The organism is Nitrincola tapanii (assembly GCF_008368715.1).
In the GTDB taxonomy this organism is placed as follows: domain Bacteria; phylum Pseudomonadota; class Gammaproteobacteria; order Pseudomonadales; family Balneatricaceae; genus Nitrincola; species Nitrincola tapanii.
This window is the reverse complement of sequence record NZ_SMRS01000004.1, coordinates 57,672-173,014: the sequence shown is the minus strand read 5'-3', so window position 1 is coordinate 173,014 and position 115,343 is coordinate 57,672. Positions and strand designations below refer to the sequence as shown.

The following is a 115,343-nucleotide window of genomic DNA, read 5'->3' as shown; positions in this document are numbered from 1 at the left end:
GGGTGGATAAGCGCGGAGGTTAAAAAAGCATCGACACCACAGGAGATAGAGAGAACTCGAATCACTAATTGATTCAATCTCTTAGAAAGCAAAAAGGCTCCCACAGGAGCCTTTTTTGATCCGCTAATCTTATTAAATAAGATTAGAAGTTCAGGCGGTAGCCAACGTAGAAGGTATCGTTGGAAGCAGCGGAAGTACCACCTGCAAGAGCTGCTGCATTGTTATAGTCAATATAACCAGCAGAAACTACGCCATTACCCATTTTGTTGTAAACTTCAACTTGGGTAGCTTTCTTACGATCAGCATTATCCAACTTAGTAGTTGAATAGCCCAGAGAAGCACCTAAGCCATTTACTTCATAACCAGCATAGAGACCATAACCTTTATCTTTAACGCTAGTCACTTTATTTTTTGCTTGCTCGTACTTAGCAGCAAGACTCAAGCCTTCCAACTTATAACGAGCTGACAGACCCCACAGGTTCTGATCAATCGCATAATCACCTAGTACCGCATTGCTTTTACCAGACTTAATTGCACCGTAAGCAGCACCTAACACCAGGTCTTCCCAAGTGTATTTACCGCCTAACTGGTAACCATCAATAGTTTTGTCTTTCTCAGGCGTGCCAGCTGCTGATAAAGCATCACCCGCAAATACACCACCAACGAAGGCTTCAAAACCAGCAACGGTTGGAGAAACATAAGCTAAGGAGTTACCTACACGGCGATCAGCACGGTTACCAGTGAAGCCAGCACCTGGTACATAACCTACATCTAAGCCACCGAACTTACCGGAAGCCTGAAACTCAGTGATTGCGCCAACATAATTCCAAGTAGCGTGATCCAGTTTACCGCCAACTGCAGTACCCCAAGAACCTTTAGCACCTACATAAGCATAACGACCGTTACCCAGAGCGCCATTATTCAGGTTAAGAGCCTGCTCCCAAAGGAAAATACCTTTAGTGTCTTCCAGACCCAGATCTACGGTACCCTTGATACCCACACGTGAACCGTAATCTTTCAGGTTTGCGGATTCCTCTTTAGTCTTGTCCATGCTCATACGGAATGAACCGTACAGAGTAGCATCAGCTGCAGCGATAGCAGGAACCGTCATGGCGCCAGCAACAGCCAGAGCGATCAGTGACTTTTTCATCAGTTTTTCCCCTTCAACGTTCAACATACTAGTATTGTTGTTTGAATATCCCGGGCACCCAAATGGTGCAGACAGGAACATACTACAATTTCGAATTATTGCAAACCGGTGATGGGAAAAAAATACGACCTTCCGACCGACCGGGTTCGCCGCTCGAGGAAACAGTTTGTAGAATGTCAGAATTCAACCCGGAATCTGGTTTCTTACAAATCAACAAGTTATGTAAACAAGCTGATTCTGCACCTCAAGTTATGCTTATTACAGCACAAGAAATAAGGTCTTGCAAGAATTGGAAATGTCCGACGAAAGAATGAGGCACCAAAGTCGTGCTTTTCGGAGAGACAAACTGGCCGCCCGAAGGCGGCCAGTGGAATCTAAACCTGATATCAGGCTAGATTAGAAGTTCAGCTGGTAGCCGACCAGGAAAGTCTTATCGCCACCAAGACCAAGGTCATTCAACAAAGAATCACCTTTGTAATCTTTACGGAAATCCATGAACTCAGCATAAACAGCACCATTACCCATAGTCTGAGCTACGCCCAGTGTGTAAGAAGCGCCTTTCTCTGAACCACCATTTGCACTGAATTTAGTTTCACCATAAACAGCGTAAACTGCAGTGTCAGCAATATCATACTGCGCTGAGAGATTCCAAGTAGTTGCTTTCAGATCAGAGCCCAAGAAGATTGGAGCCAGAGCTTTCTCTTTTCCACGCTCATAAGAGGCGCGCAGATCCAGGTTCTCGATACCAGAGAAACCAGCAGCCAGACCCCAAACATTGAAGTCACCGAAATAATCGCCACCAAATTTAGCAGTCTTAGCTTTACCGTAAGCAGCCGCAGCATAGATACCGTTAGCATCGTACTGAACGCCTAAGTTATAAGCATCAAAAGTTTTGTCTTTTTCACCAGAGCTCGCATCAACTTCGCCAGCGAAGAAAGACGTATTCTCACCACCGAATACACCGGCTGCAGCAAAAGTCACACCCGCGAATTCAGGAGAAACATAGCTCAGAGAGTTAGACTGCAGCGCAAAAGCCTGACCCAGTGCAGATTCGTAAGTACCCTGATAAGTGATATCAGTGTAATCAGAAACCATGTACACAGATGGCAGATCGGTCTTACCGCCCATTACTGTACCCCAAGAACCGGTCGCACCGATGTAGGTCTCGTCGCCATCTGCCAGAGCACCAGCGTTCAGATCCAAGCCCTGTTCCCATTTGAAGATACCTTTGGTGTCTTCCAGACCCAGATCTACAGTACCCATGATACCGATGTAAGAATCAGACACCAGCTCAGCAGAAGCACCACGCTCTTTCTGCATGAACATTTCGAAAGTACCAAACAGTGTAGCGTCAGCCTGTGCAATTGCAGGAGCCGCGATAGCGCCAGCAACAGCCATAGCAATCAGTGATTTTTTCATTCGAGTTTCCCCTTCAACATTCAACTTACTAGTAATGTGTCACGTTTTTACTGAACAGAGCCTCGTGCTCTGTCCGGGTACCTATTTATTACAACACAGCAAAAAAGCCTAGGCAATGCTGTTGAGAGTGGAAAGCTTAGGTTTCGACTCTTTTTTTGCTGCAACGCACAGGGGAAAACCTTGATGCACTTTAGTAGTGCAAGATTCTCCCTTTTTTACCTAAGGGTGCGCCATTTCGGCACTTGAGATTTGGCCATCGAACGCGCTTACGCCTTCCTGGTTCAAATCTCAAAAAACCCTTGAACAGGTTTAGCAGGTTTCGTGCCGAATCAACTTAAGGCCGCAAACGCTTGCTTTAAGCGCTTCTCCGACACCGGTTTTTTAGTGCCCAGCTGTTGGGCAAAGAGAGAAACCCGGTACTCCTCTAATAACCAACGGTACTCAAGTAACGCCGGTTGCACCTGGCCTTGTTGCTGCTGTTGCTGGAGCTTTTTCTCATAGGCCTGCCACAGACCTTGCAACTGCTCTGACCAGACGCATTGCTGGCGTAATTCTCGTGGGTATTTCTCTAGGCGCAAGGCAATGGCTTGCAGAAAGCGCGGATAGTATTCCAGATAAAGACTTGGAGTTTGTGTCAGATAATCCTTTACAAACAACTGATTGAGCTGATGTTTGATATCGTTTAAGACCGGGACTGCTTGCAGATCGATTTTGCCATTGAGCTGCTTGAGCAAGGCATGACGGGTTTGATGCAGCGCCAGTACACTCTGCGCCAAGGCCAGCGCGGCATCATGCAGCTGGGCTTTCACTTTTTGCAAAAGCGCCTCAAAAGCGGGTTGAGTGCGAGGTAAGTATGTGCCTTGGTAGTCCGGGTAAAGCCCAGCCACCCGCATCACTGCGGCCAACAGCAACTCATCCTCTAAGCGTTTGGGATCAAACAGTTTTTGGCTGAGCAACACCGACTGAGCCAGTTGCGGAAGCTGTTTGCGTATATAACGTACGGGTTCCGGCAGCATCAACAACATCAAGCGCGCTAAGCCACGCGGGTTTTGCGCTTGTGCTTCACACTGGCGACTGACCACTTGCAGATCTACGCTGTCACCTCGATCCTGTAGCACAGGATAGGCTTCGACCTCTATTCCACCGAGTTGGCGCAATTTGATCGATTCTGGCAGTTCGTTAAAATCCCAAGCCGTTAAGCCTTTACGCCCCCACTCCTGTGAAGGGGTGGCGGCCTGCAGCACCTTCTCAGCCTGGGCTGAAAAACGGGCATGTAAACGCTGCCAGTCACGCTCACACGCCAGAACTTGGCCTTTCTCCCCCAGCAGACGTAAATTCATCCGATGGTGATCTTCCAGAGGGACGGCTCGTAAATCTTCAACCGGAATCCGCACGCCGGTCATGCGCAAGAGTTGGTGTGCCAGCACTTCATAAAGATCCCCCTCGGCAAAGGGGACGGCCTGGCAAAATGCCTGCACATAGTTGGGAACCGGCACAAAGTGCTTACGCTGTTGTTTGGGCAAGCCGCGCAATAAGGCCGTGACCTTATCGGCCAGCATCCCCGGTACTAACCACTGCAAACGTGTCTGCGGCAGCTCTTTCAACAGCGGCAAAGGCACATCCAGGGTGACGCCATCCTCTTCGTGTCCGGGATCAAAATGATAGTGCAGCTTAAGCTTGGCACCCTGCCACAATAGAACATCAGGGTAGTCTGCTTGGGTGATATGCTGGGCTGAGCGCTGCAGAATATCCTCTTCCTGCATAAACAGCGCTTGCGGTTGCTGCGCTTCGATCTCTTTGCGCCAGCGCTCAAATGCCTGACCCGTGACCAGATGACCGCCGCCCAACTCGGCAAAACGCTGCAGATAAAATGCGGCGAGGGTTTCTTCATCGACCAACAGATCACGCCGTCGCGACTTGGCTTCTAAGGCCTCAACACTGGCAAGCAGCTCACGATTATGACGGAAGAAAGGCGCGCGCGTGTCATACTCGCCTTCAACCAGGGCACTGCGCACAAACAACTCATGGCTGAGCTGGGGATCTATCGGGCCGTAATGCACTTTGCGCTTGGGGACTATAATCAAACCAAAGAGCGTCACCTGTTCGGTGGCGACCACCTGAGCACGCTTTTTCTCCCAGTGCGGTTCCATCCAGGTTTTTTTGACCAGATGGTGTGCCGGGGCTTCGATCCACTCCGGCTCGATACGCGCCACTTGATGCGCAAAGAGCTTGCTGGTTTCCAACATCTCCGCCGCCATGATCCATTTCGGGCTTTTCTTAAACAACCCGGAACCTGGGAAGATAAAGAAACGACGGTTGCGCGCGCCCAGGTATTCCCCCTTCTCTTGTTTCAATCCTAACTGGCTCAACAAGCCGGCCAAGAGCGCTTTATGAATCGAGGCATAGTCCGAGGCTTCGCGGTTCTCGTGAAAACCCAACTCTTTGCAACTTAGATGCAGTTGTCGATGTAGATCACGCCACTCTCGCATCCGCACCCAAGAGATAAAGTGTTGTTGGCACCACTTGCGTAACTGATTTTGGCTCATCTCTAAGCGCTGGCTTTCATACAGTTTCCAGAGATTGAGCAGCGTTAAGAAATCAGAATCTTCATCGGCATAGGCACGATGTTTTTCATCTGCTGCCTGGCGCTTGTCATGCGGACGCTCACGCGGATCTTGCACGCTTAAAGCACTGGCAATCACCAAAACTTCACTGAGACTGCCCAAACGATTGGCTTCGACCAGCATACGTGCGATCCGCGGATCAACCGGTAGACGTGCAAGTTGGCGTCCGATCCCTGTGAGTTGGCGCTGTGCATCCACCGCACCCAACTCTTCGAGAAGCTTAAAACCGTCATTGATAAAGCGACTGTCCGGCGCATCCACAAAGGGGAAGCGGGCAATATCTCCAAGCTTCAGCTGCAACATACTGAGGATGACGGAGGCGAGATTGGTACGGCGAATTTCGGCATCGGTAAACGCCGGTCGGGCCAGGAAATCCTCTTGTGAATAGAGCCGGATACAAACACCGGGAGCGATACGGCCACAACGCCCGGCTCGCTGATTGGCGCTGGCTTGTGAAATGGCTTCAATCGGCAGGCGCTGCACTTTAGAGCGGTAACTGTAACGTGAGATACGCGCCAAACCCGGATCGATCACATAGCCGATACCGGGTACGGTGAGAGAGGTTTCGGCGACGTTGGTTGAGAGCACGATGCGCCGCCCGGCCTGGCGACTTTCATGAAACACTTTATTCTGCTCAGCCAAGGATAAGCGCGCATACAAAGGCACCACTTCGGTATCTCGTAACTGGGCTTTACGCAGGGTGTCGGCGGTTTCACGGATCTCACGCTCTCCCGGTAAAAATATCAAGATATCGCGTGGTCCTAAGCCGTTTTTGCTGCGTTCCAAGGCCTGAATTTCATCTACCGCTTGCAAAATACCCGCTTGCAGATCGGCGGCTTTTTCATCCTCAACTTCCAGTTCATGCAGAGGGCGATAGAGTATCTCTACCGGATAGGTGCGCCCTGAGACTTCAATAATCGGAGCCTCATCAAAGTGTTTGGAAAAGCGCTGCAGATCGATGGTCGCAGAGGTGATGATCAGCTTCAGATCTGGGCGCTTGGGCAGAATCCGCTTCAAATAGCCGAGCAGAAAATCGATGTTCAAACTGCGCTCATGCGCTTCATCGATGATGATGACCGAATACTTTTTCAGTAGACGATCGCGCTGGGTTTCAGCCAGCAAAATCCCATCGGTCATCAGTTTAATCGCTGTCTGCTCAGAGACCTGATCGTGAAAACGGACCTGATAACCGACTAAACCTTCACCCAAGGGCGTTTTTAACTCTTCAGCAATTCGCGCCGCAACGGTGCGAGCCGCCAGACGGCGCGGCTGAGTATGACCGATCAAGCCTTGGGTCGCTAAACCCAGTTCATAACAAATTTTCGGCAACTGCGTGGTTTTACCCGATCCGGTCTCCCCCGCAATCACGACCACTTGATGTGCTCGAATTAAGGCCGCTATCTCTTCCCGGCGCTCACTGACCGGCAGATCGGGATAATCCACACGAATCTGGGCCGCTGTGGGCGCGTGCGCCTCTAAAGTCATCTGTGCCGTATCAGGAGTTTTCAAAACCACTCACCTTCTTAACTCACGCTTACTCACGAACAAACATGGACTTTTAAAACTTGGCGGGCTGAACCCAGCCGGCTAAAAGCCTGACAGGGCGCAAAGTGTAACACGCCCACCTCAAGCTGCCGCTAGCGGCGGCAACACCTGTCATGGAAATGGGCTAACCTATAATCAACTAAAGGATCAGCAAGGAGATCACGTCCATGAGTCAGTGGAGCATTCAAGACAGCCTGGATCTATATAATGTGCCGCGCTGGGGTGCCGGATACTTTGGCATCAATGCTGCGGGCGATGTGACGATACGTGATCCACATTCGCAAGCGATCACCAGCTTTGCTGAGCTGCTCCCGCTTATCCAAAACCAAGGTTTAGAACTGCCACTTTTACTGCGCTTTCCACACATATTAAAACATCGTGTGGCGGCTTTGGTGCACAGCTTTCAGCGCGCGATTGCTCAGGAAAACTATTCTGCACCCTTCACCTCCATCTATCCGATCAAGGTCAATCAGCAACGCGAAGTCGTTCACGCGATTATGCAAGGCCAGCGTCAGGTGTTGAATGGCTTAACCGGATTGGAAGCTGGGAGCAAACCCGAACTTCTCGCCGTCCTGGCGCTTTCCACCCCCGGACAATCGGTGATTGTGTGCAACGGTTACAAGGATGCGGAATATATTCAGCTGGCCTTGATGGGGGAGCGCTTAGGCCATCGCGTCTATATCGTGTTGGAAAAATCCAGTGAGCTGGGCGAAGTGCTGCGTCAAGCCAAAGCCTTAAAGGTGCAACCTCGCATTGGGGTGCGTGCGCGTCTTGCCAGCGTGGGGAAAGGGCATTGGCAGGACAGCGGCGGTGCCAAGTCCAAATTCGGCCTCTCAGCCAGTGAGATACTAAAAACCGTTGAAATTTTGCAAGAGGCCGGACAGAGCCAAGCCTTTCAACTTTTACACTTCCATCTCGGTAGCCAGATCGCCAACATCCAAGATATTCAAGTGGGTTTGCGTGAAGCTGCCTGCTTTTATGCTCAACTGCGCTTACTCGGTATGCCGATTGAGGTGGCGGATGTCGGCGGCGGCTTGGGGGTTGATTATGAGGGTACCGCCTCACGTAACCCCTGCTCCGTCAATTACACCCTGGATGAATACGCCAAACGTGTGGTACAAGCCTTTCACCAGGTCGCGCTAGAGCATGATTTACCCTCCCCCCAACTCTTCAGTGAATCGGGGCGTGCGGTAACGGCGCACCATGCGGTATTGATGACCAATGTGATCGGCGTGGAACGCCAGCAGGTGCATAGCCTGGTGCCACCCGACGCTCAGAGCCACCCGCTGTTGAATCGTATTTGGCAAAATTACCAGGATGCCGTGGGTCGAGAGCGTAGCTTGAGCGAGGTTTACCACGATTGGGTGACGTTTAATCAAGATTTGAATCAAGTCTTTACTCACGGCCATCTGTCCTTAGCCGAAAGAGCCCAGGGCGAACAGCTGTTACGTGCCACCAGTTTGCATCTCATGAAGACACTGAATCCAGCACGCACACCCCAAAGGCAGATTCTCGATGAACTGAATGAACAGATGGCCGACAAGGTGTTTGTGAACTTCTCACTCTTTCAATCTCTGCCTGATGCCTGGGGGATCGATCAGGTCTTCCCTATCTTACCTTTACGGCACCTGCAGCAAGCACCGAGTCGCCGTGTGGTTCTGCGTGATCTGACCTGTGATTCTGATGGACGTATCGATCATTATGTGGACGGAGAAGGAATTGAAAGCACCTTGCCTTGCCCTCCCCTAGATTCGGCAAATGCCTTATTGGGCTTTTTCATGGTCGGTGCCTATCAAGAGATTTTAGGGGATCTGCACAATCTCTTTGGTGATACAGATGCCGTGAATGTTGAGTTTAACGCCCAGGGTGAAGCCTATTTAGCGCAGATGCAACGCGGCGATACAGTGGCAGGTGTACTCAGTGCGGTGAACTATAATGCCGATGCGTTGCTCCAAGCCCTGCATCATCAGATCAAGCAAAGCCGCTTAAACGCTACCGAGCAAGATCTGTGTGAGCGGGCTTTCCAGCATCTTTTGCAAGATACTACCTACCTCGACCAACCAAAAGTCTGAGCAAAGCCCTACACCAGGAAAGCCGCTATGAGTAGAATGGTGGCTTTCTTATTTTCGCCTGCCCTACAGGAAGCTGCGCTTTGAATTCCGAGATTGCTACCACCGGTCCTCGTCTTGAACTGCAAAAGTACGACACTCTTTATACGCTTTTGGGCACCGCTCATGTTTCCAAAGCCAGTGCCGATGAAGTGCGCGAGCTGATTCGTTCTGGAGAGTTTGATGCCGTCGCCATCGAGCTCTGCCCGGGCCGTTTGCAAAGTCTGCAAGATCCCGATGCTTTAGCGCGCTTAGATCTGTTCCAGGTGATACGCCAAGGTAAAGCGGGCATGGTCGCGGCGAACCTAGCCTTGGGTGCGTTTCAGCAGCGTGTGGCCGAAGAGTCTGGTATTGCACCGGGCGCAGAGATGCAAGCGGCGATCGAAGAAGCTCAAGCTGCTCAGCTTCCGCTCTTGGTGATTGACCGTGATATCGGCACCACGCTTAAACGTGTTTATCGCAGTGTGCCTTGGTGGCAACGCATGAATCTGATCAGCGGCTTGATCGGCAGTTTGGTCACACAAGAGAAGGTTTCGGCACAGGAAATCGAGCGCCTCAAGCAAGGCGATGTGCTGGAGTCGACCTTTGCCGAATTTGCCGAAAGCTCAGAGCATCTATATCAAGCCTTAATCACCGAGCGTGATCATTATATGGCGCTGCGCTTAGCCCAGGAAAATGGCGACAGTCGCTACAAGCGTGTGCTGGTGGTGATCGGTGCGGGCCACTTAAAAGGGATCAGCGACAACCTGCATGGCCACATTCCAGAAAATCCGCAACCGCAACTGGATATTCTCAATCAAGTCCCGCAAGGAAGCCGCTGGCTGAAAGCTCTGCCCTGGATCATCATGCTGCTGGTGTTGACCGGATTTGCCATAGGCTTTAGCCGTAATACCGATCTGGGTTGGCAGCTGGTGTTGGATTGGATTCTCATTAATGGCGGTTTGGCCGCGCTGGGAACGCTGATTGCGACCGCGCATCCGGTGACCATCGCCGGCACCTTTATTGCGGCGCCTTTTACCTCGTTGAATCCCACGATCGGAGCCGGCATGGTCGCGGCCGCCATTGAGATTGCAATGCGTAAACCCACCGTTGGGGATTTTGCACATCTGCGCAAGGATGTTACGGCACTCAAAGGCTGGTGGCGGAATCGGGTGTCTCGCACTCTATTGGTGTTTATTTTGGCGACCCTCGGTTCCGCGATTGGCACCTATGTCGGGGGTTTTCATATTTTTGGTCAACTCACAGGTAGCTGATCCATGACACGGCCGTGGTACTTTTTAAGACACTTGAGTCAACAAGCTCCCGTTCGAACCCTGGTTCTACTCTGGCTGAGCCTGATTGTGGCCGATCTTTTCTGGGTCCGTGATCTGAGCTGGTTTCTTGAGCAGGCACAGGGCAAGCGCTTTTGGGTCAACTTCCTGATCAGCGCTCTAGTGACTTGGGTGTTGCTCTACAACCTGCGCGGTTATTGGCAGCGCTGGCGGGGGTTGGCGGCTTTCCTTCTTGTCTTAATCGCAACGGCCTATTTTGCACAAAGTGCTTACTTTGGCATTTATCGCAAATTCATTACGCTGTTTGACTTCCGCTTTTTTGCCGCCGACCCTTGGATGAGTGTTGAGCTGTGGTGGCAGCATGGCGAAAAGCTGCGCCCTGTTCTGCTCGCACTCTTTGCGACCTTGGTGTTTTGGCTAGCCATGCAGATCGAGCGCCCAGGTCGACGTTGGTTACGCTGGAGCAAAGGCACACTCGGGGGTTTGCTGTTTCTACTGGTCACCCTGAACTGGTATGGCAGCGCGCATTTCCAGATGGCGCCCATTGCCTACTCCGGTACGCTGATTGCCGCCGTTGAATTTCAGCACAACCGCGGGGACTATCCCACCAAACCCACACTCCCTCGCCAAGCGCCAGATCCGCATAAGCCTAACCTCGTCTTTGTGATCGGTGAATCTTTAAATATTGGTCATATGGGCATCTATGGGTATGCGCGCGATACGACGCCCCAGCTCTCGGCGATGGCGGCAGCGGGTGAAGTCTTTGCGCTACGCAATGCCTTGAGTGTGAGTCCACGTACGCTGACCTCTGTACCCTATATGTTAACCGGGCTTCAGGGTATCGATCCGCATGGCGTTATCTATTCCGTGCCTACTCTGTTTAATTATGCCAAGAGCGCGGGTTATCAAACGGCGTTGATCACCGCTCAGGATTTTCAATGGCGCGATATCGATAAGCTCTTTGTCGATCAAGATCTGGATCATTTTGAACAGGGTGTGGATTTTAGTGCCGATGTCAGTGTGTCGATTGGGGCGGATGATCATCGGGTTCTACACAATGGCATTCTGCCTTTTATCGATCGCACCGAGCCCTTAGAGGCTCCCTATCTTTTAGTCACGCAAATGAGTGGTAGCCATACGCCCTTTAGCCGACAGGTTCCTCAGGAGTTGAAACAATTTTTGCCGGAAGAGAACCCCAACAGCATCAACGCCTATGACAATACCGTTTGGTATAGTGACCTTTATCTCAGCCAGTTAGTGCGCCATATTCGTCGCCAAGACCCCGATGCTTGGATCTTTTACTCCTCTGATCACGGTGAACATGTCACGGGCAAGGGCGGTATGTTTCATGGCGATTTTAATGATGAGGTGATTCATAACGCTTTACTGGTCTTCCCACCTGAGGGTGCCCAGGCACTGATTGCTCAGCAACTCGATGCGCCGGTTTCACAAGTGGATATTTTTGCCACGCTTTTGGAGTTAATGGCGGTGGAGCCGGTGTTGGAAATCGATGGCCTGAGTTTGCTGCAGCCCATCCCTGCAGAGCGCTTGCGTATTGCCACGGCCATGATGAAAACCCTACATAACGATCCACGTGCTGCCCTCGTCTTTCCGGACAAGTCCATGCTCGAGATCGATTTTGAGCGGATGAGCGCGAAACTCAATAACGGTGATGTGGTGCGTTATGAAGCGCTACCGGCCGAATGGCGTGCTTTGTTTGATCGCCGCTTGGAGCCGCAATCATGAACACAACGCCCTCTTCACGGAAAGCGGCACACACACCCGCCTCCGAACCGCTAGCCAAATCCGCAGCGCAAATTCCACCGCTGAAAACTCGCGGTCTGGCTCGCTTTTACCATGCCACACGTTATTCACTGCAGGGTTTGAAAACAGCCTATCAAACAGAACCGGCGTTTCGTTATGAAACCTGGTGCGCTCTGGCGCTACTGCCTGCCGCCTTCTGGCTGGCCAGCAGCCCTTTGCACTGGGCGCTCCTCATCTCCAGCCTTTTGTTTGTGTTAATCATGGAGCTGATCAATACTGCCATAGAAGCGATCGTAGATCGTGCCGGACGTGAATACCATGAACTGGCAGGGCTGGCTAAGGATCTTGGTTCTGCAGCGGTGCTCTTCGCCTTATTCATCGCCCTCCTCTGCTGGGGAAGTAGTCTCTGGTCACGATTATTGGTGTAACCCCTAGACCTTTTGAGCCCAAGCTTGCATGCCCAAAAATGATCGTTGGATTGAACGTCTAAAGCCTTTGTTTCTGTCTTACTGGCTGATTCCGATCATTATCGGATTTTGGATGCTGGTGATCGGCAGCAGTTATGTGACACGCTCAGCCATGCTCGACAGAGTGACCATGGCGATGGCACAGCAGCGTGGTGAAACCATCTTTCATTTAATCCAAACGACACGCTTCTGGAACGCCGAACATGGCTCAGTTTATGTTCCAGTCAGCGAAACCTCACCGGAAAATCCTTACCTGGTGACGTCGGAAAAGAATATCGAAACCCCTTCTGGCCTGGCACTGACCAAAATTAATCCCGCTTACATGACACGCCAGATCTCCGAGCTTCTGCAAGAAGGAGATGTTCAGCTGCGCCTGACCAGTGATCGGGTGATGAATCCGAACAATCGACCGGATGTCTGGGAAGAAAGAGTCCTGCGGCGCTTTATCGATCAGGGTTTGGCCTATCACCTTGAAGTGGTTGGGGATCGTTACCGCTATATGGCACCGCTACTGGTCGAGCCGGGCTGTTTGGCTTGCCATAGCGGTTATGAAGTGGGCGATGTGCGTGGCGGTCTGAGTATCAGTTTCCCTGTTGAGCAGATGTATGCTCTGGTAAAGGATCTGCGCCAGGAAAAATTCTGGATACATCTTGCCGCTTTTCTTTTGCTCTCAGGGATCGGCGTTCTCAGCTTTTTCAGCATTCGTAAGCTATTGATCAACTTGGATGACTCCTCATTACTGCGCCAGCTCAATCAACAATTAGCAGATCAATCCAGCGCACAAAACACCCTGATCCAAGAGTTAAACCAGCTGAAACAGCAGGCAGAAGGGGCCAATCAAGCCAAGTCGGCATTTCTTGCCACCATGAGCCATGAAATTCGCACCCCTATGAATGGTGTACTGGGATTGATCGAGATCCTGGCCCAGGATGAGTTGAGCCATCGACAAAAATCACTCATCAGCACCATCCGCCAATCGGCACGCAATCTGTTGCGCTTACTGGATGACATCCTCGATGTGTCAAAAATTGAGGCCGGACGACTGGAGCTGGAGATTCAGGCCGTCTCCCTGCCACTCATGCTCGAGCATCTGAAATCAACCTTCGCACCGATCTGTGCTCAGCGGCGTGTCCAGCTGCATTTTCATCAAGACAGTGAGCTGCCCGACTATATTCAAGCCGACCCAACCCGCTTAAGCCAGATCCTCTATAACCTGATCAGCAACGCCGTGAAATTTTCCGGTGGCCCGATTGAGGGAGATGGCCAGGTGAGTGTCACCCTCAAGCGTGAAGCCAATGGCCGTGAATCCTTGTTGATTCTGGTGAAAGACAATGGCATTGGCATGACCTCGGAGCAACTGGAGCAGGTGTTTGAGCCCTTTGTACAAGCCGAAAGCTCGACCACACGTCGCTTTGGCGGCACAGGCTTAGGCTTATCGATTGTGCGCCGTTTGGTGGATCAGATGCAGGGCGAGATTTCCGCTGACAGCATTCCGCGTATCGGCTCTTTGTTTCGGGTACGCCTCCCGCTCATCCGGGCGACGGATGATCAGATTCAGGCGCTTTTGCAGGAAAATCCGTCCGCACCCACGCTCTGCCCCGAAGATCTGCAGACAATGCGCTTATTGGTGGCGGAAGATGAGCCGGTGAATCAACGTGTCATTGAACATCAGCTGAAACGCTTAGGTTATCACTTTGATCTGGTGGAGGATGGTGCTCAGGCTCTCGCAGCACTGGCGCAGGGAAATTATGATTTGTTACTCACTGATCTGCATATGCCGGTGATGGATGGTTATGAGCTGGTGGCAAAACTGCGTGCCGATGAAGCGGCACAGGCACCAGGCCAGCCCACTCAACATCTGCCGATTATCGCCCTGACGGCGAATGTGCTGCATACACATGAGGATGCGGAAAAGCTAGAAGGATTTGATGGCTACTTGACCAAGCCTGTCTCTTTACAAAGCCTAAACCAAGCCCTGAGCGCCGCCTTAAGCCGACATCTCGCGAACCCAGGCGAAGGGGCTCATAGGCTAGATCCTAAGGCAGATCATCCGACCCAACCTGAATGAACTGGAGTCTGAATAAACAGAAGCTCAGCCTCCGGTCATATTCATAAAGCGCAGGATCTGTACCTCACCATCGGTCGTGAAATGATGGCGCTCAGGCTTGAGATCCATCGCTTCAATCAACGCCTGGCGCAGTGGCTCGTTGTCGGTGGGATAATCGCGCAAATACGGACGCAAATCCACCGCATGCTCATTGCCCAAGCACAGTAATAAACGCCCTTCAACGGTGACACGCACACGATTGCAATCGCCGCAAAAATTATGACTATGGGGTGAGATAAAGCCTATCTGGCTCGAATGGTCGGGCATCTGATAGTAACGTGACGGCCCTCCTGTTTGGGTCGGCACATGCTGTAAAGGATAACGTGTTTCGATGATCCGACGCACCTCATCACTGGAGCAAAAGGTTTCATCACGGCCATGATCCGACACTTCACCTAAGGGCATCTCCTCTATGAAGGAGATGTCTAAACCGCGATCGCGCACAAACTCGACCAGATCCAAGACTTCGTCTTCATTGCGCCCACGCATGATCACAGCATTCAGTTTAATGCGTTCAAAACCTGCGACCTGAGCCGCCTCGATACCGGCCAAGACCTGAGCAAGCTCCCCTTTGCGCGTAATACGCTGGAATTTGTCGGCTTGGAGGGAATCGAGGCTGATGTTTAAGCGTTTCAAACCGGCCGCTTTTAAAGTCTTGGCAAAACGTGGTAGCTGACTGCCATTGGTGGTCATGGCAAAATCTTTTAGCCCCAATTGACCAATAAACTCCACTAGCTCGGGAAGGTCACGCCGCACTAGGGGTTCGCCACCGGTCAAACGTATCTTCTCCACTCCGAGGCTGACAAAGACACTGGCGATACGCCCCAGCTCTTCCAGAGACAAGACCTCCTCGCGTGGCAGGAAGGTCATTTTTTCACTCATGCAGTAAACACAGCGAAAATCACAACGATCCGTGACAGACAGGCGCACATAACGCACTTGACGACCAAAACGATCCACCAGGGGCTGCGGAGGGTGTTTTAAGCTATTCATGATTGGATTCTCTATAAGACCCCCAACGTGCTTGAGCCTGTTGATCCGTATCACGCTCACTCACCCAGTAATCCCCCGTGGCCGTATGTTCTTTTTTCCAAAAGGGCGCTTGGGTTTTTAAATAATCCATAATGAATTCACAGGCTGAAAAAGCGGCTTGACGGTGTGCAGAACTAACCAGCACTAAGACGATGGCATCTCCAGGCTCTAAACGCCCGACACGATGAATCAGACGCGCACCCAAAAGTGGCCAGCGCGCGGCGGCCTGCTGCAGAATCATCTGCAGCTGCTGTTCGGTCATGCCCGGATAATGCTCCAGAGTCAGCGCTTGCACCTCTGGGCGTTCATTAAAATCGCGCACATAACCAACGAAGCTGACCTCTGCACCGACGTCACGACGCCCGGCACGCAGCGCCTGAGACTCTTGGTTCAGATCAAAGGCTTCTCTCTGTACGGCCACATGCCACATATTAACCTCCCGTCACCGGAGGGAAAAATGCCACTTCATCCCCTGCTTGCAGAGGATGCTCAAGATCGACCATCACCTGATTAACCGCCACCAGCAAACGTCTGGCGGTAAAGACTTCTTGCCAGCCGGGCTGCTGACTTAACCAATCGAGCAGTGCAGCAACGCTGGGACTCGTCAAGCGTGTAAGAGATACACTTAACTGATCACGCTCTAGACTCTCCCTCAGGCCGGCAAAGAAGCGCACCTCGAGTTCAGCAGCAGAGTTGGGAGTGGATTCAATTTCCGTACTCGCGGTTAAGGGTTGTATGCCTAGGGCAAGATCAGGATTGGCACTCAGACTCGCCGCTTGAGTGCCATAAGGATCAAAGCTCCAATCACCCGATTTACCGCCCGATTTTGCCAGGACACACAGATCGGTGATCTGCATCTGTTTATCGATCGCTTTACACATATCATAGATGGTTAAAGCCGCCACCGAGGCGGCAGTCAGTGCTTCCATTTCCACGCCCGTCTGACCGGATAAACGGCAAGCGGTGTAGATGCGCACACCCGGTAAAGTAAAATCCAACTCCAGCTCAACACTGACCTTGGTCAATAACAAGGGATGGCACAAAGGAATCAAATCCGGTGTGCGTTTCGCCGCTTGGATACCGGCAATACGCGCTGTCGCCAGCACATCACCCTTGGCCAACTTATCCTCGGCAATCGCCTGCAGCGTGGCACTTTGCATACGCACGCAGGCTTGTGCCTTCGCTTCACGAAAGGTGTTGTGTTTGGTCGACACATCGACCATATGCGCCTGACCGCGTTCATCTAAATGCGTAAATTGTGTCATGCCACCTCTTTTTGCCTTCTGACCTTTTTTGCCTTCTGACTCACTTTACAGAGCCGGATAACCAGGTAACCAACCACTGAAAGGATAAATACTGGCTTTATCTCCGGGCGCTAAGCTCGCGGTTTCCTCGGGAATTCGAATTAAACAATTACCTTGATGCATCGAAGTCAAAATACCGGAGCCTTGCGCACCCGTGCTACGAACCTCAAGCACACCTTCGGCATTCAGGCTGTAAATCCCCCGATGAAAATCACTGCGCCCTAAGCGACTCTTCATGCGCTCGGTGACCTTAGCACTCCAAGTTAAGCCCACCCAATCCGTCTCACCCTGCAAACGCCGAATTAAAGGCTGCAGAATCAACATAAAGGTGACTAACGCGGCGACAGGATTACCCGGTAGTGCGGCGAATAAACACGGCTCTTGCCCGGGTTCTGACCCCAGATCGCCAAAAGCAAAGGGCCGCCCTGGACGCACAGCCAACTGCCAAAAACCTGTTTGCCCGAGACGATTCAAAACACTGCGGATATGATCGGCCTCTCCCACCGATACACCGCCACTGGTGATCACTAAGCGGGCTTTGCTGCGCGCCACAGTAAGGGCCGCATGTATCGCTTGCGGATGATCGGGCAGGATACCTAAATCCATCACCTCACACCCCAACGCCTGCAGTACCGCCGCCAGGCTGTAACGATTGGAATCGTAAATCGCACCGGCTGTCAGTGGTTCACCCGGAGCAGACACCTCATCCCCCGTCGAAAAAAGCGCCACTTTTAAGGCTTGATGCACCTTAACCTTTTCAATACCAATCGAAGCCAGCAAACCCGCTTCAACCGGACCGATACGCTGACCGGCGTAGAGCACGGCCGAGCCCAAGGCGATATCCTCACCGGCCTCACGGATATGTTGCCCCGGTTGTACAGACTCTTGAAAGCGGATGATCAACTGATCCTCGACCCGCTCACACATCTCTTGCATGACCACCGTATCCGCGCCGGACGGCAAGCAAGCCCCCGTAGTGATCATCACGGCTTGGCCCGATCTTAACGGCCCTGTCCAAGGATGGCCGGCCAAGGACTCACCCACTAACTGCCAAGCTTCCAGATGATTTAAATCGGTGGACAGAATGGCATAACCATCCATCGCGGAATTACGTGCTGGGGGGACTGCAATTGGAGAGATCTGAGTTTCCGCCAGAATACGACCCTGGGCTTGCATCAAATCAACAAGTTCCGTCGGTGTTGGCGCGCTCGCTGCTGCCAGCACCAAACGTACACCCTCCTCCAAGCGCAGGGGGCGATTTCCCGAAGGGGTGACAAAATCAAAGCAGGATACATCAGCTGACGACATGATCGACTCCGCTGGGAAATTGACGGACAAACTCAAGCACCCAATCCTCAATGGCCTGCAGCTGGTTAATGTCCAAGACCTCAAGTGGGCAGTTGGACTGCTGGATTTGAGGTTGGTCACAAGCCAGTAGACGAATGTTGGGGTCTTGTGGCCAAAGTAGGGGTTTGCCTAACGCATGACGATGCAGTTCGATTTTGGCAAAGGCTTCAGCTTTAAACCCTTCCACCAACACCAGATCCAGCACATCAGGATCTAAATGCTGCAAAAGTGTCTGCAAGCGCGGTTCCTCGGCCCCAGGAGTTTCTGTCATTAACGCCCAACGCTGCGACGAGGCAATCAACATCTGGCTCGCACCGGCATGGCGCAGTTCATAGCTATCTTTTCCCGGCTGATCCACATCAAAGGCATGATGCGCATGCTTGATACAGGCAATCCTTAACCCCCGGGCTTGCAAGCGCGGTAAGAGTGCCTTGAGTAGGGTTGTTTTACCGGTACCACTCCAGGCGGCAAAACCCAGCAAGGGCCGGGGATACTGAATCATGACTGCCCGTCTCTTTATTTTGTTAGGCTGATTAAGCAAGCAGCATTCCTGGCCGGATGGAAAAAAACTCCTTTTTAGGGACAAAAACTCTGCAGGATTCAGTCCAATAGCTGTTCAGGGTAGTTAAAGTTATACAACTCATCAACGCTGAAGCTCACTTGCGCCATACCCTGGCTGGCATACCAACGATCCGGTTTACGTTCACCCTGCTCCAGCGCTTGCAGTAAGTTGGGCAGCACGCTGCGCTTGAGCAACACCACCATCGGTTGCAAACGATCACCGTCATCCGCCACCACGATAGCGCGACCGGAATTTAACGCCGCTTGCAGCAGACGACTGACCAGATCTTGCGGGATAAACAAACCATCACAAGGAACACAGAGCACCCACTCATGCTCAGCGGCACTGAGTGCCGTCGCGATCCCCATCAAAGGCCCTTGAAACCCCGTTTGCAAATCCTCGACCACCGGCACACCCAGAGCCTGATAAGCCGCTTGTGAGCGATTTGCATTGATAATCAGTTGATCGACCTGAGGGCGTAAACGTTCCAAGACATGCTGAATAAAGGGTTTATTTTGAAATTCGACCCAGCCTTTATCATGCCCGCCCATGCGCCGACCCTGACCACCGGCCAGGATCACACCGGTGACGCATTGTTTTTGATTCAAAGACATAGCGGTGCTCTCTTTAGTCCAATCTAAGTCAAATTTAAGTCCAATCGATGCAGGGTTAGCACCCAAGGCGAGCTCAACCCCCTCCACAAACCACTGTTTGAAGCTTCGACTAAAGCGCCTGAGGATGCAAGTCTCCATCCTGTAAAAGCCAAGTCTCCTGACACAGCGCACTCAGTTGTCCGCTTTGATGAGAGGTGAGCAAAATCGCGGCTCCAGCCGCTTGTAAGTGCTGGATCAACTCCAGCACCTGTATCGCCGAGCGGTCGTCTAAACTCGCGAGGGGTTCATCCAATAGCCAAACACAAGGCTGACTTAAACGCGCCCGCGCCATAGCTAAACGTTGACGCTCGCCCCCAGAAAGGGTGCGGGCAGGTTGATGGCGCTGCTCCGTTAACCCCGCCCAAGTCAAAGCCTCTTCGCGTTTGGCCTGCAAGGCCGCACGACTTAATCCCGACACCGGCACCCGCTGTAGATTCCTCCAAACACTGGTATCAAACATATAGGGTTGCTGGTGCAGATAACATACCCCCTTTCCTGGAGCCACGCTTTGCCCCAGCAACTCGACCCGCCCCTGCTCCAAAGGCAGCAAACCGGCCAACGTTTTTAACAAGGTGGTTTTACCACTACCATTATCACCACGCAGATAGATCAACTGCCCAGGCTGCACACTTAAACTGGGTATTCTCCACAGGAGACGTTGGCCAAAATGTTTGCTCAGATCTTCCGCCTTGAGGAGACTCATGTCTGGACACCCTGCACAGCACGGCCACGACTTAGCCCAACCAACAGATTTAATCCGAGTGCAAGTATCAACAAAACAATCCCCAAAGCGATGCCCTGCACATATTCCCCCTTAGTGGTTTCCAGAGCGATAGAGGTGGTGATCGTGCGGGTGTAACCTGCAATATTGCCCCCCACCATCATGGCACAGCCCACTTCCGCTACAATACGACCAAAAGCCGTGACCAAGGCCGCGAGAATGGCAAAACGCCCTTCTAGCGTCACCAGCCATAGGCTCTGCCAGCGTGAACAACCCAGACTACGTGCCGTTTCCCAGGCATGACGCGAGACGCCCTGATAAGCCGCGTGCAGCATGACTAGAAGCAAGGGAAACGCGATGAGCATCTGACCGATGATCATCGCGGGTTGAGTAAACAGCAGACGTAGATCGCCAAAGGGGCCGCTACGGGATAAGAGTAAAACGAGCAGGAGACCGATCACGACCGTAGGCACGGCTAAAAGGGCATTATTCAGCGTCACAATCAACCCATGCCCAGGAAAGCGCCAAAAGCTGAGGCAAAAAGCCAGGAAGAGCGCCGGGGGCAACGCCAAGATGAGCGCGGTCAAAGAGACACGAAAAGAGACCGCTATAATCTGCCAAAGCTCCGCATCACCCGACAACAACAGCAGAACCGCTGCCCAGGTGGCTTGTGATAAGGACTCCATGATCGCGCTTAGTTCTCCTGTGCCGAAGCAAAGAACAAAGGCTCACCGTCTACCTGGAAAGCATTAATCAAAGCTTGCCCAGTTTCTGAGACCAACCAATCTGAGAAGCGTCGTGCCTCATCAACCTGAACATGGGGGTGGCGCTCTGGATTGACCAGAATGACCTGATAAGAGTTAAACAGAGAAGGATCTCCTTGTAGCAACAGTTGATTATCCAGTTTGGCACGCATCGCCAACCAGGTGCCTCGATCCGTTAGGGTATAACCTTGCATCTCATCCGCAATCGACAGCACGCGCCCCATACCCTGACCCACGGCACGGTAGCCTGGGAAGGGTAGCGTCTGTTCAAGCGCCTGCCAATAACTTAACTCTTTGATGTGAGTGCCGGAGTCATCTCCACGTGAGACGAAAATTGCGCCTTGCAATACAATCCTGGCAAAGGCGTCTACCGCCGTCTGCTTCTGTGCGATACCGGCCGGGTCTTGAGCCGGGCCGACAATCACAAAATCATTGTACATCAAAGCCCTAGGTTCAATCCCATAACCTGCCGCAACAAATTCGGTTTCGGCTTCAGGCGCATGTGTCATCACCAAATCCACATCTCCATCCTGTCCTAAACGTAAGGCGGCTCCGGTTCCCACCGAGATCACCTGCACTTGGATGCCCGAGGCCTGCTCAAAATGTGGAAGCAGATAATCCAATAGACCGGAGTTGTAAGTACTGGTTGTAGTCGCTAAACGCAGTTGAGTTTGCGCCTGAAGATTGGAGCTTATGCAAAGAGCCAAGAGCAGACATAAGAGACCGAAGCGAAGCTTCATGGGCATTTCCTTTTATCGATTGTCATGGAAAATCTAGGCAGAGGTTCACTGCACTCAGTCTGATCAGCAAATACGAGTCCAGCTTTACCCGTGCAGCCGTCCAAGCTCACGAAACATCAGGGGTAACTGGCCCTATTTTGGGACAAAAAACTGGATACCTCGAGATTAAGACACTATGCTTGGGTCAAAAAGATACAAATATAAAAGCGAAGCGCGTCAAATCGACCCTGAGAGATGCGACTTCCTGTCCACTGTCTTGAGAATCCTATGAATACCAATGCTGATCTGAGTCTATGCCGTTCTGCGGCTGTTTTAGTCGTGGATGACGAGTCTGGCATGCGTAGCTTTTTGCAAAAAGCCCTGGAAAAACACTTTGGTCTGGTGGAAGTGGCCAGCAGTATTGAGCGGGCCGAAGAGATCCGCCGCCGCTGCCATTTTGACCTACTGATTGTCGATGTCAAACTGCCAGGGCGCTCGGGAATTGAATGGCATGAGGCGCTACAGGATCCGAATCGTCACAGTGATGTGATCTTTATGACCGCCTATGCCGAGCTGGATACCGCGATTCAAGCGCTACGTGCCGGAGCCGCCGACTTTATCCTCAAACCCTTTCGTCTGGAACAGATGATGAATGCGGTGCTGCGCGTGTTAAAGCGCCGCCAATTGGCACGTGAGAACTTTCTCTTGCGTCGTGAAGTCACACGCTATCTAGATGCCGACACCCCGATGCTGGGCGACAGCTCAGTGATTCAACGCCTAGAGGCGGTGATCACACGTGTGGCGCCTACGCCCTCTGCAGTGTTGATTGAAGGCGAATCGGGTACAGGTAAAGAGCTGGTCGCGCGCGCCCTGCACCAGCAATCCGGTCGAGAAGGCCCTTATGTGCCGGTCAATTGCGGGGCGATTTCACCGGAGCTCTTGGAAGCAGAACTCTTTGGGCACACCAAAGGCGCGTTTACCGGTGCCGATCGTGCGCGTGATGGACTCTTCACCTACGCCAGTGGCGGCACCCTCTTTCTGGATGAGATTGGCGAGTTACCTTTGGCCATGCAGGCTAAACTGCTGCGCGCCCTAGAGCAGAAAAAGATTCGCCCAGTCGGCAGTGAGCGTGAGATTCCTACTGATGTTCGTATTCTGGCCGCGACGAATCGCAAACTCAGCGATGAAGTCAAACAACACAACTTCCGTGAAGACCTGTTTTTCCGTTTGAATGTACTCACCCTCACCCTCCCGCCCCTAAGGGAACGGGCAGAGGACATCCCGCAGTTGGCGCATTATTTCTCACGCAAGCTTTCCAGTGACCTCGGCTTGCCCGCCGTACCCTTTAGCCATGAAGATTTGCGCGCCATGCAAAGCCATTCCTGGCCAGGCAATATTCGTGAACTGAAGAACTTTATTGAACGCTGTATCTTGCTCGGACACCTGCCGCTGGATGAACTGCGTACCCCTGAACTCGGTGCCCAGGCTCACGCCGCTTATCCAAGCTGCTGGCCGTTAGAGGAGGTCGAGAAGCGACATATCCTGCGTGTACTGGAGGTGTGTGAGGGCAATAAATCCGCTGCCGCTCGGCAACTGGGCATCGCTCGTAAAACGCTCGATCGTAAACTGGCCGGTTGGCAAGAAAGCGCAGAGACTTCTGAGCTGGACAAGTCGCTTGATCACGATGAGCTTGAGCGCCTGGCATGAGTTTAAGCTGGCGACAATCGGTGCGTGGGCGCCTGGTATTCTTGATCCTGACGCCCATTCTGCTAACCCTCCTGGCGCTCATTGCCCTCACCACCTACTGGACACGCACCTATACCGACCGACAGCTGTATATGAAGGTCGCCTCGGATCTTGCAGTGGCACGCAGCACCCTGCAACTGATGCAGGAGCGCCAGCTCGAACATCTGCATTTTCTTGCTCAAGCCTTTGAGCTCACTGAGCTGGATAGTGCCACTCTGGCTCGCTGGCAGGAGGTCTATGGGTTGGATTATTTACGCCTTTTGCCCAGCAGCGCACAGCACTCTTTAACCAGTAGCCTACCCAGTAGCGCAGAGCGCTTGCACACACAGCTGCAGGCTGGGGAAGCCTTACGCGGTTTGTCGGTGCTCTCGGCACAAGAGCTGGCGAGTGAATTTCCACACCTGGTTGCGGCGGCACGGGTCGAGATTCTGGATACCCCACGTGCGCGCCCAAGTGATGCACGAGAGGAAACACGAGCTATGTTTGTGCGTAGCCTCTACCCGCTGCGCGATGCTCAGGGTGAGGTTCAAGCTTGGTTAGATGCCGGCGTACTGATGAACCACAACCTAGAATTTGTCGATCAAATTCGAGATCTGGTTTATGGCCGCGATGCCCTACCTTCGCGTGGCATCGGCACCGTCACGCTATTTCTCGACGAAGTGCGCATCAGTACCAATGTACCGCGCCACTTAGAGGATGAGGATTTTATTCGGGCCATCGGCACGCGCATTTCAGCGGATGTAGCCGTGCGCGTGTTAGATCAACAAGCCGTTTGGTTGGATCGTGCCTTTGTCGTCAGCGATTGGTTTATCAGCGCTTATGAACCCCTCTATGATCTGCAAGGTGAGCTGATCGGCATGCTCTATGCGGGCTTCTCGGAAGGCCCCTTCGTTGAGATGTATCGAAAAACGCTCGGCGAACTGGGCATCACCCTTCTGCTGATTCTGCTGGTGTCGGCGGTGCTGGTCTGGCGTAGTGCCTATGCGCTGTTTGCCCCGATCCGTCACATTCACCGCTCGGTGCTCGCCGTGCAAAGCGGTGATAGCTCGGTGCGCATCGGGCCGCTGAAGCATCAGGATGAGTTGGCCCTCTTAGCTCAAGAGTTTGACTCCATGCTGGATGAGCTGGATGCACGCCAAGAACATATTCGCCAAGCCGCTGAGCGTTTAGAACAAAAAGTCACAGAACGTACCGCCAGCTTGCAAGAAAAAACCGCTGAGTTAGAAGCCTCGATCGAGCTGTTAAAAGCCACACGCGCCGAACTCTTTACGAAAGAGAAACTCGCCGTATTAGGGGAACTCACGGCCGGAATTGCGCACGAGATTAACAACCCGGCTGCGGTCATCCTCGGACACATGGATCTTTTACTGGCCGAATTAGGGGAAGACGCCCAGCCTGTTCAGGAAGAGATCGATACCGTGATCGAGCAGGTCTATCGTATTCAAGCCATTATCAACAATCTGCTGCAATACTCACGCCCTGGACAGATGATCGATCAACTGCACCAAATGGAGGTCAATCGGGTGGTGAAGGATACCCTAAGCCTGGTACGCCATGCGCTCGAGAAAAAGGGTATCCAGGTGTTGGAGTCTTACCAAGCCCAGGGTGAGATTGAAGGGAATCGCCAGCAATTACAGCAGGTACTGGTGAATCTGCTGCTGAACGCAGCCCATGCGCTCCCCGAACAGGGCGGTGAGATTCGTCTCTCCACTCAGCCCTGGTTGAGTAAAACAGGCACAGAAGGTGTGGAGATCTGTGTACAAGATAATGGCTGTGGAATGCCTGCAGAGGTCGCCGCACGTATTTTTGAGCCCTTTTACACAACGCGTGAAAATGGCAATGGCCTCGGTCTCTCAATCAGCCAGTCGCTGGTTAGGCGCTATGGTGGAGACCTGTGTGTCGAATCTAAGTTAGGGGTCGGCAGTCGCTTTTGTATCCACTTGCATCGACAAGCCCAGATCAACCCGGAAGATGAGGCCACCATGCAACAACTGCTTTCCGGGTTAGGGGTCGTTTAAACCTGCGGCTTAAAGCAGAAAAAACGTCACCCGATCACCGGGCTGCACGCACTGGCCTGGCGGAATCACGGCCAAGGCATTGGCCCAGACCACGGAAGTCAGGACGCCTGAGTTTTGGTTGGCAAAAGCTTCGAGCTGCCAAGCCTGATCGCGCCAAACGGCTTGCACCCTGAGGTATTCCTGGCGTATCTCGGTCCGTGTGCGGAACTGTGCTATCCCCTGCAACAGCCTTGGCGACTCAGGTGTCGCACCACTCAGCTGTTGCACCGCTGGGCGCACAAACACCTGCGCCCCGACATAGGTGGACACAGGATTGCCCGGTAACCCAATAAAAGGGGTTTGGCCTATATACCCAATCGCTAGAGGCTTGCCAGGTTTCATCGCCAACCGCCAAACCTCGAGCCCTCCCAACGCCTCAACAGCGGGCTTGATATGATCTTCTTCACCCACCGAGACTCCACCGGTTGAGATAATCAGATCCGCTTGCTGAGCCGCTGCGGTCAAGGCTTGGCAAGTCGCCGCGAAGCTATCCTCCACCGGCTGCACACTCACCACTTCCGCCCCCCACTCGCTTAATAATCCCTGTAACAGAGGCGCATTGGAGTTGTAGATCTGCCCCGGTGCCAGCGCTTGCCCAGGGCTGACCAGCTCATCGCCTGTGGACAAAATCGCCACTCGCACAGGTCGGTAGACCTCCACCTCAGCCCAACCAATACTGGCCAACAAACCCAGATGACGCGCATCCAAACGTACCCCTGGAGTCAGCAGAGTGGTGCCCGCTACCACATCCTGCCCGGCACGACGGATATTATTTCCAGGTACCAGGTCGGCTGGAAACAGAATATCTTCAAAGGCCGTTAGGCTGATTTTTTCCTGCATCACCACCGTGTCTGCTCCTGCGGGAATGGGAGCTCCAGTAAAGATCCGTGCACAGGTGCCCGGTAATAATGGTTGCGGCGCTTGACCGGCGGCCACACGCTGACTCACCGGTAAGGGGCCAGGCGCATCACTGACACGTAGGGCATAACCATCCATCGCGCTATTGTCACAGGGCGGGACATCCAGTTCCGCCTGAACGGCCACGGCCAAAACCCGCCCCAGGGCTTGTGACAAAACGCAAGTTTCACGGACGCGAGAGGTGCTGCTATTGCTGTTCTGCAGGCTCTCAAATTGCGCCAGCATCGCTTGCAGCGCCTCATCAACTGGACGCAGTGGCTTAGGCATAGTCACCCTATTAGGCCTCTCAAGATTGGCGAATGTAGGAAATCAAACAGCCCCATAAATGCGATCAAGCCCTCACAACATGGCGCTTATACACTGTGTAGCTGCTTGCCATGCAGGAGGATACCAACAAAGTTGCAAGGTTTATGTCGGCTATCAAGCTGTTCAGCCAAAATCCCCTTCCAGGCCGTCTTACAGGCACCGGTCGAACCCGGCAAACAAAAGATCGCAGTACGATTGGCTAAACCGGCCAGCGCGCGTGATTGTACGGTGGAAGAGCCCACTTCGGCATAAGAAAGTTGACGGAAGAGTTCACCAAAACCTTCAATCTCGGTATCAAACAGCGGACGCATCGCTTCCGGGGTGGAATCCCGACCGGAAAAGCCAGTACCGCCCGTGGTTAAAATCACCTGCACTTCAGGATCGGCAATCCATTGGCTGACCTGAGCACGCATCTGATAGATGTCATCGGGAATCAACTCACGTGCCACCAACTGATGCCCTGCTGCGGTTAACAGCTGCTCGAGCGTATCGCCGGAACGATCCTCTGCCAGCGTCCGGGTATCGGACAGTGTCAGCACCGCAATACGTAAAGAGATCGCTTCCTGAGTCATGTTCAAGCCCCCTGCTGGGCTTTTTTTGCGGCTTCACGTGCGGCAAAGGCAGCCAACTGTGCTTCGGTTGCTGGAGCTTGGTAAAGATCTTTCCACTCACTATAAGGCATGCCATAAACATGCTCACGTGCCGCTTCGTAATCCCAGTCTAAGCCCCGCTCTTGCGCCGCAGCGACTAACCACTTGGCCAGGCAGTTGCGGCAAAAATCCGCCAGAATCATCAGATCAATATTCTGCACCTCTTTATTAGCATCCAAGTGGGCTAACAGATGGCGAAAGGCAGCGGCTTCAAGTTCCGTCTGGGTTGCAACATCAAAAGGCATCTTAGACATGGCAGATCTCTCATCGCAGAAGGTGAACAGGCCAGAAGGCCTTAAGAAGTTTAAAACTGAATCCCATTATAACCAGAGGCTCAGCAAAAAAACCTGGCATAGGGTTGGAAAAAAGCAGCGGATCAAGGGTGAGGATCACCGCTGCGTTAAAGTGAAGGGTTTGCTAGGGTAAGTCTTTACCCTTGACCTCGGCATACCAAAGATCATGGTGTTGTTTGGCCCAGGTTTCATCAACATAACCCGTTTTCATACCTTCCAAGGCGCCTTCCGTACCGAGGGTGCCTATGTAGATATGTCCAAACGAAGCGGCCAGCAGAATCAAGGAGGCCACCGCATGGATCACCAGGAACAACTGCATGGTTTCACGCGATTGACCAAAGTTTGGAAAATCCAAGACAAGACCGGAAGCCACCACCGTCAAACCGACCAGTACAATCATCCAGAACCAGACCTTCTCGCCACCGTTCAGATAACCGGCTGAAGGATGCGCTTTACCGATGATACCACCGCCTCTGAGGAACCACTTAAGATCGGTCAGGTTAAAGAAGTTATGCTTTAACCATTTGACGATCATCGCCACAACCCCAAGTGCAAACAGAGGACCGAGATAGTTGTGGATGTTTTTCGCCGCATTCATCCAAGCCGCCCAAACACTGGTCGGCAGGATCGGTTGCAAAAACCACTTGGCGTATAAAATCGACAAGCCGGTGAGCCCCAAAATGATGAACAAAGACGCCACATACCAATGAATGGTTCTGTCCCAGCGTGTCCAACGCTCAATCTTACGACCACTGCGTGGATGCGCCAGCTTGATCTGCCCGACCAGCAGATAAAAGCCCAACAACGCAACCAGCGTGCCGCCGAGCGCTATGGCGCCTCCCGGCGAAATCCATTGGTTACGCAGTTGTCGCCAGCGCTCGCCCTCCGTCATGATCAGAGTGTCGGCACCCGGACTGCGCGAAGTCGTGCGCCCCGTCACCCCTTCCACCGCATCACGCCAGAAATCTGGCGTGGTACCGGGCATGGATTGCAGTGCTTCACGACGCGGATCGGCCGCACTCTGCCCCCAGGCACTCAAAGGCAGACTGAACAGACAGAGCAGCAGCAGATAGAGCCAGGGTTTGGACTGCCCTGGATGGGATATCCATAAGGCGTTCATACTCAGGCTCTCTGGGTTGCGTCATAGGCCAGATCAGCGGCTTGCTGAGCCAGCTGTTCATTTTCCGCCGCTTCATGTTCCACCGCACTCCAAGCGGAGTTGCGATGCCCACGATACACCACACGCTCACGGAAGATATCCGCCACCTCTTGTGCATCTCCCGCCAGCAGCGCTTTGGTCGAGCACATTTCGGCACACAAAGGCAGCTTGCCTTCACGCAGACGGTTGGCGCCATATTTCTGCTCTTCCAGAACTGGATCACTCTCAGGTCCACCGGCACAGAAGGTGCACTTGTCCATCTTGCCACGCGCACCAAAGGCGCCCTGTTTCGGGAACTGAGGGGCGCCAAACGGGCAGGCGTAGAGGCAGTAACCACAACCGATACACGCATCTTTGTTATGGAGGATGAGGCCGTCTTCAGTGGGGTAGAAGCAGTCGGTCGGACACACCGCCATACACGGAGCATCGGAACAGTGCATACAGGCAACGGAGATAGACACTTCTTTGCCAATCTCACCATCGTCCAGGGTCACCACGCGGCGACGTTGTATGCCCCATTCCGTTTCATTGGCATTTTTACACGCGGTGACACAGCCGTTACATTCGATACAGCGCTCTGAGTCACATAAAAATTTCATACGAGCCATGGAGTTTCTCCTCACGAGCAGAGAGTGTCGACTCTCTGCCCTGCTGGGTTATTTTTTGTGGGTTCAGGCCGCTTTCTCGATACGGCAAACGGTACACTTAGTTTCCTGCATGATCGTCACTGGATCATAGCCATAGGTGGTCACGGTGTTCACCGCTTCCCCTAAGACATAAGGATCACTGCCCTCTGGGTAACGACTGCGCAGATCTTCACCTTGGAATTCCCCCCCGAAGTGGAAAGGCATAAAGGCAACATTACGATCCACACGATTGGTCACCAGAGCTTTGACACGCACACGCCCCCCTTCAGGACCATAGACCCAGACATCATCACCATCAGCAATGCGCAGGGTGTTGGCATTAAATGGATTGATCTCAACAAACATGTCTTGTTGCAGCTCCGCCAACCAAGGGTTAGAACGTGTTTCATCGCCGCCCCCTTCATACTCCACCAAACGACCTGAAGTCAGAATGATCGGGAACTCAGCGGAGGTATCGCGTGCCTGGATCGACTTATACAGCGTTGGCAAACGATAGAGAGACTCAAAGTCATCCCAAGTCGGATAGCTTTCCACCAGATCACGGCGTGTGGTGTAGAGGGGTTCACGGTGTTTTGGAATCGCATCCGGGAAGGTCCAGACGATGGTGCGGGCTTTGCCATTACCAAAGGGCGCACACCCGTGTTTGATCGCCACACGCTGAATGCCGCCCGACAGATCGGTTTTCCAGTCCTTACCTTCGGCGGACTGTTTCTCTTCTGCCGTGAGATCATCCCACCAGCCCAGTTGCTGCAGCAGTGCGGCCGTGAACTCAGGATGACCATCTCCAATTTCGTTACCAACAGGTGCAGAGCCTTCAGCCAAGAGGGTTTGACCGTTACGCTCAACCCCAAAGTTGGCACGGAAACCCAGGCCACCGTCTTTCACCGGCAAACTGGTGTCGTAAAGCACATGCGTCCCTGGGTGTTTCATCTCTGGGGTACCCCAGCAAGGCCAAGGCAGCCCGTAGAAATCGCCATGCGCCTCAGTGCCGACGGCACGCAGGCTGACAAAATCAAAGGCATGCCAGTTTTCTTGATGATACTTAAGACGCTCAGGGCTCTGACCGGTATAACCGATCGTCCACATACCCCGGTTGTATTCACGGACAATATCCTCAATCAAAGGCTCATTGCCATTGACCTGAATATTTTTGAAGACCTGATCGGCAATCCCCACTTTTTTCGCCAGCAGGTACATGATTTCGTGATCCGGTTTCGATTCAAAATGGGGCTCGATGACTTTCGAACGCCATTGAATTGAACGGTTCGAGGCCGTGACCGAACCATAGGTTTCAAACTGTGTACAAGCCGGCAACAGATACACACCGTCGGTACGATCATTCATCACCGCCGCCACTGTCGGATAAGGATCAACGATGACCATCATCTCCAGCTTTTTCATCGCTTCACGCATTTCAGGACCACGCGTCTGCGAATTGACGGCATGCCCCCAGTAGAACATGGCACGGATATTATCCTTTTGCGCCATCTTCTCTTTATCTTCGAGCACCCCATCGATCCAGCGGGAAACGGTGATGCCGTTGGTGTGCATAGGTTTGCCACCACGGTACTCGTTCGGATCAAAGCGGTTTTGAATCCAATCAAAATCGACGCCCCACACCCCAGCCCAATGACGCCAAGCGCCTTCAGCCAAACCGTAGTAGCCCGGTAGAGAATCGGACAGGACACCAAAGTCGGTTGCACCTTGCACGTTGTCATGGCCACGGAAGATGTTGGCCCCGCCACCGGACTTACCGATGTTGCCCAACGCCAACTCTAGGATGCAGTAAGCACGGGTGTTGTTGTTGCCCGTGGTGTGTTGAGTTCCGCCCATACACCAGATGACACAACCTGGACGATGATCAGACAGGAGTTTAGCCGTCTGATACATGGTTTGTTCATCCACGCCGGTGATGTTCTCCACCACTGAAGGCGGGAATTGTTTAACCTCTTCGCGGATCTCATCCATGCCGTAAACACGCTGTTCGAGATAGCGTTTGTCTTCCCAGCCGTTGGCAAAGATATGCCACAACAGACCCCAAATATAGGCGACATCGGAGCCTGGACGAATCCGCACATACTGCGTCGCTTTCGCCGCTGTACGGGTATAACGCGGATCCGCGACAACGATTTTGCAGTTATTACGCTCTTTGGCGATCAACACATGCTGCATGGATACAGGATGCGCCTCGGCGGCATTGGAACCGATAAACAGCATCGACTTGGAGTTCTGCATGTCGTTGTAGCTGTTGGTCATGGCACCATAACCCCAGGTATTGGCGACACCTGCCACCGTTGTCGAGTGACAGATACGCGCCTGGTGCTCTACGTTGTTGGTACCCCAGAGGGAAACCATTTTGCGGAACAGATAAGCCTGCTCGTTGTTAAACTTAGCCGAGCCTAACCAAAAGACAGAATCCGGGCTGGAAGTCGCACGAATCGATTCGATCTTATCGCCGATTTCATCGATGGCTTGTTCCCAAGACAGTTTCTTCCATTTGCCACCTTCCAGCTTCATCGGATATTTCAAACGACGTGTGGAGTGGCCGTGGTAACGCAAGGCCGCACCCTTGGCACAATGGGCTCCCTTGTTGATCGGATGATCAAAGGCAGCTTCCTGATAGGTCCACACCCCCTGTTGGACATGGGCATAAACACCACAGCCCACCGAACAGTGGCTACAAATTGTCCGTTTAATTTCCACCGGCGCATTGGATTTAGGTGTCGCCGCTTCGACCGGACGAATCATCGATTGGCCCAATAAACCACTGGCCGCAATGCCCCCAGCGGCCAGTGTGGAGCCTTTTAAGAAGGAACGGCGGCTCACGCCAAAACGCTGCCCAGCGCTCTGCCCGACCGCCTGTTCACTTATTTTCTTCTTCAGACGCATGGTGATCCCCTTGATTCTGATGCTGTCTTAGCGACAACTGGCGTAATAAGCACGAATATGATCGGTTTCGTGGTAACCCTCGGCCGTTTCCGGCTGCGCTAAGGTCACCGGCTCACTGCCAGCAACCGCGACACCGGCACTCGCTGCGGCGCCCGCCGCTGTCGCCAGGGCCACACCTTTCAGAAACTGACGGCGACCTGACAGGTCCGTATCCGTTAAGGGGGTGGATTCTTTTTGTGATTCAGTCATCTTATTTATCCTCATCTACAGGCTGCACCCTGACTCGGGTTGCTCGGCAACGCTTTCCTAAGACTTCAGAGCAAGCGCTAGGCCAGATTTCGGCTCAGCATCCGCCGCGAAAAACACCTCAAAATCCGTGGTTTTAAGCCTGTTGACTGGGGAGTGGGTCATTCTGACCTAGGGTGTTTACAAGAGCGGGACAAAAAAACAGCGCCAAGGGCGCTGCGAGTGGAAAGTTTTCTAAAGATCTTAAGCAGTTAGTGTTCTCTTAGGCGCACACTCTGAGTGGTCGCATTACGGGCACAAAGTGCCAGAGTTTCATCTTGAATAAACGCCTGACCCAACAAGGCGACAGCATGGTAAAAAAGTGCTGAAGGGGCTTTGGCCATATCCTGGAATAAAGCACCCGCCCAGGCGTGTAAATGGCGTTGAAAAAAGACAGCCTGACGCTCAAGACTGGCCCCCTGCAAAATCAGCAGGCTCATCACCTCCAGCAGCGCAGCAATATGATCTTCTGGTTCTTTCACCCCTTCTTCACGGGCAAATCCCAACAGCTCTAGATCTTCACGCAGTTCTATTAAAGGCGCCTCCATTAAAGAACCGGTAAGATACCAGGAGGCAAAGGGCGTTAATTCACCCTGCCCCAGACCGATAAATAAGGTGACATACTCATCTTCCAGCAGCTGCGGTTGGCAACGTTGTGCCGACAGTTTGAGCATCTGCCAAGCAGTCGCCATCTCCGAATTATCTTCCGGCTCCAGCTCTAAACCCGCCAAAAACTCCAGCAATTCAGTGGCCGGCGCTTGCCGGCATAAAGCGGCTAAGAGCGCATAAATATCGGCACGCAAGGCATCGTCATCTGACAGGGTGGCCGCCATGGGCATCAACAGATTCATTAGGGTTCCTTCTCAGCAAAGGGGTTACAAACGTAGCTGCGCTTCTGGATCGAGCGCCAATTCACGATAGGTGTCACGTACACGGCAATCACCACACATCTGCAAGCGCTTCGCAGCCTCACCCTGGAAGTAGGCATGGTCCTGCAGTTTGCCAAGGATTTTGTCGATGGTGCTGCGCGTCGCAAAGGGCACCCCACACTGAATACAATGGAAAGGCTCCTCCTCTTTCAAGGTGCGTGGCTCCGCGCGCACACCGGCAGCCGGTGCAAAACGCGCCTCTAGACGGATGGCTTTTTCAGGGCATGCACTCTGGCACAAGCCACACTGCACACAATCACCTTCGATAAAACTGAGCAATGGCTGCGCCGGATCGGGGTTACGTAACGCTTGCGTCGGGCAGATGGCGACACAACTCATACATAGGGTACAGGCATCACTGTCCAGCAGAACCTGACCATAAGGACTCTTTGCGGGCAAAGACACCGGTTCCGCCACCGGATTGCCCTGCTCATACAGGTGATCCAGCGCTTGATTCAGCAGACTGCGTTTACCGTCGTAAATTAGACTCTCGGCCACGTCTAGGCTCGGATGCTGCAAAGAGGTCAGAACAGAGGGTAGAGATTCTGTTAAAACTTCCTGCTCAAGCAGCTGGATGCGCTGAGTCGCATGACCCAAAGCTTGAAGCAGCGCTTGTGCGCTCTCGACCTCACGCGTTAATAATTGACGTAGCGATTCCGGGGTGGAGGCATCGATTAAAATACCTACGGCAGAACTGCCCAGCGCCAAGGCTGACATCCAGATCTCGATCCCTAGGGTGGCCGCTTCCTCTTGCGCCCAGGGCAAAAGCTGGCCGGGGAGTTGCTCAAGATTTAGGGGAGTCGATTCTGCATGGATCAGCAACACGGGCGCTTCGCCCCCCAAACGCCGGTACTGCAACAGGTAATCACTCAGACGCTGAAGTTGATGCTTGGGCTGGGGGAGCTGAAAACTCAAGGCACCGGTCGGACAGGCAGTGGTGCAGCTGCCCGCACCATGACAAAGGTGGGTATCCACTTCAATGATAAAGTCATGGCTATCGGTGCGGTTGTGACTGCTCAAGGCATCCGCCGGACACACGTCCAGACAGCGCGTACAGCCCATTTTACCGCGATCGGCATGCGCGCAGAGATCATGATTGACCTGCACATAAATCGGCTTATCAAATTCGCCGGTCAGCTCCGCGATTTCATTCAAAGCCTGATGCAGAGACTGTTGATCTGCGGCGACATGAAAATAACCGGGGGGTGACAGCTCCGCCTTCAGGCAAGGGATTGCACTCAGATCCAGCACTAAATCAAAAAATGGCTGACCGATTAGAGCCTCGGCTAGATCGAGAATTTCTCCCTGCGGTGTGCGTACCTGCAACTGAAAAGCACCCAGCCAACCACTTAACTGCTGCAAGGGCAGATAGATCGGCTGCAGATTAGGCGCAGCCGCCAGCGCTTTCTCTAGATGTGCTTCGTCCTGGGAGGTCACTTCACCCTGCGCCAGTAGCGTGATGGATGCCACCTGTTGCACCTGGGCCGCGACTAAGCGCCCCAGATCTTCAGGGGCAATAATTAGCAGATGCCCACGACTTTGATAGGTGACGGCGGCCTGACTATTGAGCAGCAAAGGGGGCAGAGCATTCATCGCCAGCCGACGTGCCACCTGATTAGCTTCTTCACGTGCCTGTGGATTATGTAAAGGGATCTGCTGGCTAGCGGGGGGTTGATTCATGGACATAGGGTGCTGGCTCGCCTGGTTAAAAGAGTCATGGGCTGGATGCCGTGGTGATCCTTCCTGTTAAGCAAGAGCGAAGCCAGATCATGACTGAACTCAGGGAAAGAATCACCGTTAAAATCCAAGTCATGGCGTGAAAAACACCAAGATGCTGATTCATTTTGTCTCAGAAGGCCGATCGCTCTCCGCTGCTTGCCCAACCTCCTTGGGGCTTTCATCTGCCGCCGAATCAAGCGCAACGGATGGCTCCTCAGACGCTTGTGGAGAGTTGGGAGCAGAGGTTTGATTCGGCGCTTTGGCAGATGAACCCGAGGCGTCCTCAAGCATCTCAGTGCAGCTTTCTTGCACAGAAGCACGCGCTTGATCCATCGCCTCCTGCATCTGTCCACTCGCCCAGCGTCGGAGTTGATCGGCTGCGCCGACCAATTTTTGTGGCTGAGAATAATCCAGAGCATAGTCATCCAGCGGATCACGCACGTTAAATTCCGGTTGATGAAACAGTCTGCGCAGCGCCTGACGCCGCAACTCCGCCGAGACGCCGGATGAGAAAAACATGGAGACATCACTGCGTGCATGCAAGCTGTCTAGATCTGGCATATCGGCATCCGTGAGCACGCGGGAGACTGCTTCCTCTTCCTGAACAGTGGTTTCATCTAAAGCCGATTCATCCAAGCCGCTTGTTTCTAAACCACTTGCAGGCAGGCTGGACTCAGACGCAAACGATTCGCTACTCACCTCAACTGGCAGCAGAGGCTTTTCCAAGACTTCCGATTCTTTGACGGCCTGTTTGCGCCTTGACCAGCGCTGCAAAAAGCTTTCAGTCATCGGCTCGATTTCCTGTGGCCGCAGAGGCGCGAGTGGCTTGCGTGCGCAAACGCCGACGTCCGGCTTTCGGATCTTCAACCTCACCGTGATGCGCCATAAAGCGCTCCATCCACGCCGCGATCGGTGCTGGCAAAGGGATACTTAAAACAGGTTGATTGGCGTCCATATAATCTGCCGCTACATCCTGGCAGACGGTCAGTTTACGCGCACACATCTGCCCCGGTGCCACCTCTTCACAGACTACAAATAAACGTGGATTTTCCGCACTCAAATTAAAACGATAGGCCATACGCTCATCACGCCAGAGCTGTAACCACAGACAGACTGCCTCTTCCGCTGGCAAGGGCTGAATGCTGAGTTCCGCCACACTCCAGCTGATTGAAGGCCAGCCACGCGACCGTGTTTCATGCTTGTGCAAACGTAACCACAAAGGCCAAAGATCAAGGCTCGGCTCTTGCGGCTTAGCCAAGACTGAATTCGACATACTCCCTCTCTCCCCTTGCCAGACCGACTCAGGCGCTCTGAGGATGCAACCTGATTTTACAGAGTCTATGCAATCTCTATGCGCAAAAGCCTCTGAGCCAGCGAAAAGCGTCCAAAAGTTGGCGGCCACTGGGTTGGCTCATGCAGCCTAGCCAAAACTTTCTTAATCCTGACAGATTTAGGCGAGTCATTTCATCCCAACCCCAACGTCAGGTGAGTCATTTTGTCCCTGTTTTTTAGCGGCACGGGCCTATCAACGCCGAGAACACGCCTCTTGGTAACTGGTACACTTGTTGCTCCGTAAGTTGAAAAGCTTGACCAACATAGGCTCACTGCCGGTGCGCGCTGAGTGTCTTATTCAAGCTAGAATTTTTTATTGGAGTGCTTACCATGCTGGATGCCACCCCTCCTCCCCCTTCTAAGTACCGCCCAGTCTTGAGCCAAGCCCAGGCCCCCCTCACCCTGCAAACGCAAGTAATGGATGAACAGGGTGAATGGCGTACCCAATCTCTGGCCTGCGAACGCCCCTTAACGATTTATCTGAATAAGCGTGAGATCCTCACGCTGATGACTCTCGGTGAAGATCCTGAAGCTTTGGTGCTAGGTTATCTGCGTAATCAAGGCTGGATCCATGCACTAGAAGAGGTGATTGCCATTCAGGTCGATTGGGAGGTGGCCGCCGCCGCCGTGGTCACTCAACCCCTGCAGGTGGATCTGGATGAGCGCCTCAGCCAGCGCACCGTTACCACCGGTTGTGGGCAAGGTACCGTGTTTGGTAATCAAATGGAGCGACTGCAGCAGTTACAGCTCGCCCCCTGGCCACTCAAACAATCCGAGATTTACCATCTGCTCGATCAACTGAGTCAACGCAACGCTACCTATCGACAAGCCGGTGCTGTGCATGGTTGTGCGCTGTGTCAGGCGAATGGCGAGGTCCTGGCCTTTTGTGAAGATATTGGCCGCCACAATGCGGTGGATACCCTAGCCGGCCGGCTTTGGTTGGATGATCTGCCAGAGCAGGATCTGATTTTCTACACCACCGGACGCCTAACCTCTGAAATGGTCATCAAAGCGGCACAGATGCAGATCAGTGTGTTGATCTCTCGCTCCGGTGCGACCCAGATGGGGCTGGAATTAGCCCAACGCCTTGGCTTGCTGATGCTGGCACGTGCCAAAGGCAAGCATTTTCTCGTCTACAGTGGTCAGGAACGCCTCCTGCTGGATGCCAAGCCTCAACGCCTTGAGGTTTCAGCTAAAAAGGAGCACAGACATGACTGATTCCCCTTACCTGACGGTGAAAGATGTGGCGGTCTACCTGCATCTGAATGAAAAAAAAGTATACCAACTCGCCAGTGAGGGGCATCTTCCCGCTACCAAAGTCACGGGCAAGTGGTTATTCCCACGCAAGCTAGTGGATCAATGGTTACTGGAATCCAGCCATCATGGCGTGTTGAGTGATCGCTTACTGATTTCAGGCAGTGATGATCCGCTTCTGCATGCCTGCCTCTTGCGCCTCATGCAGCAACACAAACACCAAGCCCTGTACAGTTATATGCCCACAGGTACACAAGCAGGTTTGAGCTTACTGGCCCAGGGTTTAATTGATGCCTGTGCTGTGCACTGGGGCAAAGCCGAAGAAAGTCTATTACGCCACCCTGCTCTGATTCGCCAATATTCAGGAGCACGCCATTGGGTACTGGTGCATCTATTTAAGCGCCAGCAGGGTTTGATGATGCGTGCAGATGATTCTGACACCCTGCTCAGTGAGCCGGAGCAACTCTTATCAAAACGCTGGGTGGTCCGTCAGGAGGGTGCCGGATCCCAGCGATTTTTAAAAGAATGGTTACAACAACAGCGCCTCAGTTACGAACGCATGACCCCGAGTGTACGCGCCCTCACAGAAACCGAAGTCGCGGCAGCGATCTGTCGTCAGCAAGCAGATATCGGCCCTGGCACCCAGGCGGCTGCCGTACAAGCAGGCTTAACCTTTGTGCCGGTTTATCAGGAAGCCTTTGAGCTGGTGATCCCACGCTCGGTCTATTTCCGCACCCTGTTGCAACAGATCTTCGAATGGCTACAGAGCAGTGAGGGGCGGCAAACCGCCGAACAACTTGAAGGTTATGATTTAAGCCAATGTGGCAAGCTAGTTTGGAATGGCGAAATGGGGGATTAAAATATTTTGTGAATATTTTGTGCAATGCACAAAAATGGTGTTGACACACGCATCACTCTCCCTATAATTAGAATCATTGTGCAGTGCAACAAAGCACCACAAAGAATCCTAAATGCGAGGAGACACACCATGACTAGCACCGTTGATTTCCAGAAGCCAGTTGAAACCATCAAAAGCCTGATCGCTCTGCAGACTGAAACGCTGAACAAAACCGTTGAACTGCAGAAGAAGTCTGGCGAAGAGTTGGTAAACTTCTTCAAAGCTGAAGCTGAAAAAGCGAAAAGCCTGAAGACTCCAGAAGACATCATCAAGTTCAACGTAGAAGCTAACACTAGCCTGTACAACCTGCTGAAAGCACAGGGCGAAGCCTTCACTGCTTTGGCTTCTGAGTCTGGCAAGACAGTGATGGCTGAAATGCAGAGCTTCGGCAAGTAATCACTTGCTGCAGCGCACAAAAAAACCTGCTTAAGCAGGTTTTTTTGTGTCTAAATGCTAAGCGTCTGCGTTCAGAATGCTTACAGAACTTCCAATAACTCAACATCAAATACCAGCGTTGCACAAGGCGGAATGCCACCTGGAGAGCCCTGCTCACCATACGCCAGGTGATAAGGAATGTACAAACGCCATTTAGCACCTGGATTCATCAGCTGCAAAGCTTCCGTCCAGCCACGAATAACACCGGAAACGGGGAATTCAGCCGGCTGACCACGCTGATACGAGCTGTCGAACACCTGACCATTGATGAAAGTACCATGATAGTGGGTCCGCACGCTGGACTGAGCGGTCGCTTTTTCAGCCTGCTCATCACCGGTTTCCAGAACTTCATACTGCAAACCTGAATCCAACACCACCACTTCCTCACGTGTGGCGTTATCGATCAGGAACTGCTGTCCTTCCTCTTTCATCGCTGCAAACTGAGCTTCTTGTGCTTCTTTCATACGACGGCTGATTTCAGAGAAGGCGTCCTGAATCTGTTCCGCAGGAACTTTCAACGCTTCACCCTGGAAGGCATCGGTCAGGCCTTGGATGACCGCAGACAATTCAACATCGTCAAAGCCATTACGTGCCAGTTGATCTCCCATTTGACGGCCAATGCCATAACTCGCACGCGCTTCAACCGTTTCCAGCGTTACTTCACTCATACAGATTTCCATTATTGATTACTAAATTGAAAGGCGAAAGCCTAGCACAGGCGCAACCGCCTTACACCTTTTCACTGGCGTCCAGGTATCCGGTCTCTATCAACCATTGCTGATAGACAAACCCAGCGAGGACCAAGCGAATCTCCTCTTCCAGATCAAAGAATTCAACGCCATGACGAAACAGACGCGGACTCTGCTGCTCTAAAGTCACCAGATTCTTGACGCGTGCCGGCAACAAAAGCATGTGATCAATACCGGCCACACTGATACGCGCGGTGATAAATAAACGCTCTCCCGGACGCGCTAGAGGATGCCCGGCATCAATCGCAGCCCCCTGCAAGCTCAAATCACTACACCAGGCCATCTGACTCATCCCTTCCAGCTCTTCACGCTCAATGCGCACCGCCAGATTGACGGGCACACGGCTATGCGCACGCAGAGGACTCAGCTCGATTTTGTCAGGCCAGCTCAAAATCCAATGTCCAAAAGGCTGCGTTTGCACACGTTGTAGGCGGCTGCTGAAATGGCATAAACGATTCCCCATCAACATCCGAACCTGTAAAGGCGAACCTTCGGTGAGGGGAGTGATATGGCGCGCAGGTGCTGTCACCAACACGGCTTCACCTTCGAGCATCCCGATCAGGCGTAAATTCAAACGCATTTTCGGCAACTGGGTTTCCACCCGTAGCGCATCCCCCGGACTCGGGCGCAACTGCATCAGTCCTAAAGACTCCGACTGAAAAACGGGGTTGGATAAGGAGAGTAAATTAGACATCGACTCGTTTCACCGCTGAACTTACGGCCTGGCTAAAACCCAACGCGTGCAATCGGGGCAACTGATTGGTCGCACAGCTAAGTGTGAGGCTGGAAAATTCACGCCGCACTGGGTACTCACGGCGCAAGCGATCAAAGCCCAGTGCGCGCTCCTCGGGTGAACGCGTAAATAAAGCACGCAGCGCACGATCATCCTGGAAAGGATCATAGATCAAGCGCATCGGCAAACTCGGATCAGCGTCTGCATTCAGATGCACCGCCGCTACCGCAGGCTCGGGTAAGAGCGACGACAAAGGCTGATTAAAAGGCAAACCCAACCAGGCATACAACGCCTGAGCCAGCATCCAGCTGCCACGCACCTTGCCCTCAAGGCTATAACCGGCAATATGAGGCGTGGCAATAAACGCATGGCTAAGAAGCTGAGGATCGATCTGCGGCTCCTGCTCCCAGACATCTAAAATCCAGCTTAAATCTGGACGTGCCGTGGCGACCTTTACCATCGCTTCGGCACTGATCACAGCCCCGCGTCCCGCATTCAATACACAAGCACCGGGGCGTAACTGCAACAAAGTGGCTTCATCGAATAGATGCCAAGTGGCATCCTCCCCCTCACGTGTCAAAGGCGTATGCAGGCACACGATATCACTCTCACGCAGAATTTCCGCCAAACTCTGCCAATCTCCGCCCTCACGGCGCTGTCGCGGTGGATCACACAAACCCAGCTCACAACCCAGTGCTTGCAAACGTTGCGCTAGGCGTGAGCCCACATTCCCTACTCCCAGAATACCCACCCTTTGCTGGGCCAAATCACGCCCCGTTGCCTGGCACCATTGCCACAGACAGTTCAGCGTATAATCGACCACGGCTTCAGCATTACAGCCCGGCGCACTGTGAAACGCGATCCCCTGCTCTGCCAGATACGCTTGATCAACATGATCGGTACCAATCGTCGCGGTACCGACAAAACGCACAGATGATCCCTGTAAGAGTTCTGCCCGCACCTGTGTCACCGAGCGCACCAATAACACATCTACACCGTGAAGATCTGCGGCGCCGAGGTGACGACCGGGGGCTGTCACCAGTTCGCCTAATTCCGCGAACAAAGATTGCAAGCCGGGAAGGTTTTCATCAGCCAATATCTTTAGGGGTGGGGTGAGCAAACGCGCCTCCAGGACTTTACAAAAACGCCGTTTTCAGGCTCAATTTCGCGCCATTATAGACCGACTTAACGGCCCGGGTCATGATGACCGGTTGATCACAGAAGAGTTCTCGTGCTTTTACGCTGGCAAAAACAATCTCGCTATTTTACTGTCAGTGTCTACCAAGATCTGGTCGGGGACTGGATTCTGACGCAGACTTGGGGCGATAGCCAGAGTGATGAAAGTGAATTCATGCACTGCGTCCTGCCTTCACTTCAAGATGCTGAAACACAACTGCATAAAATACGTCTTGGCTTGATCCGACAAGGATATCAAGAAGATGCCAAGCAAATTTCACCCGAGAGTATCTATGAGCAAATATAATTTCAGTGCAATGCCCGATGCCCAAGGCTATTTTGGTGAATACGGTGGTCAGATTATTCCACCTGAACTGCAAGCCGTGATGAACGATATCGATCGCGCGTATGAAGAGATTCGCCAGACCCCAGAATTTCAGCAAGAGCTAAAAACCCTGTTTGCCGATTATATTGGCCGCCCTAGCCCGATTTTCCACGCCCGTCGCCTGAGCAACAAACTCGGCGGTGCACAGATCTTCTTGAAGCGCGAAGATTTAAATCACACCGGTGCTCACAAGATTAACCACTGTTTAGGTGAAGCACTGTTAGCCAAATATATGGGCAAAACCAAAGTGATTGCTGAAACCGGTGCAGGCCAACATGGTGTAGCACTGGCAACAGCCTGTGCCCTGGTCGGTATTCCGTGTGAGATCCATATGGGTCAGGTGGATATCGAGAAGGAACACCCCAATGTTGTGAAGATGAAAATTCTCGGTTGTGATTTGATTCCTGTGACACGCGGCACCGCGACGTTAAAAGATGCGGTCGACAGCGCTTTTGAGGAATATCTCAAAGATCCACAAAACTTCATTTATGCCATAGGCTCAGTGGTCGGGCCGCATCCTTTCCCGAAAATGGTACGTGACTTCCAATCGATCATCGGTGCAGAAGCGCGTGAACAGTTCCTCAGCCGTTTTAATGCTTTACCGGACTATCTGGTGGCTTGTGTCGGCGGAGGATGTAATGCGATTGGGCTTTTTACGGCCTTCCTGGAAGATGAGGCGGTCCAACTGATTGGAGTGGAGCCCGGCGGGAAGGGACTGGACACCGGCCTACACTCAGCCACCATGACTTTAGGTAAACCGAGCAGCTTGCATGGCATGAAGTGCTACGTTCTCGAAACCGAAGATGGCGAACCTATGCCTGTGCACTCCATTGCTTCGGGATTGGACTATCCGGGTGTCGGCCCACAACACTGCTACCTGAAAGATCTCGGCCGAGCGCAGTATGAAACAGCCACCGATCAGGAGTGTCTGGATGCGTTCATGACCCTCTCGCGTGTCGAAGGCATCATCCCCGCGCTGGAAAGCTCTCACGCCGTGGCTTGGGCTATTCGTAACGCACCCAAACTCAGCCCCGAAACACGCATTCTGGTCAATATCTCGGGCCGTGGCGATAAGGATGCGGATTACGTGGCCAATCTACTCGGCCTCTAATCACGTATCCCGCAGGCGGTGCGACATTTGGTCGCATCGTCTTTTCTCTTGCTTTTCTTTAGACTGCCCAGGCTATGAATAAGCGCACACCGTCAGTTTCTTGGATTAATCGTGTTTTACTGATTCTGGTTTTGCTACTTGGCCTGTTGCTGCTGTGGCAGCTACCGCGCTTTCTACAAGACTCAGACGATGCCACGCACCTCTGGCTCACCGCCTGGCCCTGTGATCTTCACCAAGGGGTGTGCTCAGCCGAGCGCGGACAGATCCAACTCAGCCTAAGCATGACACCACGCCCTTTAGTGTCACTGCAGCCTCTGGATATCCATCTTGAGTTGCAGGGTGTTGAAGCCGACTGGGTACAACTGGATCTACAGGGTGTTGAGATGTACATGGGCTTAAATCAGACCCTGCTGCAGTCTGTGTCGTCGGCCGATGCCGCATCCACGCACCTCTGGAGCGGACAAACAGAACTGGCGGTCTGTACCACGGGTGAGATGACCTGGCGTGCTCAAGTGATTTTCTCAGCCGAGGGCCAGATGTATCGCAGTGCTTTTGAGTTTGATGCCCGCTAAGCCTGGCTCTTGTCTCCAGGCGCAGCCTTCACAGCCATGAGCCACCCTTGGCCTAGCGAGTTTTCATTAGCCTTTATCCGAGGTCGGATTGGATGACACCTATTCGTATTTTACTGATCACCTGCATCTTGGCGTTAGTCGCGACCCTGGTGTTTATCCGCCAACAGACTGAGCCAAACTCAAGCGCACCGCTGAGTACTCAAGGCGGGGATTTCACGCTCAACTCAGCGGAAGGCCCAGTCTCCTTACGCGACTTTCGTGGTCAAGCGGTGGTGCTCTATATCGGCTATACCTACTGCCCGGATGTTTGCCCGCTTTCCTTAGCCATTCTCGGCCAAGCGCTCAAGCAACTTCCTGAAGAGGACGCGGCTCGGGTTCAAGGGCTGTTTATCAGCGTGGATCCCGAACGCGATAGCCTTGAGCATCTGCGCGACTACGCCCGCTTTTTTCACCCCAGCTTAATCGGTTTAACGGCGGACAAGGCCACACTCGATCAGGTGGTTCAGCAATATGGCGCCTTCTACCGCCGTGTTGAGATGCGTGATTCCGCCATGGAGTATGCCGTAGATCATTCATCGCGTTTGTATCTGATTAACCCTAAGGGGGAACTGGTCGGCAGTCTGTCGCATAGCAGCAGCCCCGATCTGTTATTGCGCCGTATTCAAGAACTACTCAACGACTAGGAGCCTATGATGCGTTTTTCTCGAATGTTAGCCGGTCTGAGCCTGCTCGCCTCCAGCACGCTTCTTGCACAAAGCCCGATCGAGATTGAAGAGGCATATGTGCGTGCCGTGCCACCCACTCAAGCCAACACCGCGGCGTTTATGCGCCTCATCAACACCAGTGATCAGGATATTTCTCTCGTCGCCGCTCAGGCAGAAGTCTCGGCGGTGACCGAGCTGCATACGCATCTAGAGGTTGAGGGGGTCATGCAGATGCGCCAGATCGATCAGATTATCATCCCAGCGCAAGGGCAAGCAGAACTGCGGCCCGGTGGTTTACATGTCATGCTCATCGGCCTGAATAAAGCTCTGACTGAGGGGGAGATGACCTCTTTACAACTGCGTTTTTCAGATGATTCGAACATCGAGATCGCATTGCCGGTGAAATCCGTGATGTCTGGCATGATGCCACACGGCCATCACAAGCATTAATCCCAGGAGCACCAGGTTTAACACATCTTGCAGCCACGCAAACGTGCATCAAAATGGCTAAAGAGCAACAAGCAGGCCTCTTTTTCAGGGGCCTCGCCCAGCGCTTGGATAAAATAGCGATCCATAAAGGTTAGACTGCGCAGCTGCGGCTGCGGCTGCCCCTCTACCGGTTCGACTCGATAGGATTTAAAACCGACACGATAGGTCCCAGCATAGGGTAGCAGTTGTTGTGCGCCCGCCTCACCACACCAGGGTGGCCAACAAGGGGTGTCGGGTTGTAGAGCTGGCACCTTCAGCACCTTTTCAGCATGCCAATTGAGAAATAACTGCATCTGTTCAGGGCAATCAAATACACCGAGCACATACACTTGAGCGAGAGGTTCAGCCAGCGCGTAGAGATACCAACTCGCGGCCTGGCTTTTTCCTTGTTTAGGTGGCTGCACCTGGACACACAGATAATGCCAGGTTTGCGGAGGGTCACTGTTGTTCGGATTCAGCCCCTTGGCCTGCCACACTTGCCAGTTGGCCGGCAGTCTATCCGCTTCCTCGAGTGGATAGGGTTGCCAAGGAGTGGCCCAGGTTGAAACAAGTTCGGCGTTGAGATCAGGCATCCGACTCAAATCCTGTCGGGATCAAAACGTTGCAGGTCTAGCGCCAAGGGCTGATGATAAAAAGCACAGAGCGCTTCTCGCAATCGACCTGTACGCTCAGGCAAACCTTGGTTAAGGTAGGTTTTAACCTGTTGATACACCGCATGCTTAAAGGCTGAATTATCCGTGACTTCACCGTTGAGGTTATCTGCACTCACTCGAAAACGAAAACCCGCCGCATCCGCCAAAATCCACTCGGTTGCCTGAGGTTTCACTTCCACCTGCTCAAACAAGGCCTGCTGCGTTGCGCTACGGCCATCTGGGGTATACCAATAACCAAAATCCTCCAGTAAACGCCGTTGCGGACCGGCGATTAACCAATGGGCAATCTCATGTAAGGCACTGCTGTAAAAACCATGCGCGAAATAGATTGCATGATAAGGGCGTTTGCTGTCGGCTGGGAGATAGATAGGCTCATCCCCACCTTTACACAAGCGTGTGTTGTAGTCTGCGTAGAAGCAACGCTCAAACAGCTGCATCAGATCGCGGTAATCATGCTCCACCATGTATCAGTCCAGTGCCTGCCAGGTTTCATCATTTAACCACCAGCTGCGGCCATCGCGGCGATCGATGCGCACCGCGACAAAACCTTTACGATCGCCGTCTGCCCGCTGAACCTGCACTTCATACTGTGAAGCACGTAAACTGCTGGGGTCACGCAAGGGCTGCCAGACATTTTTATCCGCCAACCAGGTTTCACCGGTTTCGGCGTGATAGCGAATTAAGATCCAGCCATTTCGGGTATAGGCTGTACTAATGCGGTAGGGCGCCATCACGGCCTGATCAGGATTTTGCATGCTCATCGCCGCTAGAAGTTGCGCGATAGCACCGTCTATTTCCGCAACCGCCTGTTCCAAATACTGGGTATCGACCTCGGCAAAACCGGCGGCAGACGGCCCAGACGCATGGAATTGCTGCAGACGGCTGGCCTGCAGCTGACTTTGATCCAACACCTGCTGAGATAGCGAACGCACCTGAATCATCTGCTCCTGCAGCAAGGTGATACGGCCACTGATTTGATCCAACTGGGTTTGTAAACTCTGAGACATATCTCCCTGGGTGACCGCCAGTGGCGGCTGGCTGCCCGTCTCCGCCGTGAGCGCCGCAGCAATCTCAGCACGCCCTTCTGAGGAGTGCGGATCTGGACTCGTCGCACTCGGCTGCACGCCCGCTGCATTACAGCCGGATAACAACATGGCGGTGGTGATCCCGAAAAGCACAACATAATGCCGCATAGATCAAACCCTCTTTACCCACTCTGGGACATTTAAAGATCAAGCATTGAAAGGCGGCTATTTTCGCTCACTTAGCCCCGCTCTATATAGAACTTTTAATTATAAAAACTTAATATTTGATTCCTTTTGCCCGGATTCAACCCATGCTATGGTCGCTTTCCATTATAGGATTGAACTCACACATCCTCTCTAAACTCGGTGATTATCAAGATGAAAAACTATGGGTTTACAGCATTTCTTCTGCTGACCGCCTGGGCGGGCAGCTCTAGTGTTTGGGCCGAATCTGCTCCAACCGCCAGCCACCCCTCTACTCAAGTCGCGCTCATGGCCAGTAGCTGCGCGAACTGTCACGGCACCGATGGCAAGCTTGCCGGTGCGATTCCAGCGATTGCAAACCGTCCAGCGGGTGTTTTAGAAGCTCAACTGCTGGCGTTTAAACAGGATCAGCAGCCCAACACCACCGTGATGAATCGTATTGCTAAGGGTTTCAGTGATGAAGAACTGAAAGCGCTCGCAGAGTATTTTGCCCATATTGGCCAGGATTGAGAGGCATTTGATCATGTCAAATTCGACTAAAGATTTTTCAGTATCACGTCGCCGCCTGCTCAAAGGCTTAGGTTTAGCGTCCTTAATTCCGGTCGTGTCCGCCTGCGATTCCAAAGACAGCTCAGCGACGGCAAACCTAAGCGCTCCCAGCCCAACTCAGGCCAAGGCGGGCCGTGTTTTGGTGATTGGCGGCGGATTCGGGGGTGCCACCGCCGCCAAGTATATTAAACGCGGCAATCCGGCCATCTCGGTGACCTTGATTGAACCGAACAGCACTTATTACACCTGCCCCTTCTCCAACCTAGTGCTGGCGGGTGAGCGTAATCTCGATTCCATCGGCCATAACTACAATGAATTAAAGGAAGTGTATGGCGTTGAGGTTATCCACGCCTTGGCTGAAGATATAGACGGTGCCAATCAGAGCGTTAAGCTGTCAAATGGGCAGACATTAAACTATGACCGCCTGCTCTTGTCTCCGGGGATTGATCTGCGTTGGAACGCGATTGAAGGCTATGATCAGGCCGCAGCAGAATTAGCCCCTCATGCTTGGAAAGCCGGTGAGCAGACCTTGCTGCTGCGCCGTCAACTGGAAGCGATGGAAGATGGCGGCACCTTTATCATGAGCATTCCAGCCGACCCTTTCCGCTGCCCTCCTGGCCCTTATGAGCGCGCCAGCTTGATTGCGCATTACTTTAAGCAACATAAACCCAACTCCAAGATCCTACTTTTGGATGCCAAAGATAACTTCTCAAAACAGGGACTTTTCACCTCAGCCTGGCAAGAGCTGTATGGCGATATGATCGAGTGGGTCGGCTTATCCAATGATGGCCGTGTGGTGCGTGTGGATGCTGCGAATCTGGAAGTCGAGACTGAGTTTGGCAGTGTCTATAAAGCTTCGGTTCTCAACGTCATTCCTCCACAAAAAGCGGGCTTTATTGCCGATCGTGCGGGTGTCAGCAACGAGGGTGGCTGGGTACCGGTGAATGCCAATACCTTTGAATCCACCCAGGTGCAAAACATCTATGTAGTCGGTGATGCCACCCTGGCGGCGCCGATGCCTAAGTCGGGCTTTGCTGCGAACTCGCAAGCCAAGGTGGCAGCCGCCGCCATCGTGGCGTCTTTGGCTGGTATTACTCCACCCGATCCTTACTGGGCGAATACCTGCTACAGCCTGCTGAACCCAGACTATGGCATTTCCGTCGCCGGCGTTTACAAGGCAGAAGAGGGTCAGATTATCAGCATTCCCGGCTCGGGTGGTTTGAGCGCGAGCGATGCGCCGACTTCGATCCGTCAGGCAGAAGCCGCTTATGCGGTCGGCTGGTATGAGGCGATCACTCAGGACACCTGGGGAAGCTAAAACCAAGATGCTGGAACTCTTCTCCGATCATCGTCAGGGGGTTCTTGTGTTCGGAGCGCTGTTAGGCTTTGCCTACGGCGCTTTTGCACAATGGAGCCGCTTCTGTTTATTACGTGGCCTGCAGCACTTCTGGTATCAGAGGGATGGTCGTAAACTACGAGCCTTTGCCTTAGCCATGGCCACTGCACTCCTCTGTTCACAGAGTTTACAGCTCATCTGGGGAGTCGATCTCAGCCAGAGTTTGTACATGCAGCGCGCGCCCTCTTTCCCTCTGCTTTTACTGGGTGGTATCTTGTTTGGGGTAGGGATGAGCCTAGCCAATGCCTGCGGGGCACGTTCTTTAGTGCTGGCGGGCAGCGGTAATCTGCGTGCTTGGGTGGTATTACTGATCTTGGGCCTCAGCGCCTATATGACGCTATCCGGTATCTTGGCACCCTGGCGGGCCGAACTAGAGGGGCTGACTCGGATCCAACTGAACAGCGCTCATCTTCCTCAGAGCCTAACCCAGCTAGGCCTTCCCACTCGCTTAAGCCACCTACTCCCCACCTTCACTTTCTCGGCGCTGCTGTGCTTTTGGGCGTTAAAAAGTGCCGAACTGCGCCAATCACCCCGTGATTGGTTAGGTGGAATCATCATCGGCCTATTGATCGCTTTGGGTTGGGCCATCACCGGTCTCATCGGTGCGGATGATTTTGATCCAGTACGTTTAGCCTCCTTGACCTTTGTCGCACCGATTGGTGAAAGCCTGCAGTACTTAATGCTGGCTTCAGGCATGCCGGCCAGCTTTAGTATTACCCTGGTTGCAGGCATTCTGCTGGGCAGTGCAACACGCGCACTGCTCAGTGGCGAGTGGAACTGGGAAGGCTATAGCAGTGTCCCACAGATGCAGAGGGGGTTGCTGGGCGGTTTATGTATGGGCGTCGGTGGGGTCTTGGCTCTGGGCTGCACCCTAGGACAGGGACTGACCGGCTTCTCGACTCTGGCCTGGACAAGCTTCCCCGCTCTGTTTGGCATTCTCTTAGGTGCACGTTTAGGGCTAAACTACTTGGCTCGAAATCCCTTGTAATGTGAGGTTTGAATGAAAGGTTCTCTACGTCCCCTAGGTTTATCTCTCTGCATAGCCACCGTTGTGCTTGCTTCATCCTGGACGTTCGCTCAACCTCCTCTGCCAAACCTCGCGGCACTGCAGCAAGCGATTACGCAAGCGGATGCGCTGGAAACCCAAGGCCTCAACCTGAATTTGCCCTTAGTGGCTGAGGATGGTTCAGCCGTCCCCTTGAAAGTTCAGTTTAATGCTCCACTGGCCGAAGGGGAGTGGATTACACAGCTGCGTGTTTTTGCCAGCGGCAACCCCAATGCTGAAGTCATTGACTTCGAACCCTCAGCCGCGATTAGCCAACTCGAGTTTTCATCACGTATCCGCTTAAGTGAATCACAAGACGTGTATGTGCTGGCCAGCAGTAATCAGGGCCGTCAGTGGCTGGCCTCTCGCCAGGTCCGTGTGACGCTCAGTGGTTGTTTGATGAGCGGTGATGAAGACACCACCCAGATGGGAATGAGCCAACCACGAATCGCCTTGCCACGCCAAGCACAAGCTGGCAAACCGGCTGAAATACGCACCCTCATCAATCACCCAATGGAAACCGGCTTTCGTGAAACCGCCTCAGGCGAGACTCTGGCGGCCAGTTTGGTTGATCACTTAGTGATCAGCCGTGCCGGTGAAACACTCCTGCGGGTGAAGTTTTACACCGGCACCTCGGCCAACCCGTTTGTCAGTTTTTTCCTGGATCAACAGGATCAACTGACCTTTACCTGGACCGATGACCAAGGCCAACAGATCCAAGAAACTCGCTAATCCAAAATGCATTAATTTTTAGGGCGCTGTAATTTACGATAAAGCGTGCGCTCACTGATGCCCAGCGCAGCAGCCAAGGCACGCTTATCCCCCTGCATCGATAACAACTGCGCGTTGAGATAGGCACTTTCCAGCTCCTCCAAAGGCATCAGCGGCAGCTGGGCGAGATCGTTAAGCGCAGGCCCCTGCTCTGTAAAACTCGATCCAGACTTCGCCTCACGCACAGCATCCGGTAAGTGCTCAGGCTGAATCAGCCCATCATCACTCAGCAATACCCCACGCTCTAAAAGATTGCGCAACTCTCGAATATTCCCAGGGAAAGCATAATGACGAAGACATGCCAAGGCTGCAGCACTCATCCTTACCCCCTCCCCACCTGGAATACGTTTTAACAGCGCCTCAACCAATAACGCCAAATCCTCTTGACGCTCAGCCAGACGCGGTAAATAAACGGGAAAAGCGGAGATGCGATAGTACAGATCCTGGCGAAACAAACCCTGCTCCACCTGCTGCTGCAGATGGCGATGCGTGGCACAAACCAAGCGAAAGTCCGCATGCTGCGGCTCAATTCCCCCGACCGTGCGGTAAGTACCGGTTTCAATCAAACGCAGCAGTTTGACTTGTTGTGCCAGGGGAATCTCACCGATTTCATCCAGAAACAACGTGCCCCCGCGGGCGGCCTCAACCAACCCTTTTTTGCGCCCAATCGCACCCGTAAATGCGCCGCGCTCATGGCCAAAGAGTTCACTTTCAAATAAAGATTCACTTAATCCCGAACATTCAACCGTAACAAAAGGCCCACGCGCACGCGGACTGGCATCATGAATCGCACGTGCGACTAATTCCTTGCCGGTCCCCGACTCGCCCAGTAATAACACACTGATTTCAGCCGGCGCGGCGCGGCGAATTAAGGCCAACATCTGGTTAAATGCTGCCGAGCGCCCCACTAACCCCTGGCCTTCACCGGCGCTGGCACGTGCTTCCTTGACCAGGTGCATGATTTCTAGGTAAGCCACCAACTCACCTGCGGCATTCCGCACAGGGTTCATTTCCACATCCACATGCTCCTGCCCCAGCGGAGTGTTATGCAGATGCAAGACGCGCTGGCGTTGCCCGGTTTCCTGACAGCGTTTTAATGGACAGGACTCACCTGCTTGATCGCACGGCATTTGATAACCGTGAGTCACCTGATAGCAGCGGCGCCCAAGAATCGCCTCCCCTTCAGCATAAATCGCGGCATAGGCCGCGTTACACGCCAAAATTTCATAGTCCAACGAGAGGATAGAAGCGGGTTGCTCGATGACTTCAAGCAAAGCCCCCAACTCGACGAAAGAGGCACCTCGCGCTTGCCTGGGTGCTTTAGCCGGGCTCGAAGCCGCTTTATCTTGAGACGCTTCAGAGGTGCTCTTATGAAAAATAGCGGATTCGGATGGGAAAGATTTGCTCATGATGCTTTGTCATTTATGTCAGATATGTCATGACATTTTTGTACAAGTGTGACGATTTGTCACGCGCCAAGAGACCCCACATCTTTCTAATATACCTCTGGAGAGGCCGCAAACACTGAATATCTCCAAAAGAAATATCGAAATAACTAAAATCATTAATTTGGCATATTTCGTGCGTAGAGCCTCTCGATTTCCTTTTTAACGGCCTTAGCAGAGGACCTCGTATGATTACTGATGCGGTCGTAGACCTCTCACGTCTACAATTCGCGCTTACCGCGATGTACCACTTCCTCTTTGTTCCCCTCACCCTTGGTCTGGCATTCATGCTGGCGATCATGGAGTCCGTCTATGTGATGACGGGCAAACAGATCTATAAGGATATGACCAAATTCTGGGGAAAACTATTTGGAATTAACTTTGCCCTGGGGGTCACCACTGGGTTAACCATGGAGTTCCAGTTTGGTACGAACTGGTCTTACTACTCTCACTATGTCGGAGATGTGTTTGGTGCGCCTCTCGCGATTGAAGGCTTGATGGCCTTCTTCCTAGAATCGACCTTTGTGGGTCTGTTCTTCTTTGGCTGGGATCGCATGAGCAAGGTCAAACACCTGATGGTGACTTGGCTGGTCGCGCTGGGCTCCAACTTCTCTGCGTTATGGATTCTGATTGCCAACGGCTGGATGCAACATCCAGTGGGCGCCGAATTCAACTATGAAACCATGCGTATGGAAATGACGAGCTTTGCTGAGCTCGTCCTCAATCCGGTTGCTCAAGTGAAATTTGTGCATACCGTATCCGCCGGTTACGTGACCGCTGCGGTATTTGTGTTGGCCATCAGCGCTTTTTACATTCTCAAAGGCCGAGACCTGCCCTTTGCCCGCCGCTCCTTCGCCATCGCGTCCGCATTTGGATTAGCCGCATGCTTGTCCGTGATTCTTCTCGGTGATGAATCTGGCTATGAGCTGGGTGATGTGCAAAAAAGCAAACTCGCGGCAATAGAGGCGGAGTGGGAAACCCACCCGGCACCGGCGGCGTTTACGCTCATTGGCCTGCCCAACAGTGAAGAAATGACCACCGATTATGCGGTGCGCATCCCTTACGTTTTAGGCTTGATCGCAACACGCTCGACCACCGAAGAGGTGAAAGGCATTAAAGACCTGATTGCTGAGCATGAAGTTCGTATCCGCAATGGTATGGTCGCCTATGATCTGCTGCAGAAACTCCGTGCCGGAGAGGCGAGTGATGCCGAGCGTGTCCTATTTGATGAAAAGAAAGTCGATTTGGGTTATGGGCTGCTGTTACAACGCTACACGTCCCAAGTTATTGATGCGACAGATGAGCAAATTGCTCAGGCCGCACGTGACACCATCCCCAGTGTTGGCCCGATGTTCTGGGCGTTCCGCATCATGGTCGCTTCTGGCTTCTGGATGCTCTTGATCTTTGCTTTAAGCTTCTACTACACCGCACGCCGTACGGCCTGGCATAAACCCTGGTTAATGAAAGCAGCTTTCATCACTCTACCTGTGCCTTGGATCGCCTCGGAAGCCGGTTGGTTTGTTGCTGAGTTTGGTCGCCAACCCTGGGCGGTGGGTGAAATCCTGCCTACTTTCAGTGCCGTATCGGTTCTGACTGCCAATGAAATCTTGACCAGCTTAATACTCTTTATTCTCTTCTACACACTTCTCGCCATCGTTGAAGTGTATCTGATGCAACGCTTTATCCGCTTAGGACCCAGCAGTCTGCATACCGGTCGCTATCACTTTGAACAGCAGAGTTCCCCATCATCCAAACCTTCTCAGGTCACGGCTTGAAGGACATCAGAGGTATTAGAAGATGTTATTTGATTACGAAACACTCAAACTGATTTGGTGGATTCTGATTGGTGTGCTACTCATCGGGTTTGCGGTCACGGATGGTTTTGATATGGGAGGCTGTGCGCTCCTCCCTCTCCTAGCCAAGAACGATGATGAACGTCGTGTGGTGATCAACACCATGGCACCACACTGGGATGGCAACCAGGTTTGGTTCATCACCGCAGGGGGCGCTTTATTTGCCGCCTGGCCTTTGGTCTATGCAGCCGCCTTCTCAGGACTCTACTGGGCGATGATGTTGGTGCTGTTTGCCCTCTTCTTCCGTCCAGTGGGTTTTGATTACCGCTCCAAATTGGACGATCCACGCTGGCGCAATGCTTGGGATTGGGGCCTGGTGATTGGGGGTGCGGTGCCTGCCCTAGTCTTCGGAATCGCCTTTGGCAACCTTTTGCAAGGCGTCCCTTTCCAATATGATGAGCTTCTGCGTCCATCCTATCAGGGTAGTTTTTTTGCCCTGCTCAACCCCTTTGCTCTCTTGTGTGGTTTTGTCAGCCTCTCCATGCTGGCGCTTCATGGTGCGACCTGGGTACAGATGCGCACACATGGCCCAGTTGAAGCCCGTGCGCGCAGCTTGGCACGTACCTTGGGTTTGACCACCTTGATTGCGTTTGCCTTAGCCGGCTTGTGGTTAACGCTGGCCATACCCGGTTACCAGATCGTGCATCTGCCCGATCTCGGAGGCCCGTCCAATCCAATGCTGAAAGAAGTGCTTCGTGTCGAGGGCGCTTGGTTACATAACTATGCGGCTTATCCTTTAACTCTTTTAGCACCCATTTTGGCCGGTGTCGGATTGCTCGCGGCATCCTTTTTAGCGGGCGCTCAGCGTCCCGCGCTGGCCTTTGTCAGCAGCGCCATCGCGATCACGGGTATCATTCTGACCGCCGGCTTTTCGATGTTCCCGTTTGTCATGCCTTCCAGCTTAGTCGCGAATGCCAGCCTGACGCTTTGGGATGCCGCATCGAGCCCGGGCACTCTGAATGTCATGACTTGGGCGGCCATCATTTTTGTGCCGATTATCCTAGGTTATACCGCCTGGTGTTATCGCACTATGTGGCAAAAAATCGGCGTGGACTTCATTCGCAAAAATCCCCATTCTCTTTATTAAGGAGCAATTCGTATGTGGTATTTCGCTTGGATTCTTGGGGTTTTACTGGCATGTGCCTTTGGGATCATCAATGTGATGTGGTTAGAAGCCGAAGAGATTGACCAGGAGTAAGGCTCAATCTTCTCTGCAAAAAGCTGGAGTTTAAGGCTCCAGCTTTTTGCACTTTAAGTGGAGAGTCCAGTAGAAAATCAGGCTCAGCTCGTTGATTACGAATCTGATTCAGACACCTCTAAGAGTTTACGCTTAAGATTCTCGGTCTCGACACGTGCTTTCTGCGCCTCCACACGATAGCGGAACATCTGCTTGAAGCGCTTATCGAGCTTTTCTTCCAGGCCTTTGATCTTCTTCTCTTGCTGGCTGATGGTATGTTCCAGCTCATCAATCTGACTCTGCATCTGATCGAGGAACATATAGCCGGAATGCTGGGACGGCTCCGCGTCTTGTCGTAACTGCCCCTGAAGCTCATTGACCAGGTGGCTGTACAGCGCCTTCAGATCTGCCGCTTCGCGCTCTGAATACTGAATACGTTCCACCATCGCCGCATGTGCACTGGCGGCACCGATCGAACCTGCCAGTACTTGCTCGAGCATACGGTGGAACTCCATCAATTCAATCACCGTAATATAACTCTTGTTGGTCACCTGAAGATCATCCGCAATCTTCGCCAGCGCCTCATCGGTTTTATCCGCGCCTAAATAACGCGTTAACAGATCTTGCGCCTCACTGAATTTAGGCTCAAACGCCACATAAGCATCTAAACCCGTTGGACGCGCTTTGCCCGAGGGTTTACCGCGTGACAACATGGCTGCCATAAACTCACGTGACAGAGTACGCTCTTCTTTACTGGGGCTGAAAAACCAGGAACCCAAGACATAAAACAGGAGATTAAAGCTGAGTGACCAAATCACACTATGGACAACGGGAGGCAGGCCCTCCAAGCCTAAGAAGGCCTGTGGCTTCAACCAGACAATCCCCAAAGGCCCTTGATGCAGAATGGCTTCAGGCAACCAGCCTTCCTGAATCATAGAGGGGATGATGAGCGTCCAGCCCCAGATCAGATAACCCGCCAAAAGACCCAATAATGCGCCCAGACTATTACCATGGCGCCAGAACATGCCACCAAAAACCACCGGCAAGAACTGTAATACAGCCACAAAGGAGATTAAGCCCATCGCCACCAGGATGTAGGAGTTACTTAACACCATCGCCAGCACATAAGCGGAAAAGAGGATACAGGCAGCAATCACCCAACGTATCTGCAACAGATAACCACGCAGAGGCTCCAGCAAACTCACGCGCTCACAGATAGGTAAGATCAAATGGTTGGACGTCATCGTGGAGAGGGTCATGGTGGAGATGATCACCATCCCGGTCGCCGCTGAGAAGCCGCCGATGTAGGCCAACAGCGTGATCAGATCCTGACCCAGCAACTGTGGCACCAGCAAAACAAAGAAGTCAGCCGATTCAGCGGGCAAACCCAGCAACAAACCGGCCGCGGCAATCGGCAGCACAAAAATATTGATCAAAATGAGGTAGAGTGGGAACAACCATACAGCTGTTTTGACATGACGCTGGTCACTACTTTCAACCACACCCACATGGAACTGGCGTGGCAATAATTGCACGGCCGCAAAACCCAGCACGATCAGCGTCATCCACATCATGCCGGAGTTCGGTGTCGCGCCGAACTGGGTAAGCTGTGTGATGTCACGTTCCTGTAACTGCAACAGCAGGTTAGAAAATCCGCCATGTATCCCAAAGGTGATAAAGATCCCCACCGCGAGGAAAGCACCCAGTTTCACCAAACACTCCGCGACCAAAACCGCAATCATTCCGGAATGACGTTCTGTAGGATCGAGATGGCGGATACCAAAAACAATAGTGAAGAGCAGCATAATGCCGGTCACCAAAAAGCCGTTAAAGTCCCAATTACCCGGCTGCGGGAGTTCTCCGGTGATGATACTGAAACTGTTCACTATCGCTGTTAGCTGCAAGGCGATATAGGGCGCTATGCCACTTAACGCAATCACTGTCACCAACGCAGCAATTTTCTGTGAGCGCCGATAACGTGTTGAAATAAAGTCAGCAATACTGGTGATACGGAAGGCTTCTTTGACCGCAACCATACGCCGTAGCGTCACCGGCCAGAAGAGCACACTGATTAAGGCGCCGACATAAATGGCCAGAAACAGCGGCCCTGAATGCACCGCAAAACCGACGCTGCCATAAAAGGTCCAGGAGGTGAAAAAAACCGCCATCGACAGGGCATAGACCCAACCGGGCATCACCGAACTACTACGATGACGAGTACGATGTTCCACCCAAAGCGCCAAGGCAAACAGCAAGGCCATGTAAATAGAAACAACCAAAATGACGGTTTGTGCACTAAACATTTAGATCACCGCTCAGGTGTTGGAGAGGTTGGAGTGGAGAGGGTATCCGTCTGGTCAGAAGTCTGATTCGAGCAGGCTGGCACGCCAGCCTGAGTCTGCACAGAAGCGCAGCCGCAGCTTTTGGGGGGCACCAGATCCACCCCGCCTTCATGCCAGGGATGACAGCGCAATAAGCGCCTGATGCCTAGATACCCACCCTTCAATGCACCGTGCACTTGAATCGCTTCAATCATATAGCTGGAGCAGGTGGGATAATAACGACAGCTGGGCGGCAAGACAGGGCTGATCACATATTGGTAAAAACGCACCAACGCAATCAAGCAAAAAGACAAGGCTCTACGCAAAATCGACATACATCTCTCCAAGCTGAAGTCATTCGGCATTATAGCAATTGCCCGGATAAAAACCCCAGAGCGCTGGTCATATGCAACTGAATCCGTACAATAGTTTGAAACTGCAACCCAATCGGCTCTAGATCTTATGAAAAAACACCTACTCTGCTCACTTCTACTCTGCCTGAGCGCCTCCGTTCAGGCACAATCCACAGCACATATTGCCGATGATGTGTATGTGTTTATGCATGGTGGCCCAGGAACGCAGTATCGCATCACCGGACGGATCAACAGCGGTGAGCCGGTGACGATCCTGCAGCGTAGCCAGCAATACGTTGAAGTTCGTTCAAGCGCAGGGCGCAGTGGCTGGGTAGCGGAAGAGTTTGTTAAAGCCGGCGAAAGTATGCAGACGCGCCTGCCTCAGTTAGAAAGCGAACTGGAGCAAAGCCGTGAACGGTTGCAACGCCAAAACGCCGAAATCGAAACGCTCAACACTCAATTGGAAAATGTCTCCGGCAATAGTCGCGACTATGCACGCCAGATCGAAGGTTTAGAAGCGCACATTCGACAATTAGAAGGTGAGATTGCCAATATGGATCAGAGCAATCTGATTCGCTGGCTGACCCATGGTGGTTTGGTAGCACTCGGTGGTGTCATTCTAGGCTTACTCGTACCTTATATGCCTAAACGCCGCAAGCGTCGTGATGAGTGGTTTTAATCTCAGTCGCTTAACGCTGCAATAACCATTCGATCAGAGACTCAGGGGGAGCCGGACGACAAATCTGGTAACCCTGCGCCTGATCACAGCCGATCTCGGCCAACAAGCGCAACTGCTCAGCATCTTCCACACCTTCCGCCACCACTTCCAGATCGAGCGCATGCGCCATAGCAATAATCGCTTCCACCAGTTTACGATCACGCTCAGACTCCGCTAGATGGCGAATAAAACTGATATCTACCTTGAGTTGGTGCAATGACATGGTTCGAATATAACTGAGGCTGGAATAACCGGTGCCGAAGTCATCAATCGCCACCTTCACACCCGCAGCCGTCAACTGCTCAATCGCCACACGTGTTTTTTCTGGGCTGTGCAAAAAGCTGGTCTCTGTCAGCTCAATACTTAGCCACTCAGGCTCCAGCTGATAGCGTGCCAACAAACTCAATACCCGCACCGCCACATCGCCCCGCTGGAACTGGCGAGCCGAGACATTCACCGCAATGTTCAGCGGTGTACCGGCTTCCGACCACTCTTTAGCTTGGCGCACCGCTGCCTCTAACACCCAATCCCCTATCTGATCAATCAGCCCCATATCTTCCGCTAAGGGAATAAAATCAGCAGGCGATACACCGCCTAGCTCTGGGCTAAACCAACGCAGCAGTGCTTCAACACCACAGATCTGGTTGGAAGCCAAATGCACCTTAGGCTGATAAAACAGATGCAACTCACCGCGCACCAGCGCATTTTGTAATAGATTGGCTAACTGGAAACGCGAACGACTTTGCCGATGCAGAGTTTGCGAGTAAAAGTGAAAACCATTACGCCCGAGGTATTTCGCATGCTCCAGCGCTAGATCGGCACAGCCAACCAAAGTTTCCGCCGTCTGCGCATCCTCAGGAAACACCGCCACCCCCATACTGGCTGTGATTCTGACCTCTTGCCCAGCAATCAACTGAGGCACGCAAATGACTTGACGCAAGCGATTCAGAAACGACAGTAAATCTTCATGGGTTTGAGGCCCGTGCAAGACCAAACTGAACTCATCCCCACTGGGTCTGGCCGCGGTATCTTCGCTATCCAGCAAGAGCTGCACTCGCTGCGCCAGAGTCTGCAGCAGCTGATCTCCCGCCTCATGGCCATAACGATCATTAATCACTTTAAACCAATCCAGATCAAGCTGGATCAGTGTAATCTTTCTCTGCTGCACCTTCGCCCAAGCCAAAGCCTGTTGCAGACGATCATAAAAAAGCTGACGGTTGGCTAAGCGTGTGAGCTGATCAAAACGCGCCATCTGCTTAAGACGCGCTTCCGAGCGTTTAATTTCAGTCAGATCATGAAAGATCGCCGCATACTGCACCACCTCACCTGACTCATTTTCAATCGAGGTGATACTGAGCCATTCCGGATACACCTGCCCGGCCTTATTACGATTCCAGATTTCGCCTTGCCAGAAACCCTGTGCCTCTAAACTCGCCCACATCTGTTGATAAAAATCCGGCGCATGACGACCCGAACTGAGCAGGCTCGGATTTTGCCCTAAAGCTTCGGCTTCGCTATAACCCGTGATCTGGGTAAACGCACGATTGACACTCTGAATCAGCCCTTTCTGATCACAAATGATGATCCCTTCTAAGGAAGCATCAATCACCTTTTCCACGATACGTAGTTGTAAACGCAGATCGCGCTCGATAGGTGTATGCTCTGCCTCTTCAGAACCGGGCAGATCGGTTGGCGCAGGGACGCTATGAGGAGGACGTATCACGGAATACAACTCTTAAACACGTGATGGTCTATGCGCATGACAAGATACGAATATTTGACCGGGATGCCTGCATTCTAGCAGTGAATTTTCAAACACTCCACACTTGGATTTTGCCTGCGCCAGATCAAGGATATAGCCAGTGTTATCGGTCTTCTAGCGGAAAACCGTTGTTCAATTCAAACAAGTGTGTAAATATTGCTTGAGCTTAACCCTAGCGTTTTTCAGATCTGGACCCCATCATGCACTCCCCTCTCAGCACCCTTAGCAGTCTGGTTGAAGCCATCGCTCGGACACAAGATCCGGAAGCCATGATGGACACCATCGTGGCGCGCTTATCTGAGCTGATGCAGGTGGATGTTTGCAGCCTTTATCTCTGCAATCCAGAACAAGACACCCTAGTCTTGGCGGCCACACGCGGTTTGTCGACCGAAGCCGTGGGACACGTTCGTCTTAGTTTAAATGAAGGCCTGGTCGGACATATTGCGGCCAGCTTGAGCACCTTGAACATTGCCGATGCGCCGGCCGATGATCGTTTTGTCTACATCCCGGAAACCCACGAACAGGCCTACCATAGATTTATGGGGGTTCCGCTCATTCATCTGCGCCAACTGATTGGTGTTTTGGTAGTTCAGGGAACGGAAGCGGCTAAATTCAGTGACGAAGAGGAAGCCTTTCTGATCACCGTGGCCTCGCAACTGGCCGGTGCACTGCATCATTTGCAACGCAGCGGCAGCTGGTTGTCCACGACCCCTAAAGACGCTTATCAACGCTTTCAAGGGATCAAGGGTGCCACGGGGATAGGGACAGGGCGTTTATGGGTCGTGGATCCGCACATGCTGCTCGATCAGGTCACACCGGGCATGCACAGCGATGCGATTGCGGAAAAAGCCGACTTTAATGAAGCAATTGAGTGGGTCGCAGAAGAGCTTGAAGCCGGTTCTGGACGTTTAGGCCACCACCTGCCCGGTGATCTGCAGGCGTTGTTTAATGTCTACCAGATGATGTTAAACAGCCCGGAATTAAAGCAAGGAGTGGAAGCGCGTATTGATCAGGGCGACAATGCCGCTTGGGCACTGCGCCAGGTGATTGAAGGGATGGCCGGTCTGTTTGATGCCTCTGATGATCCCTATCTGCGTGCGCGCAGTGAGGACATTCGCAACATTGGCCAACGTATCCTGAATCAATTATTGCAGCATGAGCGTCAGGTAATCGAAACACCTGATGAGCCACTCATTCTTGCGGGTGAGCTGATCAGCATCACCGATCTGGCTGAATTTCCTTTACAGCGTATTCGCGGACTCGTCTGTAGCGGTGGCTCCTCTTTATCCCATACTGCAATTGTCGCCAATGCCTTGGGGATTCCAGCTGTTATGGGCCTGGAGCACCTGGACCCGGATTTACACCGTGGCCAACGTGTGATTGTGGACGGCAACCGAGCCGAGTGCATCATCAATCCACCTGAGGCCTTGCTCAACGAATACCAACGCATGATTCTGGAAGAACAGCGTTTCTTTCAAGACCTAGAAAAACTCAAAGATGAGCCTGCGGAAACACTCGATGGTTTTCGAGTGCGCCTGCTCACCAATACCGGCTTATTAGCCGATGCCACACCGGGCTTACAGCGGGGGGCTGAAGGGGTAGGACTCTACCGCTCTGAAATTCCCTTCATGATTCATGAAAGCTTTCCGACCGAAGAGGAGCAGCTGCGCATCTACAAAAAGGTGTTGGCTGCCTACGCCCCGCGTCCTGTCTCCATGCGCACTTTGGATATCGGTGGCGATAAACAACTGCCCTACTTTGATATCACGGAAGAGAATCCCTACCTCGGCTGGCGCGGCATACGCTTTACGCTGGACAACACTCCCCTGCTGGTGACGCAGATTCGTGCCATGCTCCGCGCCGACATAGGCAATGAAAATCTTAAGCTTTTAGTGCCAATGGTCAGCCGCGTTGATGAGATGGCTGCTTTTCGGCGTCATGTTGAACGTGCGGTTGAGTCCTTGCAAAAAGAAGGCTGCCCGGTTCGCATGCCCGCGATCGGCATGATGGTTGAAGTGCCGTCGGCCATGCTTTTGCTGCCGAAACTAGCACCCTATATCGATTTTGTCTCGATAGGCTCGAATGATTTAACGCAATATTTACTCGCCGTAGATCGTAACAATCCGCGTGTCTCCGCGCTGTTTGATCACCTGCACCCAGCCGTTCTGGTCGCTCTGGAGCACATCTTACAGCAGTGTGATGATTTGCATCTGCCCGTTTCCGTTTGCGGAGAAATGGCTTCAGACCCCGTCGCCGTATTGGTGATGTTAGCCATGGGGTATCGCTCTCTGAGTCTGAGTGCTTTTAATATTCCACGCATCAAGCTCCTGATTCGCTCGGTCAATCGCACGGCACTCTTACCCCTGCTGCAGGACGCTCGACGTTTATCGCATGAATCGGATATCCGCGCGCTCTTTATGCCCATAGTGGACGCGATTCTGGCACCACCTACCAGCGAAAACGAAGGCGCAGATTCCGCCGCTCACTGACGGTTTTCAGAGTTAGATTTAAGCTTGTGAACGCTTAGAAGGCTTGCAGGGTAAAAATTGGACAGAAAAAAGGTCGCCGAGGCGACCCTAAAGAAAAGTTGAAATGATGAAGAGATCCGATGCAATCCTGTTCGGATGTTTAGTAGACGCCTTTTCATCTGAATATAAGCTGAACAAACCTTAAGTTTTTGTTCAGGTAAAATCTGAACGTTCAGCGGTTGCAATCTGCTGAGCATCAAGCGACACTCAGTTTTCAGATTTGGCGGTGGAAACACTACATGGAAATCAATGAACTACTCATCATTCTGATCGAACCTTCGCGCATGCAGCGCAACATCATCTTAAATCAGCTAGGTGAGTTAGGGGTGGCCGAGATCGAAAGTTTCTCTGAGGCCAATGAAGCTTTGGCGCGTATGCAGCAAATTACGCCCGATATCGTCATCTCTTCAATGCATTTACCCGATATGACCGGCAGCGAACTGCTCGGTCAGATGCGCAACCACCCCAAACTTGCGGATGTGGCTTTCTTCCTGATCTCTTCGGAAACCCTGTACCGTTATCTGGAACCGATTCGCCAGGCCGGTGCAACCGCCATTCTGCCGAAGCCCTTTGATCGCGACGAATTGCGTGAAGCGCTGCATAGCGCCATGCACTATGTCATTGATCGCAGTAATGAGTTTGAAGCACAGGATGCTGAAATTGACCATCTCTCTGTTCTGGTGGTCGATGATAGTCCCATGTCTCGCAAATATCTGGAACGGGTGTTGAATGCCATTGGCGTGGTCAAAATTCGTGAAGCACGTGATGGAGCCGAGGCTCTACAGATCATGAAGGTGGAGCGCTTTGATCTAGTCATCACCGACTACAATATGCCAAATATTGATGGCTTAGAACTGGTCCAACACATTCGCCAATATACCGATCAGCCTTCTGTGCCGGTGATTGTGGTGACGTCTGAGCAGAATGAAGAGCCACTCAGTGCAATTAAGACGGCAGGGGTCTCCGCGATCTGCCAAAAGCCTCTGTCCTACCAGACTTTAAAGAAGTTAATACGCCATCTGATTCAGCAGTTATAAACACACAAGCCGGCAAGCACTTTCAGGTGTTCTGCTCAGGTGTTTAGTTCAGGCGTTGCCCAAGGATGGAGGCAACGCCCGCTAGACAGCGAACTTATACGCTGGCGTTGTGATAAACGTTCTGCACGTCATCCAGATCATTCAGTAGATCGAGAAAACGCTCGAACTGCGGCATATCCTCAGCACTGATTTCAGTCGAAGTTTGTGGCAGAAACTGAATCTCATCCACCTGGAAATCAATCTCACCCAAGGCATCCATTAACGCTTGTTTAGCTTTAAAATGCTCGGTATGCGGTGTAAAGACAGTGATTTGTCCATCTTCATTTTCGATATCCGTTACATCCACATCCGCTTCCATCAATGCTTCCAACACAGTTTCTTCATCCTTACCGGCAAAGGAGAGAATGGCGCAGTGATCAAACATATGGCTGACACTGCCCGAGGTTCCGATCTTAGCCTTGGTTTTGGTGAAGCACTGGCGTACATCAGCGAAGGTGCGGTTAGGGTTATCGGTCAAACAATCCACAATCACCATACAATTGCCTGGGCCAAAACCTTCATAACGTGCCAAGGCAAAGTCTTCTCCCCCCGCACCACGCGCCTTCTCCAAGGCTTTATCAATCACGTGTGCCGGTACCTGAGATTTTTTTGCACGCTCAATCAAACCACGCAAAGCCAAATTTGCATCCGGATCTGGGCTGCCAGACTTAGCCGTGACATAGATCTCACGGGCAAACTTGCTATACAGCTTGGTTTTGGCATCAGCCGTTTTAGCCATAGATTCTTTGCGGTTCTGATAAGCGCGGCCCATCGTTGTCGTCCTATAAATGCATAAAGAATGCGATTTTACCCAGACTTACATATCGACGCCACTGACCTGTGCCGCAGACAAAAATTCTCATCTCTGTACTGGGCTGTTACAGATTTAAGCGAAAGCATGCTAGCCTTATTCATCATCTGATTTGCAGTCAACGTATAAGGCGATGAGTCATGAAGGGTAAAAAAACCGTTATTCAGCAGCTCAATAAGGTGCTGACCTATGAACTGACCTCGATCAATCAATTCTTTTTACACGCCCGCATGTTTGGCAACTGGGGATTTCAGGCGTTAAACACCAAGGCCTACAAAAAGTCCATTCAGGATATGAAACAGGCCGATAAGCTGATTGAGCGCATTCTGTTGTTAGAAGGTCTGCCCAATCTACAACAATTAGAGCGCCTACGGATCGGTGAAACGCCTGCGGAGATGCTGGCAGCGGACCAATCCTTTATCTGCGATCAACTGCCCCTCCTACAAGCAGCCATTGCACTTTGCGAAAACGAGCAAGACTACGTCAGTCGCGAACTTTTGCAGGAAATTCTTGAAGATGAAGAGGAGTATCTGGATTGGCTAGACACCCAGATACAATTGACCGAAAACCTCGGCATGCAGAACTATCTGCAATCCATGACCTAAACGAGAGCCCGTGATGAACAGTTATCCAGAAGTTATCGACGCCCTCAACCTTCTACTCGGCAGCGAACTGGCCGCAATGGATCAGTACTTTGTCCATTCCAAAATGTATCAGGATTGGGGCTTGAACAAGCTCTATGAACGTATTGCGCACGAGTTTGAAGATGAGAAGGGCCATGCCAGCCTGTTAATCGATCGAATTCTGATGCTCGGTGGCCAGCCTGATCTTTCCACTCGTGCCGCGGTACGCATCGGCAAAGAGGTGGCAGAAATGCTGCAACATGATCTGAATCTGGAGTATGAGGTCGCGGAGCAGTTAAAAACCGCGATCGCCCTGTGTGAACAGAAACAAGACTACACAACACGCGACATTTTGCAGGTTTTGCTGAAAGATACCGAAGAGGATCATGCCCACTGGTTAGAACAACAGCTGGGGTTAATTGAGAAGCTTGGTTTACCGAATTATTTGCAGTCACAACTTTAAGCGTCTGCATAGCAGGTCGTCCAGCACGGCCTGCTCACTTCACTTATGCCGCTCGTTTAGGCCGCCGCATCCACGCAAAGACTGGCAAAATCCCCCTGTAAACGTGACTGCAGCAGCTCACGTGCAAAACACGCACATTTACCACAGCAACTGCCCACCTGCAGATTCTGCTTAAGCTCACGGTAGCTGCTGGCACCCTGATCAATTGCCTGGTGCACATCGCGTTCAGTGATACCGTTACAGATGCATACATACATGGATGAACTCTCCAAGTTGGAACCCGGGATGAAACTAACGCAAATGATAACGCTTATCACACAGATTGCAACACCCAGCTTGCTTTATTTCTCTTCTCAGCACAGAGATCTCGTAGATGAGCAGATAAGTCCATAAATTCAAATAGGAAATCGCTATCGAGCTGAAATGGAAGATTAAATTGAATCACCGGAAAAATAGGACTATACCTATAGGCACTTTAGAAAGCGGCCAAGCAACTGATGTTTAAATCGATAGGCCGAGACAACAACGGGAGAGAGAGATGAGCGATAAGACAGGTGGAAAATGTCCCTTTATGCACGGTGCTCAGACCAAAACCAGTGAGTCTGTCATGGATTGGTGGCCAAATGCCCTCAACCTGGACATCCTGCATCAACATGATCGTAAAACGAACCCCCTCGGTGAAACATTCAATTATGCCGAAGAGTTTAAAAAGTTGGATCTGGAAGCGGTCAAAAATGATTTAAAAGCATTAATGACCGATAGCCAAGACTGGTGGCCAGCGGACTGGGGTCATTACGGCGGCTTGATGATTCGTATGGCCTGGCACTCTGCGGGAACCTACCGTATTGCCGATGGCCGTGGGGGAGCCGGAACCGGCAATCAGCGCTTTGCTCCCCTCAACTCCTGGCCTGATAACGGCAACCTAGATAAAGCCCGCCGCCTGCTCTGGCCGATTAAGAAAAAATATGGAAACAAACTGTCTTGGGCCGATTTGATGATTCTAGCCGGTAATATGGCATATGAATCTATGGGCTTTAAAACCTTCGGTTTTGCTGGGGGACGTGAAGATATTTGGCACCCAGAAAAAGACATTTACTGGGGATCTGAGAAAGAGTGGTTAGCGCCTTCGGGCAGCGAAGGCTCACGTTATTCAGGCGAGCGTGATCTTGAAAATCCGCTGGCGGCCGTGATGATGGGGCTTATTTATGTCAACCCTGAAGGGGTAGATGGCAAACCCGATCCATTAAAAACAGCCCATGATGTGCGCATTACTTTTGCCCGCATGGCGATGAACGATGAGGAAACAGTGGCCCTGACCGCCGGAGGTCATACGGTCGGTAAGGCGCATGGTAACGGCAATGCCGCGAACCTAGGCCCTGATCCAGAAGGTGCCGATGTACATGAGCAAGGTCTGGGTTGGAACAATCACAAAACACGTGGCATCGGCCGTGATACGGTTACCAGTGGGATTGAAGGTGCCTGGACGACTCATCCGACTCAATGGGACAATGGTTATTTCTACCTTCTGCTTAACTACGAGTGGGAACTGAAGAAAAGCCCAGCCGGTGCCTGGCAGTGGGAACCCATCAATATCAAAGAGGAAGACAAACCGGTTGATGTTGAAGATCCAAGTATCCGCCTTAACCCAATAATGACTGATGCGGATATGGCCATGAAAATGGACCCTGAATATCGCAAGATTTCAGAACGATTCTACAAAGATCCTGCATATTTTGATGAAGTATTTGCCCGCGCCTGGTTCAAACTGACACACCGTGATCTCGGGCCTAAAACCCGTTATTTAGGGCCAGACGTACCCGCAGAAGACCTGATCTGGCAGGACCCAGTACCTAAGGTTGATTACACCCTGAACGAGGCTGAAATTGCTGATCTGAAAGCTAAGATTCTGTCCAGCGGATTGAGTGTTTCCGAGTTGGTGGCGACGGCCTGGGATAGTGCACGCACCTTCCGGGGCTCCGACTATCGTGGAGGTGCTAACGGAGCACGTATTCGTCTCGCCCCTCAAAAAGACTGGGAAGGCAATGAACCAGAACGCCTACAGAAGGTTCTGAGTGTCTTGGAAGGGATTCAAGCAGGCTTGAGTAAACCGGTGAGCCTGGCTGATTTGATCGTGCTCGGCGGCACAGCAGCTGTTGAAAAAGCCGCACACGATGCCGGTGTTCAGGTCACTGTGCCCTTCTCGCCAGGACGCGGTGATGCCACACAGGAAATGACCGATGTAGAATCTTTTGAAGTCCTAGAACCGCTACACGATGGTTACCGCAACTGGCAGAAAAAGGATTACGTCGTACAACCTGAAGAGATGTTGCTGGATCGCACTCAGTTAATGGGCCTAACAGCACCGGAAATGACCGTTCTAATCGGGGGGATGCGTGTCCTCGGCACGAACTATGGCGGCAGCCAACATGGTGTCTTTACCGATCGAGTCGGAGTGTTAAGCAATGACTTTTTCGTTCACCTGACCGATATGGCTTACACCTGGAAACCCGTCGGTAAAAACCTTTACGAAATTGTTGAGCGCAAAACCGGAGCCGTGAAATGGACCGCAACGCGTGTCGATCTGGTCTTTGGTTCCAACTCGATCCTGCGTGCTTATGCGGAAGTCTATGCTCAGGATGATAACCAAGAGAAGTTTGTCCATGACTTCATCAAAGCCTGGACTAAAGTCATGAATGCAGATCGCTTCGACTTGGCTTAAACCTGTTTTCATCTGAAACAGAAAACGGCGCCTTTTATTTGGCGCCGTTTTTTCTATACTGCAGCTAAACATTCAATTAGGAAAAAACTATGTCCTCAAAGGTTTACTGCTCTGCTCAATTTCTGCCCAAAGCAGGTCACAGCCGTGAGCTGTTCAAGGTTCTACAGTCTCTGGAGCCAAATACGCTGCGTGAAGATGGCTGTTTACACTATGTGGTGACACGCCAAATCCATAGCCCTTTTGCAGAAGGCAGTAGCTTTCCGATCGTCTTTCATGAAACTTGGCGAGATATGGCCAGCTTTGAAGCTCACTGTCAACGTCGTGAAATCGTAGACTTCTTTGAGCGCTACTGCTTAGCCGAAGATGGCTGGGTAGAAGACTGGAATGTCTGTGTTTACACAGATGAACCGGAAGATCTGGATCAATGATTGGTGGTGCTTTGATCAGAACCCAGTTGAGCCGCATGGCTTAAGCTCCAGCGCGATCTACGCCCATACTGCACACAGACTTTTCCACACAAACTGTGGAAAAGTTTTTCATAACTCAAACACCTGAACTTTAGCTGCTTAAGCATTCCGATACAGCGTTTTAATGAGATGGTATCCAAAACGCGTTTTGATCGGGCCATGTACTTTCAGAACAGGACGTTTAAACACCACGTCATCAAATGCTTTCACCATATCACCGCGTCGAAACTCACCTAGATCTCCGCCGCGCTTACCGGATGGGCAGATCGAATAACGCTTCGCCAAGGCTTCAAACTTTTTACCTTGTTTTAACTGCTCAAGAATATCGAGAGCCTCTTGCTCTGTCTTGACCAGTATGTGCAGTGCTGCGGCGCTTGCCATGCTATGACTCACTCTATTAATCTAATTTCTAGTGCTTATAGTAGCCTAAATAGGCAAGCTTAGGTTGACCCCGAGCGCTTGCCCGCCATGCGGTCTGGAGTTCTGAATCTTGGTTATCACACTTTTGAGGCCTGTCGGTGAAACACATTAAAGGCATTATTTTTGATCTGGACGGTACTTTAGTCACCTCATCACTCGACTTTGCAGCCATTAAACATGAAATCGGCTGCCCTCTACATGAAGACGTCTTATCATTTTTAGAATCCCTGCCCGCACATCAACAACACAAAGCACGGGAAGTGATTCATCGTCATGAATTGCTGGATGCTCACACCAGTCACTGGCTACCGAGTGCACAGACATTTATCGAAAAATGCTTTGAGGAAAAAATTGCGATGGCAATCGTGACACGCAACTCACATCAACCGACACGCGTGAAAGTGAAACGCAATGGGATACCGATTCAACACATCGTCACTCGTGAAACATCAAAGCCCAAGCCAGACCCATCCGCATTACTGAAGATCGCTCAGCACTTCCATCTCCCTACCGAGGCCATCCTAATGGTGGGCGATTACAAATATGACCTACAAGCAGGACGCAATGCCAAGATGCCCACCTGCCTGATCAATTATGAACATCTGCCAGACTATGCAGATCTGGCAGATTACACCTTCCCGCATTTTGGTTTATTACACCAGGCGATGTTTGCCGGGTAAGCTTTTTATTTTGTAGCCTTCAGCATTTTTATGACCCACGAACAAGTGCATAAATCCCATCGAACAGGATGGCTTCGTGCCGCCGTACTCGGTGCTAATGACGGTATCGTTTCGACCGCCAGTTTGATCATTGGTGTTGCTTCAGCGAGCACGAGCCATGAAGCTATCCTGTTAGCTGGGGTAGCAAGTATGGCGGCAGGCTCACTCTCTATGGCGGCTGGAGAATATGTTTCCGTAAGTTCACAAGCCGATACTGAAAAAGCAGATTTAACCTTGGAGAAAATCTCACTGGAGACAGATCCTGAATCGGAAACTGATGAGTTATGTCGTATTTACGAGTCTCGTGGTTTAAACCCTGCTCTGGCCAGACAGGTTGCTGAACAACTCATGGCACAAGATGCACTGGCGACCCATGCACGTGAAGATATTGGCATTACACCCGGTACACTCGCTCACCCTGTTCAAGCGGCGCTCTACTCAGCTGCAACATTTACGATCGGTGCATTACTGCCACTAGTCGTTGCTTGGCTCACACCCGGTAAGTCACTCATCATCACCGTAGCTCTGTTTTCTTTAGTATTTCTTGCCCTACTCGGCGCTATGGCTGCTCACGCGGGTGGAGCGTCCAAAATCACCGGAGCCTTGAGAGTCACACTATGGGGTACTTTAGCGATGGCCTTAACTGCCCTAGTTGGCCATATATTCGGACTGGTTAGCCTTTAACGATTCAAATATCAGATGAGCTTTGTGCGATCACTGTCAATCTTTTATCAAGTCGATGCATTCAAGTTGGGTAGCTTAACGCGTACCTCGAATCCCTTTGCTTGTCCGGGTACCGGCGAATAAAGCTGGATCTCCCCACCCATGCCTTGTACCAGTGCTGTTGCTATTGCAAGGCCTAGACCCGAACCCGATGTCTCGCTCAGGCCACGATAAAAGCGCTCATGCAGATGGTTCAGTTGCTCCGCTTGCACAACTTCGCATTGATTGATGAACGATAAAGTCGCATCTGACTTTAACTCTATTTGAATCCTTTGAATCGGATCACCATGTTTCATAGCATTCTCTAGAAGATTTCTGACCAATAAAGCAAAAGCATCGATATCCACAGGCGACATAACCGGCTGTTTGGGTAACACCAAAACTAATCGATCAGCTAACGTTATTTGAAACTCATTCACCAGCATACGCAAAACTGAAGATAGATCTTGGGGAATCGAGACCAACAAACTACTCCCTTCCGCCTTCGCCAGCTGCAACAATTTATCTGTCAAAGTCACTAATTCGCCCAGGGAGCTTCTAACTTGATCTGCTTTGCTACGGGCCTCTTCATCCGTGAGCTTTTTCTGCAAGCGCTGAAGCTGTGCTATGGCCGTAGCCAGAGGCGTACGCAGCTCATGTGCAGCATTTGCCGTAAAATAGCGTTCAGCGGTCAGAGCTTTATGTAAACGCTCCATCAATCCATTCATTTGTTTCACAATGGGGGATAGCTCCAGAGGGAGGTCAGCAATATCGACAGGTGTCAGATCTACAGCACTGCGCTGCGCTAGCGCTAAACCATAAGCTCGAAGCGGAAACAAAACCTTATGAACCAGCCATGTTGCCACAAACAGGCTCAAGGGCAGAATCAACAATAACGGCAATGCCAGAGCTAAAAGGTTACTCAAAATCGCGGCCTGTCTAGCGGTTAGAGGTTCGGCTACTTGAATGAAAAATGTCTCACGGATAGCCGAGGTGATAAACACACGATAATCCCCATGGTTAACAAATCCCTGAGGCAATGGAAACTGATCAACAAACTGTTCTTCTCGCGCACCATGTGAATGGACTAATACCTGTCCCGAAGCGTCCAATACACGGTAAGTCAAATACTCATCATGCGCTCTCAAAGCCGGTAATTGTTGTAAAACACCGAGCTGATCGCGGTTATAGAGTTCAAGTATCGCCAGGGGCAAGATACGCTCAGCAGTTTCCTGCAAGGCACTATCCAGGCTTTGATTTAAGACGTGCCGGACAACTAAGGTCGCTAGAACTAATCCCAGCAACCATAAACAAATCAACAAACAAGCCAAGCGTATCATCAGTTGCTTTTGCAGGCTTTTAGTCTGTTTTGGCGGCAACCATCTCTTCATTTTACGCTCATCCGATAACCCATCCCACGTAGGGTTTCAATGCAGCTCTTACCTAGTTTTTTTCGTAAGCGACTGATGTATACCTCAATAGTGTTGCTTTCAATTTCAGCACCAAATGCATAGAGAGCATCCTCTAACCTAGAACGCGTTAATACCTGTCCTAGATGCTGTACAAAGGCTTCAAATAAAGCCCACTCCCGTGCCGATAACTCTACCGCTTGCCCTTGACGCAAAATCCGGCGTGCAGCCAAATCCACCTCCAGCTCACCCAGCTGCAAATAAGGATTTGGATTTCCACTGTAACGCCTAGCGACTGCGGCCACACGTGCTAACATCTCATCGAGATCAAAGGGTTTAACCAGATAATCATCCGCCCCAGCATTGAGTCCCGCGATACGATCACTAATCTGATCTCTTGCCGTAAGGATAATCACCGGCAGAGCCTGGCCTGATTTACGCAATTGCTGCAAAAATTCCAGCCCAGAACCATCCGGTAGCATGAGGTCCAGTAATAATAAATCATAGGGTGTGGAGCGCAGACAATGGCGGGCAGCACTGATTCGCTCCACCCAATCGACAGCATAACCCTCTTCCTGTAATTGATCTCGAACGGCCTCACCCAATCCTCTTGTATCCTCCACCAGTAGCAGTCGCATCGAAGCCTCTTTCAATTATTTATCAGGGTTTATCTCAATATTAGCGGAGTTTCCTGTCATCCAGCTTAAAGAACATATCGCACAAAGAAAGTTTCAGGTTGCTGTCAGATTCAGGTAGCAGAATGTCTGTAATGCATCTGACATCGATTATTAGATCTGGAACCGATTATGCCTTCTGTACGCACTTTAACGCTGCTCGGCCTATTACTGTTAATACAACTCACCTTTTGGAAATGGAGTTTAAGTTATGAGCACTTTCTAACACTTAGTGGTTATCTTGCCATGAATTTCATGTCCATCACGGTGTTATTAGCCTCTCGCCCCATCTGGCTGGAAATACCAGCAGGCGGTCTAGACATGATGTATGCTCTGCATAAATGGACGGGGCTTTTAGCACTTGTTTTTGCCTTGGCTCACTGGCTGACCGAAATGGGAGAAGATCTCCTGAAGGCAATCTTGGACAGAGATCGAAGCTTGCAGGAACCGCATTTTTCCGGACTATTGGATAGCCTGCAAGATGGAGCTGAAGATATTGGAGAGCCTGGACTCTATATCTTGCTATTCTTGATAGGCATCAGCCTGCTACGCTGGATACCCTATTTTTATTGGCGCCAGCTGCACCGCTTGATGCCTTTAATTTATCTGGCACTCACCGCTCACGCTCTACTGCTGGCTCCACTCAGCTGGTGGCAAGAACCCACTGGCTGGGTTATGTTTTTGCTCATACTCGGCGGTATCTTTGCTTCTGTACAATCCTTAAGTGGGAAAATTGGAGGCAGTCGGCGTTACCCAGGAAAGGTCACCGAGATTAATCCACTTTCCAGCCAAATCAACGAGATAGTCTGTGATCTCGGAAAAGAATGGCCTGGACATTGTGCTGGACAATTTGCACTGGTTACCTTTGACCTAATTGAAGGGCCCCATCCCTTTACCCTCGCCAGCGCAGATCAAACTAACGGACAACTGCGATTCCAGATCAAAGCCTTAGGTGACTACACCCGTAAGATCTCGCACTCCTTACAAGTAGGCCAGCAAGTTAAGGTGGAAGGCCCATATGGTCGCTTTGATCCTGAACATGGCCGTATACAAGCACAGCAGCTCTGGGTAGCCGGTGGTATTGGCATCACGCCTTTTCTAGCGGCATTAGAATACAGACTCATGCATCCCGAACACATACATTCAGCGGTTACACTACACTATTGTTCTGCAGGAATGGAGGAAGATCCGATGGCGAAACAGCTGAAACAAATGATCTCACATCTGCCAGAAATTACCCTTCACCTCCACGACAGTGAACAGGGACAACGTCTGACGACACACAACTTATCTATCTGCCAGCCAAAAGTGGATCTGTGGTTTTGTGGCCCCCAGACCCTCGCGGATTCACTGCGTAATGGCTTAAAACAGTCACCACTTTCTCTACGCTTTCATCAAGAAATTTTTAAATTTCGCTAAATCACTTCAACGTTCAGGCCCATGTCAGTTTCATAACTGAAGATCTTACCCAGTAGCAAAAAAGCTCGATCAATACCCACTTTTAGACAATGCTTTGAGGAAAAGATGATGAAAAAAATTACCTTAATTTTGCTGACTTCTACCAGCCTTACAGTGTCCGGATTCACCCTTGCTGGAGATGATTGCCAGGATCCGATTAACACTTGGCAACCTCGGGAAACACTGCAACTCATGCTGGAAAAGCATGGCTGGCAAGTCGATCGCATCAAAGTAGATGATGGGTGTTATGAGGTCAAAGGCACGGACACTCTCGGCAATCGATTTGAAGCGACTTACTCCCCTGCAACGCTGCACATTCGGGAGCTGGACATTAAGTTCAAGGGACAAGGCTCTGCAACACAATACTTAGATCGTAAAAACCCATTAGAGTAAGCCTCTTACCTTCCCAGGCTCCCTTTGGGATTCTAGCGTTAAGATCAAGCCACGCAGAATTCCACAGGGAGTCACTTTTTCCGCATGATCGAATTACCACTACCAGCTCATGCCACCTTCATCTGATCGAGGCAGTGGTTAGTATTCTATGCAAAGATGTGTTTCAACAGAATCTGGGGGTCACGCGATACTTTCAACGATCCCTCCTTCAACACGCAAGGCGGCACCTGTCGTAGCACTGGCCTGTTCAGAGGCCACGTAAACACACAAATTAGCGACTTCTTCAGGTTCAGCAAAGCGCTGCAGTAAGCTGGAAGGACGATTTTCACGCAAAAAAATACCCGGCATCTCCTCAGGCGTAACTCCGCGCTCGCGAGCCATATCCGCCATCATGGTGATGACTCCTTCTGTTCGAGTAGGTCCCGGCAGGATCGTGTTGACCGTAACTCCGCTGCCCGCTAGCACTTTTGCCAATCCACGGGACAGACCCTGTAAGGCCGCTTTGCTCACACCATAGTGCACCATCTCGGCCGGAATATTGAGAGCCGACTCACTGGAGATGAACTGGATACGCCCCCAACCACGGGACTGCATGCCTTTTGCGTAGTGGCGTGACAACCGAATGCCACTCATCACGTTGATCTGATAGATCGTTTCCCAATCAGCATCCTCTATCTCGAAAAAAGGCTTACCCCCATAAATACCCAGATTGTTGACTAGAATATCAACGTCTGGTTGTTGCGCGATGATCGTTTGACAGCCTTCAGCACTACCGGCATCGGCCAAAATAGTTTTGATATCATTTCGCCCTGTTGTCTTTACAAGAATAGCCTGTGTCTGATCAAGCTTATTCTGATCACGACCTACGATGGTCACCTGAGCACCCGCCTCAGCAAGACCGGTAGCGATCGCAAGGCCTATACCTGCGGTTGAACCGGTGATAAGTGCCTGTTTGCCGCTTAATTCGATCTGCATTGAGTATCTCCTGAGTCTTTGGGGTTATAACCTTTGTTTCATTATCCAAAACGAAACGCCGACAATCGAGTTTCGAGTACCTGTTCTGAATACACTTTATGCCCTACATCGTCTCCGGCAGCCCCGGCAACGACCATCAAGGGAATAAGGTGTTCTTCTCTGCCGAGTGGATGACAATCGGTCGCATAGGGTGCGTGAGACCAGTCACTTAGATTGATCCAGCGCTGTTGCTCTTGGGTTGCAACCGTTTCTGTCAGCCATTGATCAAATACCTCTGAGCGTTCAGTAAAATTGCGATCGCCATAGCCGCGCATGTTGTGAAAGCTCATACCGCTTCCGATGATCAACACCCCTTCTGCGCGCAAGGATGCCAGTGCCTTGCCAACGGCTAGGTGGGCTTGCGGGTCAAGATCGTTGCACAGCGACAGCTGCACCACTGGGATATCCGCTTGGGGGAAGATCAATTTCAGAGGAATGAACATGCCATGATCAAAGCCACGGCTGTCATCCTGACAGTTGGAAATTCCTGCCGTATTGAGTAACTGTGCCACACGCTGGGCAAGTGTAGGGTCTCCCGGTGCGGGATAAGTCAATTCATAAGTATGATCTGGAAAGCCGTAATAGTCATAGATTAGGTCAGGCTGTTTGCCAGAGGTAATGCTGAATTGAGTCGCCAGCCAGTGTGCCGACACCATCAGAATGGCCCTGGGTTTTGCCGGCAGATTGGCCTGGATATCAGTAAGAAAGTCGGCCATACCTCGCCAGGTATCCTTCGGACTCCAGTCCATGAAGAAGCAGGGACCCGCACCATGAGGTATGAACAATACCGGTTGAACAGATCCGATCTGCGATGCGTGTCTAGTCACACTTACCCCTTTTATATGTTCTGCTACCTGTTTGCCCCACTATAGTTTAATCCAAAAAGTGTGATAATCCGCTAATATAAAGGATCACTTTTAACCATGAGTGTGAGGTGGGTGTTGGATCGTTTTACCAGCATGAGAGTGTTCGAGCAGGCGGCAACTCGAGGTAGCCTTTCGGCAGCAGCGCGTCATTTAGGCATATCACCTACCATGGCGACCAAGCATATCGATGCGCTAGAGGCCCGTTTTGGCGTCAAACTGTTACACCGCACTACCCGCCAATTGACGCTAACTGATGCGGGTTCCGAGTATCTGCAGGCCTGCCAGCGGATATTGCAGGAGCTGGATGAAGCGGAATCTGAAATTCAGGCACAACGACATGATGCCGTAGGGCGCTTGCGCATGAATGTTCCTCTCTCTTTTGGTACCCGCTTTATTGCCCCGTTGTTACCGAACTTTTCTCGACGCTATCCGCTGATCGAGATTGAACTGGGGTTGAGTGATCAGCAACAAAACCTGCTTCAGGATCGCTGGGATCTGATTATCAGGATCGGACATCTGGTTGATAGCTCACTGAAAGCGCGACGTTTAGGTAATTGTCCGATGAAAGTCTGCGCATCACCGGACTATCTCCAAAAACACGGCATACCGCGTCGTGTTGAGGAGCTTTCAGGGCATAACTGCCTGAGTTATACCCTGTCTCCCCTGCAAGGAAACGGTAGCTGGTTGTTTGGTGTAGGAGGCGAGATCAAGGTGCCGGTCAAGGGCAATCTGCAGGCAGATAATGGTGATGCCCTGTTGGCAGCCGCCATTCATGGACAGGGAGTGATCTATCAACCGAACTTCATTGTGTCTGACGCACTCGCCAATCAGTCTCTAGTGGCACTCGAGCTGGATCATCCCCTGGTTGATCTCGGTGGGCTGCACGTGCTCTTTGCACCGGATCGTCGATTACCTCTGAAGGTAAGAGCCATGATCGACTATTTGGTAGAGGTGTTTTCAGACACCAATCATGACGTATGAGATGTTGGATGAACGTTTACAGTCTGGGTTTTAAGCAATCGGCAACCATGATGATGGGCTCTTTCTTTACGATTGGTTGAGTCAACTACCAATCTGGCACATAAATGCCATAGGAGGGGGAGTCCATCCCATTTCCCTAGGCGATAATAAAACACACACTTTGCTGAGCACGGGATACCTGTTGAGACTGACCGTATTTGGCTTTATGCATACTTATAAATTTCAGATCAAACATCATGCTTGTTGAAAAAAGCCTAATCAGAAACTCGTGAAAAACCGAAATAAAGCACTGCATTTTCCTCATTGTCAGGCTTTTTCGTCGGCATGATACCGACCACCACGACAGCATCATTAGTGGCCAAGGATTCAACCGCAAAGGCATAACGGCTGAAGTCCTCTTGGGCTGGCTGGTACTCCCGGTAAATACATTGCAAAGAAGAGATCTTTCCTGAGCCTAACAGCGGCGCAAACTCGCTAGGCCAACACGTCACGTAATCCGGCAGCATTTTTACGTTGTCGACGTTGGCAATCACGCCATGCTCGGAGGCCTCTAGCACAGCGATAACGTCACTCAGATCAAGGCCGATAATGCTTTGCTCGGCCCAGCAATTGACGAGGAGATCCAGCAGTTGTTGCATCTGCTCATCATCGGTTTGGGTATTCAGGAAAGAGACGACGCGACTGACTCGATCCGTGATGGTCACTTTGACCTGGCCGCTGGGCATAAAGGCCAGCGTCATATCGGGAGCTCGTGATAAAGCCGTAGAACCGGGTACCGACCAGCGGAGTAAGTTGTGATGCGGATCCACGCGGATTTCCAGTCGATCCAACCAGCCTACAAGCATTTCATTTCGTATTTCCAAAGATCTTCTGCAACACCGGGTACGCCCCGCAATCGAGGCATTCCTGGCAGAGCGAGGTCTTGAACTCTCAAAGGAGAAGACCCAAATCACGCATATCTCAGAAGGTTTCGATTTTCTGGGTCAAAATGTCTGTAAATATTCGGGTAAGCTGCTCATCACACCGGCCCGCAAAAGCGTGAAAGCGCTCATGGATAAAGCAGCAGCGCAAGCCGATCGGCACCGCACCCCAGAGACGATTTTGCATATCATGGCGCTGTTGGGTGGCTGGCCTGGAGCATTGTTTGCTCAGAATTTTTTGCGTCATAAGTCAATGAAAGTGGCGTTCCGAACCACCTTTTGGTGGACGGTGGGCCTTAACTTGGGGCTGATAGGATTTTTAGTCAAAACAACGTGTCAGCGGGTTCACGATATTTCCTTCATCCGCCAAAAGCCAGTCATAGATTGTACTTGAACAACGTTAAGATTACTTGCAATAAGCGCGATGTGATCATTCACTCTGGCCACAACATATGGACTCTCAACGAAGTCCAATCGCCCTCCAGCCTTCGAAGAATCGGCAATACTTTGCGGGATAAACAAGCCAACCAGCAAAGACTGCAGGGCAGGTTACATTGTTCAATGAGGGTAAAACGTTGGCTGCGAGGAACGCTGATAAACTATTAGAAACTACCCAGTATCTGAAAAAAACACTTGCACAGCAGAGAATCGTAGAAGAGACGATGAGTGCGCTCCCTTGAGCTCCAGTCAATTCAAACTAACAAACGCTGATTGGCTTCCCTTACGCGTTTCAGCTGTGTTGATACAAGCTGGGCAGTTTTGCGACTCAAGCCATATTCACGTGCCAGCATGTAAAACTCAGACAATACATCCAACAACTCGATAATACATTGGCGTGCTTCATCCCATGTAAATCCGGCACGCGCGGCCAGTGTCTGCATTGCTTTGACCGTTGGCGTTTGGCCATAGCCAACAAAGGCAGTGGCATGCTCACCGAATGGATGGGGACTGAAAGTAACATCGTAAAAAGGTGCCAGTGACCAGTCGCCATTATCCGCCTGTAGAAACGCCCAATTTTTACTGTGATCGTCCTGATTACAGACGAACAGATTGAACAGGGCTCGACGAAACTGCAATCGTCCAGCGGCAGGAGATTTGCACACGTGGCGGCTGGCCTTGATCAGATCTTCGTAATCCAGGCTCGGTGCGCGGAAGTCTGCATCCAACAAGCCGCAAGCGCTATGCATGTGCAGCCGACCTGCCCGATTGGTACCGTTCACCAACCAGTCAAACCGTTTGATTGCCAACCATACATCGGCGCCGCTGCCCTGTGCCGCCGGTACAAACTGCCATTCGGGTGGTTCAAGCTGCGCCCGTTTTGCCAGACTCAAAAAGATCGCTTCACAGATGCCCTCTTCATGTCCCAACGGTAAATTGTGGGAAGAAAATTTAACCAACCAAGCTTCATCACCGGATTTGGCCAGCGTACTGCATCGATTGAGGTCACCGGGCTGAGCATACACCTGCGCCTTGGGCCTCGCGCCCCCAGAGCTACCCGCCGCCGCCAACGCTGCCAAAACTTCTTCTGTCTGACCCTCATACAGCGCCTGAGCTTCCAGCCCAAGGGTATGCAGGTCTACTGCTCCATCGGCTGCCGGGCAATAATCCGAGACATGAGCAAAAGACAACGCTCCGATACCGCTCCCCCCCACAAAGGCCAAGCGATCCATCGGCGTTACCTGAGCCGGCAGGATGTCATGCTGACGGAAAAGTCGATCCTGCAATAACAGGCCCCAGCCGTCCGGCAATGCATCCGCAAAAACGCCGTGCAGACCACCATGCGGTTCACGGGGTGCCCGTTGCAACTCGGTTGTCGGCCGAAGCGTAAGCGGTGACAGGTTGCCGAATTGATGCAGATAGTCCTGATCGTATTGGAAGAAAATACCTTGACGGTTTTGTGCCAGCACGCCCACTGCAACCTGTTCACCCGTGCTGAGTGTACGGATGACATCAAGCCTTTGTACCGGCTTAAAACTCATTGCTCAGCACCTCTTCTATACTGGCAGGCATGCGGTCGCGTTGCCCCCTGCTCTGGGTCAGGCCGTACAGTCGAGAGAGGTCATCCAAGGTCTGCCAAAGCAGCAACAGCTGGCGAAAAGAGATTTGCCCAGTCAGCTCGAATTTCTTAATCGTAGGGGCAGGCACACAACTGCGCTGAGCAAGCGCTTCACGCGACATTTTGGCCTGTTCACGCAGTCCTCGTAGATGAGCCGCAAAGGCCTGCTGAACATCCTGATCATCGAGCAACTGGAATTTTGGCATAGCGGGTACCAAGCTGTTGAGTGATGTGTATCTTTTCCGATATGGATACCATTATATCCCAAAAATAAGAATTAATCAGGAAATGGATACTGCCGTATCTATCATATACACCAGTATAGACATTGCTCGGCATGGTCAAACTAAAAGAGCTTGATACAATCATCTCACGTTCTATGGCTTACAGCTTGCAGGATGCATGACACGCGGTTCACCCAGATGTTTGAGCAGCACCGCACCCGGGCTGTTCGTGCCAAAATTAGAGCAGAAGCGAATCGCCAACCTGCTGTTCATTTTGGATGAACTGGAGAAAGTCGGCGACAGTCGAAACAACGGCAATCCTTATAATGTGCTGCTGCAGGTTCTGGAGCCTGAAAATGCACGTATGTTTGCTGACCGGCTTACTGCCCTCAAGAGTCTGTAACACCAGAAAACAACTCACTGAAAAATGCACTCCCGGCATTACTGAGCACCCAGTTGCCCTTGGCGTTTTGAAAGGCGATCCCGCGTTTGCCCAGGATCTTGTCGATGTTGGGTGCCAAACCGCCTTTGAGGTCACAAGCTGCCAGGATTTCCTGCTTATCATCCCCCTGTGAAATCTGCTCCAGAATTTCAAGACTGACACCTGCATTCGGATCGGTCAGCAACTCAAACTGATACCCCAACTCGGTCACTCCCCGGCCCAGCACCAGCAGCAGGCCTTGTACTTTGCGCACGGCATCATTCTGCGACTCATCGGCATTGTGTGAACGGATGTAAGCAAACCCTTCACGCATCACCAACTCAAAACCGATATTGGAATACAGGTCACGGTAATAGCGATCGAGATTTGAAAACAGCTCTTCATACAAAGGATTAGGCACCAAGCTGCTGTCTTTGAATACATGCTCATTCACGGCCTGACCATTGATCAGCGCTTCATACAGCTTTCGACTTTTCTGTTGATCAACTTGCATGTGCAGGCTCCAGTGCTCTGACGTAATAAACCAGTTCGAATCCGTTATGCTGCAACGCACGTTGGCGAAACGTTGGCATAACGGTAAAGTCCTTTTCGCTCATACACCATTTGATGGCTTCCAGCAGATCGCTAAGCTGGTAGTCAGTCAGTGCCTCGCGCATATGGAGATGAAGCGCCTTGTGAAGATCATCACAGTCATCCGGTGACGCCCATTCGCTCACCCGTTGCCGGATCATCTCTTTTCGATATTGCTGCTGCCGCTCAAAATCCTCACTTTCAGCATCCAGTTCGACGACCCGGGGCACACTGCTCTGTTGACGCAGCTGATCCACACGGACTCGCAAGAACTCTTCAAAATGCAGACGCTGGTCATGCCCATGCCACTCCAATCGGGCGCTGTAACGCACGGCGCGCATGCCTGAAAATATTTGCCCAATCCGGAAAACAGGATCATCTGCACGCAGCTGATTATTCCTGAGGCTACCGTCCTGAAGTGATCGCGCCGCCTGCAACATTTCATTAAAGGCAGCCTCAATAGCGTTGTATTGCAAGCGCTGACGGGCATTTTGCCGCACGTAGCGCTCCAGCGAGCGCCTGATTTTCTCAACATCTTTGGCATGTCCGCGGATGGAGGCACTGGCATATCGAAGCTGCTGGCTGAGGTGCGGCAACCCAGCTTTATGCAGCAGGGTCGCAATGTCCCTCAGTGAGGTCAGGGCCGGCTGCCCATTCTTGAGTGATTCACGCTCATTAAGAAACTGCAGGCTCGGCAATACATGGTGTCGGTAAATCTGGTCGATCTGCTCCAACGCCCTGCTCGCCTGCCGACTTTGCTCGAGATCGCCAAGCTCCAGCTGTTCGACCATCTCTGACAAACGCTCGGCCTGACCTTGCAAGCTGCTTACATTGTCCCGCATTTTCGCTTGGGTATAACGGACATGCTCCCTGAGCAACTCCAATTGCTCATCAAATTGCCGATCCCCTTCGTGTAATGCACATCGAGTCAGCGCTTCCAGGCTGCCTTGAAAACGCCGCCTCAGATCCTCCAGCTGAGCACTGGACAACTCACGTAAACGGCGGCGATCGAAGTGGCGAAACATATCAACCACAAAGGGAGCCAGCACAAAAACCGCTCGATTCCGATCAACCTCGATTACCAGATCCGCACGGCGCAGGTTGTCCAGATCAAATATGGCACGAAGACGCTTCTGCTCCACAACTGTTTGCTGCTCGAGCATCGCCCTTACCAGCTGATGATAGAGCTTGATTGGAACTTCGCCGGGACCGCCCTGCTGGTCGATATGGTCTATAAGTGCGAGGAAGATCGCCTTGTGCTCGATCATGGCGATGAGCGTTTTGTCCGTTGAGACGATCATCCATCTGCCTCAACCAACTCAGGGGTAACGCTGTTTTTCGCCAGTGGGCGCAGTGACTCACAGGCACCGTGGTAGACCACACGGCGTTGCTCGCTGTAAGCCTTCTCCGTGGCCTTGAACATACCCAGATAAATGTAATGGCGCACCGCCTGCACAATCTCGGCCGACATATCCGGGCTCGCTCCAAACAGCACAAAGCCATGCTGCTGGGCTATCTCAACCGCCGTCTGCAGGTTCTGTTGGTCGATCGAAGCCATTTCATCCATCACCAACGGCAGGCAAATTTGCGCATCCTGCGCCAGCAAGCGCTTCAGCAGGATGGATAACAGCAGGCTGTTGACCATACTGGTGGTACCATTGGATTGTGCATTCTCGGTGAATTGGTCCTGCCCAGACAGACGAAACCGATACCGTACCTTCTCGATCAACTGATGCATCTGCAGTACCCGTCCGTAGCGTCCGGAATCGCGGAAGAATTCGTCACAGAAGTCATTCAGGCGTTGATACAAGCGCTGGTCATGCAACTCCTCTCCAAACAGGTTGATCTTGTCCAGATCGCTCAGCAGCAGTTGAAAGCGGGGATGAAGATCACAGGCAAACTGAACTTCTTCCAGGTTTGATACGCTGTAGGCGCCAAACTCGCGATTGATTTCGGCGATAAATCCTCTGATCTGACGCCCGGCATCTCGCAATGCGTCCATCTGTATGGATGTGTTTTTGTTGTGCGCACGTACCCGGTTGTCATAGTCCATCTGCTGCCCTTCAAGGGTACTGAACAGCCGCTCAAACTGCTGACGCAAGGCCTTCACATGTGCCATCTCGAAGCTCACCCGGTAAGACTCACTGCCGTCGCTTTCCAACAACTGCTGGCTCAGCAGCGTGCGCAGAGCCTCCATCAGTTTCTGCTGCAGTTCACCCATCTCAATGCACTGACGCTCCAAAACAGCAAGCGCATCCTCCGGTAGTGTGCGGGTCATGGGTTCAAGGTGTGATGCCCACCCTTGCAACACACCATGACTGTTACGCAACAGCTCCAGACGACCCAGCTGTTCAGACACGGTCTGTTTTTGCACCTTCAGGGCGTCCAGTGATTCTCGCGCTTGCTGCTCCAGCCCCAGGGCTTCGTTGTACTGTTTTTTGTAGCGCTCAGAATCGTGCCGGGCGTCCGCAATTTGTTGCTGCAATTCCGCAAGCGATGCTTGCGCTTTTTTGAACTGCTGGAAGTGGGTATCACTGGCCTTCATGAGCGTGATGTGGGTTTGGAGAATACTTAGCTCAGCCTGCTCTGCCTTCAGCTTTTCTCGCTGCTCTGCCTGGGTGAATCGCGTACAGGCCAACAGCTCTTTTAATTCCAGATCTTGTTTCTGAATGGCATCTTTCAGTTTAATCAGTTGTTGCTCGAGCTGCTCTCTTACGGCCTCAGGGTTGTAGGGCAATATTGTGACATTGGGCACAGGTTCACCACACAAAACCCAAGCATCCTCTGCCAACTCAAAAAGACCAGCAAACTGTTGCATCACCTCACGAGATGGCTGATCCAGCACGGGTGTTACTTCGGCAAGTGCGGGGGCAAGGTTATACAGCACCGTGGCGGCTTGTGGGTCCAACTGATCCAGCACTGTAGGCTTAACGTGTTCCAGCTGAACATTGATTCGATCACGTCTTTTACGGTCGCGGATCAAAGCATGATTGAGCTGCTCCATACGCGCTTGACGCTGGCCTTCATCCTGCAAATCCTCAATAAATGCAGCTTTACGCTTTGCCTGCTGCTGCAACTCAGCCAACAGCTCATCAGGATCAAGGCCCGGATACGCACGCTGAATGTCGCTGATCCGTTTAACTGCCGTTTCACTTTGCTTCAGTTGCTGCTCTCGCTCCGCTTGACTACCCTCCAGCTGCTTGACACGATCACTTGAGTCCCTGAAACCAGTTTTGACCTTATTCCAGACTTCTTGAGCGGCCTCATGTGTCTGAACGGCTTTCTCAATCAACGGCACAATGGTTGACTGCTCTGCTGCCAGGGCCGCCTTCAAGTCGACATAAAACTGCCCCACATCGCGTGATTGTGCCTCATACTGCCGATAACAGGTATCGAAACGCTCCCAGTCCTCCCGCGCATTGCTGACCCGCTGAAGCTCATCCCGTTCCGCACGTAACTGTTCATAGTCCTGCAGGATCTGATTGAGATCGATGCTCAACTCATCCGACTTGCGCTGCTTTTCTCCTTCGATAATTGTTGCCAGCGCATCGGGCAAGGTTCGACTGTCGTTGGCGCCGATATCAAAGGCCAGATGGATCAGCTGCTTCCAGGCCGCCAGCTCCCGGTCCGTGCCACCCTGTTTTAGGGGCAGCAGGCAATAGCGGCCCTCTTCGCGGCTCATTGGGTGATAGGCAAAGAGCCGCTCCCGAATGGTTTTGCTGTCATGCAGTGATTCACCGCCCAATTGACTGAGCTCAGCCTGGATAGAAGCGAGTGAAAGTGTTTCCAGCGGTGCACCCAGGCCCTCATTACAGTCAGCGGCAAAATCCCAGAGCAGGTGCCGAATCTCCTCGTAGGCACAGGGCACGACTATACGTGCATAGCTGAACTCCTTGCGCCCTTGATGAAGTAGGACGCAAAAAGGCCCATAGAGGTTTTCGGCTTCCAGCAAGATGAATGAGTTCTGGTCCGGAAAGTAATACTTGAAACTCTCCTGCGCACTGTAGAAATCCCCTGAACGGCTGCAGAAACCAAACTTTCGATCACACTTCTTGAAGTTCTCTTCTGGCAACAGAAACAGCTTGAGCGCATTCAGCATCGAGGTTTTCCCGAGATTGTTGCGGCCAAACAGCGCCGTGTGCTGATCAACCCGAATCTCGGTATAGGCGTAAGCGGCACTGTTCACGAACACTAACTGGCGAATGGCGTACAGATCAGGGCAGGTATCGATTTGTTGAAACAGCGTATCCATGCTTAATCTCTCTTCCGTTAAATGTAGGTTTCCTGCTCGAGGGTCCTGTTAGTTCGGCGCAACAATGCAATCAGCCGGTCTACCTCCGGGCTTATCCCTGTGTAGTTGATCAAGTCTGTTCGCACGTGAACATCCAGCAACCGGTTGGAGGCTGCCAGCCGCGCTTCGATATCGCGAGGATAGAGAAAGCGCATAGAAAACTGTGGCATACGTTGACGCAGGGTTCTAAACATATGAATACCCCCTGGGTCAGGATCGAACAGGCAGTTCAACTCGGCGTAGCGTGACAGAAACGGCTGCAGTATAGCGTTGGTGATTTGGTTACCTGCCGCATATAAAAGATCGACCGGCTCGCTCGGGCACCAGCCACAGTCAGGCAGAATCGCCAAGGTTCGCGCAAGCGCGAGGAAATTCTCAAGGTTCTCAACCAGCAGTGCGCGCTCTGCCGGTTTGACCGGACAATGCCACTCCTGCCCTTCGAACAGTACAACCTGAGGATGGGGTACCGACTCACGGCGCAGTAACAAACAAGCACCGCTCACACTCACCCGATGACTGTTACCGGCCACTGCGGCGCTCACACGGTCTGTCAGCGCTTGCTGAACAAAACGATTTTGTAGTTTATTGAATGCCACTTGGTCAAGAATTTCGACGATATGACGATTGGGCCCGGCAAGCTTGACACGGAACAGGTCCCGTCGCTGACGATCCGTGATGCCTGCAAGCTCCAGCTGTTTCTCAAAAGCACTGTAGTTTACCGGCTTGCCAGCAGCGATTTTTTCAAGGTAGTCAGGCAATCGTGTTTGTGGTGTTTTGGCCACCCTGGCGTGTATCCTCTCTATGAAGCAGCGTGTCAGGCTCACAGCGTCAGCTGGCGCACTGGAATCAAACCCATCTGGGCGGCGGCTCTGGCCTGTTTGCTGCCTTTGGTAATAGCGATCTTATCGCTGGCCAACCAGTGAAAGCGTCTAGGGAATCAATATCCGCGCTGCCCAGACACAGCCGCGTGTTACCCGGCTTTATCTGTGAGCGGTCGGAGGCCTTCAATGCTTGTAGCCCCTTTTGATAAGCCCCTGTTCCCTGGTTTGACTGCAACATACGTATGGCCCAAACGGCCTCCAACAATAGCGGCGAGTGTGTGGATATCACCACCCAGTCGACCCCTTTGCGACGTGGCGTGCCTGCCGATGGCATCAGCCAGTACAGGCTGAACAGCAGCGGCATAAACTCCCGCTGACCGGCCGACCAGGCCATGTACGGCAGGGTAGCCCCACCGACATTGATCACAATCCGTTTTTTCAGGTCATGTACTTCCTGAGTAACGGTTGCGCCATGGAAGATACTGTCATCAATACGATCGCGCAGTACCTCTTTCAGCCGGCTTTTGATCGGGAACAGCTGGTTATCCTTGCCCCCCAACCCTTTCTCCATCAACTGCCGCAGATGCTCACTGAAGCTCTTCACCACAAAGGGGTCTAGTGCTGCAAAACTGTCAAAGTTACGCGGGCGTCCCTGATCCAAGGTCAGCACACGCTGCGCTGGAATAAAGAATACCGACTCTTGATCCTTGCCGTTTCCTTTTCTCAGCCCGGATAGATCAACCGCTTTGCCGTCCGCTTTAACGACCGATTCCTGCCGCCATATAGCCCCCATGCCTTCACCGAACATCAGTGTCAGCAAAGGGTCCCCATCTGTATCAGGCCCCTGATCGTAACTGTAGCCAAAGCGCTTGAGCGTTTTTGTGATGGGACCATGATCCTGCACCAGCTTGAACAGCTGCAGAAACACGCTTTTACCGCTGGCTTGAGGACCAACAAGCAGCGTAAGGTCGCCGAAGTGGACATCCGCATTCTGGATCTGAGCCAGCTGCTCAGCCTGTAGTTGTTTCATGGTCTCGTATTCCAAGGTTCTTTGACGGTACTGTAACTGACCAGCGTCGATTGGGCATCAATATGGCCACACCCTGCTGGCCGCTTCGTACAAAACCTGCCCACGCTGACATATGGTATCTTCGTTCCACTGCGCCAAAGGGTCTTCCCCCTCATGCACTGGGTAGAAATAGCGGTTTATATTCAATTTGCTGTACTTGGCCAATTCCGGACGTTTTTTCTGCCAACTGTCATTAGATAGAGATGGATTCAGGCTGCCGGTAATCAGTGTCAGATTACCCAAGGTGTGCAGCCGTTGATCCCTCAGCTGCGTGAACTGCAATTTGGCCTCAGGGTCGGTCAGATGCTCCTGAGGAATTGGCCAGTTCAGCTCCCACTTGACCGGCATGACGTGCTCAATGGTTAGATCGCTGGGCAGCTCCAAATGCTCGCTCTTGCGGTCAGCCTGCTCTTGGTCGATGGCCTCCAGCACCGCACGAATTTTGTACTGGGCCAATGCGGTATAGATGGGACGATAGAGGATACTGCTTTTAAACTCGTCATCCGTCGGGAACCGCACACTATCACCATCACTAACCTGAAGGACTGTTTTCAGGTTTTCTGCGGTCAGTGCCCCCTCCCGATCCAATGTCCTGATAACATCCAGGAACAGACGGTTGTAGTTCTTGGACGTGAGTCCACAGACCATGCGCCGCACCAGGAAGGACTCAATTACCGTGAGGAAACGTTCGAACTCCTGCCGCTTGGCCGGCAGCAACTGGTCGCAAGCGAGTAATAGAAGGGGATACACCGTCGCGGTATCCACCGCCTCCAGGCGTTTGAGAAATATCGACAGCCGTGAATTGGCTGGCGGCTCCGCAAAGGTCTTGAACGCCTGAGCGTATCGGGATAGTGCCTTGAGTTGCTCCTCGGTCGTAACCGGCATTACAGTAAGTTTTGGCTTCAAGGGCTGCTGCTCTTCAGACAACTCAGCCAATGCCTGCCGGTTTTCGACATACTCTTTGAACGACTCGAACAGGTGAGCCGGACGCACTTCTTCGCGCATCATAAGTGTAAGGTAATGCTGCAGGAACAGATCAATCCGCGGACGCTTGGCTCGGCCTTGGGTGACCTCTTTACGCCAGAACTTATCATCAAAAGCGGACCAGTGGCGCTTATAGAGCCCTTCAATGTCCCGAGCTTCAGTCTGTGCTTTGCGAAACAGGTAATTTTTCACCAGATCGGCGGGCAACAATTGGGTGCCACGGGCGTTAAGGGTTTCAAAAATCACCTGGGATTCATCGTCCTCTCCCAAGTTGATCACCACCACCTGAAGGCCGCTGCTGATCACTTTCCACAGGGCAGCCAGCCTCTCCTCGGTATCGATTGCCTGCTCGGTCACCTCTACCTCATCCAGCACACCGGATATCCAACTGTGCAGCTGGCTGGAAAAATATCGGTAGCCGTCGGTCATTGTATTGGCAGTCAGATCAGCATCAGTTGTCAGCTCGTGAAGAGCTTTGAACGCGTCTCTGTCCCGGTTAGTAGGCCAGACTTTGTATTTTTCGTGCTCGTAGTCAACCTTACTGGCCTTATTGGTCACCAGGTCATTAAAGCGGTCAAAATACTTCTCGTTATCAAGCCGTTTTGCCAGGTCCCTGGCAGCAAGCATAATAAGTTGTAGCGTGGTGAAACGCTGTTGGCCGTCGATGACCTGGTGAGCTTCAATTGAACCTGCAACGTTTCTCAGTTGCTCCAGCACTACAGCACCCAAGAAGTGCTTACGGTGCCGACCAAATTGCAGATCGTAATCCAGCAAGCCCTGGATATCGTCCCACAGGGGCTCCCAGTTCTTTTCCTTGCTCCATACATAGGGGCGCTGAAACAGCGGGATCTGGAATGAAATCGTTCCATCGAAAATCTGGTTCAGGTCTCTGGCCTTTGCATCCATCAGGCGACTCCATGTATTTATCTAATCAAATTACTGTATGAGCTATCAGTTAAGTCTTGATAACCGACCAAAAAACCACATTTATCAGTTCGACTGGTGAAAGGGCTATGGAGCTCCCACCAGTTGTTCCCCACTCACGTCAGTGACGTTTCTATCACTGCTCCCGGCTCTCAAATTTATCTACATAGCTACTCAGAGTATTGGCTTCTTTCACTTGGTCATGAGGGATCAAGAGATACTTCCACTCTTTACCACCGTTGGCTTTCAAGTATTGAGAGGCATTCGAGCACCACTTAACACCGGATTTTGATTTTTCTGTCACTTCTGCACTCCAAGTGCCATCAGCATTTTTATGTTGTGAGCTCTTGGTTTCCACCATCAAAATGTAGTCGTTAGTCTCCACAATAAAATCTGGGACATATTCAGGATGTTCAGTTCCTTTTTTGTAGTACATCTTGAATTGTCCCTTGGCGGGCTTGAACCATTTAATGGCATCACGCTCCAGGATGATGGCGAAGCGCCGCTCGGTGTCAGAATCAAACTTCTGAATCGGGTATAGGCATTTATTGAAACCGCCGAATAGCATTTGTTTGAGCTTGCTTACTTCGGTCACGGTGTCGCGATAGCTTTTCACATCCTGACCTTGGGTAGCGGTATAGGAGCACTCCTTCAGCGTGGTGAATCCACTGCGAACTTCAACTTCATATTCGGTAGCATCTTCATAGAAATGCTTATCCATTTGGGCATGAATCAGCCGGGCAATGGCATCGCTCTGATTCTGAAGAATGTTTTCGACGTCCTTTTCATCATTGACAGCACTCAAGCACTCAACGGCTTGCTTTGCCAAGTCATAAAGTAACTCGGCATGCTCGTCGTAGGGAATGTCGTCGTAGTCGAACAGCTTTTTGAGGATGTAGTTTTCTTTGATGGGCTCATAGTTGCCAGAATCGCCCTCACCAATTTCCGTCTGCTCATTGGTTTGCAGGCTCTGGCTTACCAGCGAACGCTCTTGTGGTTTGAGACCTTTGATGCCCGACACATCGAGTGTAAAGGCGCGGTAACCACTGGTTACGGTGCCTTTGGGCGTTACGATAATACGTGGAATGTCGATAGTGTTATTGACGACTAACGCCGTTGTTTTGGCGACCACATCGGCAATATCAATCTGCTCTTCATCCTCTAACAGCGACTGCTGGCCTTGGGTGAGGTGCTCTTTTACCGCTGCAACAATCTGCTTTTGTACTGATTCCGAATGAAGAGCCTGGCTTGTGGGTGCCTGCTCGGGTTTAGCCTGATATTGTTTGATAACCGCTAGCGCAGCGCTGGCAGCTTTCTTTTCCGGCTCAGAAACAAACAGCGGCTTCTCTTGTGTTGTCGGTTTGTAGGTGGTGCCGGCACTGCCTTTCGTCTCACCTCCAAAAATCTGCGCGTCGATATTTGAGCCTATCTGAAAGTTTTCTTTGCCTTGCTCTTCTTCGAAGTCCACTTCGATGAATTTGAGTTTTCTTAATACGCTATCGTCTTTGTTGGCTTCATCAACGATTTCCTGGAATCGGTCATGGGCGACAATGCTCAACCGATCGACCGGTTCAACACCTGTTCGCTTCCCGTAAGGCAAACGCAAACCACGACCAATGGTTTGCTCTACCAGGGTTTTGGCATTGGCGGCACGCAGCGGCACAATGGTGTAGAGGTTGGTCACGTCCCAGCCTTCTTTCAGCATGTTTACGTGAATAACGATCTCGGTCGGCTCGTCGCTACTTTCGACGTTCAGCAATGCCTGTACGGTTTCTTCTTCTTTGCTGCTGCTATCTACCTGAATCACTTTGCCGGCGTATTTTCCATCGAATACTGTTTCCAGTTTCTCTTTCAACGCTTTGGCATGAGTGGTATCGCGGGCAATGACCAGCATAAAAGGTTTAACGATACGGGTGTCGTTCTCATGGGCATAGGTAATCAACTCAACTTTGGTAGCTTCGTGCAAACGGATGCCATCCTTGAGCTTGATCTCTTCAAGGTCTTCTTTGCTGTACTGGTTAGGGTCGAAGTTCCGTTGCGTGACCACGGCGGGCTCTTTAACAAAACCGTCTTCCATGGCGCGGGCCAAGGGATAGTCCACTACCACATTTTTAAAAGGGATGGTCTTGCTGCCCGCTTCAACTTGCGGCGTCGCGGTTAACTCAAGGCCCAAGATTGGGTTAAGTTCGTTCAGAGCCTTTACGCCTGCACTGGCGCGATATCGGTGGGATTCATCCATTAGAAGAATGAGATCTGGCAGACTTGAAAGGTAGCTGAAGTAACTATCGCCCAGATATTCAGACAACCGTTTGATACGCGGTGCTTTGCCGCCTCGAACTTCGGAGTTGATCTTGGAAATGTTAAACACATTGACTCGCACATTGGCCAAAATATCGCCCATTACCTGTGCGCCGCGTTGTTCGTAGTTATCTCCGGTAATCACTTCGGGCGGGTAAGCGGCGAACTCGGCAATACCTTTGAATACGTACTTAGGTGTACCAGGGCTAAAATCGGCAATCAGCTTTTCATAAATGGTCAGGTTGGGTGCCAGTACAAAAAAATTCTTGATGCCATGTGCCAAATGCAAATAGCTGATAAAAGCACCCATCAAACGGGTTTTACCCACACCAGTAGCCAATGCAAAACAGAGCGATGGAAAGTCCCGCTCGAAATCTTCCAATGTAGGAAATTCAGCTTTTAATGTTTCCAGCAATGCAGGTACATCGTGCTTTGGGTCGAGCAGTCTGTCGCCCGTCGCATCAATGGCTTTGGCCAATGCCTCTAATGATTCCCGCTGCGGTGCACGAAGGCTTAAGCGACCTGAAATTGAGTTAATTATTCTGGTATCCATTTCTTACTCCAATACTTAAAACAGGTCTTCTTGTTCAGGATCTTGCTGTTCATTTTCTTTTTGGGCCATCGGCAGATTCTGCACATTCAAACTGTAATCATCGTGCGCCCACTCGCAATGCTTCAGCACGGCCTTGGGCAGCTTTTTGATAGTGAGATTGGCAAAACGATCAGCCTTGCAGCGGAACGCACCACACATCACCAGCAGCGTTTTGTCGCTACCCACCTCTTCACTGATTTGTTCCAGCTGCTCAACGGAAAGGTTTTGTGTCGTCACATAAATGAAGTCAGTTTCCGTGGAATAGCCATGTTGCCACCAAAGCGTATCGGAGGGGGCATAGGTAAAGCCTTCCAGCTTGCAGACGGCTTCTGCCAGCATTTCTGCATTGAATTCTTTATTGATTACAGGCTGGCCAAAGCGATCGTATTCGATTAACGAAGGGGCCAGTTTGTAATAGCGGAAGCCACCACCACCTTGCCAGTTCACAGACTTCGATATGCCGCCCTGGTCTTCACCATCAATGACTTTCTGAAGTCTTGGAATAATGTGGGTGTGACAGTGCTCACCAAGCTCAACCATAATCCAGCGTCGCCCCATTTTGTGGGCAACTGCGCCTGTTGAGCCTGATCCACCAAAAGAATCCAACACTAAATCGCCGTGATTGGAGAAATGCCTTAAAACAATTTCAATTAATTTTTCTGGCTTTTTACCACTACGAAAATCTACGCCGCCTTCATGCCTGCAATTACCGAAGCTGCCTGCCAAGTCGTAAAAATTTTCGATTGGTGTGGTTTGAACTAGATCCTCATCTTCTAGTTGCTTTAGTGGAACTCCTTGAAAGTATTTGCCTTTTGTCGCGCCAGCTCTTTGTGGGCCCGTAAAATAGCGATAGTCAAATTTGTCATCGCCAATTCCATACACTTTATACAATACGCCCAGGCCATCTTCTTCAACTCTTCCATTAAAGTAATCACGAAAAAATCTGCCGGAAGAGTTTCCGTCTAATATCGAACCGGTAGCCCATATTTCCTTGAGGCCATCCTCTGATCCCTCGCCTTTTACTATTTCGTAGTCACCTTTATTGAAAATTACTACTCGCTTTCCGCCAAGAGTAATTTCCCGTCCTTTTCCATTTTCTTTAATGTAGAAATTGAACTTATCAAACGATTTTTGCTTTATGTTTAGGTTAGGCTTTGCTCCCCAATCTTTACGATATACATGGATTTGCTCAATTTGTTTGTGAAAGCTCATATCCTGTTTAAGAGTTTTGTCGGCATATCTCACTTGCACATACATAGTGCTCAGATAGTTTGAACGTCCGAACACTTCATCCATTAATACCTTTAAATAATGACCTTCAGAGTCATCAATGTGGCAACAAATAAAGCCGTCAGACTTAAGTAAATTTCTCAAAATAATCAATCGGTCTCTCATTAGCGAAAGCCAAAGAGAGTGTTCTACAGCATCATCATAATGCTCAAATGCGTTGCCGGTGTTATATGGCGGATCAATATAAATACACTTCACCTTGCCAGTGTATTCTTGTTCCAACGCTTTCAGTGCAAGCAAGTTATCGCCAAATATCAGCTTATTATCAAAAATGTCGTTTTCAGACACCTTTTGACTGGCATGATAGGAAAGCTCTGGGTCTTCCAGCAGAATGCGAGGCTCCAGCTTGGGACGCTTATCTTTGCCTATCCAGGTCAGTTCGAGTTTTGTTTTGCTCATAGTGGTCTCTTACATAATTCTCAAATTCTTTGTATGTGCCCTTTGCGCAACTAGAGTTGTGCGGCTCGATCCTTCAACACATTAAACAAGCGCTGGTTGTAGGGATCTTCCGGCGAAAGCCTTCCCTGAAGTGCAATCACCGCAGCATCCTGTTGTACGCCTTGATGTTCAATCCAAACCTTATTGATGAGTTTGGCGGTATCGGGAATACGCTTGAAAAACGCGTGGTGCGCCGAGCCCATAGCAACCACTGGGTATTGATCGGCAAACTGTTGCCGAACCTCATCAAAGGGCACGCTCAAACACTGTCTCACATGATCTGTATCCAGCAACTCGTTACCCTCAATTTTGCTTCGCAGTTGCTTCATCAAAATGCTGGCAATGGCATAGCCGCAATGACGATAGACCAACTTTTCTGGGCTGGGAGAACCACGTTCCGCTTGTGTCACCAACTCATGGATAACCTCAAATGCAGTGTGAGCATTCAGTGCTTTGTGGCCGGTTAGCTCTGGTGTGAACAGGGCTTGATAAGAATCGCTGGCCGAGTTGGTAAATTGACTGGGTTCGGATTTCAAGCGTGCAGGGAAACGAATGTCGTTATGCAAGCAAGCCAACGCTTTTGCCAGATTATCAATAGTTATAACGGGAATGCCGATTGTGGTTTGACGCTGTGGGCGGTATTGATAGTCAACACCAAATAAAGCTATTTCCTGTCTTAGCCTTTCCTGGTTGTCATCAAGTGCAGCGAAATTGGATAGATCGACCGGGTTCTGCAAGTTACGGGCTTTGGTCACCTGCTTATGAAAGTCGTCATTACCGGTATTGATGATGGTAACCAGTACTTGGGCGCTTGATATATCGGCTTCCGGGTTTTGCTCTAAAAACTGGGCTGCTGAAGAGATGGTTTGCGCACCATTGACGACGGATAGCCCGAGCACCTCAATATTTTTGCTAAGCTTTGAGCTTTTGACATTTGACTTGGCTTCCACATGGTTTCCGACAAGCGTGATGCCGTTGTTTAAATGCATAAAGTTCTGTGGTGCATTCAGCAGCGTATCTCGAATGGCCGAATTCACGCCTCTGCGGCCAGCACCGATAAAGTAACGGATATTCTTTTCATACAACGCGCGCCCATGTTTTTTGTGGAGCGCAATGAGATCTTCGACTTTTGCAAGGCCAAATACCGAATAACGAGGCTGGCTAGTGGTGCGGAACTTGTGAACCTGTATCTTCTCATTGATGGGCTTGGTCGCATTTTCTGCCCTTAATGCTTCTTCAATGGCTTCTGGCCCGAAGATTACGGGCTCAAGCACCAGCTGTTCTTCACCGTCATCAATCAGTGACTGAACTTTTTGCTGGATTTCATTCTTGGCCTGAATTGATATGCCATCACCTGAGTACGCGATTATGAGCTTGATAATATCGCACTCGTCTAATGCATCTTCTATCTGTTGCTGGATGTTTTGTACATTCTGATTAAACTGTTCAAAATTTTTGTCAATCAATAGGTCGATGCCACTCAAGAACGACTGAGCCTCATCCAGTTGGAACTGTTCACTTGCCTTGAGCTTACTTTGCACCAGGTAGAGGGTTTTTTCGTCTTCGTGGTAATAAATGGCATCAATGCCTTTGTCGTTGTAGTCGTCTACTACGGCCTTGGCTGCAGTCATCGTGTCCAGATCGAATAGCTTCTGTAGTGCAAAGGCACTAAATGCACGGGAAATCTGTTTATTCTCTCGATCTGCTGGGTTCCCGTCCCCTAAAAGTGGAGGTAAGTGCGGGGCAAATCTGTTCTTCAAGAGCTCTTTCAAAACTGTCAAGAATGCAGCTTGTAATGCCATATAGTAATGCCTTAATTCCAAATGTCTTTTTGTTGCCAATCCGTTGGAAAGCCCATTTTGACTGGATCAACATGATGACTATCAATGAGTTCTTTGAGTCTCATGGCCCAGTGGTTTTCTCCGCAGATGGTATTCATTAGATAAGCCAACAGAACGAAGGTGTTGTAGAGTTTTCTTAGTCGCCTGTCGGTGTCCGGTAAGTTGAACAGACTGTTAATCAATTTCTGATCACCCCGGCGTGGCAGCATCGGGGTTTTGGTAAAATCACGATTCCACAATCTGGCATGATGTGCTGCGTGATTACGCACTAGCGAAAGGTGCTCGCAAAACGATGTCATCACTTTCTCGTCCAGTCCATAAATGCGGCTGATCGCTTGTCGATCCGCTCTGGCCTCGATATTTGAGAACCATTTCGATAATTGTCCCATTGTCATTAATTCAACCACGGCCCAGATGGGTGGCTGTAGCTCTTCGTACTTTTGGGTAAGGTGTTTGATAAACTCTTCGCGGCTCCGATTAATGTCATTGTCCAGCTTGTTGAGACATGCGCCATAGATAACCGGGTTGTGAAATATCTGCGGCTTTAAGTGCGGGTGAGCCGTCGTATGATTATGGCTGAGGTGGTAGGCCAGTTGAGTACGCAGTGAGACCTCAAAGCGCTCGATAGCATCCAGCACCAGCAAGCGCAGCTCTCGGTCAAATACGTAGAGGTTGAATACGTCTTCGAATCCGGTGCCTGCTTGGAATTGATGGCTAGCGTGATCTTGCTCGAATGGGAGGCAATAGGCCGCAAACCGATAGTAGTTAAGCTGGGAGAGATAGAACGCCGCTTTTTGCTCATCAGGGATAAGCATGCCTCGTTGCTTAAGCAGACTAACCTGGTCGGCAAAGGTGGTGGGTTGCTTAGTAAAGGGAACTTTGTTTGGGCGTCTTGATGTTCGATTTCTGTTAGCAGGACTCACTTTTCAGTCCCCCAGAAACGAGTAACCCCTCGCGGTGCGCTGCATTCTAGCCCGAAGGCAGGAAGAGAAGCGGGAGGGGTATTGTTGAAGCTAATTATAGTGGCCAAATAGCCGAAGTCAAGCATAGGCAGGTCGTCTGGAGTGCTGCAGGCCCCCAGGATGTTTTCTTGGCTCCATAAATAGTCCTTTAAAAACAAAGAGATAAGGGTTTCTTTGATCACTTCACACTCCATTGCACAGTAAACAGGGTTTCTACCGTTGTTTTCTTATTCAGCTTGCCTTCTAGGGATTCAATCAGCTCTTCACGTCGTCCATCGACTTCATCTTGCTTATCAAATAGCTCGCGGCGACTTTTATTGCGTTGGCTTTCCAGATTCTTCTGCTGCTTTTGCAGGGCCAGCTTTTCTTCCAGTGTGACCGCGATCTTAGCTTCGCGGCGTACTTCTTTGATTTGTTTGTCGAGCTCCTTGATAGATGCTTCGAGCCCTTCTTTCAGGTCATCGGCCCAGGCATCCAGCTTGTTCACTTCTTGTTCGAAGAAGCTCAGATTCCGGTCATTGACGGACTTTTCAACCTGATTACGTTCTGACTCCAGAATTCGTTCAAGTGCTGTTTCGGAGGCCGTTGGTTCCGCTATTCGGTTGATCTGCTGACTGGCTTGCCGTTCATAAGCTGGTAATTGCATCAGCTTTTGAGCCACTTCAGCTGGTATGGTATTACCTTGTTGGTCCATAGCGGCAAACAGCAGGTAGTCCTCACTACGCTCCAGTGATTCAATGCTGAACTTTTGCATGCGTAGAACGCCAGACTTACCTACCAGATTCTCAATGACGGATACTTTGGCGGTATGCGATGAATAGTCGAACAGCAGTTCAGCTGGGGGCAGCTCTCGACTGATGGCCTGCTGTACCACCCATTCGCCCAGAGGGGCAGACAATCGGTAGCGGTGCGCATGAGCTAATTCATTGTCCGGTTGTTGCGCTGAACCGCGCTTGTGCAGCTGATACAGCCCAGATGGAACTTGTGGAATCGACGCCTTTAGTTCAAAACTGTGATTGGCTTCATTAAAGGCGGCAAGACGTTGTAATTCGTGCTGAGTCAATGCCCAGAACCATCGGCCCACTTTGTCGAGGCGTTGTTCAGCGGCATCCAGACGCAGTTTGAGCAGGTCGTGGATGTCCTCATCAAAGTTTTCCAGCAGAATCTGCCGGGTTTCTTTCATTTTCTCGTTTATGTCTGCTTCCAGCTCTTGTTGTAGCTGTTTGAAAGCAGCGTCAATGTCTTCTGGTTTACGGCAGGTTTCGTAGATTGCCTGAATACGTTTTTCAAAATCGACGCCGGATTCAATGCTGCCCAGCACTTCATCGGATGCGCCAAAGACTCCATCAAAGAGATGAAACTTCTCAGTAAGCAGTTCCAGGACACGCTGATCAGCCTGATTGGAGTTATTCAGGAAGTTGATAACGACAACATCAAACTTCTGGCCGTAACGATGGCAGCGACCAATCCGCTGCTCGACCCTCTGCGGGTTCCAGGGTAAGTCGTAGTTGATCAGCAATGAGCAAAACTGGAGGTTGACACCCTCTGCCGCTGCTTCGGTCGCAATCATGACTTCAGCGTGGTGTTTGAAGTGGTCGATCAGAGCGGTACGTCGGTCTATCTGGGGCGAGCCGCTGATTTTGTCGCTGTCTTTATTTTCTGCTAACCAGCGCTGATACACTTCCGTAGCTTGCGGATGATTGTTGGAACCACTGAAGGTGACGATTTTATCCTGATAGCCATTGGCGGATAGGAACCGGCTTAAATATTCTTGCGTGCGCTTAGACTCAGTGAAGATAATCACTTTTCTTGGCGCGCCCATGGCTTCCATTTTTTCGAAGCCTTGATTCAATGCCGTAAGAAGTGCCGTGGCTTTACTGTCGGTTTCAATGGCGCGGGCTTTACCAATGTAGAGCCTGATTTCGTTGATTTCGTCTTCGAGCAACTCAAAGTCGATATACATATCGTTAGCTTCAGGCTCGTCGATTTCTTCCAGATACTCCTGCTCAAGATCGTCGTCATCCACCAAGGTTGCGACAACATCAATATCGCTTTGGGTGTTTTCTTTCAGTGCTTCAAGGCGCTTTAAGATGGTTTCCAGTGTATTGAGTACCGCATGAGAGCTGGATGCCAACAGCTTACGAAGTATAAGGCCTGTAAGATGGCGCTGATTGCGCGGCAGCGCATAGCTTTCGTCACGCTCTAATAAGGCGGATATGCCGTTATACAGGTCTTCTTCCTGTGCGGTTGGGGTGAAAGGCACCGTTAAGGTTTGGCGCTGGGTATAACGCACATACTCCAGCACATCGCGCCGCAGAGTTCGATGCACGAATCCTTTGAGCCTGCTTTTCAGCTCCGCAACGGAGCTATGGCCCTGAATATAGCTTTGTCGGAAAGAACGTTCGTCACCAAAAAGCTGTTCATCAATCAGAGTCGAAAGGCCATATAACTCCATCAGCGAATTTTGTAATGGGGTTGCTGTTAGCAAGAGTTTTTTACGTCCGACCAACGCTCTGCGTAGTAATTGGCCCATGCGATTACTAGTGCGGTGTGCGTTGCGAAGCTTGTGGGCTTCATCAATTACTACAAGATCCCAAGGCTCTACCAGCAGCTGCTCTTCAAGCCGAGCAGCGTAGTGGTAAGACATGATGATGACCCGCTTTTCAGCCAGCGGGTTATAAACACCTTCTTTTTGCAGATTTTTCCAGGTTTTGGCATCCAGAATTTGGGAAGGTAGATTGAACTTGTCCGACAACTCCTGTGCCCATTGCCTGCGTAGTGAGGCCGGACAGATGATCAGCAGCTTTCTGCGGCGCTCTGCCCAGTATTGGGAAATCACCAGACCCGCTTCGATGGTTTTACCCAAACCCACTTCATCGGCCAATACAACACCCTGGCTCAAGGGGTTGTTGAGTGCAAACAGCGCAGCGTTAATCTGATGAGGGTTGAGGTCGACACTGGCATCAAACAATGACTGCGAAAGACTATCGACGCCGCCGGCATGACGAATGGTGAGTTCATAAGCGTAGTATTTGGCCTGATAGTCAGTGATAGTCATGGCTTTTGCTCTGGAAATCCTTTTAACGCCATCAGTTTGGAATACGCGTGTTGTTCATCAATGTCTTGCTGGACACAGCTATTTTACATGACTGCTGCCCAGCTAATAGCCCTATTAACAGGCAATAATTCAGGTTTCAATTCCCAGCACACCCCGCGCCTGCCGGTGTATAGCCTCCCGCCAGCTCACTGGCTCAACCACATCTATCGCCGCCCCAAAGCCCTGTATCCACCACTGGGTCTGCTGGTCGTTCGGTACTTCGGCTTCCAGCCAGCACCAGCCCTGTTCGTCTGGCTCTTCAGTTAGCCTTTGCACATCACTCAATGGCGTTTCCGACAGCAGCCTGGCAACTTCAGGCCGAATGCGTGCTTTCAATTGCACGAACTGCTCGTCCAGCGGATAGCCGAAGGGCCGGTTGAGATGTATTGGTCGACGCAAAAATCCGCTTTGGATCGGTACGGTTGTTCACTGGCTTTAATGCTGACAATGCGATGCAGCGCAAACTGGCGCACATCTTCATAGTCGTTTACGGTGGCCAGCAGGTAAAAGACACTATGGCGCGCAACAATACCCAGCGGGTGCAGGGTAAAGGTTTTGTGCTCGTCCTTGGAGCGGCTGCGGTACTCAACATCCAGCGCGTAGTGGTTGAGCAGTGCGTCAGTCACAAGTTGCCAAACATCGTGTTCGATCGGGGCCGGGATCAATGCCTTGCCGTTGGGAATGGCTTTGACGTACTCGCTCCAGTGCGCCAGCCGGTTGCCGTTGAGTCCATCCAGATACTTGGCGGGCGTTTTCAAACTGCCCGGTCAGTTGGTCGATGGCGATCTGCGGCAGCAGGCTGCGCAGGTATTCTTCGGTCAGCACCAGCGTCAGCGCGGTAGCGGTGTCCAGTGCCGGCAGGTTGCTTTTGAAGGATGCATCAAATGACCAATGGAAGGGTCGGTAGGTACCATCACGCAGTAGCGGGAAATGCGCTGACAGCTTTTCCAGGTCGCGCTGCATGGTGCGCAGCTCGACATTGAAACCACGCTCCTCAAGCAGTGCATGAAGCGTCGTGGTGGCGCGGTAGTGCGGCGCCCGCGGAATGAGTTGCAGCAGAGCCTGGTGACGAAAGAGTGTGTCTTGGCGGCTACTCATACCACCTCCTTGTGATGTTGTGTTTCTGATAGCCGACATAGTACCAAATCCTTGATTGCATGGAAGTTTCATTTCATTCGCCTTTCAGCTCATAAAGCCGATGGCGCGACCCTGATGACGGGGCTTGATGGCATGCTCCTGCTCAAGCCCTGCCATCAGGATTTCGGGTGTCAGCGGCTCGGCCAACACCTTGGCGCGACGCTCAACGGTGGCGAAGTCACTGGGGGTCAGCTGAGACAGGCGTTTCAACCGAGTCTCGTACCCTGCTACATTAACTGCAGCAAAGGGTTGAGACTGGTGCATCCCCAGCAGGCGGTTAAAAAACGACCAGGACTGGTCAAAGTCCAGGTAGTTAAACCGAATTTTGAAGTCGAACCGGCGCAATGCGGCGCTGTCGAGGTGGTCCATGAAGTTGGTCGACATGATCAGAATGCCGTTGAACTCTTCCATCTGTACCAATAGCTCGTTGACCTAGCTGACTTCCCACTGCTGCTGGGCTGCGCTGCGTGACCCAAGAAAGCTGTCGGCCTCGTCGATCATCAGGATGGCGTTTTTCTGTTTGGTTTCGGCAAAGGCGGCAACCAGCTGCTGCTCGGTCTGCCCCACAAAAGGGCCCAGCAGATCGGAGGCTTTGCGCATCAGCAGCGGCTGTTCCAGTACAGATTCCAGATAACGTCCCAGCTCGCCTTTACCGGTGCCCGGCGGGCCATAGAGGCAGATGCGGGCCTAGCCACTGCGTTTGAGTCCTGAGACCAGTCGCTCCAGCGGAAAATCCGTGTTCGACAGCGCCGGGTTGAATGCGGATGAGGACGGGCGACGCTACTTGTGCACCCACTGGTATCCCAGCGCTTGATACAGAGTTAGTCGCTGTTGATAAGAGCGTTTTCAGTGTCCACTTGGAAGTATTATAAAAAACATAGCCTGAAGCCTGCTTTAACGGCTCTTCATCTAATTCAGTTGAGTTCATCGACTCTTTTTGGAACGTTACTTCATCCAACACATCTTCTTTGGTTGGTTCCAGAAGAGTATCTAGGTGACGAAGCACAACGATGGGCAGGATTACGTCACGGTACTTACCCCGTACATACACACCTCTTAAGCAATCGTCAGCAATGCTCCAGATAAAAGATATAAATTTGTTGTGTGCACTGTGGTGCATGGGTAATCCTACAAATTAATTCAAGCTAATTTATTGTAATATATATCAATTTACATAAGGGTTCATTGCAGACAAGTGGGGCCACCAGTCTTAAAGCAGCCCCATCGAATGCATCTATGATTTTGAGCCTTTGATTTCTGACCTTAGCTCCTCAACACCAGACGTGATCGCATCACGCATGTTGATTCCCCAGATCATTTTAAAGCCCTTCAAAAAGGCGAAGAGGAAAAGCAAAGGCAAAATCATTGTCTTAAAGAAAAACAGTGCCATGAGGTTGATAAATGACGGGATAGCTTTCTGAATGTTGTCAATGTAATGGGAAACTTTTTCTCTGAAGTTGGACAACCCAGAAGTCATTGCCGTGAAACCACTACTGATTGAACTGAAAATGCCAGTGGATTTGCCTTCAAGTGCGTTCTCAATATCCACGATCGTTCTGTTTGCATTATTCAGCTCACGAACTAAATCACGGCGTTCAGTTTCTAAGGCTCTTTTCTGAGTTCTGTTGGAGCTCATTGCTTCGTTAAGCTGGACGACTCTCTCATCGCGGCTCATGATGTTAAATCTCTGAAAAGTACCTATTTCAGCATTCACATTTTGCAGATCTGTTTCGAGTGACAAGAACAACTCATCTAAATGAGCAATATTATTGTCAATCTGTTGGATTTGCTCTTCTTTAAGTGCAACGTCTTGTTGGATGTTTTGTAAGTCCAATGTTAATGCAGCCCTTAATTCTTCAGAGACGGCTGAATCATCCGTAAAGCTTTCTAACTCCAGTGGATAGGTCTCTAGAAACGCCATTTCTTGTTCCGTTTTACTCTCTACAAAAGCTTTGTCTACGGCAGCATAGAAAAGTACAGTAAGCGCAACCAGAAAGCGTAGCATCGCCAAGAAAACGAAGCTTTTAAAGAACACATTAATCAGTCGAAGTTTGTCAAAGTAGACAACAAGCGCCAGCATGACGCCTGACAAAGTAAAAATAACTTTGAAGAAGTTATTGGCAACAATTTCAAGCAGGATTTTTTGTATGATCAAGGATCCTAAAGCCATTTTCATCAAGGACGAAAACTGCTCAACTAGATCGTTGACTGGGTCCAGCAACTGTCCTATGGCTAGCTCTAATCCTATGAGAGGCACAGTGACAGACACCTCTTTGAAAACTGAAATGATCCCATTGAAAGCGCGTGCTATACCGAAGGCAATAGCCGCTTGACTCAATGATGCATCAACATACTTAGCAGAATGGTGATCGATGATTTCCAGCCAAGATATGCCGATAAGTAAAATGACAACTGCAATAAAAAAATATTTTACATTGCGATTGTTGAGTTCCAACCCTTTAGTAATATTGTCCATTCACTAACTCTCTTCAGTTATTTGCTATAAAGGCTTTGCATATTGTTGATCAAGCTGACTAGTCGGCTTCTTAAATGGGCTGGTTCAAGCACTATAATTTCCCCACCAAACCCCATCACCCACCACTGAGTCTGTAAGTCATCCGGTACTATAGCTTTCAAAGTTATCCAACCCTCATTGTCAGGTTCAGATAATGACTGTTGCTCACTCAGGGGAGTTTCTGATAACAACCAAGCTATTTCTGGTCGTATTTTGGCTACTAGCTCTATGTCTTGCTCGCCTAGCCGATAACCAAATGCACCTTTTTTGAGGTATTCATCAATATCAAAGTCTGTCTGAGCCTGATAGACAACACGACTTTGTTTAACCTGCTTGAGGCGATGAAGGGCAAAGTGCCTGATATCGTCATAACCATCCACAGTGGCCAGTAGGTAGGTCACACTGTGCCTCGCCACTAGACCGAGGGGATGAAGTGTGAACTGTTTCTCTTCCCCTTTTGCTCGGCTTAGGTAAGTCACATCTAAGGCAATGCCTTTAAGCAGTGCATCAGTCACTTCTGCCCAGATAGTCGGGTTAATTGGTGCCGGAATCAGCGCTTTGCCGTTGGGAATAGCTTTGACATGTCGGGTCCAATCACTAAAACCACTTTCTTTTAGTTGCTCTAGGTATTTTCGTGCAGCCGTAAACTGGTTGTTGAGCTGAACAATGGCCGCTTGGGGAAGCAAGCCTTTAAGATACTCTTCTGCCAAGACGAGGGTAAGCGCGGTTGGGGTATCGAGTGCAGGCAGATTACTTTTAAATGCAGGATCAAATGACCAGCGATAAGGCTTTTGAGATTTATCGCAGAGCAACGGGAAGTTATTCGACATTTTCTCAAGGTCGCGCTGAACACTTCTGAGGTCGACCTGAAAGCCGCGCTCTTCCAACAAGGCTTGCAGCGTCGGTGTCGCTCTGTACCCTGGTGATCTAGGTATTAACTGTAGCAGTGTCAAATACCTAAACAATGTATTGTGCTGATGGCTCATCCTTTCACGCATCCTTGTTTCCAACCGATTCATCATAGCTAATAGTGATCGAGACTAACACCATCTTAAGCAAAGACACCTCGTCTAATTACTTATTATTAATGGTTTTTTTAATTAACGCCCCCCCTAACCCCAGGGTTCTTTATCTTTTCGTTAGGTTAAATCCCAGTTACCCGTCCCTATCAAACGCTCTGGCTCAACCTCTCGGTTGTACTCATAGACCCAAACGGGCCCATAACTGGATTCAACCTCGACCCTCAGATAAAAGCTTTTATGCGGTGCCTCTGAGTCAAAACCTTCCAGTTGATCCAGACGGTGTAACTGTTGGTTAGTCACTCGATATATTTCAACTAACACACCCTCAGACGGATGCCTTTTCACTGCAGGAAAAGGTCCTAGGTCGTAGAGCGTGAACTCAAATAACCAATCTTCACCTACAAACTCCGCCCCATTGAGAAGATCATGGTTAAAGTGTCCTCGCTTAAGCGAACCATATACGGCGACAAGATGTTCAAGATTCATAAGCTTACCTACATAAATCCAATCGCACGACGTTGACCGGATGTTTTAATATCGTGCTCTCGTTGCAAACCGGCCAAGAGTGATGCCGGCGTTAACTCCTCTCCCATCACGCGGTGATGACGTTCTACGGTTGCAAAGTCACCCGGCGTTAACTGATGAAGCTTGATGAGTACTGGCTTGCACTGTTCAACATCGGTCACGGCAAATTGATGCTGCTTTGCTCGACCTAACTGGTTGTTGAACATCATCCAGCATTGATCGGGTGTTAAGTAATTAAAGCGAATCTTAAAATCGAAACGACGAAGCGCGGCTGAGTCTAGATGTTCCATATAGTTGGTGGACATCAACAGAATACCTGGGTATTGCTCCATTTGTACCAGTAACTCATTCACATGAGAAATTTCCCAGCTGTGTTCAGCTTGTGTTCTAGGTGTCAAAAAGCTATCAGCCTCATCGATGAGCAAAATACCTGAGCGCTGTTTCGCTTCATCGAAGGCTTGTGCTAAAGCCTTCTCAGTCCCCCCTAGATACTTATCCAGCAGATCGGATGCTTTTTTAGCAATCAGTGGCATTTGCAATGAATTAGCGAGGTAGGTGGCATACCCCGACTTGCCTGTTCCAGGTGGGCCATAAAGACAGATACGTCCCAGACGGCTGCGCTTCAACCCATGGGTTAGTTTGTCCAGCGAAAAGTCTGTGTTAGAAAACGCCGAATTGTAATAAGGCACCTTCACTTTTGACGATTTTTTACGCTCACGATAGCCCAGAGCCTGATAGAGCGAAGCCAGAATGCCATCAATCTCTGACTCAATACGTTCAGCCTTGCGATAACCCGAGTGTTTCACCACGCGAGCAGCTTGAGCTAAATGTGCAGCATGAACACCCTTTTGTTTTGATAACGACACAAGCCATTCCTCCCTGACAGGTATATCACTCAGAATACGTTTAGCGATCTTCAACCTCGCCTTCTCGCCAAGCTCTGGCATCTCAAACACTAAATCAAAGCGTCGAATGTAGGCAGGATCCATGGTGTAGTGGCTATTCGTTAACCAAAAACTAGGACGTTGATTCGTTTCCAGAATACGATTAACACAAGCCTTGTAGTGATTGCTAATGCGATCATTAAAGACATCTTCAACCTCATCAAACAACATCACGCTCTTTTTATCGGATGCCAACATATGTTGCGCCATCTGATAGGTCGCTAAACGCCGATCACCTGTCAGAGGTCGACCATCGGAGCCCGAGGATTTAACCTCATATAGCGACAAGCCCATTGAGTCTGAAAGCACCTTAACCAGTTCAGTCTTACCCGTTCCTGGTGAGCCATAAATCAGAACATTGACGCCTTTTAGCTCTTTACTGGCAGCACGTCGGACATAGTTATAGACACGATCATAGGCTTGTTGGATATGTTCAAAGTCACTCGGTATCAACTCAGAGGGCGGCAACTTTAGCGTATTGCTTCTGAAGAGTGCGTCAGGGCCGTTTTCTTCGAAATACAGGAGATCGTCTAGACCATTAAGCAGCTCAATACCGTTGTGATGATCCTCTGGAGAAATCAGGCCACATTGACGCAAAGGAGCCTCTGCACTCAACGCCTGACTGATGACATTTCGGGGATACTTCAACGCAATAGACAACATCGTGACTAATTGCTGTGACCCTACCCATCGACGCTGATGAAAAAGCTCAATGACATTGGATAAGCGTGTGTCCTGCTCTTTAATGACCAAGAAACCCAAGATCTCTTGCTCAATTACAGACAGCGACAATGAATCACCTAGCAGACTCAGATTGTTGCCCAGATAAGCTGTTGGCAGATTCGGCACCAAGGTTTGATGTTTGGCTGCTTGTCGTAAAATTCGCAACAATTTCGTCGGCGTCATATCCGTGTTGTCTTCAACTTCGATACCTAGACTTACAAGCATATCGTCATCAAAGTAATTGCGGTTGTTGAACATCAAGCGATAACCCTGCGCTTCAATCAATAAGCGTAAAGCCCACTGGCGAACTAACACTTCGTTCTGCTCACCAATCAATACGGCTTGGCTTTTGGAGGTCTGTAACGTTGGATGCATGGCTCACTCCCACTTCGGCTTGATCGTTGGGAGTGTAAGGGGTAGGTGCGTTAAATTTTGTCGCTAATTAAAGCTTTCTTAATAGATGACGGGATAGAATGCTAGCGCACTGGGAACCGCGGTCCGAATGAACGATCAGTCCCGCTGCCGGACGACGTTGCCAGATCGCCATTCTGAGGGCATCGCAAACCAGTTGTGACTTCATGCGTGAACCCATGCTCCAGCCCACCACCTTCCGTGAATAGAGGTCGATGACCACTGCAAGGTACAGCCAGCCTTCCTGTGCCCAAAGGTAGGTGATATCCCCAGCGTACACACGATCAGGCACTGTTACATCAAACTCCCGGTTCAACTGGTTCTCAAATACCGGTTGCTGGTGATTGCTGTTGGTCGTGACTTTGTACCGCTTGCGTTATTTTGCCTGCACACCCGCTTCCTTCATCAGCTTGCGCGCCTTGCTGCGGCTAACTGGATAGCTCAGGGCGTTCAGCGCCCGTTTCATCCGACGGCTGCCATAGGTTGCATCACTGGTCCTGGCGATCTCACGAACCGCTCCCAGCAGTTCTAGGCGATCAGCATCATTGGTTTGCCAGCATGACGTTTCAGGTAGCCGTAATAACCACTGCGGGAACACCCAGAAGTCGGCACATCAGGCCGACCGGGTAGGTCTTCTTCCTTCGGGTGATAAACGAGTATTTCACTTCGTTTCTTTGGCGAAGAAGACCGTCGCTTCCTTTAAAATGCGCTTCTCCAGCTCCAGCTGCTTCACCTGAGCTTTGAGCTTTCTGATTTCTTCCTGCTCTGGAGTCAGCTTACCGTTACCTCGGAATGCTTGTCCGTCGCTATCTTCACGGAACTCTTTTATCCAGCGCCCCAGTTGTGAAAGATTGATTTCCAGGCTTTTGGCTGCCTCTGCTCGGGTGTATCCCTGCTCCAATACCAGGTTGATGGCATCCAGCTTGAATTCTTTTGAATATTGTTTTCTCTTGGTCACTTCTTGCTCTCCAGTTAAGGGCTTTGTCGCTTAACTGGTGTGTACAGGTCTATTGAGCCACCTCAAAAATTGCATCTGTAGCTATATACTACATCTGGTGCTACCTGTTTACGCATCCAACAGAACTGCGTCTGAGCGCCTTTCTTACGAAGTCCTGCTATCGATTTGCATCCGATATTAGTTTGCAACTCTAGCCTAGCAAAGAATACGCCTTCTGAAGACTAGCTCCATTATCCAAGGAAGCTACCAGAACTAGCTAATTCTCTTCACTCTTCGTTACCACCTGCAAATCATCACCAACCAGATGACAAGTAACAGATTCAGCACCAAAGCATCGCATCAGCTAATGAGTGACTAAATGTATGGGAGCATTTTTTGAGCTCACATCTCGCAAGGCATCATTACTTTGTTTAACACGTCACGACTACAACTCATCAAAAGATGAGCCAATCTCAAACGGTCACGGAACGGTCACCAGAAAGGACTAAAACCCCAAAAAGCAAAAAATCGCCAACCGGCGATTCTCTTAACCCTCTGATTTAATTGGTCGGGACGGCAGGATTTGAACCTGCGACCCCTTGCACCCCATGCAAGTGCGCTACCAGGCTGCGCTACGCCCCGACGATCTCTTTTCAAGAGGACGCAAATATTACCCTAAGGTTTTGAAATTGTGAAGCTTTATTTCACGCTTTTCAGCAATTTCAAAAGATCATTTAACTCATTGATGGTTTGGCGGATCAGCTGTTGATAACGCTCAGCATCTTCACTCGCCTCATTACCGCCTAACCATTGTCGAGCACCGGTAATCGTAAAGCCCTGCTCGTACAGAAGACTGCGGATTTGACGGATAAGAAGAAGATCCTGACGTTGGTAATAACGGCGATTGTTACGCTTAACCGGCTGTATCTGTGGAAATTCCTGTTCCCAATAGCGCAAAACATGAGGTTTCAAATCACAGAGTTCTGCGGCTTCGCCTATCGTGAAATATCGCTTCCCGGGAATCGGGGCCAGCTCAGGATTCTTGGCTCCGGGATCCGGCATAGGTATCCACTCGCTCCTTCAGCTTCTGTCCAGGTCGGAAGGTGACAACACGCCGCGCGCAGATGGGCACCTCCTCTCCAGTTTTGGGATTTCGACCTGGACGCTGACGTTTGTCGCGCAGATCAAAGTTACCAAAACCGGAGAGTTTCACTTGCTCATTTGACGCCAAGCATTCGCGAATCTCATTGAAAAAGGATTCCACCATTTCTTTCGCTTCGCGTTTATTCAGGCCAAGTTCTTCAAATAAGCGCTCGGCCATTTCTGCTTTCGTCAAAGAGCCCATGACATTCACCCTGTTGTCTTAATCTCTGAGAGAGGCACCACAGTGTGTATTTAAAGCGGCAATCACCGACGCCACACTGTTGTTTATTTCTTCATCAGTAAGAGTGCGTGATGGATGCTGCCAGGTCAAGCCCAGAGCCAGACTTTTTCGTCCTGGTTCAATACCTTGGCCCTGATATTGATCAAAAAGACGGACCTGACGCAGATATTCACCACCGGCTGCCACGGCCGCTTCTCGAATCGCACCAAAGCTGATCGACTGATCCACCAATAAAGACAGATCTCGACGCATTTCTGGGAATTTCGACAGCGCTTCATAACGCGGCAAGCGTCCGGTTTGAATTTCGGACAGCGACAGCTCAAACAGATAGATCGGGCCATTCAGATCCAAATCCTTCTGTAACTGTGGGTGCAGCGCACCGATCCATCCAATTAACTTGCCTTGACGCTCAATACGTGCACTCTGCCCTGGATGCAGCGCAGGATGCTCAGCGGCCACAAATGCATACTCCGCCAAGCAGCCGCCCAGACTCAATAAGGACTCCAGATCGCCTTTAATGTCGAAGAAATCCAGTTTATCCTTACCGGCACACCAGCTTTCCGCATCACGCGTACCGGTGACCACCGCCGCCAAAACATTCTCTTGCAGCAATCCCTGGGCTTGTGGCACAAAGCGCTGGCCTGTCTCAAACAGGCGAATACGATTCTGTTGACGATTCTGATTATACTCAACTGCCTTGACCAAACCCGGCCATAAGGTCGTACGCATGACCGCCATTTCGGCCGAAATCGGATTGGCCAAGGCCACTGCTTCATGCTTAGGATCAAACTGACGCGACAAACCCGCTTCAATAAAACTATAGGTAATCGCCTCCTGATAACCCCGTGCAATCATATGGCGACGCAAAAACTGCACACTCTGCTTAGCTTCAGAGATCGGGGGGAGAGGCAGTTCAGCACTCGGCGTTTTAACCGGCAAACGATCGTATCCATAGACTCGCGCCAGTTCTTCGATCAGATCCACCTCTAGAGTAATATCAAAACGATAGCTGGGCACTGCGACACGCCATTCATCGGACTCTGTCTTACTCAGGGTTAAACCTAAACGCCCGAGGATTTCTTCAACCTCAGCAGGCGGCAGCGACATCGCCAACATCTGATCAATGCGCGACTGACGCAAACGTATCTGTGGAACCTGTGGTAGATGCTCGGCACTCAGCGCTTCGATAACCGGACCCGCTTCGCCCCCTACAATTTCAAGTAGTAAGGCTGTGGCACGCTCTAAGGCTTGCCGTTGTAACTGCCAATCAACCCCACGTTCAAAACGGTGTGAAGAGTCTGTGTGCAAACCGTAGTTACGTGCACGCCCGACAATAGATAAGGGCGCAAAGAACGCACTTTCCAAGAACAGGTGCTGGGTGGCATCGGTCACACTACTGGCCTCGCCTCCCATAATTCCTGCCATGGCCAGGGCTTTAGCTTCATCCGCAATCACTAGGGTATCCGCTTGCAGATCCACTTCCTGGCCATCTAACAAACGCAGCTTTTCACCGGCATTGGCTCTACGAACCTGGATACCACCTTCCAGCTTTTCTAGATCAAAAGCATGCATCGGCTGACCCAGTTCCAGTAAAACGTAATTGGTTACATCCACCACCGGATCGATACTGCGAATCCCTGAACGACGCAGTTTTTCCTGCATCCATAAGGGTGTTTGTACCCCCTGACGGATGTTACGAATGACACGTCCTAAGTAACGAGGGCAATCTGCAGGCGCGATCAGCGTCACAGGCACCACCTGGTCATGACTCGCCGAAATCGGTGCAATCTGAACTGGGGTCACGGGGACACGGTTCAGAACACCCACTTCACGTGCCATACCGGCAATACTTAAGCAATCACCACGGTTGGGTGTCAGATCCACATCTACGATCTGATCGTCCAAACCCAGGTACTGGCGCAGATCCTGCCCGACAGGTGCATTCTGTGCCAACTCCATGATGCCATCATGGTTGTCAGAAATTCCCAATTCATCTTCAGCACACAACATGCCGAAAGACTCGACTTGGCGCAGCTTAGCACGCTTAATGCGAAAATCACCCGGCAGCACCGCGCCCACTTTTGCAAAAGCCGTTTTTAACCCGGCACGCGCATTCGCGGCACCGCACACGACTTGGAAGGTTTCCTGACCATCGCTGACTTGGCATACTTGTAATTTATCGGCATCAGGATGTGGCTGAGCACTCAGAATCTCGGCGACCACAACTCCAGAAAAATCTCCTGCCACCGCAGAAACATCATCGACTTCTAAACCGGCCAAACTTAACTGATCACACAGAGCCTGTGTTGCAATCGCCGGCTGAACCCATTCGCGTAACCAGTGTTCACTGAATTTCATGTTGCTGTCCTGATAAAAGCTGTGAGATGCGCAAGGCGCTTAGTTGAACTGACCTAAGAAACGCAGATCGTTTTCAAAGAACAAGCGCAGGTCATTCACGCCGTAGCGTAGCATCGCCAAACGCTCAACTCCCATACCAAAAGCAAAGCCTGTGTACTCTTCTGGATCGATACCTGAGTATTCAAAGACTTTAGGGTGAACCATGCCACAACCCAAAACTTCCAACCAACGACCATCACCACGGTCGATATCCACTTCAATAGAAGGTTCAGTGAATGGAAAATAAGAAGGACGGAAACGCACCTTAACGTCTTCCTCAAAAAACTCACGCAGGAACTGCTCCAGAGTGCCCTTGAGATCCGCAAAGCTGATGTTCTTATCGATCAACAAGCCCTCAACCTGATGAAACATGGGCGAGTGGGTTTGATCATAATCACAGCGATAGACACGACCCGGACAAATAATGCGGATCGGCGGTTGCTGAGTTTCCATCGTACGTACCTGCACAGGTGAGGTATGGGTACGCAAAAGTGTATGGGCATCAAAATAGAAGGTATCGTGCATGGCGCGTGCAGGATGATGCGCCGGAATATTCAAGGCTTCAAAGTTATGGTAATCATCTTCGATCTCAGGGCCTTCGGCGACTTGATAACCAATACTGGCAAAAAACGCCTCAATACGTTCAAGCGTGCGTGTCACGGGGTGTAGGCCTCCAGGCGTTTGACCACGACCCGGTAAAGTGACATCCACCCGCTCTGCTGCTAACTGAGCATTTAAGGCCGCGCTTTCCAACAGGGTTTTGCGCGCATCCAAAACCGCTTGCAAAGCATCCTTAGCTTCGTTGATTTTGGCGCCCGCTGCCGGACGTTCTTCTGCCGACAATTTACCCAGTCCTTTCAATAGCTGGGTAAGCTCACCTTTCTTACCCAGATACTGAACACGCACCTCATCCAGCGCTTTAATATCCTGCGCCTGTTCAGCCGCTGCCTGACCCTGTGCCAGGAGCTCTTGAAGATTGTCCATCACGTTTCCCCATCATAAAAATAGGGGAAGAGCTTGCACCCTTCCCCCATCTGAGTCAGTCAATTACCTACCTATAGGCGGGTGTTGGCTTATGCCAAAGCTGCTTTAGCTTTCTCAACAACAGCTGCGAATGCATTCTGCTGGTGAACAGCCAGATCCGCCAGGACTTTACGGTCGATTTCAATGTTGGCTTTTTTCAGGCCAGAAATGAAACGGCTGTAAGATAGACCATTGATGCGAGCCGCAGCGTTGATACGCGCGATCCACAGAGCACGGAACTGGCGCTTGCGTTGACGGCGGTCACGGTAAGCGTATTGACCCGCTTTGATGACAGCCTGCTTGGCCACACGGAACACACGACTGCGGGCACCGTAGTAACCTTTAGCCAACTTCAGAATTTTTTTATGACGACGACGCGCCACAACACCACGTTTTACGCGAGGCATAGCATTTCCTTCTTAATAATTTACAAATTCTTACAAGACAAACTTACAGAGTTGGCAGCATGCGCTTAACCAACTTCACATCGCTGGCATCCAACTGAGCCATAGGACGCAGCTGACGCTTACGCTTAGTAGTTTTCTTGGTCAGAATGTGACTTTTGAAGGCCTGCTTATGCTTGATGCCATTCGCAGTTTTTTTGAAACGCTTTGCCGCACCGCGGACAGTTTTAATCTTAGGCATGTCTTTCTCCACGCATTCGTTTGTTTAATCAGCTCTAGCTGAATACAACAAATCCCACGCATCGAGTGCCGAGGCAATCAATACGCGGGAAGTGGTGTTCAGAGAACTATTTCTTTTTCGGGGCAACCACCATGACCATTTGACGGCCTTCCATTTTTGGACGCTGTTCAACAATTCCGACTTCGGCAAGATCTTGTTCGATCCGCTCCAGCAGTTGCATGCCCAGCTCTTGGTGAGCCATCTCACGGCCTCGGAACCTAAGGGTTACCTTGGCTTTGTCCCCGCCTTCAAGGAAACGTATCAGGTTGCGTAGTTTTACCTGATAATCCCCTTCTTCCGTACCGGGACGGAATTTGATTTCCTTGACCTGCATCTGAGCCTGTTTCTTCTTGGCTTCATTTGCTTTCTTTTTCAACTCGTACTGATGTTTTCCGTAATCCATCACCTTACAGACGATGGGATCGGATTCCGAGATCTGAACTAGGTCAAGTTCAGCTGCTTGAGCGATCTCAAGCGCCTCTTCAATACTGACAATTCCTACCTGAGCACCGTCAGCGCCGATCAAACGCAGCTGCGATGCACGAATATTCTCATTGATGGGTGGCAGCGGACCACGGCCACCACGCTTAGTTTCACGCCTGATAATCCTATCTCCTGACGAGTCTTATTATGCCTGGGCTGATTTGCGTGCGATCTCAGCCTGAAGATGGCTGATCAGATCGTCAACGGAGAGAACGCCCAGATCCTTACCGGAGCGCGTGCGCACTGCAACGGAACCGGATTCTACTTCTTTATCCCCTACCACAAGCAGGTAAGGTATTTTTTGTAAAGTGTGCTCGCGGATTTTAAAGCCGATCTTCTCGTTTCTCAAGTCCAGATGCGTACGAATCCCGACTTCTTCGAGTTTTTCTGTGATCTGCGTACAGAAATCCGCTTGTTTGTCGGTAATGTTCATAATGGCCACCTGCGTGGGTGCTAACCAAGTCGGCAAAGCCCCAGCGTAGTGTTCAATTAAAATACCGATAAACCGCTCAAAGGAACCCAAAATCGCACGATGCAACATCACCGGCACTTCACGCTCACCCGCTTCGTTCACAAACTGAGCACCGAGACGTCCCGGCATAGAGAAATCTACTTGGATGGTGCCACACTGCCAAACACGCCCCAGGCAATCCTTCAGAGAAAACTCGATTTTAGGCCCATAAAATGCGCCCTCACCTGGCAGCTCTTCCCAATCCAAGCCCGCCGCATCCAATGCATCCGCTAAGGCTTT

The 115,343-nt window shown here is 51.2% G+C and carries 106 protein-coding genes, 1 tRNA gene and 2 pseudogenes (1 of these 109 only partly in view); 36 read left to right on the top strand and 73 right to left on the bottom strand.

Annotated features, from left to right (window positions below; all coding sequences use genetic code 11):
• Positions 1-142 precede the first annotated feature (142 nt).
• The 3 genes from E1H14_RS06645 to hrpA form a co-directional block, all read right to left on the bottom strand.
• Positions 143-1,150, bottom strand: coding sequence for a porin (locus E1H14_RS06645; RefSeq protein ID WP_160142034.1), 1,008 nt, complete (start codon positions 1,148-1,150; stop codon positions 143-145).
• Between the two features lie 396 nt (positions 1,151-1,546).
• Positions 1,547-2,569 (bottom strand): porin, encoded by a 1,023-nt coding sequence (locus E1H14_RS06640; protein ID WP_149390671.1) that lies wholly within the window; start codon positions 2,567-2,569, stop codon positions 1,547-1,549.
• Between the two features lie 329 nt (positions 2,570-2,898).
• On the bottom strand, positions 2,899-6,678 hold the full coding sequence (gene hrpA / locus E1H14_RS06635; protein WP_149390776.1) for an ATP-dependent RNA helicase HrpA: 3,780 nt from the start codon (positions 6,676-6,678) through the stop codon (positions 2,899-2,901).
• Between the two features lie 227 nt (positions 6,679-6,905).
• Here hrpA and speA point away from each other — a divergent pair, with 227 nt between their 5' ends.
• The 5 genes from speA to E1H14_RS06610 all read left to right on the top strand — a co-directional run bounded on the left by speA (position 6,906) and on the right by E1H14_RS06610 (position 14,416).
• Complete coding sequence (gene speA / locus E1H14_RS06630; RefSeq protein ID WP_149390670.1) at positions 6,906-8,810, top strand: biosynthetic arginine decarboxylase; 1,905 nt, start codon at positions 6,906-6,908, stop codon at positions 8,808-8,810.
• A gap of 80 nt (positions 8,811-8,890) precedes the next feature.
• A complete protein-coding gene (locus E1H14_RS06625; RefSeq protein WP_235017406.1) occupies positions 8,891-10,099 on the top strand; it encodes a TraB/GumN family protein in 1,209 nt (402 codons plus the stop codon).
• A gap of 3 nt (positions 10,100-10,102) precedes the next feature.
• Complete coding sequence (locus E1H14_RS06620) at positions 10,103-11,863, top strand: phosphoethanolamine transferase (protein ID WP_149390668.1); 1,761 nt, start codon at positions 10,103-10,105, stop codon at positions 11,861-11,863.
• Positions 11,860-12,309, top strand: coding sequence for a diacylglycerol kinase (locus E1H14_RS06615; RefSeq protein ID WP_149390667.1), 450 nt, complete (start codon positions 11,860-11,862; stop codon positions 12,307-12,309). Before E1H14_RS06620 ends, E1H14_RS06615 begins: the two co-directional genes overlap by 4 nt.
• A gap of 28 nt (positions 12,310-12,337) precedes the next feature.
• Positions 12,338-14,416 (top strand): ATP-binding protein, encoded by a 2,079-nt coding sequence (locus tag E1H14_RS06610; protein ID WP_149390666.1) that lies wholly within the window; start codon positions 12,338-12,340, stop codon positions 14,414-14,416.
• A 24-nt stretch (positions 14,417-14,440) separates the two neighbouring features.
• Here E1H14_RS06610 and moaA read toward each other — a convergent pair whose 3' ends face one another.
• The 9 genes from moaA to E1H14_RS06565 form a co-directional block, all read right to left on the bottom strand.
• Complete coding sequence (gene moaA, locus E1H14_RS06605) at positions 14,441-15,448, bottom strand: GTP 3',8-cyclase MoaA (protein ID WP_149390665.1); 1,008 nt, start codon at positions 15,446-15,448, stop codon at positions 14,441-14,443.
• A complete protein-coding gene (moaE, locus tag E1H14_RS06600) occupies positions 15,441-15,917 on the bottom strand; it encodes a molybdopterin synthase catalytic subunit MoaE (protein WP_149390664.1) in 477 nt (158 codons plus the stop codon). The genes moaA and moaE overlap by 8 nt, the downstream gene beginning before the upstream one ends.
• A gap of 1 nt (position 15,918) precedes the next feature.
• Entirely contained in the window at positions 15,919-16,752 is an 834-nt protein-coding gene (gene moaC, locus E1H14_RS06595) for a cyclic pyranopterin monophosphate synthase MoaC (protein WP_149390663.1), read from the bottom strand.
• 45 nt (positions 16,753-16,797) lie between these two features.
• Positions 16,798-18,099, bottom strand: a complete 1,302-nt coding sequence (gene moeA, locus E1H14_RS06590) for a molybdopterin molybdotransferase MoeA (RefSeq protein ID WP_149390662.1) — start codon at positions 18,097-18,099, stop codon at positions 16,798-16,800.
• Positions 18,086-18,640: a molybdopterin-guanine dinucleotide biosynthesis protein B gene (mobB, locus tag E1H14_RS06585; protein WP_149390661.1), complete on the bottom strand. Its 555-nt coding sequence runs from the start codon at positions 18,638-18,640 to the stop codon at positions 18,086-18,088. Before mobB ends, moeA begins: the two co-directional genes overlap by 14 nt.
• Positions 18,641-18,738: 98 nt before the next feature.
• Entirely contained in the window at positions 18,739-19,314 is a 576-nt protein-coding gene (mobA, locus tag E1H14_RS06580; RefSeq protein ID WP_160142033.1) for a molybdenum cofactor guanylyltransferase MobA, read from the bottom strand.
• 109 nt (positions 19,315-19,423) lie between these two features.
• The gene (locus E1H14_RS06575) at positions 19,424-20,056 is read right to left on the bottom strand and encodes an ABC transporter ATP-binding protein (RefSeq protein WP_149390659.1); all 633 of its coding nucleotides are present in this window, start codon (positions 20,054-20,056) and stop codon (positions 19,424-19,426) included.
• Positions 20,053-20,760, bottom strand: a complete 708-nt coding sequence (locus E1H14_RS06570; RefSeq protein ID WP_149390658.1) for an ABC transporter permease — start codon at positions 20,758-20,760, stop codon at positions 20,053-20,055. The genes E1H14_RS06575 and E1H14_RS06570 overlap by 4 nt, the downstream gene beginning before the upstream one ends.
• Before the next feature lie 8 nt (positions 20,761-20,768).
• Entirely contained in the window at positions 20,769-21,578 is an 810-nt protein-coding gene (locus E1H14_RS06565) for a substrate-binding domain-containing protein (RefSeq protein WP_149390657.1), read from the bottom strand.
• 267 nt (positions 21,579-21,845) lie between these two features.
• On the opposite strand from E1H14_RS06565, the gene E1H14_RS06560 reads away from it, so the two are divergent.
• Together E1H14_RS06560 and E1H14_RS06555 are read left to right on the top strand one after the other, a co-directional pair.
• Positions 21,846-23,264 (top strand): sigma-54-dependent transcriptional regulator, encoded by a 1,419-nt coding sequence (locus E1H14_RS06560; RefSeq protein WP_149390656.1) that lies wholly within the window; start codon positions 21,846-21,848, stop codon positions 23,262-23,264.
• Positions 23,261-25,321 carry a sensor histidine kinase gene (locus tag E1H14_RS06555; protein WP_149390655.1) on the top strand — a complete coding sequence of 687 codons (2,061 nt, stop codon included), beginning with the start codon at positions 23,261-23,263 and terminating at the stop codon, positions 25,319-25,321. Before E1H14_RS06560 ends, E1H14_RS06555 begins: the two co-directional genes overlap by 4 nt.
• Positions 25,322-25,330: 9 nt before the next feature.
• Here the strand turns inward: E1H14_RS06555 and E1H14_RS06550 are convergent, their stop codons facing one another.
• From E1H14_RS06550 to E1H14_RS06500, 11 genes are all read right to left on the bottom strand, one after another.
• On the bottom strand, positions 25,331-26,545 hold the full coding sequence (locus tag E1H14_RS06550; RefSeq protein ID WP_149390654.1) for a molybdopterin molybdotransferase MoeA: 1,215 nt from the start codon (positions 26,543-26,545) through the stop codon (positions 25,331-25,333).
• An 86-nt stretch (positions 26,546-26,631) separates the two neighbouring features.
• Entirely contained in the window at positions 26,632-27,156 is a 525-nt protein-coding gene (gene moaB / locus E1H14_RS06545) for a molybdenum cofactor biosynthesis protein B (protein WP_149390653.1), read from the bottom strand.
• A gap of 2 nt (positions 27,157-27,158) precedes the next feature.
• Positions 27,159-27,488, bottom strand: coding sequence for a DUF1244 domain-containing protein (locus E1H14_RS06540; protein WP_235017405.1), 330 nt, complete (start codon positions 27,486-27,488; stop codon positions 27,159-27,161).
• A gap of 163 nt (positions 27,489-27,651) precedes the next feature.
• Positions 27,652-28,647 (bottom strand): formate dehydrogenase subunit gamma, encoded by a 996-nt coding sequence (locus E1H14_RS06535; protein ID WP_149390652.1) that lies wholly within the window; start codon positions 28,645-28,647, stop codon positions 27,652-27,654.
• A gap of 2 nt (positions 28,648-28,649) precedes the next feature.
• On the bottom strand, positions 28,650-29,294 hold the full coding sequence (fdh3B, locus tag E1H14_RS06530; RefSeq protein WP_149390651.1) for a formate dehydrogenase FDH3 subunit beta: 645 nt from the start codon (positions 29,292-29,294) through the stop codon (positions 28,650-28,652).
• 63 nt (positions 29,295-29,357) lie between these two features.
• The gene (locus tag E1H14_RS06525; RefSeq protein WP_149390650.1) at positions 29,358-32,222 is read right to left on the bottom strand and encodes a molybdopterin-dependent oxidoreductase; all 2,865 of its coding nucleotides are present in this window, start codon (positions 32,220-32,222) and stop codon (positions 29,358-29,360) included.
• A 27-nt stretch (positions 32,223-32,249) separates the two neighbouring features.
• Positions 32,250-32,471 (bottom strand): twin-arginine translocation signal domain-containing protein, encoded by a 222-nt coding sequence (locus E1H14_RS06520; protein ID WP_149390649.1) that lies wholly within the window; start codon positions 32,469-32,471, stop codon positions 32,250-32,252.
• A gap of 248 nt (positions 32,472-32,719) precedes the next feature.
• Positions 32,720-33,358, bottom strand: a complete 639-nt coding sequence (locus E1H14_RS06515) for a TorD/DmsD family molecular chaperone (protein WP_149390648.1) — start codon at positions 33,356-33,358, stop codon at positions 32,720-32,722.
• Between the two features lie 24 nt (positions 33,359-33,382).
• Positions 33,383-35,122: a 4Fe-4S binding protein gene (locus tag E1H14_RS06510; RefSeq protein ID WP_149390647.1), complete on the bottom strand. Its 1,740-nt coding sequence runs from the start codon at positions 35,120-35,122 to the stop codon at positions 33,383-33,385.
• A 153-nt stretch (positions 35,123-35,275) separates the two neighbouring features.
• Positions 35,276-35,944 carry a DUF3306 domain-containing protein gene (locus E1H14_RS06505; protein ID WP_149390646.1) on the bottom strand — a complete coding sequence of 223 codons (669 nt, stop codon included), beginning with the start codon at positions 35,942-35,944 and terminating at the stop codon, positions 35,276-35,278.
• Positions 35,937-36,428 carry a DUF3305 domain-containing protein gene (locus E1H14_RS06500; RefSeq protein ID WP_149390645.1) on the bottom strand — a complete coding sequence of 164 codons (492 nt, stop codon included), beginning with the start codon at positions 36,426-36,428 and terminating at the stop codon, positions 35,937-35,939. The genes E1H14_RS06505 and E1H14_RS06500 overlap by 8 nt, the downstream gene beginning before the upstream one ends.
• A gap of 389 nt (positions 36,429-36,817) precedes the next feature.
• Between E1H14_RS06500 and E1H14_RS06495 the strand changes: the two genes are divergently transcribed.
• The 3 genes from E1H14_RS06495 to E1H14_RS06485 all read left to right on the top strand — a co-directional run bounded on the left by E1H14_RS06495 (position 36,818) and on the right by E1H14_RS06485 (position 39,035).
• A complete protein-coding gene (locus tag E1H14_RS06495; protein ID WP_149390644.1) occupies positions 36,818-37,705 on the top strand; it encodes a formate dehydrogenase accessory sulfurtransferase FdhD in 888 nt (295 codons plus the stop codon).
• Positions 37,698-38,600, top strand: coding sequence for a helix-turn-helix transcriptional regulator (locus E1H14_RS06490; RefSeq protein ID WP_149390643.1), 903 nt, complete (start codon positions 37,698-37,700; stop codon positions 38,598-38,600). The genes E1H14_RS06495 and E1H14_RS06490 overlap by 8 nt, the downstream gene beginning before the upstream one ends.
• 129 nt (positions 38,601-38,729) lie before the next feature.
• A complete protein-coding gene (locus E1H14_RS06485) occupies positions 38,730-39,035 on the top strand; it encodes a hypothetical protein (protein ID WP_149390642.1) in 306 nt (101 codons plus the stop codon).
• 80 nt (positions 39,036-39,115) lie between these two features.
• On the opposite strand, the gene E1H14_RS06480 is transcribed toward E1H14_RS06485, so the two are convergent.
• The 3 genes from E1H14_RS06480 to pdxB form a co-directional block, all read right to left on the bottom strand.
• The gene (locus tag E1H14_RS06480) at positions 39,116-39,742 is read right to left on the bottom strand and encodes an FKBP-type peptidyl-prolyl cis-trans isomerase (RefSeq protein ID WP_149390641.1); all 627 of its coding nucleotides are present in this window, start codon (positions 39,740-39,742) and stop codon (positions 39,116-39,118) included.
• Positions 39,743-39,803: 61 nt separating this feature from the next.
• Positions 39,804-40,517: a flagellar brake protein gene (locus tag E1H14_RS06475; RefSeq protein ID WP_149390640.1), complete on the bottom strand. Its 714-nt coding sequence runs from the start codon at positions 40,515-40,517 to the stop codon at positions 39,804-39,806.
• Positions 40,510-41,676, bottom strand: coding sequence for a 4-phosphoerythronate dehydrogenase PdxB (gene pdxB, locus E1H14_RS06470; protein ID WP_160142032.1), 1,167 nt, complete (start codon positions 41,674-41,676; stop codon positions 40,510-40,512). Before pdxB ends, E1H14_RS06475 begins: the two co-directional genes overlap by 8 nt.
• Positions 41,677-41,787: 111 nt before the next feature.
• Here pdxB and E1H14_RS06465 point away from each other — a divergent pair, with 111 nt between their 5' ends.
• The 5 genes from E1H14_RS06465 to E1H14_RS06445 all read left to right on the top strand — a co-directional run bounded on the left by E1H14_RS06465 (position 41,788) and on the right by E1H14_RS06445 (position 44,954).
• The gene (locus E1H14_RS06465) at positions 41,788-42,039 is read left to right on the top strand and encodes a hypothetical protein (RefSeq protein WP_149390638.1); all 252 of its coding nucleotides are present in this window, start codon (positions 41,788-41,790) and stop codon (positions 42,037-42,039) included.
• Entirely contained in the window at positions 42,026-43,228 is a 1,203-nt protein-coding gene (trpB, locus tag E1H14_RS06460) for a tryptophan synthase subunit beta (RefSeq protein WP_149390637.1), read from the top strand. The genes E1H14_RS06465 and trpB overlap by 14 nt, the downstream gene beginning before the upstream one ends.
• A 74-nt stretch (positions 43,229-43,302) precedes the next feature.
• Entirely contained in the window at positions 43,303-43,800 is a 498-nt protein-coding gene (locus E1H14_RS06455; protein WP_149390636.1) for a hypothetical protein, read from the top strand.
• A gap of 92 nt (positions 43,801-43,892) precedes the next feature.
• Complete coding sequence (locus E1H14_RS06450) at positions 43,893-44,483, top strand: SCO family protein (RefSeq protein WP_149390635.1); 591 nt, start codon at positions 43,893-43,895, stop codon at positions 44,481-44,483.
• A 9-nt stretch (positions 44,484-44,492) separates the two neighbouring features.
• Positions 44,493-44,954 carry a copper chaperone PCu(A)C gene (locus E1H14_RS06445; protein ID WP_235017404.1) on the top strand — a complete coding sequence of 154 codons (462 nt, stop codon included), beginning with the start codon at positions 44,493-44,495 and terminating at the stop codon, positions 44,952-44,954.
• A 17-nt stretch (positions 44,955-44,971) separates the two neighbouring features.
• Here the strand turns inward: E1H14_RS06445 and E1H14_RS06440 are convergent, their stop codons facing one another.
• The 3 genes from E1H14_RS06440 to E1H14_RS06430 are packed head-to-tail and all read right to left on the bottom strand — an operon-like array spanning position 44,972 to position 46,839.
• Positions 44,972-45,565, bottom strand: coding sequence for a hypothetical protein (locus tag E1H14_RS06440; protein WP_149390633.1), 594 nt, complete (start codon positions 45,563-45,565; stop codon positions 44,972-44,974).
• Between the two features lie 5 nt (positions 45,566-45,570).
• Positions 45,571-46,110 (bottom strand): elongation factor P hydroxylase, encoded by a 540-nt coding sequence (locus E1H14_RS06435; RefSeq protein ID WP_200834050.1) that lies wholly within the window; start codon positions 46,108-46,110, stop codon positions 45,571-45,573.
• A gap of 3 nt (positions 46,111-46,113) precedes the next feature.
• Positions 46,114-46,839 (bottom strand): hypothetical protein, encoded by a 726-nt coding sequence (locus E1H14_RS06430; RefSeq protein WP_149390632.1) that lies wholly within the window; start codon positions 46,837-46,839, stop codon positions 46,114-46,116.
• Between the two features lie 210 nt (positions 46,840-47,049).
• Here E1H14_RS06430 and E1H14_RS06425 point away from each other — a divergent pair, with 210 nt between their 5' ends.
• From E1H14_RS06425 to E1H14_RS06410, 4 genes are read left to right on the top strand one after another with little or no spacing between them, the layout of a single operon-like run.
• Positions 47,050-47,385 (top strand): c-type cytochrome, encoded by a 336-nt coding sequence (locus tag E1H14_RS06425; RefSeq protein ID WP_149390631.1) that lies wholly within the window; start codon positions 47,050-47,052, stop codon positions 47,383-47,385.
• Between the two features lie 13 nt (positions 47,386-47,398).
• Positions 47,399-48,742 carry an NAD(P)/FAD-dependent oxidoreductase gene (locus E1H14_RS06420; protein WP_149390630.1) on the top strand — a complete coding sequence of 448 codons (1,344 nt, stop codon included), beginning with the start codon at positions 47,399-47,401 and terminating at the stop codon, positions 48,740-48,742.
• Positions 48,743-48,749: 7 nt separating this feature from the next.
• The gene (locus tag E1H14_RS06415; RefSeq protein WP_149390629.1) at positions 48,750-49,808 is read left to right on the top strand and encodes a YeeE/YedE family protein; all 1,059 of its coding nucleotides are present in this window, start codon (positions 48,750-48,752) and stop codon (positions 49,806-49,808) included.
• A 12-nt stretch (positions 49,809-49,820) separates the two neighbouring features.
• Entirely contained in the window at positions 49,821-50,597 is a 777-nt protein-coding gene (locus tag E1H14_RS06410; RefSeq protein WP_149390628.1) for a thiosulfate oxidation carrier protein SoxY, read from the top strand.
• Between the two features lie 11 nt (positions 50,598-50,608).
• Here the strand turns inward: E1H14_RS06410 and E1H14_RS06405 are convergent, their stop codons facing one another.
• Positions 50,609-52,045 (bottom strand): sigma-54 interaction domain-containing protein, encoded by a 1,437-nt coding sequence (locus tag E1H14_RS06405; protein WP_149390627.1) that lies wholly within the window; start codon positions 52,043-52,045, stop codon positions 50,609-50,611.
• A gap of 224 nt (positions 52,046-52,269) precedes the next feature.
• Between E1H14_RS06405 and E1H14_RS06400 the strand changes: the two genes are divergently transcribed.
• Genes E1H14_RS06400 through cydX form a run of 3 tightly spaced genes read left to right on the top strand, consistent with a single transcriptional unit; the run spans position 52,270 to position 55,132 of the window.
• Positions 52,270-53,856, top strand: a complete 1,587-nt coding sequence (locus E1H14_RS06400; RefSeq protein WP_149390626.1) for a cytochrome ubiquinol oxidase subunit I — start codon at positions 52,270-52,272, stop codon at positions 53,854-53,856.
• Positions 53,857-53,878: 22 nt separating this feature from the next.
• A complete protein-coding gene (cydB, locus tag E1H14_RS06395; RefSeq protein ID WP_149390625.1) occupies positions 53,879-55,021 on the top strand; it encodes a cytochrome d ubiquinol oxidase subunit II in 1,143 nt (380 codons plus the stop codon).
• Between the two features lie 12 nt (positions 55,022-55,033).
• The gene (gene cydX / locus E1H14_RS06390) at positions 55,034-55,132 is read left to right on the top strand and encodes a cytochrome bd-I oxidase subunit CydX (protein WP_149390624.1); all 99 of its coding nucleotides are present in this window, start codon (positions 55,034-55,036) and stop codon (positions 55,130-55,132) included.
• 95 nt (positions 55,133-55,227) lie between these two features.
• Here the strand turns inward: cydX and E1H14_RS06385 are convergent, their stop codons facing one another.
• Together E1H14_RS06385 and yidD are read right to left on the bottom strand one after the other, a co-directional pair.
• A complete protein-coding gene (locus E1H14_RS06385; RefSeq protein WP_149390623.1) occupies positions 55,228-57,414 on the bottom strand; it encodes a solute carrier 5/6 family protein in 2,187 nt (728 codons plus the stop codon).
• A 5-nt stretch (positions 57,415-57,419) separates the two neighbouring features.
• Entirely contained in the window at positions 57,420-57,767 is a 348-nt protein-coding gene (yidD, locus tag E1H14_RS06380) for a membrane protein insertion efficiency factor YidD (protein ID WP_149390622.1), read from the bottom strand.
• Positions 57,768-57,894: 127 nt separating this feature from the next.
• Here yidD and E1H14_RS06375 point away from each other — a divergent pair, with 127 nt between their 5' ends.
• On the top strand, positions 57,895-58,464 hold the full coding sequence (locus tag E1H14_RS06375) for a TIGR04211 family SH3 domain-containing protein (RefSeq protein WP_149390621.1): 570 nt from the start codon (positions 57,895-57,897) through the stop codon (positions 58,462-58,464).
• A gap of 10 nt (positions 58,465-58,474) precedes the next feature.
• On the opposite strand, the gene E1H14_RS06370 is transcribed toward E1H14_RS06375, so the two are convergent.
• Positions 58,475-60,226, bottom strand: a complete 1,752-nt coding sequence (locus E1H14_RS06370; RefSeq protein WP_160142031.1) for a putative bifunctional diguanylate cyclase/phosphodiesterase — start codon at positions 60,224-60,226, stop codon at positions 58,475-58,477.
• A 239-nt stretch (positions 60,227-60,465) separates the two neighbouring features.
• Here E1H14_RS06370 and ptsP point away from each other — a divergent pair, with 239 nt between their 5' ends.
• Positions 60,466-62,754: a phosphoenolpyruvate--protein phosphotransferase gene (ptsP, locus tag E1H14_RS06365; protein ID WP_149390619.1), complete on the top strand. Its 2,289-nt coding sequence runs from the start codon at positions 60,466-60,468 to the stop codon at positions 62,752-62,754.
• 278 nt (positions 62,755-63,032) lie between these two features.
• Positions 63,033-63,830 carry a response regulator gene (locus E1H14_RS06360; protein ID WP_149390618.1) on the top strand — a complete coding sequence of 266 codons (798 nt, stop codon included), beginning with the start codon at positions 63,033-63,035 and terminating at the stop codon, positions 63,828-63,830.
• A gap of 94 nt (positions 63,831-63,924) precedes the next feature.
• Here the strand turns inward: E1H14_RS06360 and E1H14_RS06355 are convergent, their stop codons facing one another.
• Entirely contained in the window at positions 63,925-64,641 is a 717-nt protein-coding gene (locus E1H14_RS06355; RefSeq protein ID WP_149390617.1) for a YebC/PmpR family DNA-binding transcriptional regulator, read from the bottom strand.
• A 179-nt stretch (positions 64,642-64,820) separates the two neighbouring features.
• On the opposite strand from E1H14_RS06355, the gene bfr (E1H14_RS06350) reads away from it, so the two are divergent.
• Together bfr (E1H14_RS06350) and bfr (E1H14_RS06345) are read left to right on the top strand one after the other, a co-directional pair.
• The gene (bfr, locus tag E1H14_RS06350; RefSeq protein ID WP_149390616.1) at positions 64,821-65,285 is read left to right on the top strand and encodes a bacterioferritin; all 465 of its coding nucleotides are present in this window, start codon (positions 64,821-64,823) and stop codon (positions 65,283-65,285) included.
• A 13-nt stretch (positions 65,286-65,298) separates the two neighbouring features.
• Entirely contained in the window at positions 65,299-65,766 is a 468-nt protein-coding gene (bfr, locus tag E1H14_RS06345) for a bacterioferritin (protein WP_149390615.1), read from the top strand.
• Positions 65,767-65,822: 56 nt separating this feature from the next.
• Here the strand turns inward: bfr (E1H14_RS06345) and E1H14_RS06340 are convergent, their stop codons facing one another.
• The gene (locus E1H14_RS06340; RefSeq protein ID WP_149390614.1) at positions 65,823-66,023 is read right to left on the bottom strand and encodes a (2Fe-2S)-binding protein; all 201 of its coding nucleotides are present in this window, start codon (positions 66,021-66,023) and stop codon (positions 65,823-65,825) included.
• Between the two features lie 281 nt (positions 66,024-66,304).
• On the opposite strand from E1H14_RS06340, the gene katG reads away from it, so the two are divergent.
• Together katG and E1H14_RS06330 are read left to right on the top strand one after the other, a co-directional pair.
• Positions 66,305-68,485 (top strand): catalase/peroxidase HPI, encoded by a 2,181-nt coding sequence (gene katG / locus E1H14_RS06335; RefSeq protein ID WP_149390613.1) that lies wholly within the window; start codon positions 66,305-66,307, stop codon positions 68,483-68,485.
• 89 nt (positions 68,486-68,574) lie between these two features.
• Complete coding sequence (locus tag E1H14_RS06330) at positions 68,575-68,913, top strand: putative quinol monooxygenase (protein WP_149390612.1); 339 nt, start codon at positions 68,575-68,577, stop codon at positions 68,911-68,913.
• A 138-nt stretch (positions 68,914-69,051) separates the two neighbouring features.
• Here E1H14_RS06330 and ppiC read toward each other — a convergent pair whose 3' ends face one another.
• Positions 69,052-69,333 (bottom strand): peptidylprolyl isomerase PpiC, encoded by a 282-nt coding sequence (gene ppiC, locus E1H14_RS06325; RefSeq protein WP_149390611.1) that lies wholly within the window; start codon positions 69,331-69,333, stop codon positions 69,052-69,054.
• Positions 69,334-69,470: 137 nt separating this feature from the next.
• Here ppiC and E1H14_RS06320 point away from each other — a divergent pair, with 137 nt between their 5' ends.
• Positions 69,471-70,052 carry an HAD family hydrolase gene (locus E1H14_RS06320; protein ID WP_160142030.1) on the top strand — a complete coding sequence of 194 codons (582 nt, stop codon included), beginning with the start codon at positions 69,471-69,473 and terminating at the stop codon, positions 70,050-70,052.
• A 30-nt stretch (positions 70,053-70,082) separates the two neighbouring features.
• Complete coding sequence (locus E1H14_RS06315) at positions 70,083-70,775, top strand: VIT1/CCC1 transporter family protein (RefSeq protein WP_149390609.1); 693 nt, start codon at positions 70,083-70,085, stop codon at positions 70,773-70,775.
• A gap of 47 nt (positions 70,776-70,822) precedes the next feature.
• On the opposite strand, the gene E1H14_RS06310 is transcribed toward E1H14_RS06315, so the two are convergent.
• Complete coding sequence (locus tag E1H14_RS06310; RefSeq protein WP_149390608.1) at positions 70,823-72,184, bottom strand: sensor histidine kinase; 1,362 nt, start codon at positions 72,182-72,184, stop codon at positions 70,823-70,825.
• Positions 72,181-72,840: a response regulator gene (locus tag E1H14_RS06305; protein WP_149390607.1), complete on the bottom strand. Its 660-nt coding sequence runs from the start codon at positions 72,838-72,840 to the stop codon at positions 72,181-72,183. Before E1H14_RS06305 ends, E1H14_RS06310 begins: the two co-directional genes overlap by 4 nt.
• Positions 72,841-73,008: 168 nt before the next feature.
• Here E1H14_RS06305 and E1H14_RS06300 point away from each other — a divergent pair, with 168 nt between their 5' ends.
• Positions 73,009-74,295, top strand: coding sequence for a ferredoxin reductase family protein (locus E1H14_RS06300; protein WP_149390606.1), 1,287 nt, complete (start codon positions 73,009-73,011; stop codon positions 74,293-74,295).
• Positions 74,296-74,403: 108 nt separating this feature from the next.
• A complete protein-coding gene (locus E1H14_RS06295) occupies positions 74,404-74,727 on the top strand; it encodes a PepSY domain-containing protein (RefSeq protein WP_149390605.1) in 324 nt (107 codons plus the stop codon).
• A gap of 180 nt (positions 74,728-74,907) precedes the next feature.
• On the opposite strand, the gene E1H14_RS06290 is transcribed toward E1H14_RS06295, so the two are convergent.
• Positions 74,908-75,702 carry an SDR family NAD(P)-dependent oxidoreductase gene (locus E1H14_RS06290; protein WP_149390604.1) on the bottom strand — a complete coding sequence of 265 codons (795 nt, stop codon included), beginning with the start codon at positions 75,700-75,702 and terminating at the stop codon, positions 74,908-74,910.
• A gap of 41 nt (positions 75,703-75,743) precedes the next feature.
• Positions 75,744-76,568 (bottom strand): DODA-type extradiol aromatic ring-opening family dioxygenase, encoded by an 825-nt coding sequence (locus E1H14_RS06285; protein WP_268814359.1) that lies wholly within the window; start codon positions 76,566-76,568, stop codon positions 75,744-75,746.
• Between the two features lie 96 nt (positions 76,569-76,664).
• Between E1H14_RS06285 and E1H14_RS06280 the strand changes: the two genes are divergently transcribed.
• Positions 76,665-77,588, top strand: a complete 924-nt coding sequence (locus E1H14_RS06280; RefSeq protein ID WP_200834049.1) for a LysR family transcriptional regulator — start codon at positions 76,665-76,667, stop codon at positions 77,586-77,588.
• A 254-nt stretch (positions 77,589-77,842) separates the two neighbouring features.
• Here the strand turns inward: E1H14_RS06280 and E1H14_RS06275 are convergent, their stop codons facing one another.
• A complete protein-coding gene (locus E1H14_RS06275) occupies positions 77,843-78,433 on the bottom strand; it encodes a hypothetical protein (protein ID WP_149390602.1) in 591 nt (196 codons plus the stop codon).
• Positions 78,434-78,638: 205 nt separating this feature from the next.
• Between E1H14_RS06275 and E1H14_RS06270 the strand changes: the two genes are divergently transcribed.
• Entirely contained in the window at positions 78,639-78,902 is a 264-nt protein-coding gene (locus E1H14_RS06270; RefSeq protein WP_149390601.1) for a DUF1294 domain-containing protein, read from the top strand.
• 298 nt (positions 78,903-79,200) lie between these two features.
• On the opposite strand, the gene E1H14_RS06265 is transcribed toward E1H14_RS06270, so the two are convergent.
• Together E1H14_RS06265 and E1H14_RS06260 are read right to left on the bottom strand one after the other, a co-directional pair.
• The gene (locus E1H14_RS06265; RefSeq protein ID WP_149390600.1) at positions 79,201-80,487 is read right to left on the bottom strand and encodes a type II toxin-antitoxin system HipA family toxin; all 1,287 of its coding nucleotides are present in this window, start codon (positions 80,485-80,487) and stop codon (positions 79,201-79,203) included.
• Complete coding sequence (locus tag E1H14_RS06260; RefSeq protein WP_149390599.1) at positions 80,477-80,770, bottom strand: helix-turn-helix domain-containing protein; 294 nt, start codon at positions 80,768-80,770, stop codon at positions 80,477-80,479. Before E1H14_RS06260 ends, E1H14_RS06265 begins: the two co-directional genes overlap by 11 nt.
• A gap of 220 nt (positions 80,771-80,990) precedes the next feature.
• On the opposite strand from E1H14_RS06260, the gene E1H14_RS06255 reads away from it, so the two are divergent.
• Positions 80,991-81,191 (top strand): P-loop NTPase family protein, encoded by a 201-nt coding sequence (locus tag E1H14_RS06255; RefSeq protein ID WP_149390598.1) that lies wholly within the window; start codon positions 80,991-80,993, stop codon positions 81,189-81,191.
• Here E1H14_RS06255 and E1H14_RS06250 read toward each other — a convergent pair.
• The 30 genes and pseudogenes from E1H14_RS06250 to thrS form a co-directional block, all read right to left on the bottom strand.
• A complete protein-coding gene (locus E1H14_RS06250; RefSeq protein ID WP_149390597.1) occupies positions 81,178-81,723 on the bottom strand; it encodes a condensin complex protein MksE in 546 nt (181 codons plus the stop codon). The genes E1H14_RS06255 and E1H14_RS06250 overlap by 14 nt on opposite strands.
• Positions 81,713-83,101 (bottom strand): hypothetical protein, encoded by a 1,389-nt coding sequence (locus E1H14_RS06245; protein WP_149390596.1) that lies wholly within the window; start codon positions 83,099-83,101, stop codon positions 81,713-81,715. The genes E1H14_RS06250 and E1H14_RS06245 overlap by 11 nt, the downstream gene beginning before the upstream one ends.
• Positions 83,098-86,052 carry a coiled-coil domain-containing protein gene (locus tag E1H14_RS06240; RefSeq protein WP_149390595.1) on the bottom strand — a complete coding sequence of 985 codons (2,955 nt, stop codon included), beginning with the start codon at positions 86,050-86,052 and terminating at the stop codon, positions 83,098-83,100. The genes E1H14_RS06245 and E1H14_RS06240 overlap by 4 nt, the downstream gene beginning before the upstream one ends.
• A 17-nt stretch (positions 86,053-86,069) precedes the next feature.
• Positions 86,070-86,873, bottom strand: a complete 804-nt coding sequence (locus E1H14_RS06235; protein ID WP_149390594.1) for a hypothetical protein — start codon at positions 86,871-86,873, stop codon at positions 86,070-86,072.
• 64 nt (positions 86,874-86,937) lie between these two features.
• Positions 86,938-87,942, bottom strand: coding sequence for a hypothetical protein (locus E1H14_RS06230; protein ID WP_200834048.1), 1,005 nt, complete (start codon positions 87,940-87,942; stop codon positions 86,938-86,940).
• Between the two features lie 57 nt (positions 87,943-87,999).
• Positions 88,000-89,871 (bottom strand): DUF262 domain-containing protein, encoded by a 1,872-nt coding sequence (locus E1H14_RS06225; RefSeq protein WP_149390593.1) that lies wholly within the window; start codon positions 89,869-89,871, stop codon positions 88,000-88,002.
• Positions 89,872-90,025: 154 nt separating this feature from the next.
• Positions 90,026-92,740 (bottom strand): DEAD/DEAH box helicase, encoded by a 2,715-nt coding sequence (locus E1H14_RS06220; RefSeq protein ID WP_149390592.1) that lies wholly within the window; start codon positions 92,738-92,740, stop codon positions 90,026-90,028.
• 15 nt (positions 92,741-92,755) lie between these two features.
• A complete protein-coding gene (locus tag E1H14_RS06215; protein WP_149390591.1) occupies positions 92,756-94,468 on the bottom strand; it encodes a site-specific DNA-methyltransferase in 1,713 nt (570 codons plus the stop codon).
• A 50-nt stretch (positions 94,469-94,518) separates the two neighbouring features.
• Positions 94,519-96,309 (bottom strand): AIPR family protein, encoded by a 1,791-nt coding sequence (locus E1H14_RS06210; RefSeq protein ID WP_149390590.1) that lies wholly within the window; start codon positions 96,307-96,309, stop codon positions 94,519-94,521.
• Between the two features lie 11 nt (positions 96,310-96,320).
• On the bottom strand, positions 96,321-97,163 hold the full coding sequence (locus E1H14_RS06205) for an Abi family protein (RefSeq protein WP_149390589.1): 843 nt from the start codon (positions 97,161-97,163) through the stop codon (positions 96,321-96,323).
• Between the two features lie 325 nt (positions 97,164-97,488).
• On the bottom strand, positions 97,489-100,368 hold the full coding sequence (locus E1H14_RS06200) for an SNF2-related protein (RefSeq protein WP_149390588.1): 2,880 nt from the start codon (positions 100,366-100,368) through the stop codon (positions 97,489-97,491).
• A gap of 129 nt (positions 100,369-100,497) precedes the next feature.
• Positions 100,498-100,749, bottom strand: coding sequence for a WYL domain-containing protein (locus E1H14_RS13360; protein ID WP_268814358.1), 252 nt, complete (start codon positions 100,747-100,749; stop codon positions 100,498-100,500).
• Positions 100,740-101,033: a helix-turn-helix transcriptional regulator gene (locus E1H14_RS13355; protein ID WP_268814357.1), complete on the bottom strand. Its 294-nt coding sequence runs from the start codon at positions 101,031-101,033 to the stop codon at positions 100,740-100,742. Before E1H14_RS13355 ends, E1H14_RS13360 begins: the two co-directional genes overlap by 10 nt.
• A complete protein-coding gene (locus E1H14_RS13255; protein ID WP_235017403.1) occupies positions 101,026-101,505 on the bottom strand; it encodes a hypothetical protein in 480 nt (159 codons plus the stop codon). The genes E1H14_RS13355 and E1H14_RS13255 overlap by 8 nt, the downstream gene beginning before the upstream one ends.
• Before the next feature lie 84 nt (positions 101,506-101,589).
• A pseudogene (locus E1H14_RS13410) lies at positions 101,590-102,174 on the bottom strand (ATP-binding protein).
• Positions 102,175-102,193: 19 nt separating this feature from the next.
• Positions 102,194-102,664 carry a type I restriction-modification system subunit M N-terminal domain-containing protein gene (locus E1H14_RS13250; RefSeq protein ID WP_235017402.1) on the bottom strand — a complete coding sequence of 157 codons (471 nt, stop codon included), beginning with the start codon at positions 102,662-102,664 and terminating at the stop codon, positions 102,194-102,196.
• A 114-nt stretch (positions 102,665-102,778) separates the two neighbouring features.
• Positions 102,779-104,020, bottom strand: coding sequence for a hypothetical protein (locus E1H14_RS06175; RefSeq protein ID WP_149390585.1), 1,242 nt, complete (start codon positions 104,018-104,020; stop codon positions 102,779-102,781).
• Between the two features lie 17 nt (positions 104,021-104,037).
• Positions 104,038-105,045, bottom strand: coding sequence for a helix-turn-helix transcriptional regulator (locus tag E1H14_RS06170; protein WP_149390584.1), 1,008 nt, complete (start codon positions 105,043-105,045; stop codon positions 104,038-104,040).
• A 153-nt stretch (positions 105,046-105,198) separates the two neighbouring features.
• Positions 105,199-105,567, bottom strand: coding sequence for a gamma-glutamylcyclotransferase family protein (locus E1H14_RS06165; protein ID WP_149390583.1), 369 nt, complete (start codon positions 105,565-105,567; stop codon positions 105,199-105,201).
• An 8-nt stretch (positions 105,568-105,575) separates the two neighbouring features.
• Positions 105,576-107,648: an AAA family ATPase gene (locus E1H14_RS06160; protein WP_149390582.1), complete on the bottom strand. Its 2,073-nt coding sequence runs from the start codon at positions 107,646-107,648 to the stop codon at positions 105,576-105,578.
• A gap of 76 nt (positions 107,649-107,724) precedes the next feature.
• Positions 107,725-108,642, bottom strand: a pseudogene (locus tag E1H14_RS06155) (IS3 family transposase); the annotation flags it as partial.
• A gap of 544 nt (positions 108,643-109,186) precedes the next feature.
• A tRNA-Pro gene (locus E1H14_RS06150) sits at positions 109,187-109,263 on the bottom strand.
• Between the two features lie 57 nt (positions 109,264-109,320).
• Complete coding sequence (locus E1H14_RS06145; RefSeq protein ID WP_149390581.1) at positions 109,321-109,683, bottom strand: MerR family transcriptional regulator; 363 nt, start codon at positions 109,681-109,683, stop codon at positions 109,321-109,323.
• Positions 109,655-109,966, bottom strand: coding sequence for an integration host factor subunit alpha (gene ihfA / locus E1H14_RS06140; RefSeq protein WP_149390580.1), 312 nt, complete (start codon positions 109,964-109,966; stop codon positions 109,655-109,657). Before ihfA ends, E1H14_RS06145 begins: the two co-directional genes overlap by 29 nt.
• An 18-nt stretch (positions 109,967-109,984) precedes the next feature.
• Entirely contained in the window at positions 109,985-112,363 is a 2,379-nt protein-coding gene (gene pheT, locus E1H14_RS06135; RefSeq protein WP_149390579.1) for a phenylalanine--tRNA ligase subunit beta, read from the bottom strand.
• A gap of 39 nt (positions 112,364-112,402) precedes the next feature.
• On the bottom strand, positions 112,403-113,386 hold the full coding sequence (gene pheS, locus E1H14_RS06130) for a phenylalanine--tRNA ligase subunit alpha (protein WP_149390578.1): 984 nt from the start codon (positions 113,384-113,386) through the stop codon (positions 112,403-112,405).
• An 89-nt stretch (positions 113,387-113,475) separates the two neighbouring features.
• On the bottom strand, positions 113,476-113,832 hold the full coding sequence (gene rplT, locus E1H14_RS06125; protein ID WP_149390577.1) for a 50S ribosomal protein L20: 357 nt from the start codon (positions 113,830-113,832) through the stop codon (positions 113,476-113,478).
• Positions 113,833-113,875: 43 nt separating this feature from the next.
• A complete protein-coding gene (rpmI, locus tag E1H14_RS06120; protein WP_149390576.1) occupies positions 113,876-114,070 on the bottom strand; it encodes a 50S ribosomal protein L35 in 195 nt (64 codons plus the stop codon).
• Between the two features lie 106 nt (positions 114,071-114,176).
• Positions 114,177-114,668: a translation initiation factor IF-3 gene (infC, locus tag E1H14_RS06115; RefSeq protein ID WP_200834056.1), complete on the bottom strand. Its 492-nt coding sequence runs from the start codon at positions 114,666-114,668 to the stop codon at positions 114,177-114,179.
• 69 nt (positions 114,669-114,737) lie between these two features.
• On the bottom strand, positions 114,738-115,343 hold the 3' portion of the coding sequence (gene thrS / locus E1H14_RS06110) for a threonine--tRNA ligase (RefSeq protein WP_149390574.1). Its footprint extends 1,311 nt past the window's final position; the window shows 606 of its 1,917 coding nt (coding positions 1,312-1,917); its start codon lies beyond the right edge, outside the window; the stop codon is at positions 114,738-114,740.

Excerpts from the sequence above, each read along its gene's own strand:
- E1H14_RS06360 (WP_149390618.1), top strand. The coding sequence starts at position 63,033 with ATGGAAATCAATGAACTACTCATCATTCTGATCGAACCTTCGCGCATG.
- E1H14_RS13250 (WP_235017402.1), bottom strand. The coding sequence starts at position 102,664 with ATGCACCACAGTGCACACAACAAATTTATATCTTTTATCTGGAGCATT.
- fdh3B (WP_149390651.1), bottom strand. The coding sequence starts at position 29,294 with ATGGCTCGTATGAAATTTTTATGTGACTCAGAGCGCTGTATCGAATGT.
- E1H14_RS06490 (WP_149390643.1), top strand. The coding sequence starts at position 37,698 with ATGACTGATTCCCCTTACCTGACGGTGAAAGATGTGGCGGTCTACCTG.
- E1H14_RS06510 (WP_149390647.1), bottom strand. The coding sequence starts at position 35,122 with ATGTCCATGAATCAACCCCCCGCTAGCCAGCAGATCCCTTTACATAAT.
- E1H14_RS06525 (WP_149390650.1), bottom strand. The coding sequence starts at position 32,222 with ATGCGTCTGAAGAAGAAAATAAGTGAACAGGCGGTCGGGCAGAGCGCT.
- rplT (WP_149390577.1), bottom strand. The coding sequence starts at position 113,832 with ATGCCTCGCGTAAAACGTGGTGTTGTGGCGCGTCGTCGTCATAAAAAA.
- E1H14_RS06160 (WP_149390582.1), bottom strand. The coding sequence starts at position 107,648 with ATGCATCCAACGTTACAGACCTCCAAAAGCCAAGCCGTATTGATTGGT.
- E1H14_RS06250 (WP_149390597.1), bottom strand. The coding sequence starts at position 81,723 with ATGCAAGTTGATCAACAGAAAAGTCGAAAGCTGTATGAAGCGCTGATC.
- E1H14_RS06300 (WP_149390606.1), top strand. The coding sequence starts at position 73,009 with ATGCCTTCTGTACGCACTTTAACGCTGCTCGGCCTATTACTGTTAATA.
- moaA (WP_149390665.1), bottom strand. The coding sequence starts at position 15,448 with ATGAATAGCTTAAAACACCCTCCGCAGCCCCTGGTGGATCGTTTTGGT.
- mobA (WP_160142033.1), bottom strand. The coding sequence starts at position 19,314 with ATGTCTTTGAATCAAAAACAATGCGTCACCGGTGTGATCCTGGCCGGT.
- E1H14_RS06495 (WP_149390644.1), top strand. The coding sequence starts at position 36,818 with ATGCTGGATGCCACCCCTCCTCCCCCTTCTAAGTACCGCCCAGTCTTG.
- E1H14_RS06355 (WP_149390617.1), bottom strand. The coding sequence starts at position 64,641 with ATGGGCCGCGCTTATCAGAACCGCAAAGAATCTATGGCTAAAACGGCT.
- E1H14_RS06430 (WP_149390632.1), bottom strand. The coding sequence starts at position 46,839 with ATGCGGCATTATGTTGTGCTTTTCGGGATCACCACCGCCATGTTGTTA.
- E1H14_RS06305 (WP_149390607.1), bottom strand. The coding sequence starts at position 72,840 with ATGCGACTGCTACTGGTGGAGGATACAAGAGGATTGGGTGAGGCCGTT.
- E1H14_RS06375 (WP_149390621.1), top strand. The coding sequence starts at position 57,895 with ATGAAAAAACACCTACTCTGCTCACTTCTACTCTGCCTGAGCGCCTCC.
- hrpA (WP_149390776.1), bottom strand. The coding sequence starts at position 6,678 with ATGACTTTAGAGGCGCACGCGCCCACAGCGGCCCAGATTCGTGTGGAT.
- E1H14_RS06425 (WP_149390631.1), top strand. The coding sequence starts at position 47,050 with ATGAAAAACTATGGGTTTACAGCATTTCTTCTGCTGACCGCCTGGGCG.
- E1H14_RS06200 (WP_149390588.1), bottom strand. The coding sequence starts at position 100,368 with ATGACTATCACTGACTATCAGGCCAAATACTACGCTTATGAACTCACC.
- E1H14_RS06205 (WP_149390589.1), bottom strand. The coding sequence starts at position 97,163 with ATGCTTATCCCTGATGAGCAAAAAGCGGCGTTCTATCTCTCCCAGCTT.
- ppiC (WP_149390611.1), bottom strand. The coding sequence starts at position 69,333 with ATGGCAAGCGCCGCAGCACTGCACATACTGGTCAAGACAGAGCAAGAG.
- E1H14_RS06225 (WP_149390593.1), bottom strand. The coding sequence starts at position 89,871 with ATGGATGCAAAGGCCAGAGACCTGAACCAGATTTTCGATGGAACGATT.
- rpmI (WP_149390576.1), bottom strand. The coding sequence starts at position 114,070 with ATGCCTAAGATTAAAACTGTCCGCGGTGCGGCAAAGCGTTTCAAAAAA.
- pheT (WP_149390579.1), bottom strand. The coding sequence starts at position 112,363 with ATGAAATTCAGTGAACACTGGTTACGCGAATGGGTTCAGCCGGCGATT.
- E1H14_RS06485 (WP_149390642.1), top strand. The coding sequence starts at position 38,730 with ATGACTAGCACCGTTGATTTCCAGAAGCCAGTTGAAACCATCAAAAGC.
- E1H14_RS06340 (WP_149390614.1), bottom strand. The coding sequence starts at position 66,023 with ATGTATGTATGCATCTGTAACGGTATCACTGAACGCGATGTGCACCAG.
- E1H14_RS06645 (WP_160142034.1), bottom strand. The coding sequence starts at position 1,150 with ATGAAAAAGTCACTGATCGCTCTGGCTGTTGCTGGCGCCATGACGGTT.
- E1H14_RS06435 (WP_200834050.1), bottom strand. The coding sequence starts at position 46,110 with ATGGTGGAGCATGATTACCGCGATCTGATGCAGCTGTTTGAGCGTTGC.
- E1H14_RS06400 (WP_149390626.1), top strand. The coding sequence starts at position 52,270 with ATGATTACTGATGCGGTCGTAGACCTCTCACGTCTACAATTCGCGCTT.
- mobB (WP_149390661.1), bottom strand. The coding sequence starts at position 18,640 with ATGATTCAGTATCCCCGGCCCTTGCTGGGTTTTGCCGCCTGGAGTGGT.
- moaC (WP_149390663.1), bottom strand. The coding sequence starts at position 16,752 with ATGACACAATTTACGCATTTAGATGAACGCGGTCAGGCGCATATGGTC.
- E1H14_RS06290 (WP_149390604.1), bottom strand. The coding sequence starts at position 75,702 with ATGCAGATCGAATTAAGCGGCAAACAGGCACTTATCACCGGTTCAACC.
- E1H14_RS06570 (WP_149390658.1), bottom strand. The coding sequence starts at position 20,760 with ATGGAGTCCTTATCACAAGCCACCTGGGCAGCGGTTCTGCTGTTGTTG.
- E1H14_RS06560 (WP_149390656.1), top strand. The coding sequence starts at position 21,846 with ATGAATACCAATGCTGATCTGAGTCTATGCCGTTCTGCGGCTGTTTTA.
- E1H14_RS06555 (WP_149390655.1), top strand. The coding sequence starts at position 23,261 with ATGAGTTTAAGCTGGCGACAATCGGTGCGTGGGCGCCTGGTATTCTTG.
- E1H14_RS06475 (WP_149390640.1), bottom strand. The coding sequence starts at position 40,517 with ATGTCTAATTTACTCTCCTTATCCAACCCCGTTTTTCAGTCGGAGTCT.
- ptsP (WP_149390619.1), top strand. The coding sequence starts at position 60,466 with ATGCACTCCCCTCTCAGCACCCTTAGCAGTCTGGTTGAAGCCATCGCT.
- E1H14_RS06410 (WP_149390628.1), top strand. The coding sequence starts at position 49,821 with ATGAAAGGTTCTCTACGTCCCCTAGGTTTATCTCTCTGCATAGCCACC.
- E1H14_RS06405 (WP_149390627.1), bottom strand. The coding sequence starts at position 52,045 with ATGAGCAAATCTTTCCCATCCGAATCCGCTATTTTTCATAAGAGCACC.
- E1H14_RS06240 (WP_149390595.1), bottom strand. The coding sequence starts at position 86,052 with ATGGATACGCTGTTTCAACAAATCGATACCTGCCCTGATCTGTACGCC.
- cydB (WP_149390625.1), top strand. The coding sequence starts at position 53,879 with ATGTTATTTGATTACGAAACACTCAAACTGATTTGGTGGATTCTGATT.
- ihfA (WP_149390580.1), bottom strand. The coding sequence starts at position 109,966 with ATGGGCTCTTTGACGAAAGCAGAAATGGCCGAGCGCTTATTTGAAGAA.
- E1H14_RS06280 (WP_200834049.1), top strand. The coding sequence starts at position 76,665 with ATGAGTGTGAGGTGGGTGTTGGATCGTTTTACCAGCATGAGAGTGTTC.
- E1H14_RS06505 (WP_149390646.1), bottom strand. The coding sequence starts at position 35,944 with ATGACTGAAAGCTTTTTGCAGCGCTGGTCAAGGCGCAAACAGGCCGTC.
- E1H14_RS06385 (WP_149390623.1), bottom strand. The coding sequence starts at position 57,414 with ATGTTTAGTGCACAAACCGTCATTTTGGTTGTTTCTATTTACATGGCC.
- E1H14_RS06145 (WP_149390581.1), bottom strand. The coding sequence starts at position 109,683 with ATGCCGGATCCCGGAGCCAAGAATCCTGAGCTGGCCCCGATTCCCGGG.
- E1H14_RS06450 (WP_149390635.1), top strand. The coding sequence starts at position 43,893 with ATGACACCTATTCGTATTTTACTGATCACCTGCATCTTGGCGTTAGTC.
- E1H14_RS06295 (WP_149390605.1), top strand. The coding sequence starts at position 74,404 with ATGAAAAAAATTACCTTAATTTTGCTGACTTCTACCAGCCTTACAGTG.
- E1H14_RS06175 (WP_149390585.1), bottom strand. The coding sequence starts at position 104,020 with ATGGACAATATTACTAAAGGGTTGGAACTCAACAATCGCAATGTAAAA.
- E1H14_RS06310 (WP_149390608.1), bottom strand. The coding sequence starts at position 72,184 with ATGAAGAGATGGTTGCCGCCAAAACAGACTAAAAGCCTGCAAAAGCAA.
- E1H14_RS06210 (WP_149390590.1), bottom strand. The coding sequence starts at position 96,309 with ATGGCATTACAAGCTGCATTCTTGACAGTTTTGAAAGAGCTCTTGAAG.
- E1H14_RS13255 (WP_235017403.1), bottom strand. The coding sequence starts at position 101,505 with ATGAGTAGCCGCCAAGACACACTCTTTCGTCACCAGGCTCTGCTGCAA.
- E1H14_RS06165 (WP_149390583.1), bottom strand. The coding sequence starts at position 105,567 with ATGAATCTTGAACATCTTGTCGCCGTATATGGTTCGCTTAAGCGAGGA.
- cydX (WP_149390624.1), top strand. The coding sequence starts at position 55,034 with ATGTGGTATTTCGCTTGGATTCTTGGGGTTTTACTGGCATGTGCCTTT.
- yidD (WP_149390622.1), bottom strand. The coding sequence starts at position 57,767 with ATGTCGATTTTGCGTAGAGCCTTGTCTTTTTGCTTGATTGCGTTGGTG.
- E1H14_RS06620 (WP_149390668.1), top strand. The coding sequence starts at position 10,103 with ATGACACGGCCGTGGTACTTTTTAAGACACTTGAGTCAACAAGCTCCC.
- E1H14_RS06265 (WP_149390600.1), bottom strand. The coding sequence starts at position 80,487 with ATGAGTTTTAAGCCGGTACAAAGGCTTGATGTCATCCGTACACTCAGC.
- moaE (WP_149390664.1), bottom strand. The coding sequence starts at position 15,917 with ATGTGGCATGTGGCCGTACAGAGAGAAGCCTTTGATCTGAACCAAGAG.
- E1H14_RS06445 (WP_235017404.1), top strand. The coding sequence starts at position 44,493 with ATGCGTTTTTCTCGAATGTTAGCCGGTCTGAGCCTGCTCGCCTCCAGC.
- E1H14_RS06610 (WP_149390666.1), top strand. The coding sequence starts at position 12,338 with ATGCCCAAAAATGATCGTTGGATTGAACGTCTAAAGCCTTTGTTTCTG.
- moaB (WP_149390653.1), bottom strand. The coding sequence starts at position 27,156 with ATGACTCAGGAAGCGATCTCTTTACGTATTGCGGTGCTGACACTGTCC.
- E1H14_RS06415 (WP_149390629.1), top strand. The coding sequence starts at position 48,750 with ATGCTGGAACTCTTCTCCGATCATCGTCAGGGGGTTCTTGTGTTCGGA.
- bfr (WP_149390615.1), top strand. The coding sequence starts at position 65,299 with ATGAACAGTTATCCAGAAGTTATCGACGCCCTCAACCTTCTACTCGGC.
- E1H14_RS06330 (WP_149390612.1), top strand. The coding sequence starts at position 68,575 with ATGTCCTCAAAGGTTTACTGCTCTGCTCAATTTCTGCCCAAAGCAGGT.
- E1H14_RS06550 (WP_149390654.1), bottom strand. The coding sequence starts at position 26,545 with ATGCCTAAGCCACTGCGTCCAGTTGATGAGGCGCTGCAAGCGATGCTG.
- moeA (WP_149390662.1), bottom strand. The coding sequence starts at position 18,099 with ATGTCGTCAGCTGATGTATCCTGCTTTGATTTTGTCACCCCTTCGGGA.
- E1H14_RS06245 (WP_149390596.1), bottom strand. The coding sequence starts at position 83,101 with ATGATCGTCTCAACGGACAAAACGCTCATCGCCATGATCGAGCACAAG.
- E1H14_RS06315 (WP_149390609.1), top strand. The coding sequence starts at position 70,083 with ATGACCCACGAACAAGTGCATAAATCCCATCGAACAGGATGGCTTCGT.
- E1H14_RS06275 (WP_149390602.1), bottom strand. The coding sequence starts at position 78,433 with ATGCTTGTAGGCTGGTTGGATCGACTGGAAATCCGCGTGGATCCGCAT.
- E1H14_RS06230 (WP_200834048.1), bottom strand. The coding sequence starts at position 87,942 with ATGAAACAACTACAGGCTGAGCAGCTGGCTCAGATCCAGAATGCGGAT.
- E1H14_RS06535 (WP_149390652.1), bottom strand. The coding sequence starts at position 28,647 with ATGAACGCCTTATGGATATCCCATCCAGGGCAGTCCAAACCCTGGCTC.
- E1H14_RS06260 (WP_149390599.1), bottom strand. The coding sequence starts at position 80,770 with ATGCCAAAATTCCAGTTGCTCGATGATCAGGATGTTCAGCAGGCCTTT.
- E1H14_RS06455 (WP_149390636.1), top strand. The coding sequence starts at position 43,303 with ATGAATAAGCGCACACCGTCAGTTTCTTGGATTAATCGTGTTTTACTG.
- E1H14_RS06540 (WP_235017405.1), bottom strand. The coding sequence starts at position 27,488 with ATGTCTAAGATGCCTTTTGATGTTGCAACCCAGACGGAACTTGAAGCC.
- E1H14_RS06420 (WP_149390630.1), top strand. The coding sequence starts at position 47,399 with ATGTCAAATTCGACTAAAGATTTTTCAGTATCACGTCGCCGCCTGCTC.
- E1H14_RS06170 (WP_149390584.1), bottom strand. The coding sequence starts at position 105,045 with ATGAGCCATCAGCACAATACATTGTTTAGGTATTTGACACTGCTACAG.
- katG (WP_149390613.1), top strand. The coding sequence starts at position 66,305 with ATGAGCGATAAGACAGGTGGAAAATGTCCCTTTATGCACGGTGCTCAG.
- E1H14_RS06440 (WP_149390633.1), bottom strand. The coding sequence starts at position 45,565 with ATGCCTGATCTCAACGCCGAACTTGTTTCAACCTGGGCCACTCCTTGG.
- E1H14_RS06520 (WP_149390649.1), bottom strand. The coding sequence starts at position 32,471 with ATGACTGAATCACAAAAAGAATCCACCCCCTTAACGGATACGGACCTG.
- E1H14_RS06220 (WP_149390592.1), bottom strand. The coding sequence starts at position 92,740 with ATGGATACCAGAATAATTAACTCAATTTCAGGTCGCTTAAGCCTTCGT.
- trpB (WP_149390637.1), top strand. The coding sequence starts at position 42,026 with ATGAGCAAATATAATTTCAGTGCAATGCCCGATGCCCAAGGCTATTTT.
- E1H14_RS06565 (WP_149390657.1), bottom strand. The coding sequence starts at position 21,578 with ATGAAGCTTCGCTTCGGTCTCTTATGTCTGCTCTTGGCTCTTTGCATA.
- E1H14_RS06270 (WP_149390601.1), top strand. The coding sequence starts at position 78,639 with ATGGATAAAGCAGCAGCGCAAGCCGATCGGCACCGCACCCCAGAGACG.
- E1H14_RS06640 (WP_149390671.1), bottom strand. The coding sequence starts at position 2,569 with ATGAAAAAATCACTGATTGCTATGGCTGTTGCTGGCGCTATCGCGGCT.
- E1H14_RS06500 (WP_149390645.1), bottom strand. The coding sequence starts at position 36,428 with ATGTCGAATTCAGTCTTGGCTAAGCCGCAAGAGCCGAGCCTTGATCTT.
- E1H14_RS06575 (WP_149390659.1), bottom strand. The coding sequence starts at position 20,056 with ATGAGTCTCCTCAAGGCGGAAGATCTGAGCAAACATTTTGGCCAACGT.
- E1H14_RS06515 (WP_149390648.1), bottom strand. The coding sequence starts at position 33,358 with ATGAATCTGTTGATGCCCATGGCGGCCACCCTGTCAGATGACGATGCC.
- bfr (WP_149390616.1), top strand. The coding sequence starts at position 64,821 with ATGAAGGGTAAAAAAACCGTTATTCAGCAGCTCAATAAGGTGCTGACC.
- speA (WP_149390670.1), top strand. The coding sequence starts at position 6,906 with ATGAGTCAGTGGAGCATTCAAGACAGCCTGGATCTATATAATGTGCCG.
- E1H14_RS06215 (WP_149390591.1), bottom strand. The coding sequence starts at position 94,468 with ATGAGCAAAACAAAACTCGAACTGACCTGGATAGGCAAAGATAAGCGT.
- E1H14_RS06480 (WP_149390641.1), bottom strand. The coding sequence starts at position 39,742 with ATGAGTGAAGTAACGCTGGAAACGGTTGAAGCGCGTGCGAGTTATGGC.
- pheS (WP_149390578.1), bottom strand. The coding sequence starts at position 113,386 with ATGGACAATCTTCAAGAGCTCCTGGCACAGGGTCAGGCAGCGGCTGAA.
- E1H14_RS06615 (WP_149390667.1), top strand. The coding sequence starts at position 11,860 with ATGAACACAACGCCCTCTTCACGGAAAGCGGCACACACACCCGCCTCC.